Genomic DNA, 115,343 nt, shown 5'->3' with positions numbered 1-115,343 from the left:
ATTTACTACTAAAACAAAAAAATATAAAATATGGTCCAGGAGAAAAAGAATGAAAAATAGTATTTTAATATTAACAATTTTTTTGTTATTTACAGGGTGTACTTTTAAACAACAAAGAATAGATATAAATCATTATTCAATAGATTTTAAAACTCAAAAGATATCTCAAAATGCTAAATTATCTTCGATTTTTATAGAAGAACCAAATGTAAATAGAAGTTTTAATCTAACATCGATTTATTATAATACAAAACCATATTTGTTTGAAGAATATGCAAAAAACAAGTGGATAAATCTTCCTTCAAATATGATTTATAATCAACTAATTGACTCTTTTATAGCAAGTAATATTTTTTCAAATGTGATATCAAAAGATTCAAAAATAGAACATAAATACACTTTAAAAACTGATATTATAAAACTTTATCATGAGTTTAAAGAAGATAAATCTTACGCAATTTTGAAAATAAAATTTGATTTAATTGAAGATAAAAAAGTTATCAAAACTATAAGTTTTGATAAAAATGTTTTATGTGTAACAAATGACGCTTATGGTTTTGTAAAAGCTTTAAATAAAGGACTTGAAGAATCTACAAATAGTTTATTAAATACTATTATTTCTATCTAACCTTTTTGCGATTATTGGAGCGATATTCATAACAATAAAAAGTCTTACTATATGATGTAAAGTGATATAAGGAAGATTTGCTCCAATTAAAATGGCAACTAAATTTATCTCTGTTTGTCCACCTGGTCCAAAAGCCAATAAAATATCTAAAGCTTTAAAATCCAAAGATTTATATATTATAAAAATAAAAATAGCACATAATATAATCAAAATAGCAAAATGCCCCAAAGTAGCTAAAAATGTTTTTGATATAGTTTTTAAACTTACATTTTTAAAAGTAAACCCAATAATAGTTCCAAAAATAACTTGTATGAATTTTAATAATTCATCAGGAATATGTGTGTGTACAAATCCAGTAGAATACAAAATTATACTAACAATCATAGGTCCTATCAAATATGCAGCAGCTAATCTCAATCTTTTTGCAATAATTGCACCAGCGATACCTAAAATATAAATATATGAAAATTCAAATAAATTTATATCTTTTATAGGAGTTGTTAGAATCTGGTTACCACGAATATCTATTTGAAAAATATATTGAATAATAAAAGGTAAAGAGACAATAACAAAAAATAGTCTTGAACTTTGCATTAGAGTTATTTTTGAAGTATCAGCTTTTAAATCTTGTCCAATTATAACCATCTCTATTACACCACCAGGCATAGAACCTAAATAAGAAGTTTTTAAATCATATTTTAAAATTTTATGATAGTAATATGTTCCAAAAAATATAACTAAAAGTGTAAAAGGAATTACTAATAATAAACTAATAATATAATGTGGAATATATTGTAAAATATGAGGAGTAAAGGCACTTCCAATAGTAAGCCCTATTAATATCCTAGCAGGAGCTGAAAATGGCTTTGGACTAGAAATAGGAACAGTTGGAAATCTAATAGCAATAGTTGTAGCAAATATTGCACCTAAAAGCCAAGGTAAAGGAAAATGTAAAAAAATAAATAAAATTGAACCTGAAACTGCTATTAATAAAGCTAATAGCATTTTTATTAAAATTGGAAGTTCTTGCATTTTTTTATTTAGTTTAATTTTTTTAATCATTTAGATATTCACTTATTTCCTTGAATAATCTGTCTTTTTCATCATAATATTGAATTGAACCATCATCTAAATTATAATACCAACCATGAATAGTAATTTCATTTAACTCTATTTTCTCTTTTATAGCAGGATATGTTAGAAGATTTTTTAATTGACAAATTATAGAGTTTTTTTCTGTAGCTTTGTATAATTCTTCTTGGTTTTTATAAAGATGTTTGTTTTTTAGGGTCATTTCTTTTGCTTTTTTACCCAATTTTAACCATTTTCTTATATTTATATAGTGTGAATTTTGTGGAATATCACTATATAAACTTTGACAAGCTCCACAATAAGAGTGACCACAAACAATAACATTTGAAACATTTAGTATTGAAACTGCATATTCAATAGCGGATGCCGTTCCATGAAAATCTCCATTTAGACTAAAGGGTGGAACAAAATTCCCAATATTTCTTAAAATGAATAAATCACCAGGTTTTGTTCCAACCATAAAATCAATAGTAATTCTACTATCGCAACAAGAGATAAATAAAATTTCTGGTTTTTGTCCACTAATATTTAGTTCTTCTAACTCATCTTTAAACTCATCAAATTGGTATTTACGGAAGAGTTTATTTCCACGTATTAAGTTTTTTATTGGATTCATAAAATATATTAACAATAAAAAATGTACAAAAAATCAAATGTTTCTATACCTCAACAAAAAACTTTGCACCTGTTCTTGTATTTTTTACATTTATAGAACCACCCATCTTTTCTTCAATTATCATTTTTGTCATATAAAGCCCAATTCCTGTTCCATATTCATATTTTGTGGTGAAATATGGGTCAAATATTTTATTTATAATCTCTTCATCTATTCCACCTGCATTGTCTTCAATACAAAGAACATTTTTTTCTAAATAAATCTTTATTTGTGGATCTGAAATATTTTTTTCAATCAAAATATCTTTTGCATTTGAAATAATATTCATAACAGCTTGAGAATATTCATTTTGATAACCACTTATTTTTAATGATTCATCTACTTGAACAGAAATCTTTATTTGATAAAAATTCAAAGTTGATTGAGCAATTTTTAGCGCATTTTGAACAGCTTGATTTATAAAGAATTCCTCTTTTTGTGAATTTGGACTAAAAAAATTTCTAAAATCATCAATAGTTTTTGACATATATTCAAGTAAATCATTTGCTTCTTCAACTCGATTTTGAAGATATTTTGTATCTAATTCTTTATAATCATAAGCAGATTTTATATCAAAAAACAAACCAGATAATTGACTTAATGGTTGCCTCCATTGATGAGCAATATTTCCAATCATTTCACCCATTGATGCCATTTTTGATTTTTGAATTAAAATTTTTTCTTGTTTTTCTTTATTTTCTTTTAATAAAGTTCTTTCTGTTATATCTCTAATTGAAGCAAAGACAATAGTTTTTTTATTTGCTTCATAAATAATAATACTTAATTCTATAGTTTTAATATCATCATATTTTGTTTTCAATTTAACAGTATCGAAAAATGATTTTTCTGTTAAAATTTTTTTTGTATCAAGATTAATAAATAAATCAAAAAAACTTTTATCTATCAACTCTTTTTCATCGTAAAAAGTTACTTTTGAAGCCGTTTTATTATAACTAGTAATTCTTGTATACTCATTACTATCAAGTTCTGAAATTATAAAAGCATCATTACTGTGATTAAAAAGCATACGATATTTATCTTCATTTAAAATTACATTTTCTTTATATTCTTGAAAAATTGTTTCAATTCTTTTTGTAAACAACAAAGAAAATATAAAAAAGATTATGGTCATAACTGTAATAATAATAACTAATCGATTGATATTCTTATACATATTTTCTAAAGAGATATTTCTTTCTTTTTCAACAATATCATAGATATTTACTAGATTTACACCAATGGCAATAAAATATCTATGTTCTTTTAGATAAGTTCCATATATAAGCTGTTGATTGTTGTTATAAAATAGGTAATCATTTCCTTTATAATTTGTATTTATTAGAAGTTTTTCCATAGCTTCTAAATCTTCTTTTTTTGGTTCTATTAATTTTTTGCTAATTAGTTCACTTTTATTTTTAATATCATTTAAACTATTTATTTTATAAATAAAGATAAATTCTTCATTATTTACATTTTGATTTTCTATTTTTGTAATTAGTTTAGATATTAATTCACTATTTTGTTTCTCAAGAAAGGTTCCAGAACCAATAATCAAATCCAACTCTTTTAAATGTCTTGAATAGGTAATTTTATTTGCTGTTAAACTTTGATTTGGAATATACCAAAAATACTCTATAAAATTTTGTTTATTTGAGTCTGTATTAATCATCTCTTGAACGAATTTTTTACCATTTATATCTTGAAAATTATAAAAATTTCGATTTTCATCTATCTCATTATCACTATTTAAAATAAGATTCCCATTTGTATCTAAAATAAAATAATTTATGTCATTTGATTTTTGAGCAATTTGTTTTATTGCAGTTTTTATAAAATTTATTTGTTCTTCTTTACTAAGTTTTGTAGTCTTTTCATATATTGATTTTGCCAAATTATAAGCAAGAATTGACTGAGTTTTTATATTATGCTTTTTATTATTTATAATAGATAATTCTTCAAAATCTATATCATTTTTTAGATTATCAACTGAACTTTTTATATAAAACTTTTCCCTTTCAATCAAAGTCTCTTTAAAACTATTGATATGATTTTTAAAATTATCATATTCCGTTTTTATGAGATTATAACCAGTAATTGTGGCTACAAATAAAATAATAATAGTTGAGCTTAAAAGGGTGATTTTTTTTATACCATTTTCTTGGTTTAGATTATAATTATTTTTCAAGATTTAACTTATATCCCATATTTGAAATATTTTTAATACAATTAAAAGGAATCTTTTTTCTAATAAATCCAATACTAGTTCGAAGTGAATTTAAACTCATATATTCATCTTCCCAAATATTTTGTTCTATCTCTTCATAAGATACAACTCTATCTTTATTTAGAGTAAGAAGTTTCAAAAATTGCAACTCTTTTTTTGTAAAATCAATCACCTTTTCTTTGTAATAAAAAAGTGATGTATTATTATCAAAATAAAAATCTTCTGCTAAAAATATCTTAAAATCTTTTTGTTTCTCTAAAGCTTCAATTGCCTTTGTAAGAGCTGGCATTAGGTTTCTACTTGTTAGTGGTTTTATTATATACTTTTCAATATTTAGTTCTATAGCATCTATTAAATACTCTTTTTCACTAAATGCTGTTGAAATTATGATTTTTGTTGTTTTATCTTTTTGGCGTATTTTTTTCGTTAAGCTTATACCATCTAGTTTTGGCATTTTTATATCAGTTAGAATAATATCAGGATGATACTTTTTATATAAAGCATAACCTTCCTCACCATCTTTTGCTTCGTAAAGTTCATTAAACATTCGATTTAAAAAACGCGAATTTATATTTCTTACACCATCATCATCTTCTATATATAAAATAGTATATTTTTTGAAAATTTCCATTTGAAACCCTTTTTAAGAAAAAGAGATTTAACTCTCTTTTTCTTTTTTCATTTTAGCAAAAAAACTACTAATAATAGGCATTAATAATAAAATTATAGTAATAATTAAAATAGTTAAAGTAAGTGGTCTTTCCCATAAAAATGAGATTGAACCATCACTTAAAGTTAACGCACGTCTAAGATTTTCTTCCATCATTCCACCTAAAATGAATCCTAAAATCATAGGAGCCATAGGAAAATCAATGATTCTTAAAAACAAAGCAACAACTGCAAAAATAGTCATCATATAAATATCAAAAACATTAAATGTAACTAAATACACCCCAACAAGTGAGAAAAATATAATCAATGGTAATAACAACTGTTTAGGCAATGCTAAAATTTTTGCAATATATGGAATCAATGGTAAATTTAAAAATAAAAGAACTAAATTCCCAATATACATAGAAATAATAACAGACCAAAATAGTGCTGGACTATCAACATACATTGTAGGACCTGGTTGAACTCCATAAGAGATTAAAGCTCCTAAAATAATTGCAGTCGTTCCACTTCCTGGAATTCCCAAAGTTAATAATGGAACAAATGAACCAGAACAAGCAGCATTATTTGCACTCTCGGGTGCAGCTAATCCTTTTAGGCTTCCTTTTCCAAATTTTAATTTATCTTTGGCACTTGCAATGCTTCGCTCCATTCCATAAGCTAGAAATGAAGCAATTGTTGCTCCTGCACCTGGAAGAACGCCAATAAAAAACCCTAAAACAGAACCTCTTCCAATTGTTGGGACAATTTCTTTTACTTCTTCACGTGTTAGTTTTAAACTTCCAATTTCTCTTTTTAAAGCCTCTTCTTCTTCTTTTGTTGTTTTATGATTTTCTAAAACATTCATTAAAGCTTCTGATAATGCAAATGCAGCCATAGCAAGTAATAAAAATGAAATTCCATCAATTAAGTCCATTCTTCCAAATGTAAATCTTGCAATTCCAGAATCAGAATCTGTTCCAACAGTTGCTAACATCAAACCAAAAATAGTCATAATAGCAGCTTTTAAGAACTTACCTTTTCCAGCAAATGCAGCAACGGCAGTTAAACCTAAAACCATTAAAGCAAAGTAATCAGATGATTGAAAACTTAAACTTACAGTTGCAAGTGCTGGTGCAGCAAAAAGCAAAAATATAGCAGCAATTGTTCCTCCACTAAATGAAGCATAAGCTGCAATTGCTAAAGCTTTTCCCGCTTGTCCATTTTTTGCCATAGGAAAACCATCAAAAGATGTTGCAACAGTTCCTGCAACTCCTGGGGCATTGATTAAAATTGATGACGTAGAACCTCCAAAAATTGCACCATAATAAACACCTGCAATTAAAATTAATCCAGAAGATGGATCCATTCCATAAGTAATTGGAATCATTAAAGCAATGGCACTTATTGGTCCAAGTCCTGGAAGCATTCCAATAAATGTTCCTGCAAAACATCCTATTGTTACCATTAAAATATTGTACAGTGAAAAAGCAGTAACTGCTCCTAATATAATACCATCCATCATGATTTAGCTCCTAAAAAACTATTTATTAAATCACCTGCATCTATATACACGCCTAAAGCATTATTTAATAATAAATAAAAACCTACTGATACTCCAACCGAAATAAAAAATATCTTTTTCATATTTCTCTCTTTTAAAATTAAAAAACTAACTGCTAAAAATATAATTGTAGCAAGTACAAATCCCAGCGGTTTCATAATAAATCCATAAAAAAGCATTACAATAATAAAATAAAAAGTTGTTTTTAAATCTAATGATTTTATATATTGCAATGATAAAACAAGCTTTTCTTTTTCAATCAATGAGATGATTAATAAAACTATTGATATAGTAATTCCAGCAATTCCAATATAAAAAGGAAAAGTTTGAGCTGTCATTATCTCAAATTGAGCTCCTGGCATTTTTTTGATGCCAAAAACACTATAAAAATAAAAAGCTGAAAATGCTAAAAAAAATAATGAACCTATTGTATTTTTTGTCATAATTAATCCTTGTAAAAATAGAATTTTTATTCTATTTTATAAAAATCCCATCTCTTTCATTAGAGATGAAATACCTTGTTCTTGAGTTTCTAAGAAAGTTTTAAATTCTGTAGTTGGTTTATATAAATTAGACCAACCATATCTTTTTCTAATTTCTTCCCATTCAGCTGTTTTGTACATTTCTTCAAAAACTTTTGCAAAATCATTAACTTTTTCTTCACTTAAATTTGGAGCTGCAAAAAATCCTCTCCAATTTGCAAAATATGTGTCAACACCTATTTCTTTAAAACTAGGAACTCCATCAATTGTCTCTTCAGCTGTTGTTGCTATAATTTTTAATTCACCACTTTTATGTTTATCAATTACTTCTCCAAGTCCTGTTGATAGAATCTCTATTTCACCTGTTAATAATCCTGCAAGTGCTTTTCCACCAGCATCATATGGAACATATCTTACATCTGATGGATTACCACCTGATGCTTTAAATATTTGAGCAGCAACTAAATGATCCATACTTCCTCTTGAGCTTCCACCACCAATTTTTAAAGCAGTTGGATTTTTATCAAAAGTAGCTTTTATATCAGCCCATGAATTGTATTTTGAATCTTTTTTTACAACTAAAACTTGATAATCAGCCACAACAGCAGCAACTAAAGATAAATCTCTAAAAGATTGAGGAAATACACCTTGTAATGATCTAATCACAATTGGAGTTGAGTTAATCATCAAAGTATTTTGTTGTCTTGCTGCTGTTTCAATCATATAAGCAATTGCAGTTCCTCCCCCACCGCCTGACATATTCTCATAAGATACTTCTTTTATAAGATTAGACTTTTTTAAAGCTTCGCCTACACCTCTGGCTGTTCCATCCCAACCACCACCTGCACCACCAGGAATGATGAAATGTATTTTTTCAACACTTGAAGCAAGTGTTGAGGAAGCAATTCCTGCAACCAAACAAGATGCTAATGCAACATTTTTATAGATTTTTGAAAATTTATTTTTCATTTAAGATCCTTTTTGTTATTTACTATTACAATGGTAAAAGAAAAAAATGTAATAAAAATCAAATAAAAAAAATTCTAAAAATAAAAATACCCATTTCTTTAGGAGCCAAAAAAGAAATGGGTAGTATGGGAGAAAAAATTGTTAGTATTTATAAGTCATATATAAAAAACAGGAGGTAATTTAAATAGACATCATAATAGTATAAAAAAAAGATGTAAGAAAAATGTAAGAAGAAAATTTTAAAGCCTACGAAATAAACTATTATTAAAAGTTCCTTCTTATTTAATTTTTCTTTTAGTAGGCAAATAGAAGTTTAATTACTTGAAATATATTTTATTGCTTCTAAAGCGTCTTTTTTTACAATATTTGTATATTTTAAAAGTTCTTCTTCATCAGAGTAACCACATAAAACTCCTATTGCATTTACTTTGGCTTCATTTGCACAAATTAAATCAAGTTTTGTATCACCTATCATATAAACTTCATCTTTGTTTTTATCATAATTCATTTGAGCTAATGTTTTTAAAATTGGTTCTGGATGTGGTTTAGGATTTTCAACATTTTCTCTACCTGTTATTATCTCAAAATATTGAGTAATATTAAAATTATCAAGTATTGGAATAGTGTACATTCTTGTTTTTGTAGTAACCACGCTAACTCTTGCTATTTTAGAAGCTAATTGTACTGCTTCAAAAGCATTTTCCAATAAAGTTGTCTGTTCAACAGAAATAACTCTATATCTATTTTTATAACTATCAACATAGTCCCAAACTTTTTGTTTTGAAACTCCAAGTCTTTCAAACATAATATCAAGAGGATAACCTATCAAATCTTTTATATTTTTATCACTTCCTCTAAAATCAAATCCTTGTTCTTTAAAAGCAAATCTAAAAGTAGATACTATCGCATCTGTTGAATCTATCAAAGTTCCATCTAAGTCAAAAAGTATTATTTTATTCAATTTTTTCCTTTATTCTTTTATTTCCCAATCTTTTTGATTGTGTGTTATTCCTGTAAATGCTGGTTCAATATTTTTTATTTTTTTATTAACAGCTGTTATTCCATCTGGAATATACAAAAACAAATATGGTAAATCATCACTTATTTGTTTGAAAATCTCTTTATAGATTTTTGATAATTCATCGTTATTTATTGTATTTAAACCTTTTTCTATTAGCTCATCAACTTTTTCGTTTTTATATCCAGGAAGATTAAATCCACCTAATTTATCACTTGAACTATGCCAAAGAGGATAAGCATCCGGTGTTAAAGGCATAGACCAACCAAGAATTATAGACTCAAAATTTCTAGGATGTACAACTGTATTTAAAAATGCTTGCCACTCCATAACTCTAATTCTCATATTTACACCAACTTTTTCAAGTTGATTTTGTAGAATTTGTGCGGCATTTATTCTTATATCATTTCCTGTACTTGTTATAACTTCAAAAGTAAAAGGATTTTTTTCATCATATCCAGCTTCTTTTAAAAGTTCTTTTGCTTTTTGAACATCTTGTTTTATCTCTTCTACATTTTCATCATAAGCAAAAGTACCCGGTAAAAAAGGACCATTACAAACTCGTCCATATCCAAAAAATAAAATATCAATTAACTCTTTTCTATTTATAGCCAAAGATAAAGCTTGTCGAACTTTTTTATCTTTAAATTTTTCATTTTTTAAATTAAATCCTAAATATCCATATGAAAAAGCTGGTTTTTGTATTATTGTATAATCATTTTTAAAACTATCATCTATTTGTCTATCTGCTTGAATTGCATCTAGTGAACCAATATCCAGTTTTTTTTCTTTTAAATATAAAAAAGCAGTATTTGAATCAGGCAAAAACTTATACAAGATTTTATCAATCTTTGGTTTTCCTTCAAAGTAATCTTCATTTGCAATAAGTTCTATATCTTGCCCTACTTTAAACTCTTTTAACTTATATGAACCTGTTCCTATTGGATTTTTATTAAAAGAGCTTGTCATAAGATTTTCTTCATTTTTTAAAATATGATATGGAAGTAATCCTATCATCCAAACTTGTATAGCTTTGAAATATGGTCTTTTATATATTACTTCAACTGTTAAATCATCTATTGCTTTTACACTCTTAATCTCTTGAAAGTTTGATTTTATAGAGTTAAAGACTTTAGGATTTATAACTTGTTCATAAGTAAAAACTACATCTTTTGAAGAAAGTTTTACTTTATCATGCCATAAAACATTCTCTTTTAATTTTATAATTAATTTTGTTGGTGTTTCAAAAGAGTATGACTTTGCTAAGTCAGGAATTATATTTCCTTCTTTATCATATTTAAAGAGTCCATTAAAAAGCCAATCTGATATCTCTGTACTTGCTGTATCATTTGACAATATAGGATTTAACCTACTTGGACTTGAAGTCATACTTAAAGTTAGTGTACTTGCATTTAAAAAAGTTATTAAGATTGTGAATATAGTTAAAAATTTCATACCGTATTGTATTGTTTTTTTATAAAAATGATATAAAAAAAGGAGCAACTTTCGTCGCTCCTTTTTTGAGAATAAGAAATATACTCTTTGAAAATTCCAATTATCTTTTTGAGAATTGAGAAGATTTTCTTGCTTTTTTCTTTCCGAATTTTTTTCTTTCAACAGATCTTGAATCTCTTGTTAATAAACCATAAGGTTTTAAGATAGTTCTGAATTGCTCATCAAAAGCAACTAAAGCTCTTGAAATTCCGTGTCTTGCAGCGTCAGCTTGAGCAGAATATCCACCACCAAGAGTTTTTACAATAATGTTTACAGAAGTTTCTTGTTTAGCAACATTTAATGGTTGCATAACTCTTTTTTTGATAGATTCGTGTCCACCTAACCAAGCATCTAAAGTTTGACCATTAATTGTTAATTGTCCATTTCCAGATTCTAACCATACTTTAGCTATTGATGTTTTTCTTCTTCCAGTTGCATATACTTTTGCCATTACTATTATCCTTTAATTTGTGCAGTATGAGGATGTTCACTTCCTGCATATACTTTTAATTTTTTTAACATTTCTTTACCAAGAGTAGTTTTTGGAAGCATCCCTCTTGTAGCTAATTTGTATAGTTTTTCTGGATTTTTTTCAAACATTTCAGACATTTTGTGAGTTTTTGTACTACCAAAATAACCTGAGTGAGTAAAATAGTTTTTACTTTCTAATTTTTTACCAGAAAATTTTGCTTTTGATGCATTTATAATTACAACAAAATCTCCGCAGTCTACATTTGGTGTAAAACAAGGTTTGTTTTTACCTCTTAAAATAGTAGCTACTTCTGTAATAATTCTTCCGAATACTTTATCAGTTGCATCAACTACTATCCAATCTCTTTTGATTTCGTTAGCATGTGCCATTTGAGTAAATTTCATTTATTTTCTCCGCTTTTTTAATGAGTTGAAATATTAGTGAAGTAATACTTAAAAAACACTTAAATTAAGTGTAAATTAATATTTTATATAAAAATTAGAGCCTTTATCTATTTCCGACTCTATTTCGAGTTTAAAACTATGAAGATTTAAGATAGATTGAACGATAAATAATCCTAATCCCAAAGAATTATTCCATCCATTATTTGATATTCTATAAAATTTTTGATTGATATTTTCTAACTCTTTTTTTTCTATTCCAATACCTTTATCAATAATACAAATATACTCTTTTGAAAGCTCGACAACAACCTCTTTTTGTGAGTATTTTAATGAATTCTCTATTAAATTTGCAATTGCCATAGAAATCAAAGTTTCATCAACCTTTATTGAAACATCTTCCCCTTTTATTACAATCTCTCTATTTTTATATTTATCTTTTAAATCACTCACACAATTTTCTACTATTTTTTTCATAGAACAAGGAACTAAAAGCAGTTCTTGTTTGCCCTCTTCCAATTTTAATGTCAATCTTAATTTATCAATGATATGTGACATTTTATTTGCATTTGAATATATCTTATTTAAAAACTTACTCTTCATAGCTTCTGGCATATCTTTATCATTTAAAATAGTTTCACTATATCCAGAAATTATGGCAATTGGATTTTTAAACTCATGTGAGATTGCGGATATTATCTCATCTTTTTGTCTATTTGCTAGTTTTAGTTTTGCATTTTGTTTTGACTTTTGTTTATCTTTTTTTGATAATTTGATGGCAACTTTATTTAATAATTTTGTGATTTTATAAAACTCATAAGTATAAGTTGAACGCAAAGGAATTAAACTTTTTTTATTTGTGAGTTGAGTAAGAAAGTACAAAATAGTATCAGTCTCTTTTTTGATTTTAAGGCTTATAAAATATGTTGCTAAAAATGCAATTATTAGAAAAAATGTAATATACATAAAAATTTCAATAGTTAATTTCATAAAATTATCAGCAATTTTATTTGTATAATCTGCCATTCTAATAAAATAAATAGCATTATCTATTTCAAATTTTTTTGCAATATATAAAAGTTCTTTTTTTACAGTTTCAGAGTTTCTTTTATCTTTTCCAAAACCTACATTTTTAGCTTGAATTATTTCTGGTCTATTAGCATGATTTTTTATAAAAGCTAGATTTTCATCACTTTCAGCGATTACTTCACCTTGTTCGTCTATTATAGTAATTCGTAAGTTTAATTCACTATGTAAATCTCTTACAATATTTTTTATATGAGATAAACTATTTTGCTCTTTTAAGACAATAGACAAAGTGTCAATATTTTGACTAAGAGTTTTTTCTATTTGATTTATATATAGATTTTTTGCCCAAAAATAAGTAACTAAAGTCAAAGTTACTAAAATTGCGACAAAAATAGTAAAGTAAGTTCGTAAAAATAGTTGATGAATTTTTAACAAAAAATATAACCTTCGCCTCTAACAGAATGAATGTAGTTTTTTGTTCCATCAGGATCAATTTTGGCTTTTAATCTTTTGATTGCAACATTTACAGTTTTCTCTTTTTTATCAAAAGAGTCTTGCCAAACGATATTTAACAGATGTTCTCTTGTCATCAAAATATCTTTATTTTTAATAAATTCTAAAAGTAAATCATGTTCAAGGTGAGTTAAATCTATCTCTTTATCTTCAATATAAAATTTTTTATTAGAAGCATTATAAACTATATCTTTTACTTTTAAAATATCAAGCTCTTTTGAAGTTCTTTTTATTACGGCTTTTACTCTAGCACATAACTCTTTTACATTAAAAGGTTTTGTGATGTAATCATCAGCATAAGACTCAAAACCTTCTAAAATATCTTCATCTTTATCTTTTGCAGTTAGGTAAATAACAGGATTTACATAACCCTCTTTTTTTATTTCGTTTATAAAAGTGGTACCTTCAATATTTGGTAGATTTCTATCCATTAATATCAAATCTATTTGTTCTTCATCTAAAACTTTTTTTACATTCTTATCAATAGACAAAAATCCAATAGTTTCATAACCCTCTTTTTGTAATGTATACTCAAGAAGTTCTAAAATATCTTCTTCATCTTCAATAATTAAAATAAGTTTGTTATTCGTCATTTTCTATAACTTTATTTGTTTTTTCATTCTCATCTTTTGGTCCAGGAGAGTATTTAATAGCAAGAATTCTAAATATAAAAAATATAAAGATTACAAAAAGCAAAAATGTTATATCAACATAATCTCTATTTTTGTTTGCAGATAAAATAATAACTTCTCGAATTAAAAATATTATAAAAATATCAAGAACATATCTAAGTCTTAAAGTTTCTCTTTTTATAAAATCGGAGATCATCTTTACAACTTCCATAATAACAATAAATTCTAACATTAGAATAATTGCTCTATAAAAATCGTGTCCAGCAACAATTATCGATAAAAAGATAATTGTTGCAACTAAAACTTCAAAGTTTGAACTAAAGTAGTTTGAGATTTTGTTTATAGCTTTTTTCATAAAAAAATTATATCATAAAGAATTTATGATTGAACTATATCTCCACCTACTTGAGCAAACTGCAATAATTTTGCAATAGAAACAGCACGATCAGCTATTTTTTCTAATCTTCTTAAACTACTTAAAATATCAAAATATTCTTTTGACAAATCAAGTTTTTTTGTAATTAGTTTTAAAATATTTTTTTCTATCATCAAATATAAATCATCAGTTTTACTCTCTTCAACAACAACTCTATGATATTTTTCTTCGATTTGTTTTTCATCATGTTCATCAATAATAGAAGTTGCTGTTTGTAAAGACAATAGTGCTGATTTTAAAAGAGGAATTGCATATTCTAAAATAATGGCAGTATCCAAATCTTGTGAATAAGATTTTTTAAACATTTTTGCAAAATCTTTTGCATTTGAACCTGTTCTTACAAGTTCATTTGTAATCTTTAAAAAAGATACCAATCTTCTTAAATCTTTTGCTTCTGGTGAATATAAAGCTAAAGTTCCAACTATGATGTTATCAATTTCATTTGATTTTAATAAAATCTTTTTTTCACTAATTTCAACATTGCTTAAATCTTCAATTCTTCTATCATTTAAAGCTTTTAGACAAATTTCTAATGCTTCAATAACTGATACTCCAATTTGTTGAATCTCTTCTTTAATATTTTGTAATTTTGTTTCATATGGTTTTAACATTATCCAAATCTCCCTGTGATGTAATCTTCTGTTTTTTTATTGTGTGGATTAACAAAAATAGTTTCTGTTATATCATACTCTATTAGTTTTCCTAAATGGAAAAATGCTGTATAGTCTGCAACCCGTGCTGCTTGTTGCATATTGTGAGTTACAGTAATAATCGTATAATCTTGTTTTAAATCAAGCATAAGTGCTTCTATTTTCTCAGTACTTATTGGGTCAAGTGCAGATGTTGGTTCATCCATTAATATAACTTCTGGACGAACAGCAATTGTTCTAGCAATACAAAGTCTTTGTTGTTGACCTCCTGAAAGTGAAGTTCCTGGTTGTGTTAATTTATCTTTTACTTCATTCCAAAGTCCAGATTTAATAAGTGAACTTTCAACTAACTCATCGCACTCTTTACCTTTTTTTACAATTCCATGTTTTAGTGGAGCATAAGCTACATTGTCATAAATTGATTTTGGAAAAGGATTTGGTTGTTGAAAAACCATTCCTATTTTTTTTCTAACACTCACCTCATCAACATCTTTGTCATAAATATTTTTATTATCTATTATTATTTGACCATCTATTTTAACTATTGGAATTAAATCATTCATTCTATTTATACATCTTAAAAATGTTGATTTCCCACAACCTGATGGTCCAATTAATGCTGTGATTTTATTTTCAAATAAACTAACATTGATATCATGTAAAGCTTGATTTGAGCCATAAAATAGATTTAAGTTTTTTGTATCTATTTTAATTTTATTATCTGTATTCATTTTTATTTTTTCCTTTTACCATTTTACTTCTAATTTTTTTCTAAGATAAATTGCTATTGCATTTAATGAAATTAAGATTGTTAATAAAACCAAAATTCCTGCTGCTGTTTTTTCTATATACATACCTTCTGGCATTCCTGCCCAAGTAAATAGTTGTGCTGGCATAACTGTTGCAGCTTGAGTAACCATCGTTGGAGCATCAGGAATAAAGGCAATCATTCCAATAATAATTAAAGGAGCTGTTTCTCCCATTGCTTGGGCTAAACCAATAATTGAACCTGTTAAAATCCCAGGAAATGCTAAAGGTAAAACGTGATCTCGCGTAACTTGGATTTTATTTAATCCCAAACCATATCCTGCTTGTCTTATACTATCAGGAACTGCTCTAAGTGCTGCTCTTGAACTAACTATTATAATTGGTAAAGTCATAAGTGCTAGAGTTAATCCTCCAACTAAAGGTGAACTTCTTGGCATTCCAAAAAGGTTTATAAATATTGCAAGCCCTAAAAGTCCAAATAAAATAGATGGAATAGCTGCAAGATTATTAATATTTATTTCTATAAATCTTGTAAATTTATTATCACCTGCAAACTCTTCAAGATAAATAGCTGTCATAACTCCAATTGGAAATGCTACAAGCATTGTTATAATCAAAGTTAAAATCGAACCAATAACTGCTGAAAAGATTCCTGCATATTCAGGTATTTTTGAATCACCATTTTTGAAAAATATTGCATTAAATTTTTTTTCAATTAATCCTTGAGAATATAGTTCATCTACTATAAGAATCTCTTTTTCTTTTAGATTGTTATTGTGATTTTTTATATATTGGTCAACTTGATCATCAGCTAAAACCCAAAGGTTTTGTGTTGTATTCATATAATCTGGATTTTGTTTTAATAAAGTTGGAATATCTCTAAGCCAAGCTCTTGATACAATATCTTTATATTTTTTATCAACAGCAAATCTTGTATCTTCTAAAGATTTTTCACTAAATGTTACATCTATTTTTACATATGCAACATTAAAAGCTGGTACTCCTTTAGTAATCATATCAAAAAGGAAAAAAGCCAAAAATGCAATTGAAAATATTAAAGAAGTAAGTGTAAATTTCTTAAATCTAGCTGCGCTTGTATGTCTACTTTTTAATGTTGGGTCATAAAATGGATTATTTTGTTTGTTTTTTTTCTTTTTCATCATAATGTATTCACTTTATATTTTTCTTTAAATTTTCTTATCATTGACAATGAAATCATATTTAAAATCAAAGTTACAATAAACAACATCAATCCTAAAGCAAAAGCAGAAAGAGTTTCAGGAGAATTAAATTCAAAATCTCCAACCAAAGAATTTACTATTGTAACTGTAACTGTTGTCATATCTTCAAGTGGATTCCAAGAAAGATTTGGTCTTAAACCTGCTGCCATAACAACAATCATCGTTTCACCAAGAGCACGTGAAAGAGCTAAAAGTGAAGCTGAAATAATTCCTGGCATTGCTGAAGGTAAAACAATATTTTTAATAGTTTCACCATGTGTCATACCAAGTCCAAAAGCTGCTTTTCTTTGAGAATCTGGAACTGCTTTTATAACATCATCAGAAAGTGAAGAAACTAAAGGAATAATCATAATTCCCATAACAATTCCTGAAGCTAATGCACTGTTAAATGTAGCTTCCAAACCAAAAATTGCTGCAACTTTTACAACAAATGGTGCAACTGTAACAGCAGCAAAAAATCCATAAACGACAGTTGGAATACCTGCAAGAACTTCTAAAAGAGGTTTTAGATAATCTCTTAATTTTGGACTTGCATATTCACTCATATAAATTGCACTTCCAAGACCAATAGGAATTGCCACAAGTAAAGCTATAATTGTTATTACAAATGTACCTGCAAAAATCGGTAATGCACCAAATTGACTTCCTACAACTCCTGGACTCCAAACTGTTCCAGTTAAAAAGTACCAGAAACTTCTTAATTTAAAAAACTCTATTGCTTCAAATAAAATTGAAAACAAAATTCCAAAAGTAGTTAATATTGAGATTGCAGCTGCGAATATAAGTGCAATTTTTATTAATTTTTCGTTGAGTTCTCTTTGTTTTTTTCGTGATTCAAAACTATTCAACCCTTTTGCCTTTATGCTAATTTTCATAAAATTCTAAAGCAAGTTGATTACAAAATAGTTACAAAATACTATAGATTGGTTTTTTTGAATTTTTTGAAGCTTTTTTTACTATATTTAAAGTGTTATCAAAATTTGAAATATCAGATTTTGAATTTATCTCTATAATCGCAGCTGAAACAGATAATAATTCAAATCTTCTTTTTTCATTGAATCTATCTTTTGAGATAATAAAACCATTTTTTTTATCTTCTTTTGAATATATATTTTTTGCACTATTTCTAAATTCATCTTGTACATTTGATGTCAATTCAAATACATCTTCTTTGTCTTTATTTTTTAGTCCAACAAAAAAATCATCTCCACCAATATGTGCGATAAAAGAGTCTTTTGAATATCTTTTTTGCAAAAGTTCTGAGAATATTAAAATAGCTCTATCTCCTTGTCTAAATCCATAAATATCATTGAAAGGTTTAAAATCATTAAAATCAAAATAAATTATGTGTGTTATATCTTTTTGATTTTTCTTAAAACTTTTATCTATAAATTTTTCTATTTGATTATTCCCAGGAAGTTTTGTAAGAGGATTTTGATTTGTAGCAATTTCAATATTTCTTTTATAAGAAAGTGTTAATAAAGAGTTTAGATTTATAAATCCTATATATTTATCTGAAGATGTTATAAATATTCCCAAAGAATTATTTGAATTTAGATTATAAATTTCTAGTATTTTATCAATTCCCCAAGAGATTTCAACACTTAAAGCTGGTTTTATATACTTTAATAATGTTGAGGAAAATGTTCTATTTTGAGCTAAAGATAAACCATATTGAGAGTAAGATATTTTTTTTATATCACTTTCATAAATTATTCCTAAAAAATTTCCAAATTCATCAGTTATAGGAACAAAATGACTTTTAGTATTTTCTTTAAAATGTAAAAATAAATCATATAAAGAGGTATTTACATTTAAAGGTAAAATATTTTCTATAAATTTTTCATCAATAAAATTTTTCTGACTTGCTCTTTTATCTTCAGATATCAAAGAGTAGATATTTTTATAAATTTTTTCTATTTTATCAATATTTGTTGTTGGTTTTTGAACTAAATATCCTTGTATAAAATCTGCTCCAATATCCTTACAAGTATAAAACTCTTTTGCTGTTTCTATACCTTCAGCAATTACTTGCATTCCCATAATATGAGCCATTTCAATTATCGAAGAACAAAAAAGTTTTTTCTTAGAATCTTGGTCAATATTTGTAATAAAAAATCTATCAAGTTTTATAATATGTGCTTCACTAAAATACAAAAGTTTAAGTCCTGAAACACCTATTCCAAAATCATCAATAGCTATTTTGTAACCACTTTCTTTGTATCTTTGTAACATTGTTGATAAAGCATTTTGCTCTATTGCTGTACCTTTTTCACTTAATTCAAAACAAATACTATCTTTGTTCAAGTTATACTTTTTTAGTATTTTTGCAGTATTTCCTTGAGAATAGTTTTTGTTATAAATTATTCTATTGTCTAAATTATAAAAAAGTTTCAAATTGCTTTGTTTTATTTTTCCAAATTTGCTTATTGCTTTTTCTCTTAACTGTAAATCCAATTCATATAAATAATCATCATTAAATGCTAAATCAAATAAGTCATCAATACTCATCAATCCTGGTATTTCATTAACATTTCTAAGTAGTGCTTCTACAGCATAAATTTTGCCACTGTGAGAGTAAATTATAGGCTGAAAAGCATAATCTAATTTTTCTATTATTTCAGTCCAATTTGGCATGAGTTTCCTAAATGAAATTTTTAAAAAGAGTAAATAAAAAGAAGTTATAACTTCTTTTTATTTTTTGTTTTAGTGTTTTAATTCTTCTATTGTTAATTTTTCACTATTTAGAACTTTATTTCTTGCTTTACTTCTTACATCACTTGTTAAAGGAATAAGTCCAAGTTCACTTAAAATTCCATCATCACCTATCATTTTTTCAGACATAAAAAGATTTGTATACTCTTTTAAAGCTGGAACATCTTTAGAGTGTTGATTTTTGATATAAAAATACATAGATCTAGCAACTGGATATTTTCCACTTGCAATAGTTTCAACTGTTGGTGAAATATTATCAACTGTAATTCCTAAAACTTTATCTTTATTTTCTGCTAAGAATGAATATCCAAAAATACCAATTGCAGCTTCATTTTTTGTAAGTTTTTGCACGATTAAATTATCATTTTCACCAGATTCTACATAAACTCCATCAGTTCTTATAACTGAATATGCTTTATATTTTTTGTTAGCATTTTCATCTTTTTTAAATAAATCAGTATATACTGCCATTTTTTCAAATACGTGTTGTAATACTAACTCTTCAAAAGAATCTCTTGTACCAGATGATTTTGGTGGTCCATAAACAATAATTTCTCTATTAGGTAAAGATGCATCAATATCTGACCATTTTTTATATGGATTTTTAATTAATGTTTTACCATCTTTTGATGGAACTTCTTCAGCAACTGCTAAAGCTAATTGCTCTTTTGTTACATTAAAACTTTTTACTTTTGTTGATTGTGCAATAGCAATACCATCAAATCCAATTAATGCTTCAGTTATATCTGTAACACCATTTTCTTTACAAGTTTCAAACTCTTTATCTTTCATTTTTCTCGAAGCATTTGCAATATCTGGAGTATTTAAATCAACTCCTGCACAAAATAGTTTCATTCCACCACCAGTTCCAGTTGATTCTACAACAGGAGTTGGAAATTTTGTTGTTGCACCAAATTCTTCAGCCACTGAAGATGAGAAAGGATAAACAGTTGATGAACCAACTATTTTAATTTGATCTCTTGCACTTAATGTAGTTGTTAATAATGCACTTGCTATTAAAGCCATAGATGTTTTTTTGAAAGTCATTTTTATCTCCAATAAATTTTTATACATTGGAAGTTTAATAACTGTTGATTACATTTTGGTTACTGTAAAAAGTAGTTAATTTGTTTGTTTAATAAATTTTTCTTGAAATTCTTGATAAGTTCTTACGAAAAGTTCTTCGTTATCTTGGGGTTTATAAATAACTGCTTTTACCCAAACATCATTTTCTTGTATTTTGCAGAAATCTAAAGAGATATAAGTTTTTTTATTTTTGTAGTGAATATAAGTTGTATTTAGTTCTATCATATAAAAAAAAGCTAATAGATTTATAATCCATTAGCTTCGATAAGTTTAGATTGATGATCAGCAATAAGAGGATCAATTACTTCACCAAATAAACCATCATTCATGATGTAATCAAGTCTATATAAAGTCAAGTTTATTCTATGGTCACTAATTCTATTTTGTGGATAATTATATGTTCTAATTCTTCCACTTCTATCACCAGTACCTACTTGTTCTTTTCTTGTAGCCCCTTCTGCTTCCATTTTCTTTTCCATCTCAATTTCATAAAGTTTTGCTTTTAAAACTTTTAAAGCTCTATCTTTATTTTTATGTTGAGATTTTTGGTCTTGGTTAGTAACTACAATACCAGATGGAATATGAGTGATTCTAACAGCCGAGTCTGTAGTATTTACAGATTGTCCACCATTTCCACTGGCTCTCATAACATCAATTTTTAAATCATTCTCATTTATTTCGATTTCAACATCATCAACTTCTGGCATAACTGCAACAGTAATTGCTGAAGTGTGAACTCTTCCTTGAGATTCAGTAGCAGGAACCCTTTGAACTCTGTGTGTACCACCTTCAAATTTTAATTTTGAATATACATGGTCACCTTTTACAAGAATAACTATTTCCTTATAACCACCAGATTCGCTATCGCTTGAACTCATTATTTCAACTTTCCAACCATTGTTTTCTGCATATCTTAAATAAGCTCTAAATAAATCACCCACAAATATAGCAGCTTCATCACCACCAGTTCCAGCTCTTAATTCCAAATAGATATTTCTATCATCATTTGGATCTTTTGGAATCATTAGAACTTTTATCTCTTCTTCTAATTCTGGTTTTCTTGTTTCTAACTCTTTTAATTCTTCTTTTGCTAAATCACCAAGTTCAGGATCATCTAACATAAGCTTATTTTCTTCGATATCTTCAAGTACTTTTATATACTCTTTTGCTTTAGAAACAATAGGTTGAATGCTTGATTGTTCTTTTGATAAATCAGTCATTCTTTTTATATCACTAGTTATTTCAGAAGACATCAATAATTGATTGATTTCTTCGAATCTATTGATAAATGGTTGAAGTTTGTCTTTTAACATTAATTATATAGCGTTTACTTTTAATTGTAATCTACTTACTTTTCTAGAAGCAGTACCTTTTTTCAAAATACCTTTTGAAACGCAGTGGTGGAAATATTGATTTGCAGCTTTCATAGCTTCAACAGCTTTTTCTTTATCAGCAAGTTCTACTGCAGATAATACACTTTTTGTAACATTTTTGATTCTTGTTTTGTAGAATCTATTTCTTTCAGTCTTAACAACCGTTTGTCTAGCTCTTTTTTCGCAAGATTTATGATTTGCCATTTTATTTAACCTCTTTGTAAAAATTTAAAGGATAGAATATTACCCAATATAACTTAAATTGAGTTTAATTTTAGGAAGATTTAATGAAACTATTCGGAACTGATGGTGTTAGAGGAAAAGCAGGTGATTTTTTAGATGCTATTACTGTTTTAAAATTAGCAAAAGCTGCAGGTATTTATTTTAGAAAGCATTCTACAACAAATAAAATACTTGTAGGAAAAGATACTAGAAGAAGTGGCTATATGATTGAAAATGCCCTTGTTAGCGGATTAACTGCTGTTGGATATGATGTTATACAAATAGGACCAATGCCCACTCCAGCAATTGCATATTTGACTGAAAGTATGAGATGTGATGCTGGAATTATGATAAGTGCTTCACACAATCCTTTTGAAGACAATGGTATAAAATTTTTCGATAATCATGGAAATAAATTAAATACAACTTGTGAAGAAGAAATCGAAAACATATTTAATGATATGGATTTAATGCAAAGCGAACAAGTTACTGGTAGAGATATTGGTTCTTCAAAAAGAATAGATGATGTTATTGGAAGATACATAGTTGCAATAAAGAGCTCTTTTCCGAAAAATCTAACATTAAAAGGTTTAAGAATAATTCTTGATTGTGCAAATGGTGCTGCTTACAAAGTAGGTCCAACAATTTTAGAAGAACTTGGCGCAGATGTTATAACAATCAACAATAAACCAAATGGTTTCAATATAAATGAAAATTGTGGAGCAATGCATCCTGAAACTGTTTCTAATTTAGTAAAAGAGTATCGAGCTGATATTGGACTTGCACTTGATGGTGATGCTGATAGATTGGTTGTGATTGATGAAAAAGGTGAAATTGTCGATGGAGATAACCTTCTTGGAGCGCTGAGTGTTTATTTAAAAAATGAAAATCTTTTAAAAGGTGATGCTTGTGTAGCGACAGTTATGTCAAATAAAGCATTAGAAGATTATTTACAAAAAAATAAAATTTCTTTATTTAGATCAAATGTTGGTGATAAATACGTTTTAGAAGTTATGAAAGAAAAAGGTATAAATTTTGGAGGAGAACAAAGTGGACATATAATCTTCTCTGATATTGCAAAAACTGGAGATGGATTGGCTTCTGCTTTACAAGTTTTAGCACTAATTATAAAATCAGGTAAAAAAGCAAGTGAGATTTTAAATCCATTTAGTTTATATCCTCAAATTTTACATAATATGAAAGTTACGGAAAAAATTCCTTTAGAACAAATCACTGGACTAGAAGAAGTTTTAAAACCAATTAGACAAAAAGGTTTAAGAGATTTGATCAGATACTCTGGAACAGAGAATAAAATCAGACTTTTACTTGAAGGTAAAAATAAAAAAGATGTAGAAGATGCAATGCAAACACTAATTGCATTTTTCAAAAAAGCCCTATGAGAAGAGAGCTAAAACTAGCAACAACAATCTTTGTTGTTGTTTTTATAATAGACCAAATCGTTAAGTTTGGATTTGCAAATTTAGCTTGGGATGTTGATGGACCATATATGTCTTTAAAACTTGCATATAACTATGGTGTAGCTTTCTCTATGTTTTCATTTTTAGATCAAAATCTAAAATATATCCAATTAGTTATCGTGATACTAGCAACTTTATATTTACTGAAAAACAGAGATGTCTTCAAAGAATATTACCTTCCAATTGCACTTTTATATGCAGGTGGTTTATCAAATATTTTAGATAGATTTACTTATGGTGCAGTTGTTGATTACTTCTATTGGCACTATGGTTTTGAATTTGCAATTTTTAATTTTGCAGATGTAATAATAGATTTAGCAGTAGTGATAATCATCTATAAACAGCTAAGACAATCAAAAAAAGATAAAGAGATAAAATCTTAGTTTTGAATAGCTTTAAATAAATTTCGATATAATCCAAGACAAAGTCTAAAAATATATTAGGAAAAAATATGGGTCAAACAATAACGGAAAAAATTTTTAGTGAACATGCAGGGAAAAAAGTTTATGCGGGAGAAATCGTAAGAAGTCCAATCGATATGGTAATTGGAAATGATATTACAACTCCAATTTCAATTAGAGCATTTGAAGAGGGTGGTTTTGAAAAACTAGCAAATCCAGATGGTTTTGCAATAGTTTTAGATCACTTTATCCCAGCAAAAGATATAGCTAGTGCAAATCAAGCAAAAATTTCTAGAGATTTTGCTTTAAAACATAATTTAAAAAACTTTTTTGATGAAAAAGATATGGGAATTGAACACGCACTTTTACCTGAAAAAGGTTTAGTAATTCCTGGTGATGTAATTATTGGTGCAGATTCTCACACATGTACACATGGTGCTTTAGGAGCATTTAGTACAGGTATGGGTTCAACAGATATTTCATTTGGAATGATTACTGGTGGTAACTGGTTTAAAGTTCCAGAATCAATCAAAGTTATATTCAAAGGTAAACCAGCACCATTTGTAACTGGAAAAGATTTAATCTTAGAAATTATTAGAATTTTAGGTGTTGATGGAGCTTTATATAAAGCTTTAGAATTTACAGGTGATACAATCCAATATTTATCAATGGATGATAGATTCTCTTTATGTAATATGGCTATTGAAGCAGGTGCAAAAAATGGTATCGTTGCTTACGATGAAATTACAAAAGAGTTTTTAGATAAAGTAGGTGAGGCAAATGGTGGATTAAGAGCTGAACCAAAAATTCATTATTCTGATGAAGATGCAAATTATTGTCAAGTAATTGAAATAGATGTTGCTAAATTAGAACCAGTTATTGCATATCCATATTTACCATCAAATGGTCACTCAGTTTCTCAAGCAGTTTCTGATAATATTAAAGTTGACCAAGTATTTATAGGTTCATGTACAAATGGAAGATTAAGTGATTTTAAAATTGCTGCTGAAATTTTGGCAGGACAAAAAGTTGCTCGTCATGTAAGACTTATCTTAACGCCAGGAACTCAAAAAATATTAAGAGAAGCAACAAAACTAGGTTATATTGATACTTTAGTTGATGCAGGTGCAGTTGTTTCAAATCCTACATGTGGAGCATGTTTAGGTGGATATATGGGAATTTTAGGAGATAACGAAGTATGTATCTCTACAACAAATAGAAACTTTGTTGGAAGAATGGGAAGCAGAAGTTCAAAAATCTATTTAGCAAATAGTGCTGTTGCTGCAGCATCTGCAATTTCTGGATATATTACAGACCCAAGAAGCTTATAATGAATATTATTCCATTTAAAATACCTTGTGTTATTTTAAGTGGAGGTAAAAGCTCACGAATGGGAGAAGATAAATCACTTCTTCCATTTGGCTCTTCAAACTCTTTAATAGAGTATCAATACAAAAGATTAAAACCTTATTTTAAAAATCTTTATATATCTTCAAAAATAGATAAATTTGACTTCTTAAATCCCAGCGATTTAATATTAGATGAAAATCAAGAAATTTATTCTCCAATTCTTGCTCTTTATTCTATTTTTAAAAAACTTCCAAATCAAAATATTTTTATAATAACAGTTGATAGTCCATTTGTTTCAATAGATTCAATTAAAACCCTAATTGATAATTCAAATACTAGCGATATAACTATTGCACAAACTGAAAAAACTCATAATTTATGTGGTGTTTTCTCTTCTAATTTAATTTTTAAAATAGAACAAATGATCAATGAAGATATCCATAAAATATTCTACTTAATACGAAATAGCTCTTCAAATATAATAACTTTTTATGATGATAAAGAGTTTATAAATATTAATAAAAAAGAGGAATATGAAGAATCTTTGAGTTTTATAAAAAAATATTATGATTCTTATAACTAAATACTAGCAATTTATAAGTTTATTATTATATCTTTTTTGTTATCTTTAGTTATAAATTTTATAAGACTAAGGAAATAAGAATGAAAAAGAATGAGCTTGATAAAGCTTTAGAAATATTTGATGCTGAGATAAAAAAAACTGGATTATCAAGAAGAGAAGCTTTTAAAGTTGCAGGTTTAGGTGGAGCTGCCTTTTTATTAGGAGGAAGTGAATCTGAAGCAGCAACTATTGCAAAAGCAAGTGAGGCAAAAGCAAAAATTGTTATAGTTGGTGGTGGATTAGCTGGAATTTCTACTGCTGCTAGATTAGTAAACTCTTTAGCTGAACCTGATATCACAATAATAGAACCAAATCCTAAATCAGTTTCATATCAACCAGCGACTACATTATTAGCTTCAGGAGTTTATTCTTCAAAAGATGAACTTTTATATGATACAAAAGATTATTTACCAAAAGGTGTAACACTAATCAAAGATAAAGCAGTTGATTTTAATCCTGAAGCAAATAAAATCACTTTAGAATCTGGTGAAGTTTTATCTTATGATTTTTTAATTGTAGCAGCTGGAATTGTTTTAAATTATGGTGCAATTAAAGGACTAGAAGAAGTAGGGGATGCTTACAGTGTAGGTGATGCATCAAAAATATTAAAAGTATTTGGTGATAGTGGTGTAACTTCAGTTTATAATATAGATTCTGCTGAACAAATGTGGGTTCAAATGCAAAAATTTATTCAAAAAGCAAAAGATGGGCAAAAAGTAAAAGGTGTTTTCACAGACCCAAATACAGCTATAAAATGTGGTGGTGCACCTAAAAAAGTTATGTATCTAACAAACGCAAGATTAAATGAAGCAAAAGCAAGAGCTAACGCTGAACTAAATTTTTATGCTGATAGTGGAAAATTATTTGGTGTTAAAGAGTATGCAGATGCTATTGAAAAACAATTTATTGCAAGAGATATGAAATGGAATTTCAATCATAATTTAATTGCTGTTGATATAAATAAAAAAATAGCAACATTTGATAAATATTGGCAAGAAAAAGGTGCTTTTGATAAAGATTTAGAAGAGTATGAAATGATTACTAAACATCAAAATATTGATGTACCTTTTGATTTCTTACATATAACTCCACCTCAAAAAGCTCCAGATGAAATAGGAAACTCAGAAATAGGTTCAAGTAAAGGATGGGTTCCAGTAAATAAAGAAACTCTACAACACGTAAAATATAATAATATCTTTGCAATTGGAGATATCGCAGCTGTACCTATGGGGAAAACTGGAGGAAGTGTAAGAAAACAATATAAAGTATTAGTTGATAACCTTATTTCAGTTATGGAAGGTAAAGAACCAACAGCTAAATATACAGGATATACAGTTTGTCCATTAATTACTGATATAGGTAAAGTTATGCTTGCTGAATTTGACTGGACAGCAAAACCAACTCCATCATTCCCACTTGATCCAACGCAAGAAAGATATATTTGGTGGTTACTAAAAGTTTATTTACTAAAACCTATGACAATGCACGGTATGTTAAGTGGTAGAGCATAGGAAAACTTTTTGAAAAAAGAGTTAATTATCTTTATAGTGATTTTAATTGTGTTAACAATAACAATGCACTATAAAGAGTTTATAAACTACCCTTTAACTCACATAAAAAACTTTCCAAATTCATCAGCTTATGGATTTGGAATTTTTCATCCTTTAGTTTTTGCAAGCATTATTTATATTGTTTTATCAATTCCAAGATTGGTTATCAAACTATTTAAAAGGAAAAATCATGAGAAAAGTAATTAAAAACATTGTTCTAGCTTCTTTTTTAGCAATAAGTGGTGTTTGGGCACAAGATGAATTAAATTTAAAAGAGCCTACAAAAGCTGTTTATGATTTAATCAAAAAGTATAATTTAGAGCAAGTAGATTATGAGTATGTAAAAAAATCTATTGGCTTAGGAAATAGAAGTTCTGCCTCTTCTATTTTAATAGATGCAAGACCTACTTTAAAATATCAAAAAGGAACAATTCCTTCAAGTTACAATATTCCTGATACAAATTTTGATGAATACTATAAAGCAATTAGCGATATTCCTAAAGACAAAGAGCTAATTGTTTTTTGTGGAGGTTATTCTTGTGAAAAAAGTCCTATTGTTGCTCAAAAGTTAAAAGAAAAAGGGCATAAAAATATAAAGATTTATAGTGCAGGAGAACCTGAATGGTCAACAAAAAACTATTTAGAAGTAGATACTATTGTTACAAAAGCATATCAAGAAAATAATAGTGCTTTACTTGTAGATCCAAGACCTTTTGCTAAATATTTACAAGAAACAATTATTGGAGCTATTTCTGTTCCTGACACAGATTTTGAGAAATTGTTAGGAAGATTTCCTATAAACAAAGATGAAAAAATCCTTATTTTTTGTAGTGGATTCAATTGTGAAAAATCAAATATAGTTGCAAATAAATTATATGCTTTAGGTTATAAAAATGTTGTAGTTTATGCAGGAGGACTTCCAGCATGGAAAGAAGCTGGATTAAAAACAACTTCTTTTGCAAAAGCTTCAAAAGATGAAAATGCACAAACATCTATAAAAAAAGATGAATTCAGTAAAAATGGACTAAAACTAGGAAAAGATCAAGGTAGTGTAGATGGAGAATGGCTAAAAGCATTAATTCTTGAAAATAAAGTTCCTGAGTATATTCAAATAGTTAATATTTTAAATGAGCAAGAGTTCAAGAATGGTCATATAAAAGGTTCAATAAATATTGAAGCAGGTAAATTAAGTGCAAAAGAGTTATATGAAAAGCTACCTAAAAATAAAACTATTGTATTTCATTGTACAGCTGGTTCAAGATCACTAGAAGCTTGGATGAAATTGAATTCTAATAAGTATGATATGAGCGAGATTTATTACTTTGATGCAAATATCACTTGCAAAGGTAATAATTGTAAAATTGATGTAAATGAGCCTTTAGAATAAAGTTTCTACTATTTATAAATAAAAAAAGGGAAGGCTAAAAAACCTTCCCTTTTTTATTATTTTGCAAATTTATTATTTAAGTGCTGCTTTAGCAGTTGCTACTAAAGATGCAAATGCAGCAGAATCATTCATAGCCATATCAGCTAAGATTTTTCTATCTAACTCTAAACCAGATAATTTTAATCCATTCATGAATCTTGAATAGTTAATATCATTTAATCTACAAGCTGCATTGATTCTTATGATCCATAATTTTCTAATGTCTCTTTTTTTCTGTCTTCTATCTCTGAAAGCATAAACAAGACTTCTTTCTAATTGTTCTTTAGCTTTTCTAAAGTGTTTTCTTCTACCACTAAAAAATCCTCTAGCAGCTTTTAATACTTTTTTGTGTCTTCTTCTTCTTACAACACCAGTTTTTACTCTTGGCATATTTTTCCTTTCTTAACCGTTATTTTTAATAAGGTGTCAGCTTTAGCTGAACTTATCCATTCTAAAATGGAGGGACAAAAATTACTTAATTTAAGTAATTACGCTTTACACAAAGTTGAAAGAATACCAGCAACATTTGTACTATGTACAGTTTTTGGTCCTCTTAAGTTTCTTTTTCTTTTTTGACTCATTTTAGTTAAAATGTGGCTTCTAAAAGCAGAACCTCTTTTGATAGTTCCGTTTTTCTTTACTTTAAATCTTTTAACAGCACCTTTAACGCTTTTCATTTTTGGCATAAAGAAATCCTTTCATATAAATTTGCATTTTTCATAGTGAAAAAGTTTTGGATTATACTGAAATTAGAATTAGTTTATTATTAAATAAATTTTAAATAGGGGAGAAGAAGAGAACATATCTCTTCTTATACTTTGAGTTTAATCTTTTTTAGGAAGAACTAAAAGATTAACATATCTTCCTTCAAGTTTTGGTTCTTTGTCCATAACAGCTATATCTTCAACCATTGGCCAAATTTTATTTAAAACGTCAATTCCTGATTGAGGATTTGCCATTTCTCTACCTTTTAGAAAAACTCTAAATCTTACATGATTTCCTTCTTCTAAAAATTCTCTAGCATGTTTTACTTTATAGTTAACATCATTTTCAGCAATTTTTACTGAAAGTTTTATCTCTTTTATAACGATAACTTTCTGATTTTTTTTAGCTTCTTTTTTCTTTTTTTCTTGTTGGTATCTAAATTTACCATAATCCATGATTTTTGCAACAGGTGGTTTCCCATCAGGCGCAATAAGAACTAAATCTAAACCCATCTCATCAGCAAGAGCTAAAGCTTGAGCTGTTGGAATAATTCCATGGTTTGTTCCATCATCACTTGTACACCTAACTTCTTTTGCTGTAATCATTTCATTCATGATTACATCATCTTTTCTTTTGTCTTTACTCAAATTCTACTCCCGTTTTTGATTTCATTTAGCATTGAGATAAACTCATTTTTACTCATATTTGATTGTTCTCTTGTTCTTCTATTTCTTAGTGCAACTGTTTTATTTTCTACTTCTTCATCTCCAATAACAACTATCATTGGAACTCTTTGTTTTTCTGCCATTCTAATTCTTTTATTTAAACTTTCATTCATATTATAAATTTCTGAGTCTAAATCATTTTCTAAAAGAGCTTTTTGTAACTCTTTTGCATATTCAACATGAGAATCTGCAATAGGTACTAAAATAACTTGTGTTGGAGCAATTATAAATGGAAACTCACCAGCACAGTGTTCAGTTAAAATACCAATAAATCTTTCAAAAGAACCAAGTATTGCTCTATGAATCATAACTGGTTGTTCTTTTTCACCTTTTTCATTTATATATTCTACATTAAATCTTGAAGGTAAGTTCATATCAACTTGAACTGTTCCACATTGCCATTTTCTTCCAATAGCATCAAGAATTTTAATATCAATTTTTGGACCATAGAAAGCTCCGCCACCTTCATCAATTCCATAAGAGATATTATTTTCATCTAAAGCATCCATAATACCTTTTGTTGTTTTTTCCCAAAAAATATCATCACCAATTGCTTTTTCTGGTTTTGTAGAAACTTCTATTTCATATTTGAAATCAAAAACTTTTAATAAAGTATCAACAAATTCTAATACTTCAAAGATTACTTGTTTGATTTGATCTTGTGTACAAAATATGTGTGAATCATCTTGAGTGAATTCTCTAACTCTAAATAATCCATGCATTGCACCACTCATTTCATGTCTATGAACAACACCATATTCAAAAAGTTTTTTTGGTAGTTCTTTATATGAAACTAGATTGTTTTTAAATATTTGAATATGTCCAACACAGTTCATTGGTTTAATACCATATTCTTGGTCATCAATAGTAGTGAAATACATATTCTCTTTATAGTTTGCATAATGCCCTGATATTTTCCACATTTCTGCTTTTAAAATTTCAGGTCCTCGAACAGGTTCATACCCTCTAATTCTATGAGCTTTATATAAAAGGTGTTCTAATTTACTTCTAAGTCTAGCACCTTTTGGTAACCACATAGGAAGTCCTGCTCCTACATCATCATTAAAAGTAAATAATTCTAATTCTGTTCCTAATTTTCTATGGTCTCTTTTTTTAGCCTCTTCAAGCATTCTTGTATAATCAAATAAAGCTTGTTTATCAAAAAATGCAATTCCATAGATTCTTGTAATCATCTCATTTTTTTCATCACCACCAAGGTAAGCACCTGCTACTCTTGTTAATTTGAAGCTTCTAATCATTCTTGTATTTGGTAAATGAGGACCTCTACACAAATCTTCAAAATCACCTTGTCGATAAATAGTTAGAACATCATCTTTGATATTTTTTAAAACAGCTTGTTTTAACTCATCATTTTTGAATTTTTCATAAAACTCTTCTTTTGTCGTTTCATGCCTTGTTATAGGAAGTTTTCTATCTGCTATTTCTTTCATTTTCTTTTCAATAGTTGGTAATTCATCATCTGAAATCTTACTATTTACTTTAAAATCGTAATAGAATCCTTCTTTTACAACAGGTCCAACAAAAAATTTTGCTTCAGGGTAAAGTTCTTTGATAGCTTGTGCCATAAGGTGAGCACACGAGTGTCTTAAAATATCTAAAGACTCTTTTGAATCATCAGATTTAATCTCATCTCCTTGGATATTCAAAGCTTCCGCAGTTTGAAGGTCATATATTTGACCATCTTTTAATATTCCAATAGGTTCCAATAATTTCCTTTTTCTATTCAATAATTTATAAATTTACAATTATTCTATCTCAAAGTGACTTAATTTATTTAAATATAAATTTAATTTAGTAAATTTTAGTTACAATTTAGCATGATTTTGAATATATCTAAAATAAAAACTGAAAGCCTACTACTATTTTGTAAAGATTTGATTTTATCTTATAAGGATAAAATTAATTTAAATGAATCAGAACTAGATAAAGATATTGTTGAAGAATTTAATAATATTGGAAATGATATGTTAAAACAGATTTTGAATGTAACTTTTCCTCAAAACTATTATATTCAAAATGCAAAACACTATCGAATAAAAGCTGTTTTAAATGGATATAACTTCATAAATAATGAAATTTCAAAAAATTTAAAAGAAAATGAAACTTTTAATCCTTCAATGCTTTATTTTTCTTTACTTGCTTTGTGGTTTAAAGAATTAAATAAAGAATCTACTTCAAAAGAGTATATATATTTTATTTTATATCCATATTTTCAAGTTTATGATAAATTTCTTGTAAATATGAAAGACCCTGAATTTAAAAAATTAAATATAAAAATGATTGAATTAGCTGAAAAAGTTATTTATAATTTCGATAAATATAATCTTAGATAGTAAAAAAAGGTGAAAATCACCTTTTTTTAGAATTTATATCTCATATAAGCTCTAATATCTTGAGCTTCTTTTACTGCACTTCCATTAGCATCAGAAATTGCAATAGGCTCTCCATCAGCTCCAAAGAATGAGTTAGAACCTGTATAATCATAATCTATATATACATAACTAACACCAAAACTTAAAGCTTCAGTTAATTTTTGAGTTCTATAAACTTCAAAAGCTTGTCCACGTGCAGCTATTTTACTTCCAGCATATGTATCTTCACCATAAGTCATAGATCTCCAGTATTTACTTCCTTTATTCCATTCAAATCCAATTCTTGCACTATCTGGTAATATTGGACAAGCAGTATTTACTCCTAACCAAACAGAATAACCAGTTTGAGAATCAGTTGTACCTAACATTCCTTTAGAATTTGGATTTGTTTTACTCATAGCAAATGATGCAAATGCAGTTGTATTATCTAAAGTTTCAGAAATTCCATCTCCAATACCTTCAGCTTTAAATAAAACTGTTGCTAAATCTATATCTCCAACATCTTCAAATGAAGGTTTTGCCATTTGTAATTCATAAGCTGTTTGTGCATCTGGATTATTTGTATAAGTACCATAGGCATTATTAAATTTACCCATAGCATCTGCACTATAACCAATCAAATTCCAAGCATGTGAGTATTGCATATGAACAGAATATTGTCCATCATCATAAGGAACAACTATTAACCCTAACATATCAACATCATCATTTTTTTCATCATCTTTTGAATATGCTGGTTTAAACATATCAAATCTTGGAGTTGCATTTGTCAAGCCTCTTCCTCCACAGATTTTTAACCAAGAACCAGTAAATCCAGTAACACCTTCTGTATCAAGTTTAAATGAGAATCCATCAAATTCAACATCAATAGTATGAGAAAGTGGAGAATTTGGTTTTTGGTCGTTTCTAATATTTATAGGTAAACCATCAGTTGAAGGACGACGACCTACAGAAACTGACCAAGGGATATCAGAACTAAATAGTCTTTCATTTTGATATAACCAATAAGCTTCTTTTACTTTTATCGAATTATCCGTTGCATTTTCATTTGTAACCCAATCAAAGTTTGCATAACCTGGATTTGTATTTGATTGAGAATGATCTGCTGTATCTCCAAAGGCTTTGTTATAAGATAATTTTCCAAAAAATGATGAATTATCATCAGCTTTATATTTTGCACCTAACCAAAGTCTATTTGTTAAAAGTGCATCATTTTTTGATTTTGAACCATCAGCATGTTTATACTGAATATTATCAACTTGTGTTCTAAAATCAACATCCCATTTTATATTATCTTGTGCACTTTGAATTTTTGCAGTTGTAGCAGTTTTTGACACTGTCTCAAGCTTTTTCTCAATATTTTCAATTCTTTTTTCATCAACAGCAACTTTTTGTTGAGTTGGTGCCACATTTGTAACAGCTTTTTCAGCCTCTTTATCTTTTGCCTCTTGTTGTGCTACTTTTTTTTCTAAAGCTTCAATTTGTGCTTTTAAAGCTTGTATTTGATTATACATCTCTTTATTCATATCAGATGCAAAAGAAGTTGTTGCAAGTGCAGTAACAACAGACATCGCGATTAAATTTTTTTTCATATTAACTCTTTCCTAACTATAATAATTTAACATAAAAAAAGGGTGATAAAATCACCCTTTAACTTTTTAGCAAGATGGTACATTTCCAGAATCGCTTGCATATTCAATCAAAAAGTCAATAATCTCTTTTTGAGCATTTGGTTTTAAATCTCCAGCTTTTACATTTGGACAAAGTTTAATAACTTCTTGTTCAAATTTTCCAGACTCAGCTATACTTTTCCACTCATCTTGAGTATGTTTAACTGCAAATTTTGCACCATCCATACCACAAGGTTCTTTTAATAGCTTAATATAAAACTTTTGTCCTTTTGCTGCATCTGCCATCAAAGATGTCGAAAGTCCTAAAGCTATACTACTAGCAACTAATAATTTTAATAATTTCATATTACACTCCTAATTTTAGATTAGCTATAATTATATCTAACAGAGTTGAAAATCTCTTAAAAATTTCAAAAAAATTTATAAATTTGGACAAAAATGAAGTACTTTATACTAAAAGAAATTGTTAATTATTTATCAATAAATACCCAAAATATCAAGTCTATTAGAAGAATAGATAACAATTTAATCATAATAGAATTTAATAATAAAAATATTCTATATGTTGATATTTCTAAATCAAACTCGATAATTTTTAAACATAATAAGATATTATCTTCAAAAAAAGATTTTAATGCACCCTTTGATGTGATACTTCAAAAAAGATTCAATAACTCAAAAATAGAGAGTATTGAACTATACAATGATGATAAAATTGTAAACATAAAAGTCTCATCTTCATCTTCATATAAAAAGCAAATTACAATTTTACAATTAGAATTTACAGGTAAATATACAAATATTATAGTTTTAGATGAAAATAGAGTAGTTTTAGAAGCTTTAAGACATATTGATGAGTTTTCTTCAAGTAGAATTGTAAAAGTAGGGCATAAGTTAGATGAGGTTCCAAAACAGAACTTTATTCCTAAAATTGAAAAAATAGAAGACATAGAGAGTTATTTATATCAAGTTTATGAGCAAAAAGAGAAAGAAAATTTAGAAAATCTAAAAAAACAAAAAATTTCTCAAATAGATAAAAAGGCAAAAAAACTAAAATCAACAATAGAAGATTTACCCAAAAAAGAGGATTTGGAAAAAGAATCAAATGAACTTTACGAAAAAGCAAATCTTATCTTGTCAAACCTACACAATATAAAACCTTATCAAAAATCTTTAAAAGTTTATAATTATCAAGGTATTGAAGTAGAACTAGATTTAGAAGCAAAACAAAGTGCATCTAAATATTCAAATGATTTATTTAAAAAAGCAAAAAGAACAAAACAAAAAGCTTCAAATATCTCTTTGGAAAAAGATAATCTAACACAAAAATTAGAATATTTATTAAGACTAATAAGTAGTATAAAAAATGCAACTTCTCTTGAAGAGTGTGAATTTTTATTACCTAAAAAAGAGCGAAATCAAACAAAAACAAAAAAATCACAAACTTGTGAGATTTTCTTTTTTGAAGGTTATAAAATACTTTTAGGTACAAGCCAAAGAGAAAATATTTATCTACTTGAAAACTCAAAAGCCAGTGATTTCTGGTTTCATCTAAAAGATAGACCTTCTTGCCATGTAATAGTACAAAATACAAAAAAAGAGATACCTCAATCAGTTATAATTCAAGCTGCAACTTTATGCGCAAAATTTTCAGTTGATTTTAGTGGAACTTATGAAGTGGACTATACACAAAGAAGAAATGTAAAAATCCAATCAGGAGCAAATGTACTATATAATCCATATACTACTATTGTTATTAAATTTTAAAAAGAGACTAAAGTCTAGTCTCTTTTTTAGTTATTTTTTTTCAGCTTCAACATCAACTTTAATTTTAACTTCTTCACCTACTGCAACGCCACCTAACTCAATAGTTTTGTTCCATTTTAAACCAAAGTCTGTTCTATTGATTTTTCCTTCAAGAACAAAACCAATTTTATTTCCCATAGAGGCTATGTCTTCAACTTCTAAAGTAACAGTTTTTGTAACACCTCTAATAGTTAAATTTCCTGTCATTTTTCCATCATTACCATCAGGTTTATATGATGTCATTTCAAAAGTCATTTTTGGGAATTTCTCACTAGCAAAAAAATCATCACTTCTTAAATGATCATCTCTTTTTTCAATTCCTGTATCTACTGTTTTTGTATCTACAGTTGCACTAAACTTTTTAAAAGTTTTAGTTGCTTCATCATAATCAATATTTGCATCATATGTTTTAAAATTACCATTTACATTTGTAATCATCATATGCTTTACAGTAAATCCAACATTTGTGTGTGCATTATCTACTTTATATTCAGTCGCCATTAGCAAACTTCCTGTTAAAAGTAATGCGCTTGTAATTTTTGAAACTATACTCATTGGGACTCCTTTTCTTTTTATAAATCAATTTATTCTATTTATATAAAGTTAATGTTTAGTTAATCCAAATTCTTTATTTCTTTTCAAAACAATGTAAAAAATTGCTGGAATTATAAAAAGTGTCAAAAATGTAGAACTTATCATTCCTCCTATCATAGGAGCAGCAATTCTTTGCATAACTTCACTTCCAACTCCATGTATATACATAATAGGAACTAATCCTCCTAAAATTGTAAATAAAGTCATAAGTTTTGGACGAAGTCTTAAAACTGCTCCTTTATAAATAGTTTCTATGATATTTTTATCACTATATTCTTCATTTTTTTCTTTGAATTCTTTAATAGCAACATCGAGATATAAAAGCATTACAATTGAAGTTTCAGCGGCAACACCTAAAAGTGCTAAAAATCCAACAATTACAGCTATTGAAATATTAAAACCTAAATACTCTATATAAAATATTCCACCAGTTATTGCAAAAGGTAGAGTAAAAAATATTATTAGAGAATAAGTAATATTTTTCAATGCAAGATATATTAAAATAAATATAATCATAAAAGTAATTGGTATGATATAAACTAATTTATTCATAGCAAGTTCAAGAAATTCACTTTGTCCTGACCATTCAAAATAGTAACCATTTGGTAGTTTTATCTCTTCTAATAATTTATTTGCTTCATCTTTATACTCTTTTGTAGAAAATCCATTTTTTGGAGTAATATAAACAAAAGCCACATTTAAAGCCTTTTCAGATTGAATAACTGAAGGTGCTTCTTCGTAACTCAAAGTTGCAAATAAATTTAGAGGTTTCCAACCTAATTTTGTTTTAATTTGAAGATTTTGTAAAACTGCCAAATCTTCTCTTTGTGTTGTTTCAAATCTCAAACTTATTGGATATCTTTCTAACTTATCTAAATAAGTAGATATTTTAGCTCCACCAACTCCTAAAGATATCGTTTCTAAAATATCATTTTTTGAAATACCATATCGTGATATTTTTTCATCATCTATTTTTATATTTAGATAATATCCAGAATTTATTTTATCTGCACTAACACTCAATGTTCCTTCATATTTTTTTAACTTTTGTTCTATTTTTGTAGAAATATCTTGAAGAATTTTTGCATCATTTCCATAAAGTTTAATTCCTAAAGGAGTTCTAATCCCTGTCATTAACATATCTATTCTTCCTCGAATTGGATAAGTCCAAGAATTAATCAAACCATTTACTTGAAGTTTTTTATCCATCTCTTCCATTAACTTTTTATATGTCATTCCTTCTCGCCATTCATTTTCTGGTTTAAAAGTGATAATTGTTTCTATCATGGATAATGGAGCTGGATCTGTTGCACTTAATGCTCGTCCAACTTTAGCAAAAGAAGTTTCAACTTCTGGAAAAGATTTTATAACCATATTTGTTTTTTGTGCTAACTCTTTTGCTAAATCTATTCCAATTCCATAAGGAGTTACAGGCATATACATAAAAGTTTGTTCATTCATCATAGGCATAAATTCCCATTTTTGTTTTTGATAAATGGTTACTGCTAGAACTAAAGTTACAAAAAATATGGCTATAACAAAATACTTAAATCTTAAAGCAAAATGTAAAAGTGGAGAATAGATATTTATAAAAAATCTATTTAAGATATTGTTATCTTCTTTTAAAATCTTTCCTCGAATTAAAAATATCATCAAAATAGGAACTATTGTAATTGATAAAATTGCTCCAAACATCATTGCAAAAGATTTTGTAAAAGCTAAAGGAGAAAAAAGTTTTCCTTCTTGTCCTGTTAAAGCAAAAATTGGTAAAAACGAAACTACAACTAAAAGTAGGGCAAAGAAAATAGGGCGACCAACTTGTTTTGCTGATTTTATAATTATAGAAGTTCTTTCTTCATTTGTAAGATTATCTTTTCCTTGAAGATGTTTGTGTGCATTTTCAACCATAACAATAGTTGCATCTACCATTGCTCCAATAGCAATTGCAATTCCACCTAAACTCATAATATTTGAACCAATTCCAAATAACTTCATAAGGAAAAAACTAATAAGAACTGTAATTGGTAAAGTTATGATAATGATTAAAGCACTTCTAAAATGAAATAAAAATAGTCCTGCAACTATCATAACAATAATTGATTCTTCAATCAAAGTTCTTTTTAGAGTATCTATTGCTTTATCAATTAATGAAGTTCTATCATAAACTTCAACAATTTCAACATCTGGAACATTTAAAGTTTTAAGTTTCTCTTTTACAGCTTTTATAACTTTATATGGATTTTCTCCAAACCTTACAACAACAATTCCACCAACAGTTTCACCTTCACCATTTAAATCAACCATTCCTCTTCGATTTTCACTTGTTATATTAACTGTTGCTATATCTTTTATTTTCAATGGTATATTATTTTCAGTTTGTATTGTTATGTTTTCAATATCAACAACTGATTTTAGATAACCTCGAGCAGTAATTATGTATTCATAACCATTTTCTAAAACAATTCTTCCACCTTTGTCATCATTGTTTGCTTCAATAATTTTTTTAATATCTTCTATATTTAAATCATATTGAACTAATTTGTCTTGGTTTAATGTAATTTCATAATTTTTTATAAAACCACCAATTGTTGCTATTTCACTAACTCCATCAACTCCTAAAAGCCCAAATTTATAAAAATAATCTTGTAAAGTTCGTAACTCTTCTAAACTTCTTGTTTTTGATTTTAATGCGTATTCATAAGCCCAACCAACACCAGTTGCATCAACTCCAAGTTGAACACTCGAACCACTAGGAAAAGTTCCTTGTAAAGTAGAAAGTTGTTCTAAAATTCGACTTCTTGCATCATATAAATTTGTTCCATCTTTAAATATGATATAAATCATTGCATTTGAAAAAGAACTCATTGCTCTAACTGTTTCGATATTTGGCAAACTCATCAAATTTGAAATAAGAGGATAAGAGATTTGTTCTTCTATTGTTTTTGGACTTTGTCCATCCCACTCAACTTGAATGATAACTTGCGCAGGAGATAAATCAGGTAATGCATCTAAACTTGTATTTTTAACAGCCCAAATAGAAGAAAGTGTCAAAATGAAAACAACAAAAAGAATAATAAACTTATTTTTTACACTATATGAGATTATATTTTCTATCATAATATTTTACCAATCTTCATTATCTGATTCATACAAAGAGTTTGTCAAAGCATCTGAATCAAGTAAAAATAAAGCATTATCTATAACCTCATCATTTTCATTTAATCCACTAATTATTTCATATTTATTTGAGTTTATTCTTTTTGCTTCAATCTTTACAGGTTTAAATTCATTATTTGATACATATTTAAATACATAAAAACTATCAGATTTTTTCAATACGGCTGTTTTAGGTAAAGTCAAAAGCTGTTTTTGTTCATCTATAATATCAACTTTTCCAAACATACTAGGCAGTAAATTTAACTCTTTATTATCTAAAATAAATCTAACATCAACTGTTTTACTTTTATCATCAAAGATAGGATAAATGAAATCAACTTTTGTATTAAAACTTGTATTTAATCCATCAATATAAATTGTAGCTTGTTTATCTTTTTTATAAAAGCTAAATCTTCTTGATAAACAGAAGCAATAAACCAAATTTTATCTAAAGATGTTATTTGAAGTAGGGTAATTCCTTTTGAAACTGAACTTTTATTGTTTATATTTTTCTGTAACAATATTCCATTTGTAGGTGAAGTTACAACTAACCCATTGTTATTTAATTTACCACTTTTTATCTTTTCTTGGCTTTCTTTTGAGATATCTAAATTATCTAATTTTAAAAGTGTACTTTGATAAATGTTTTGATTTAACTCTTTTGATATTTGAAGTTCATTTTGAATAGATAAAATCTCAGAAGAGTAAATAGAATATAAAGGCTCACCTTTTTTTATAGTCATATAATTTTTATTCGCATTTAAATTTGTAATATAACCATCAAATCTACTTACAATATCAAAAGTTGAACTTTCATCTATTTTTGTAATCCCATAAAAACTTTTACTCAAAAGTATCTCTTCTTTTTTTACTTTTGTAATTTTTTTATTAAATAACTGTTTTGCATCTAAAATTTCGGCATTTACAAAACTTCCCAGAAGTAGAATAAGTATTAATACATTTTTTATCATTTTATACCTTTGTTAGAGTAATAGAGTAGTTTAGAGTAGTTTTCATAATATTTTTGAACTTCATCTAAGGCTTTTAATTCATAAGTTATTAACTCATTTAGATTTTTTATACTATCTTGTGGATTTGATTTTTCAAAACTATTATAATTTTCTATGTTTTTTTGAATCTTTTGTTTTAGAGGAATTATCTCTTTTTGGATTACTTCATAGTTTCTTACATTTTGATTTAGATTATTTACATAAATTTGCGTTTCTAAAGATAAATTGTGTAATAAACTATCCAATTTATCATTTGTTTCATTTGCATTTAACTTTGCTTTTATTCTATTTACATTTTCAGTTTTATAAATAGGAAGAGGAATAGCAACTGTTACATTTGCATAATCTTGCTCTTTATTTTGCATATATTCTAAACTTACCGTCACACTAGAAAATTTTTTAGCATCTTCTAAAGATGCCATTTGACTATATTTTGTGCTATTTTCTTCTAAAGTTTTTACTTGAGGATGAGAACTAAGATTTGAAGTCGCTTTTTCTTTATCAACTCTTTTTATATCTAGATTTTGAGTTATAGAATCAACTTTTTTATATGTGATTTGTTCTAAATTCAAGTACAAGTTATCAATACTATTTTTTAGATTTTCTTGTTCTAACTTTAAATCTAAAGATGAAATTTGACTATCTATTACTTCATTTAAAGTTGCCTTTTCATATTTTTGTAATAAAGTATTTAGATTTTCTAATTTCTTTAAATTTTTTTGGTAAGTATTGAGTAATTCGTATCTTTTTTCAAAAATCAGAATATTGTAAGAGTATTCATATATTTTTGATTCTAACTCAAGTTTCTTATCTTCTAAACTATATATTTGAATATTTCTATCATTCTTTGCAATATTTTCTTCAATATCAAGTTTTTTTCCAATAGGAATAGCTTGAGAAAGTTCTACTCCATACTCTTTTTGATTTGATAAAGGTTTATCAAACATAATTTCATTTGTTTTAAAAGCAATCATTGGGTTTTCCCAATTTTTTGCAATTGCTATTTGATGATTTGCAATTTCAATAGATTTTTCTAAGCTTTTAATGTCATAATTTTTTTCAAAACTATCATTTACTAATTCATCAATAGAAACAGCTCCCAATAAAGAGATAACTAAAGATGAACTAAATAAAATCTTTAACATTAGAAATTCACACTACTTTTAACTGTATGAATAACACCATCATCTGTTTTAAATTTTAGTTGATATTGCCAAGTTCCATTCATACAAAAATTAATAGTCATTTTATATTTATCACCAGCTAAACTTCCTTCACCTTCATGCTCCATATATGGCATTCCTGGCATTTCTGGCATAAAGAATTTAACTTTAACTTTAGCAGTTGTTACAGCTTTTCCATCTTTTGTAATATTTGCAAAAAGCTCGTTTGAACCAGCACTTAAATCTCTTGTACTTGTAATTTCAACATCATATCCATCAACTTGATTTTTTTGATTTAAGCTTTGTGCATTTAAAAAGCCAACTGTAAGAAATAGTGCTAAAAACACTTTGAATAGATTTTTCATATTTATCCTTTATTTTTTGATATATGAAAATCTATCTAAAGTTTTGTGTAGTTTATGTGGAGTTTAAAAATATATAATAAAAGTTGTTCCTTGATTTTCAATAGACTCAACTTCGATTTTTATCTTGTAAGTTTGGCATATCATATTTACGATATTTAGACCCAATCCAAAACCACCACTTTGATTTGTTGCTCTATAATATCGTTTGAATATATCTTTTATTTTATTTTTATCTATTCCTATTCCACTATCTTTTATGCTTAGTTTTTTATCTTTTAAGATGACTTCTATATCACCATTTATTTTGTTGTATTTTATTGCATTTGAAAAAAGGTTGTTAAAAAGTCTTATAAAATCATCTTTATTCATCTTATATAAAGTATCTTCTAGTTCTATTTTTATTTTTAATTTCTTTCTTGAAAATATTGGTTCAAAACTATCTATTTGTTCTTTTATTATTTTAGATAATTCCAATTCTTCAGCTACTTTAACTTCAATATTTTCCAAAAATATATATGTTAAATCTTTATATATTTCAGATAATCTATTTGCACTATATCGTATTCTTTCAATTTGTTTTGATGATAAGTTTTCATTTTCGCTTGACATCATTATTGCACTTATTGGCGTATTTAATTCGTGAGTTGTATCTTTTATAAAGTTATTTAATTTATTTCTTTCATCTTTTATTGGTTTCAAAAATAGTTTTGCTAAATAAATTCCTATTAATGAAATGATAAAATAAAATACTAAAAAGAATATAACTATTGATATTTTAAGTCTTTCTAACTTATCAAATAAGCTAGTATCTTTCAAAGCAATATATTCAATACCTAAATGCCCTACAGTTGAATTATCTACTAAAATAATCGATTCATTATCAAAGATAAACTTTTCATTTAAATCTATGTTTTCTTCTAAATTCCCAAATAATTTACTTTTATTTTTATCATAAAAAGAGATTTTATATTCATGCGAATTTAGGTATTTTTCTTTATCAAATTTTTCATTCATCATATGTGATACTATAACTTCATTTGAAGCTTTTGATACGATACTTTGCATGTTTGATTTAACTAAATCAATATATAAAATCTTTTCATTTTGATAATAAAAAAATGCAGCTATAAACATCAAAATAAATGATGAACCTAAATACAAAAATAAAAACCTAAAAAAGGTTATCTTTTCACTCTTTGTTAAATCTATAACCAACTCCTCTTATATTTATTATCTTTTTTTCACCTAAAATCTTTCGTAAATTCTTTATATATGTTCTAATAGTGGAATCATTTGGATTATCTTCATAAGCCCAAAGATTTAAACTTAACTCTTCTATGCTTACAGTTTTTGAAGAATTTATCAAATACTGCAAAACTTCACACTCTTTTTTTGCTAAATGAATTTTTTGATTGTTTTTTATTATTAATAAATTTTGAATATCTAAAAAAGCATCTTTTGATATATTTATTAACTCTTTAGGGGTTATATTGAAAAGTCTTTTTATATTATTTATTCGTAAGTCTAACTCTTTTAATTCAAAAGGTTTTTTTAAATAGTCATCACAACCACTATCAAACCCTTTTTGCATATCTTCGACCATATTCAAAGAAGTTATAAAAATAGTTGGTGTTTTAATATTTTGAGTTCGCAACTCTTTTAGTAATTCAAAACCGCTTACAAAAGGAACATTTACGTCTAAAATTAATAAATCAAAAGTTTGCGAATATAAATAGTCTTGGGCTTCATTACCACTAAAAGCAGTAATAACTTCATGTTCTTGTGAAATCAAATATTCTTCGATTATCTCATTTAAAATCAAATCATCTTCGAGTAATAAAATCTTCATACAAATTCCTCAATTTGAAATTGTACTATAAAAAATTTTGCTTGGTATTAAAAAATTGCGCGAGGGAGTTTATTTAAAGTATGTAGTGCAAAAGCACTACAAAAACTTCTTAGAATTGTCTTCTTGGTCTTTCTTCTCTTGGTTTAGCTTCGTTAACTCTTAACGTTCTTCCTTCACAATCATTACCATTTAAAGCTTCGATAGCATCTTTACCAGCTTTTGCATCTGCCATTTCAACGAAAGCAAAACCTTTTGATCTTCCTGTCTCTTTATCCATGATAACTTTTGCACTTTTTACTTCACCAAATTTAGCGAAAACAGTTTCTAACTCTTTATCATTCATTCTGTATGATAAATTTCCTACGTAAATGTTCATTTCTATTGTCCTTTTTAAAAGTTTGAACATTATGCCTGATTATTTACAAATAATCAAGTATTTTGAAAATTTCTTTTTAAAGCCTCATTTATTCTTTTGAAAATTTCATCATATCCAAGTATAAAAATGATGTCATAAACTGATGGAGCTTGTGTTCCTCCAGTTAATGCAATTCTTATAGGTTGGAACAATTGTGGGAATTTTAAACCATTGTCATTTATAAAAGGTTTTGTAAATTCTTCTATTTTTTCAACACTATCTAAAGAATTTTTATTTGATTCTAATAATAATAAATATTTTTCTAAAAGTTCTTTTGTATCTTCTTTTATAAACTTTTTAACTCCAGATTCTTCATAAGAAGTTGGAATATCAATAATATCTGTTATTGATTTTTTTAATTCAACTAAAGTTTGAGCTCTTTGTTTTGCTAAATCTAAAATCTCATTTTTCTTAGGGTAATTTGATAAATCTAAATCAAAAAATTTCAATTCTTCAATTAATCTTTCATTTGATACAGCTTTTATATATTCACTATTTAGCCATAAAAGTTTTTCTCCATTATAAGAAGATGCTGATTTATTTATATTTGATGGATCAAATAGTTCTAACATCTCTTTCATAGAAAAAATTTCTTGATCACCATTTGACCAACCAAGTCTTACTAAAAAGTTTAATAAAGCTTCAGGTAAATATCCAAGTCTTTTATAATCCATAACATCCATAGCACCATCTCTTTTTGATAGTTTTTTACCTTCTGGATTATTTATCATTGGTACATGATAGAATTTTGGAACTTTAAAACCTAAAGCATTATAAACAACTATTTGTTTTGGAGTATTAGATAAGTGGTCATCACCTCTAATTACATCTGTCATCCCCATTAAAGCATCATCAATAGCAACAACAAAGTTGTATGTAGGCATTCCATTTGATCTTGCAATTACATAATCATCAACTTGATTAGCATCGAATTTCATATGTCCTTTTACACCATCATCAAACTCGATAGTTCCAGTTGTTGGAGCTTTTATTCTAATTACAGGTTCAACTCCAGCTGGAACTGGAGGTAACTCTTTTCCAGGTTCTGGTCTCCAAGTTCCATCATATCTTGGTGTTTGTTTTGCTGCTTCTTGAGCTGCTCTTAAAGCATCAAGTTCTTCTTTACTCATATAACATTTATAAGCATTTCCACTTTCTAATAACTTATCAATATATTGTTTATAAATATCTGTTCTTTTTGATTGATAAAATACTTCTCCATCATAATTAAGTCCAACCCAATCAAAAGCATCTATAATAGCTTTCATAGCTTCTTCACTATTTCTAGCTAAATCCGTATCTTCGATTCTTAATCTAAATTCTCCACCTGTTTTTCTAGCCCATAAATAACTATATAATGAAGTTCTTAATCCACCAATATGTAAGTATCCTGTAGGACTTGGCGCAAATCTTGTAATAGCCATTAATTATTTCTCCTCTTTTTTATTTTGTATATAAAAACCTATGCCTGTAACAACTACAACTATTACAATAAATACTAATAATGAAATTTCAAGAATTCCCATTTGCTTCCTTTTCTTTTAATTGTCCACAAGCTGCAGATATATCAAGACCTTTTGATTCTCTAATTGTACAAATTACACCTTTTTGGTTTAAAAAATCTTTGAATTTTAGCATATCTTTTTCTTGTGGGCGCTGATATGAAGTTCCTGGATATGGATTAAAATAAATTAAATTTACTTTTGCTTGAATTCCATTTAATAAACTAACAAGCTTTTTTGCAGCTTCAATCGAGTCATTTTTATCTTTTATAACCAAGTATTCAAACATAACTTTTTTTCTTGTATCAACAGGAAAAGCCTTAACTGCTTGAATAATTGAAGCAATATTATAAGCTTTATTCATAGGAATTAATTCGCTTCTAAGTTCATCATCAACCGCATGAAGTGAAATAGCAAGTTGAATTTGTAAATCTTTTTCACCTAATTTTTTTATTTTTGTTGCAATTCCTGAAGTTGAAACAGTTTGTCTTCTTCTACTTATTGCCAAACCATCAAGTTCTGAAAAAATTTCAACAGCTTTAGTAAAGTTATCAAAGTTATCAAGAGGTTCACCCATTCCCATATAAACGATATTTAAAGCTTTGTTTTCAGCTATATCATTATCTCTTTTTATATTTACAATTTGTGCAATATATTCTCCAACTGTAAGATTTCTTACAAATCCACCTTTTGCAGTTAAACAAAAACTACAGCCAACTTTACAGCCAACTTGCGAAGAGATACAAACAGTGTATTTTTCACTTCTTACTATTTGTCCATCTTCATCTATTTTTTTATCTTTCATTAAAAGAAGTACAGCTTCAACAGTATGATTATCTCTTAATTTAAAAAGATATTTTATACTTCCATCACGGCTTTGTTCTTTTTTTACAATTTGCATAATATCAATTGGATAGTTTTCTTTTAAATCTTCTACCAACTCTTTTGGTAAATTTTTCATTTCATCATAAGAACTTGCATATTTTTTATAAAGCCAATTATAAACTTGCTTTGCTCTAAATGATGGTTTTAAAATCTCTTTTAATTCATCTAATGTGTAATCATATATAGATGGTAAAGCTTCTTTTGCCATTTTATTCTTTCTATTTTATAATATTTTTTTCTATTAAATAATTTGTTAATTTTTCCATCGCTTCTTTATGATTTTTTATAAAATCTTTATGTGCATTTTCATTTGTATAATTTGTTACTATAAAAATTCCAGCAACTGGAATTTCAAACTCTTTTGCTACACTTAAAACTGAAAAAAATTCCATATTTTCAATTCCAACACCATAATCCAAAAACTCTTTACAAAGTTTTTCATTTGTTGAAATATAGTTTGATGAATTTACTATTGTATCATTTCTTGCAAATTTGTTTTCAGATTCAAGTACATTATCAAGTGGAGTATAAGCACTCCCAGTTAAAAATCCAAGCTCAATGTTTGAAGCTCTTTTTGATTCAATAATATCAAAAATCTTGTGTTCACCATAGCTTCCAGCACTTCCAATAAAAAGTAGATATTCTGGTTTATCAAACAAACATAATCTTGTAAGATTTATTGCAGACTCTATTAATCCTACGCCAATAGTTTGTGCAAAAGGAAAAGTTTCATTTCTCCCTGCACATATTATCATCTACACTCCAATAAAAATCTTGGATTTATAGTAATATTTTGTTCACTACTAACTGGAACAACATCACTCATTTCAAAAGATGATGACAATGCCATTTTACTACTTCTTGCATATACAATATTTGAACCATTATCATCTATGTTTATATTTTTTACTTCACATCTTTTTGATAATTTTGAAGATAAACTATTTGAGTAATCTTCTATCCAATTTATAGCCTCAAGTCTTAATTCGTCAGAATTTTTATTTTGTAAACTTTGACTTACTTCCCATGAAATATTTGAAATATCAAGTTTTATATCTGCTGATTTTATTTGATCTTTTAAAGCAAGTAAATCATTTATAAATTTATTTATATTTTTTGCATCTTTTGATTGTGCTGTATATCTTAAATCTCCAACATAACCTTTAAACTCTGTTTTATTATCTTTATATTCATATTTTGGGCTTAAAGTATAATTTCCATTTTTTATAGTTACACTTTTAGTATCTTTTATAAAATTATTAAATTTTTCTATTTCACTATTTACTTTATTTTCTTCTTTTTTCTCAACACTAATTGTTATATTTGTACTTAATAAATCTGGATTAACAATTTTTGAAAAACTTTTATTAAAATCCAATTCATAAGAAAATCCTAAAATTGGTAATAACATCATATTAAAAATTAATTTCTTCATTTTAAATCCTTACGGGTATATTATTTGCTCTTAAATATTTTTTTAAATCCATAATATCAATCTCTTTAAAGTGGAAAATTGATGCAGCTAATGCTGCACTTGCACCATTTTCAAAAGCCTCTTTTATATGTTCCATAGATCCTGCTCCACCACTTGCAATAACTGGAATATCTACTAAATTTGAAACTTGTCTAGTTATATTTAATTCAAAACCTGTTTTAGCTCCATCGGTATCCATAGAAGTTAAAAGGATTTCACCTGCCCCTCTATCATATACTTCTTTTGCCCAAGATAACGCATCAAGTCCAGTATCTTCTCTTCCACCTTTCACAAAAACGTGGTAAGAACCATCAGCGACTCTTTTTACATCAATTGCAACAACTATACATTGGCTACCAAATCTTTTTGAACTCTCATTTATTAAGTTTGGATTTGTAACAGCTGAAGAGTTAATTGAAACTTTGTCACAACCAACATTTAGTAAAGAGTATATATCTTCAAGTTTTCTTATTCCCCCTCCAACAGTTAAAGGAATAAATACTTCTTGAGCAACTTTTTTTACAATATCAACTATAGTTCCTCTATTTTCATGGCTTGCAGTAATATCTAAAAAAGTTATCTCATCTGCACCTTCTGAGTTATATCTTTTGGCAACTTCAACAGGGTCTCCTGCATCTCTAAGTCCAACAAAATTAACACCTTTAACAACTCTTCCATTATCTACATCCAAACATGGAATAATTCTTTTTGCAAAACTACTCAAAATAAAAATCCTTTGGTAACAACTGAAAATTATCTTATCTAATTGTAAGTTAAAAACAGATATACTCGTCGCAATTATGGAAAAAGTTAAAGCAAAAAAACAATACGGACAAAACTTTTTAAAAGATTCGACTATTTTGGATAAAATCATCCAATCGATGCCCAACAATAATAATCATATAGTTGAAATTGGGCCTGGATTAGGTGATTTGACCAAAAATTTAGTCAAGTACAAAGATTTAACTGCTTATGAAGTTGATACTGATTTAATCGGTATCTTAAAGTCTAAATTTGCAATAGAAATTGAAAAAGGTAATCTAAAACTGATCCACACTGATGTTTTAGAGGCTTGGGATAAGCTAAAAAACCTACATGATGGTAAATATGACTTAATAGCAAATTTACCATATTATATTGCAACAAATATTATATTAAGAGCGTTTGAAGACGAGCTATGTGAACATATTATTGTTATGGTTCAAAAAGAGGTAGCAGAAAAATTTACTGCAAAAACAAATGATAAAGAGTATTCATCTTTAGGTATAATAACTGAATTAATTTCTATTAATTCAAAAATACTTTTCGATGTTCCTGCTGAAGCATTTGACCCACCTCCAAAAGTTACTTCTTCAATTCTTTATATAAAAAAAGATATGTCAAAAAGTCTTGATAAAGATTTTAACAAATTTTTAAAGGCCTGTTTTATTCAGCCAAGGAAGAAATTGTCTAAAAATCTTACAACAATTTTTGATAAAAATATCATTTTTGAAATTTATAAAGAGCTAAATATTAATGATAATGTTAGACCTCATGAAGTAAGTTCGTCTTTGTATAGCCAAATGTATACAAAGGTAAAAAATGGAAGAAATAAATAAAGAAGAATTCACAGTTGTTATAAAAAATGAAAATAGTTCAAATGTAGAAGAGGAAACTACAAAAAAACCTCCTTTTAAAAAAAGAAAACCAAAACCAAAAGTTCCAAGAGATAATTCTACTAATTCAAATAATAATCAAAAAAGCGGTGAAGGTTGGGTAACTGATCTTAAAAAAGCATATTTAATAAATGAAAAAATTCATAAAGATAGATTAAATCCTCACTATAAATTAAATCTAAATACAAGTGCCAAATTAAAAATCACTCCTCTTGGTGGATTAAATGAAATTGGTGGAAATATGATGGTTGTTGAAACTGAAAATGAGGCAATCATTGTAGATGTTGGTATGAGTTTTCCAGATGGTGAAATGCATGGAGTTGATATTTTAATTCCTGATTTTACTTACATTAGAGAAATAAAAGACAAAATTGTTGCAGTTATTATTACTCATGGTCATGAAGATCATATTGGTGCAATGCCATATTTATTTAAAGAGATGCAATTTCCTATTTATGGAACATCACTACCTCTTGAAATGATTGGTTCAAAATTTGATGAACATAAAATGAGAGAACACAGAGGATACTTTAGAGCAATTTCAAAAAGAACTCCAATAAAAATAGGAAATGATTTTGAAGTAGAGTGGATGCATATAACTCACTCAATTATTGATTCATCAGCAGTTGCTATTAAAACAGAAGCTGGAACAATGATTCATACAGGAGATTTTAAAATTGATCATACTCCAATAGATGGATTTCCTACAGATTTACATAGACTTGCTCATTATGGAGAAGAGGGTGTTTTAGTTTTAACTTCTGATTCAACAAACTCTCATTCACCTGGTTTTACAAGAACAGAAAAAACTGTTGGACCAACTTTTGATAAAATATTTTCTAGTGCAAAAGGTAGAGTTGTAATGTCAACTTTCTCTTCAAATATTCACAGAGTTGCACAAGCTATTGAAAAAGCACTAATTTATGGAAGAAAAATTTGTGTGATTGGAAGATCAATGGAGAAAAACCTAGAAATTGCTATGAATTTAGGTTATATAAAATTTCCAAAAGACCAATTTATAGAAGCTCACGAAGTAAATAAATATAATGATAAAGAAGTTTTAATCGTGACAACTGGTAGTCAAGGTGAATCAATGAGTGCTTTATATAGAATGGCAATTCATGAACATAGACATATTAAAATTAAACCCGAAGATCAAATTATACTTTCATCTAAAGCAATTCCAGGAAATGAAGCAAGTGTTTCTGAAATTATAAATCACTTATTAAAAGCTGGTGCAAAAGTTGCTTATCAAGATTTCCCAGATATTCACGTTTCAGGACATGCAGGACAAGAAGAACAAAAACTTATGCTAAGACTTATTAAACCAAAATTCTTTTTACCAGTTCATGGTGAATATAATCATGCTTTAAAACATGGTCAAACTGGAGTTGATTGTGGTGTATTAGAAAGAAATGTTTATATTATGAGTGATGGTGAACAAATCGAAGTTACTCCAAAATATCTTAAAAAAGTAAAAACAGTTAAATCTGGAAAAGTTTATATAGATAATCAATTAAATCATAGAATTTCTGATGATGTAGTTTTAGATAGACAAACTATGGCTAAAGAAGGTATAGTTATGATTGTAGCTCAAATTAATGAAAATGATAGAACATTAGCTCAAAAACCAAAAGTTTCATCATTTGGATTAGTTTCTGATAAACAAGATAAATATTTTGTAAAAGAGATTGAAGATATTTTAGGTGTTTTCTTAGAAAATGTTAAACCTGGTATTCTAAAAAATAATAGAATTTTAGAAGATGAATTAAGAAAAGTTGTAAGAAAACATTGTACTAGAAAATATAAAAAATATCCGATGATTGTTCCTACTATATTTGTACAATAATAAGGACTATATATGAATTTTAAAGAGATAGTTAGAGATGTTTTATTAACTGAAGCAAAAGAGTTAGAAAAAACAGCAAATAAAATATCTTTTGATATAGAAAAAGCTATTGATTTAATTGTAAATTCAAAAGGTAAATTAATAGTAACTGGTGTTGGTAAATCTGGTCTTGTTGGAGCAAAGATTGCTGCAACACTAGCAAGTACAGGAACTAGCTCATTTTTCCTTCATCCAACGGAAGCTATGCATGGAGATTTAGGGATGATTGGAAAAGATGATATAGTTCTTGGAATTTCATACAGTGGAGAGAGTGAAGAGTTAATCCAAATCTTACCACACTTAAAAAGACTTAATATTCCTTTGATTGCTATGGCAAAAAGTGAAAACTCTACTTTAGCAAAATATGCAGATGTTTTTATAAATATTGCTGTTGATAAAGAAGCATGTCCTTTGGATACTGCTCCAACTTCTTCTACAACTCTAACTATGGCAATGGGAGATGCTCTTGCAGTTTGCCTTATGAAAAAAAGAGATTTTAAAAAAGAGGATTTTGCATCTTTCCATCCAGGGGGAAGTCTTGGTAAAAAACTTTTTGTTAAAGTTGATGATTTGTTAAAAAAAGATAATCTTCCTACAGTTTCACGTGAAACAAAACTTAAAGATGCAATTATCGTTATGAGTGAAGGGCGACTTGGAAATGTAATTATAATTGATGAGAATAGAACGGTATTTGGAGTTTTAAGTGACGGAGATTTAAGAAGAGCCCTTATGAATGAAAACTTTTCTATCAATTGTAATGTTGAAGATATCGCTACGCTAAATCCAAAAACTTTAAAAAATAAAGATTTACTTGCAAGTGATGCACTTCAAATCATTGAAAATTATAAAATACAATTATTAATTGTAACAGATGAAAATAATAAACTAATTGGTTTATTACATATTCATGACCTAATAGAAGCTGGTATAAAATGAAAAAAGAGACAAAAAAAACTACAACAAAAGTAGAAGAGCCAAAGTTTGAATTAATTAGATTAAATAAATTCTTATCACATAATAGCAATTATTCAAGAAGAGAAGCAGATAAACTAATAGAAGAGGGCAAAATCAGAGTAAATAACAAAGTTGTTACAGATTTAGCTACAAAAGTAAAGTCAACTGATAAAGTTGAAATTGGTAAAAAACTTATCAAAGAAGAAAAAAACAAGTTATACACAGTTATTGTTTATAATAAACCTAAAGGTGAAATTGTTTCAAAAAAAGATCCACAAGGAAGAAAAACAATCTATGATGGTTTAGAACATAAATATAAACATTTTTTAAGTGTTGGTAGACTTGACTATTCTAGTGAAGGATTACTTCTTTTATCCGATAGCGTTGATATAGTAAATGCTTTAATGCACTCAGATTTAGAAAGGGTATATAAAATCAAATTAAATGGTCTTATTACGCCTGCAGTTGAACAAGCAATGCAAAGTGGTATTACAATCGAAGATGCGACTTCAGGAGCTTATAAAGGTACTAAAATCAAATCTATGAGCTTTGCTCCTTTTTTAGCTTATGATATACAAACAAATGGAACAAAACACTCTAAAATTAAAGTTGTTATAAATGAAGGGAAAAACAGAGAATTAAGAAGATTCTTCGCTCATTTTAATCTTGATGTTTTAGATTTAAAAAGATTAGAATATGGTGGAATATCTTTAAATAACCTTCCAACAGGAAAATCAAGATATCTAACAAAAGAAGAATATAAAAATCTTAGAATTTTTATGAACGAAGATGATAGATCTATCTAATAAACTTAGACCAACAAATTTAGAAACTTTTGTTGGTCAATCTCATATTATCTCAAAAGATAAAGCTTTATATAAATTAATCAAACAAAAAGATATTCCACATCTATTTTTTTATGGAAAACCTGGAACTGGAAAAACAACATTAGCAAAAATTATTGCAAAAGAGATAGGAACAGATTACTATTATTTCAATGCAACATCTATAAAAGTAGAAGATTTACGAAAAGTATTTGATAAATATAAAGGTGCGTTAATTAAACCTTTAATTTTTATAGATGAAGTTCATAGATTATCAAAAAATCAACAAGAAGTTTTACTGCCAATTATGGAAAATTATGATGCCATAATAATTGGAGCAAGTACAGAAAATCCATTCTTTACTTTAACAAATGCTATTCGTTCACGATCTTTTTTATATGAATTCAAACCATTTACAAAAGATGAAATGAATAAAATTCTTTATATTGCTTTAAAAGATATTGATATAAATATAAGTGATGGAGCAAAAGAGTATTTGATAATTTCCAGTTCTGGAGATGCAAGAGCTATGTTAACACTTTTAAATTTTTCATATAAAGTATCAAAAGATATCAATATTGATTTATTAAAAGAGTTAAGAGAAAATGTAATAGGGGATGGAGTTTCATCTTCTGATACTCACTATGATTTAGCCAGTGCAATGATAAAATCTCTAAGAGGTTCAAATGTTGATGGAGCACTTTATTATATGGCAAGATTAATAAATGGTGGAGAAAGTGTAGATTTCATAACTAGAAGACTTGTAATATTTGCAAGTGAAGATATAGGCAATGCAAATCCTAATGCTTTAAACCTTGCAGTAAATACTATGATGGCCTGTAATAAAATAGGTTATCCAGAATCAAGAATAATGCTTTCACAATGTGCAATTTATCTCGCATCAAGTCCAAAATCAAATAGTGCTTATAAAGCTATAAATAAAGCTCTAGAACAAATAAAAAATGGTAAGATACTAGATATACCTAAACATTTAGATTCGCAGCATATAGGCTATTTATATCCTCATGATTTTGGTGGATATGTTGAACAAGAATATTTGAAAGAAGACTTAAATCTGTATCAAAGTTCAAATATTGGTTTTGAAAAAACTCTAAATGATTGGATAGAAAAAATAAAAAACAAGGATTAAAAATGGAATATTACACTTGGATATTAAGCTTACATATTATTGCTGTTTTATCTTGGATGGCAATGTTATTTTATCTTCCAAGACTTTTTGTTTATCATGTAGAAAATATTGATAAAAAAGAGTTTGTAGAAGTAGTGAAAATTCAAGAATACAAAATCTATTATTACATAGGTCATCCTGCAATGTTAGTGACAATTATTTCAGGTATCTCAATGTTAGCAATAAATCCTTCTTTATTCCAATTTGGTTGGATGTATGCAAAAATAACTGCTATTATTTTACTTATTATTTACTCTTTGTCTTTAGCAAAATATAGAAAACAATTAGCAGATGATTGCTGTACTAAAGATGGAAAGTTTTTTAGAATGTACAATGAAATGCCAACAATGTTAGCTATTTTAATAGTTACTTATGTTATTACAAAAAGCTTTTCTATTATTTTTACTTTATTAATAATTTTATTGTTTGCATTTATTTCATACAAAATATTAAAACCCAAAGTGGTGAAATCTGATGTTTGATAAATACTATGTTCTTGATACAAATATCTTACTTGAAGATGCTACAAATATTTATAAATTATCTCAAGATGGGAAAAATTTAATTATCTTAGCAGAAACTGTACTTGATGAAATAGATACAAAAAAAAGTGGTTTTGATGAGATAAATTTCCAAGCAAGAGAGTTCGCAAGAATACTTGAAGATTCTAATATCATCAGTTCTACAAAAAAAGACTTATATAAAATCATAAGATTAAAAATAAATAATAAAGATACTGTTATTGATATAATCTCAAAAGATGAATATGAAATTAATAGTAAAAATGTATCATTAAATATCATAAATGATAGGAAAATACTTGAGATTTCAACTTTTGCAAATACTTATTATAAGCATAAAGTTGAATTTATCTCTCTTGATATTATGGCTAGAACAAGAGCCATTTCTCTTGATATAAAAACTAATTCTCTATTAGGTAAAGATAAAGATATTTTTGATTTAGATTTTATTAAATATATAGATATAAATTTCGAAGATTTAGAATATCTTGATAATGAAGAGATAATAAAATTTGATAAAGATTATAAACCTTATAACTTTTCATATTGTTTTAAAGTAAGACATTCTGATCAAGTACTTTTAGCAAATATCCAAAATAAAAAAATAAAATTACTTGATGAAGTAGAAATTAGAGATCAAGTTATAACGCCTTTAAATAAAGAGCAACTTTTTTTTAGTGATGCTATAATAAATCATTTTTACAATGTTTTGATTATAGAAGCAAAAGCTGGAAGTGGAAAAACTTTGCTTGCTTTAAGTGGTGCATTAAAACTAGTAAGACAAAAGTTTTTTCAAAAAATCATATATATTAGAAATTCTATTGAATCACTTGATAAAGGTGAAGATGTTGGTTATTTACCAGGACTTGAAGAAAAATTTAAAATCTATAATCATCCTTTAATGGATAGTTTAGACTACATTATAAGAACTGAACATAAAAGAAAAAGAAATAAAAAAGCTCCAGATGTAGTTTTTCAACAACTTGATGATAGTGAAGTTACTGCTAGAATAGAGCAAATGATTTCAAACTATGGAATAGAAACTATGTGGGTAGGAGAAATGAGAGGAAGAACTCTATCAAACTCATTTATCATTATTGATGAAGCTCAGAATATGTCAAATAAAACTATGCAAATGGTTCTATCAAGAATAGATAGCAGTTGTAAAGTTGTAGTTCTTGGTTCAAATAAACAAATAGATAACTTCTATGTAAATAAATACACAAATGCTTTAACTACACTTTTAAAATCAAGTAAAAACGAAGATAACCTTGTAAATATCTTCGCAATAAAATTAGAAAAAGTTTTAAGAGGTCCTATTACTGAGTGGGCTGAACAAATCTTCTCAAAATAATTAACTACAGAATCTTTTCATGTAGTTAATTATTTAACTTATTTAAAATCAAACTAAAAAACAAATTTATTCTCTATCAATAAATTTATAAAAAACTCTATCATTTGAAACTACTATTTTGAAACTTGTTAATCGCTATCAAATTAATATTAAATATTTATTACATATTAAATCTCAATAAGTTTCTATATCGGCTATATAAGTGAATCTAAAATTTATTAATATTTATCTATTTTGATAAATATGATTTTCTTAAATTGTGTTATAATACATATTAAAATATGTAAAGGATTTAAATGTCGCTATTACAATATACATCAAAAGAGATGTTTTCATCAACTGAACTTGTAAGAAAAAGTAAAAATATCTTTGATAAATTAAATAGAAAAGAGATAGAAAAAGCAATCATATTAAGAGATGGAAAACCAAATACTATTCTTTTAGATTTTGAAGAGTATGAAAAAATTATGACTGACTATCTTAAATTAAAAGGCAAAGATGTAGGTGAAATTCCTTCTATTGAATCTGAGAAAAAGGAAACGGTAAAAAGTGATAAAAATATATCTAAAAAAGAAAATATTGAAGATAAAAAAATTTCATCAAATACTAAAATTGAAGATGAAGATTTTCAAGCTGCATTAAATAAGATTGATGATTTAGAATTCTTTACTGATAGTAGTGAACTAAAAAAAGATAAAGATGAAACTCTAAAAGAGTTCTGGGATAAAGACTAATTATATTAAATATATAAAGTCTTTATTTACTTTATATATTTAAAGAGATTTCATAAAATAGGGCATTAAAGAAAAGATGTTCCACGTGAAACATCAAGAAAATAAAGATAACTAGATAAAATCCTACAAATATTCTTTCTTATACCATAAAGAAAAAACAAAAAGAGAATAAAGATGTTGTTTAAATTTATTTGATTTTGACAGCTCGTAAATATGTAAAATATACTCATGATTAAAAAGATTTGTTTGATTATTTACTTCAACTATCACATCAAGAATTTTATTTTTGTACTCTTTATTTAACCACTCATTAAAAGGTGAATTAAATCCTTTTTTTGTTCTATTGATTATTGTTTCTGGAATATATTTAGATGCAATTTTCTTTAATAAATATTTATTTGTATCACCAACTTTTATGTGTGATTCAACACTAAACATATAATTTACTAAATTAAAGTCTAAAAAGGGTGTTCTAACTTCTAAGGAATTTCCCATAGATATTCTATCAACTTTTGATAAAAGAGATTCTCCAAGCCATATTTTTAAATCAATATAACTCATCCAATCAACTGGATCTTGTTTTGCAGTTTCACTTTTAAATGTTGGAACTTTTTTGAATAATCTCTTTCTTTGAATATCGGTATATATTTCTCCAAAAGAGTTATAAAGATTTTGTTTTTTTACAATTCTTCTTAGATATTCACTCTCTTTAGTATTATTTTGTAAAGCTCCAATAATATCATTTAAAAAAAGATTTTGTTCATTTGACAGACTCTTTTCAAAGTCATAATATTTTAAAAATTTCGCATAGTTATCATAACCTAAAAATATCTCATCACTTCCTTCACCAGATAATACAGTTTTTATTCCAGCTTTATGTATCTGTTTTGTTAAGATATTTAAAGGAATTGCAGCAGTATCTCCATGAGGCTCTTCAAGCATATCAAGTGTTTGCTCAAAATGATTTATATACTCTTTTTGATTTATTTCAACTGGATGGTGATTTGAGTTTATATGTTTAGCAGTAATTTGTGCATAATCTAACTCACAATAATTTTTATATTCATCATAACCAATACTAAAGGTATTTATTTTATTTCCTGATATTTTTGTATAAAGTGCAGAGATTAAAGAACTATCAATTCCACCACTTAGAAGGGAAGCAACTTCAACATCACTATTTAATCTATATTCAACACTTTTAAATAAAAGCTCCTCAATATCATTTAAAGCTTGTTTTTCATCTTTTATAGCTTTATATGTGTTTATCTTGTAATATTTCTTCTTTTGAAGCTCACGGCTTTTATTTGGCTCATAAATAAGATATGTAGATGCTTCAAGTTTAAAAATATCTTGATAGAATGAATCTTCACCAAAAGATACAAAATATTGCATATATTTAGAAAGAGCAACTTTATTTAGATTTGGTTTATAATCAAGTAGATTTAAAATTGATTTAACACTTGATGAAAATATAAACTTATTATCTTTAAAATAGTAGAAAAATGGTTTTTTACCATATCTATCACGTGCACAAAAATATAAATCTTTTTTCATATCATAAATACAAAAAGAAAACATTCCATTTAATTTATCTAAAAAGTCAAATCCATATTTTTGATAAAGTCTGATTAATACTTCACTATCACTTTTCGTTTTACACTCTAAATGTTCCACGTGAATCAATTCTTTATAATTATAAATCTCACCATTAAAAACAAGCAAAATATCATCAAAAACCATAGGTTGATTTGCTTCTTCATCTAAATCAATTATTGCAAGTCTTGTATGTCCAAATTGTTTATTTCCAATTTTTATTGAATTTTGAAAATCAGGACCTCTATGATGTAAAAGTTCTAAAGATTTATCAAATCTTTCATTTAAAAAGTTTGTTCCTAAAATACCACACATATTTCTACTTTATAAAATAGTTTATAATTTCTATGTAAAAATACAATAAAAAAACAAATACAATTGAAGATATTAAGATAGTCGCTGCAACATCAAAAGGTTTACAATTATATAAAACTGCAAAATTTACATTATTTACAGCTAATGGCATCATCAATTCCATTATTAAAATTGAAGCAACAAATGAGTTAAAATCAGTAAACCATACAATTATTAAAATACCAATTACTGGTAATAAAATATGTTTTGCAAAACTAATATGCAAAGATAATTTCCAAGGTATAGTTTTAACTTGCACATTATAAAGATAAACACCAAATATAAAAAGTTGGATAGTTAAAGAAGTATATGCTCCCATATTTAAAGCTGTTGTTATGTGTTCGCTAATTGGAACTTGATAATAATTTAAAAATATAGCAAATAATGCAAACCAGATTGCTGGAATTTTAAATATTGAAATAATTGCTTGTTTTAAAGAAAATTGTTCTCTTGCAAAAAAATAAACTGAAATTGTATACATAAAAAATACATTTGCAATATTAATTATACTTGTATAAGGTACTGATTCTACACCAAAGAGTGCAATTCCAAGAGGAATTCCAAGATTTCCTGTATTTCCAATAAGAGCAGTTCCTAAATATATTGACTCATCTGTACGCGAATCAAAAATTATCTTACTAAAAAATATTAAAAAAGATAAAGTTGTAAAAACAATGATAATATAAAAAAGTGGTGACATTATAAATTCATAGTTTATAGGTGATTTTGTCAATCCCCAAAGAATCAAAATTGGTTGGAAAAAATATAAAGATAATAAAACTAAAGTTTTTTCATCAATTTGTGTTGTAAATCTTTTTTTTGCAATAAAACCTAAAAAAATGAAAAAATAAATAGGTAAAACAGAGAATATAGCTTCGATAATAAGTTCCTAATGTAAATTAGAAGTTAAGAAATAGATTGTATAAGTAGAAAATTCTACTTATACAATAACGATACCTTTAATCATATAAAAGATACCTGCAGCCAAAAGAGCAGAAGCAGGAACGGTAATAACCCAAGCAGCAATTATTTTTTTAACTGCATCTCTTTTTACGTATTTTACACCTTTTGCTTCTTTAAAATCTTTTCTCTCTTGTTCAACTATGGCTTCAACTTCATCTATTTTTTTAAATAGATCAACAATTTTAATATAATCTGATTTTGATTTGTCTTTAATCAACTCAAATTTTTTCAATTCAATTTGCATATTTTCAAGTTTTTTCTTATGCTTTCTAAATTTTTCTCTTGCATCTTGAATATATTTTTTTTCACTTGAATCCATTATTTCTCTTAAAAAACCAACTCCAAAAACTCCACCAATTGCAATATGTGTAGAAGAAACTGGTAACCCTAATTGACTTGCAACGATAACTGTAATTGCTGTAGCCATTGCTATAGAAAAAGCTCTTACTTGATCAAGTTCAGTAATTTCAGAACCAACTGTTCTTATAAGCCTTGGTCCATATAAAATAAGTCCTATTACAATACCGCTTGCACCAACAGCCATAATCCAAAATGGAACACCTACACTTGCATGAGGAAAAGAACCTTCTGCTAAAGTTAAAACTGCATCATTAATAGCAGCAAGTGGTCCAATAGCATTTGAAACATCATTTGCACCATGAGCAAATGATAAAAGCGCAGCACCAAAAATCAAAGGTATGGTAAATAAACTATTTACGCTTGTTCTATCGTTTTTCAAATTTAGTGATTTTGCAAAAATTATAGGTTTTAGAACAAAATATACGATTACAGCAAAAATTAAACTAAGGATAGAAGCAGAAATAAAACTAATATGAACAACTTGTCTTAAACCTTTTAACATCAAATAAGTTGAAAATGCCCATGTCATAACTGCAATTAAAATTGGAACAAATTTGTTTGCAGCAGCAATTTTGTCTTCACAAAAAATAATCTTCGTTTTAATAAAAAACAAAAATCCTGCAGCAATAATTCCACCAAATAAAGGTGAAATAATCCAAGAAGCAACAATACTTCCAACACTACTCCAATTTACAATAGAAAAACCAACACCAGCAATACCAGCACCCATTACACCACCAACAATAGCATGAGTTGTTGAAACAGGAGCTCCAATTGAAGTAGCAAAATTAAGCCAAACAGCACCTGCTAAAAGACCAGCTGTCATTGCCCAAATAAATACATGAGGATCTGTGATTAAAGTAGGATCTATAATTCCACTTTTAATTGTATTAACAACATCACCACCAGCAATTATGGCTCCAGCAGCTTCAAAAATAGCTGCAACTACAACAGCACCTGTAAGAGTTAAAGCTCTTGCACCAACTGCAGGTCCTACATTATTTGCAACGTCATTTGCTCCAATATTAATCGCCATATAAGCACCAAAAACAGCACCAACAATTAAAAATGCATTATCTGGAATTGTACCATGAGAAGTATATGTCCATAAAAATACCATTAAAATAAAAAGCAAAGACAAACTGAACTTTGCAAAACTTGGCATTGTGTCTTGGGTTGCCTTATCTAAGGTGTTGAGGGTTTTAATATCCATAAGAGTCCTTATTGTAATCTTTTTGTAATCGAACTATATTTTATTATAATTGATTTACTCTTATTACAATATTAGGAATTCCTTAAAAAGGCATTTTTAAAATATTAATGAGAGAAAAAGTTATTTTTTGAATGTTTATTTTGAGTATTTTGAATTTATATTTGAAGAAAAGAAGTCAAATGATATTTTGACTTCTTATTATTTGTATTAATCTTTTTTTCTTGCTCTATTGCTTGAATTTTCACTTCTTGGTTTAGATGAAGAAGAAGTTCTTCTTCTATCGCCACTTCTATCTCCTCTATCACTTCTATTTCTATCTCTATTTTCTCTATTTCTATCACCATCTCTAAATCTAGAATTACCACCACCATTTCGGCTTCTTCCTCTAGAATTATTTCTTCTTCTATCTCCACCATCTCTATCACTTCCTTTAGAAGCATATTCAATAAGTTTTTCTATATCAGATTCAGATTTACCAATGTGGTTATTTCCCTGAACATAAGTGCTTGAAGAAAGAATAGAAGCAAGTTTAAATGCAATAGTTGAAACATCAAACTCTTCTTTTAACTCTTCAACTAATTCTAGTGCATAATCTTTTATTTCTTGCTCTAAAACCTGTTGTTTTAACTCTGCAAACTTTTTCTTTTTAACTAAACCAATATTTGGTACAACTTTAGATTCTAGTTTTGTTCCTATTGATTTTTCTATTTTTTGTAACATTCTAAATTCATGAGGTGTTACAATAGAAATTGCCATACCTTCTTTTCCTGCTCTTCCAGTTCTTCCAATTCTATGAACATATGACTCAGAATCAAATGGTAAATGGTAGTTAAATACATGCGTTACATCATTTACATCAAGACCACGAGCAGCAACATCTGTTGCTATTAAAATCTCTAATTTTGAAGATTTAAAAGCTCTTATTGCTTCTTCTCTTTGTTTTTGTTCCATATCACCATGAAGTGCTTTTGCCATAAAACCTTGAGAAACTAAAAAAGTTGATAATCTATCAACATCTTTTTTTGTTCTACAAAAGATTATTGATTTTTTTGGGTTTTTAAAATCAAATAATCTAATTAAAGCATCATCTCTCTCTTTTTCATCAACAACATAAAAAGTTTGAGTGATTTTTGAGTTAGTTACATCAGATTTTGTTAAAGTAACAAATTCTGGCTCTTTTAGAATTGTTTTTGCTAAGTTTTTAATAGCAGTTGGCATTGTTGCAGAGAATAATAAAGTTTGTCTATTTTCTGGTAAGAAAGTAAAAATCTCTTTTATATCATCTAAAAATCCCATATCAAGCATTTCATCTGCTTCATCAAGAATAACAAATTTTGGTTTTATAGAGATTTTGTCACCTCTTAATAAATCAAGAAATCTTCCTGGAGTTGCCACAATAACACTTGAATTTTCAATTAGTTTTATTTGTCTAGCATAAGCTTGTCCACCGTAAACAGTAGCTGTGTTTATACCTAGAAACTTACCAAATCTATAAAGTTCATCTGAAACTTGCATAGCTAATTCTCTTGTAGGAACAATAACAACTGCTTCTACACCACTTTTTGCTTTTATTTTATTTAAAATCGGAAGTCCAAAAGCTGCTGTTTTTCCTGTACCTGTATGCGCTTGTCCAACAATATCTCTTCCATCTAAAATATATGGAATAGCTTGTTCTTGAATAGGACTTGGTTCTTTAAATCCCGCTTCATCTATTGCTTTTTGCAATAATTCTTTAAAATTAAAATCGTTAAAAGTCATTTTTTACCTTAGTATATATTTAAAATATACACTCTTATATCTTAAGATACCTCTTCCCATAAATGTACAATTAAAATCTAATTTGAATCATGCAAGTAAGCTAGTCTAAATTTTTGGTAAACTACCAAAATAAAATGGGCATATAAATGTGTATAATTTTGAGGATTATATCTAAGTTTATATTAAGCTTTGCTTTAAGAAAAAGAGCAGTGCTCTAATTCTTATAAGTCATCTAAACCTTTGTAGTTTTCAAGGTATTTAGTATCATAGTTGTTTGAAATAAAATCTTTATTCTCCATCATTTTTTTATGGAAAGGAATTGTTGTTTTTATTCCTTCTACTTCAAATTCTGCTAAAGCTCTTTTCATAATATTAATAGCTTTATTTCTATCTCTTCCCCAAACGATTAATTTTCCAATCATCGAATCATAATAAGGTGGTACAACATAACCTGTGTAAATATGAGAATCAACTCTTACATTTCTTCCACCTGGTACCATCCATTGTGTAATTCTTCCAGGACAAGGTAAAAATGTATTTGGATTTTCTGCTGTAATTCTACACTCTATAGCATGTCCTCTAAATTTAATTGATTCTTGCGGTGGTACTTTTTCACCTTCAGCCACTTTAATCATAAGCTCAATAATATCTATTCCTGATACCATTTCTGAAACTGGATGCTCAACTTGAAGTCTTGTATTCATTTCCATAAAATAGATATTTTGTTTATCATCTGCTAAAAACTCAAAAGTTCCAGCACCTTCATATTTTAAGTATTTTGTAGCTTTAACAGCAACTTCATGAAGTTTAGCTCTTGTTTCATCATTTAATAAAATAGCAGGTGATTCTTCAATAACTTTTTGATGTCTTCTTTGTAAAGAACAATCTCTTTCACCTATATGAATAGCATTACCATGAGAATCTCCAACAACTTGAACTTCAATATGTCTTGGATTATTAATAAATCTTTCTAAATACATTGTTCCATCACCAAAAGCTGCAAGTGCTTCACTAGCTGCTGCCATAAAGTTTTGGTCAAACTCTTCTTCAGTTTTTATTAATCTCATTCCTCTACCACCACCACCAGCAGCGGCTTTTGCCATAATTGGATATCCAATTTCTCTTGCTATAGTTCTACCTTCTTCTAAAGTTTTAACAGAACCTTTACTTCCTGGAACAACAGGAACTCCAGCTTTTATCATTTCTTCTTTAGCTTTAGATTTATCAGCCATTTTCTCCATTACTTCAACAGATGGTCCAATAAATTTAATATTGTGAAGTTTACAAATTTCTACAAAATCTTGGTTTTCTGATAAAAATCCATATCCAGGAAAAATTGCATCACAACCAGTAATTTCAGCTGCTGTTATAATTGCTGGAATATTCAAATAAGATTCACTTGATTTTGCTCCACCAATACAGATAGCTTCATCCGCATGTTTTAAATATGAGGCATCTTTATCACCAGCACTATAAATAGCTACTGATTTTTTTCCCATTTCCCTAATTGTTCTAACAGCTCTTTGAACGATTTCTCCTCTGTTAGCTATTAAAATTTTTTTAATTTCTGCCATAGGAAACTCTTATATTTTTTCTACAACAAAAATCGGCATATCATATTCAACAGGAGATGAGTCTTGAACTAAAATTTCTAAAATTTTACAATCGAATTCAGCTTCAACTTCGTTCATAATTTTCATTGCTTCTAAAATACAAAGTGTTTGACCTTTTCTAACTGTATCACCAACTTTTACAAATGCTGGAGATTCTGGAGATGGAGAAGAATAAAATGTTCCTACCATTGGAGCATTGATTGTATCACCTTTGCTTAATAAACTTCCTTCACCTGAAGTTACAGCTGCAGGAGCCACAACTGAAGATGCAACTTGTGCAACAGGAGCAGAAACTGCAACAGCAGGTGCAGTTGTAACAGTTGTAACACCACCTTCAAAACCTCTTTGCATAGAGATTTCGAAATCTGCTTCTTTAATTCTTAGTTTATTAAGTTCACTTTTATCGAAAACCCTAATTAACTCTTTTATATCTTTAAAATCCATATTTTGCCTTTATTTTAGTAAAAAATTTTCCTCATAATATCAAAATTTTTCTAATAAATAAATTTTTACATATATAAAATAAGTTTTATTTAAGAATAAAGATAAAATTTCTTTTTTGTTATAATAAAAAAATTTTTGATTTAGGATTCTAAAATTATGTTAAATGATAGAAGTTTTATAAATATTGCAAAAGAGATAGCACTTGCTTCAAAATGTGTATCAAAACAAGTAGGTGCAGTTATAGTAAAAGATGGAAGAATCTTATCAACAGGTTATAATGGTACACCAGCAGGTTATATAAATTGTAGTGAACACTGGAAAGGTGAATATACAAAAGATCACCATGAATGGTCAAAAACTTATGAGATTCATGCCGAAATGAATGCTATTATTTGGGCAGCAAGAAAAGGTATAAGTATAGAAGGTGGAACTATTTATGTAACACTTGAACCTTGTAGTGAATGTTCAAAAAATTTAATTGCTAGTGGAATAAAAAGAATAGTTTATGAAAAAGCTTATGAACATACAAACTCTGAAATTATTTCAAAATTTTTAGAAGATAATGGAGTAAAAATAGAACAAATTCCTGCTATTTCTTAATAAAAAGGATTTTTTCTTCATAAAAAAATAAAATATCATAAGTTTTTCATATTTTATGTATAAAATTACTTTAATAACAAGAAGGAGAAAATATGAAAATTGGTCTTTTTATACCATGTTTTATGAATGAACTTTATCCCGATATTTGTAAAGCTACATATAAACTACTAAAGAATCAAGGTTTAAATATTGATTACCCATTAAATCAAACTTGCTGTGGACAACCTATGGCAAACTCTGGTTGTGCAAAAGATGTAAAAGTTCTAGCAATAAATTTTGTTAATAATTTCAAAGATTATGATTATATTGTTGCACCAAGTGGTTCATGTGTTACTATGGTAAAAGAACATTATGCAGAATTTTTTAATGATGACAAAGATTACAATAAAGTAAAAGCTTCAATTTATGAAGTATGTGAATTTTTACACGATATTATAAAAATTGAAAATATAAAATTTGACCACTCTTTTCCTTACAAAGTTGGAGTACACAATTCATGTCATGGACATAGAGTTTTAAAACTTGCAACTGCTAGTGAATTAAATATTCCATATGATTCAAAATTAAAAAATCTTTTAAATAAAGTAAATAACATTGAATTAGTAACTTTAAAAAGAGAAGATGAGTGCTGTGGATTTGGTGGGACATTTAGTGTTGCAGAAGAAGCAATTTCAGTTGCAATGGGAAAAGATAGAATAAAAGACCATTTAGATTCTAATGCACAAATAATAACAGGTGCTGATATGTCATGTCTTATGCATATGGATGGAATCATAAATAGAGATAAAAATCCAATAAAAGTTATGCATATTGTTGAAATTCTAGCAGGAGTTAGACCATGAGCACAAATCACAACCACTCAGATAATGCAACAAAATTTGTAGCAAATGACGAAAGAATGCATTGGCATGACCAAGCATTATGGTTTGTAAGAGAAAAAAGAGATAGAGCTAGTAAATCTATTCCTGAATGGGAAAATTTACGAGAGTATGCAAATCAAATCAAAACTCATACGATGGCAAATTTAGATAAATATCTATTAGAATTTGAAAAAAATGCAACAGAAAAAGGAATAACAGTTCACTTTGCTTGTGATGCAAAAGAACATAATGAAATAGTACATAAAATTTTAAGTGAAAATAACGTAAAAAAACTTGTTAAATCAAAATCAATGTTAACAGAAGAGTGTCACTTGAATCCTTATTTAGAAAGTAGGGGAATTGAAGTTATTGATACAGACTTAGGTGAAAGGATAGTTCAACTAAGACACGAACCGCCTTCTCATATAGTTCTTCCAGCAATTCACTTAAAAAAATCTGATGTTTCAGATACTTTCCATGAAAAATTGGGAACTGAAAAAGGAAACTATGACCCAACTTATCTTACACGTGCTGCAAGGGCTGCGCTTAGAGAAGATTTTCTAACAGCAGATGCAGGATTAACAGGAGTTAATTTTGCAATTGCGCAAACAGGTGGAGTTGTAGTTTGTACAAATGAAGGAAATGCAGATATGGGAGCTAGTGTTCCTAAACTTCATATTGCTTCAATGGGAATTGAAAAAATTATTCCTAGACTTGAAGATTTAAGTGTATTTACAAGATTATTAGCACGTAGTGCAACAGGTCAACCAATTACTTCGTATACTTCACATTTTCATGGAAGTGTTGAAGGTGGAAAGATGCATGTTATTATCGTTGATAATAAAAGAAGTCAATTCTTGAGTTCTCAAAAAAATAAAAAAGCGTTAAATTGTATTAGATGTGGTGCTTGTATGAATACTTGTCCAGTTTATAGAAGAAGTGGTGGTCACTCTTATGAGTATGTAATACCAGGACCAATTGGTTCTATTTTAGGAAGTGCTAGACATCCAGAAGCTCACAATAGTTTACCATTTGCCTGTACATTATGCGGGTCTTGTACAAATGTTTGTCCAGTTAAAATAGATTTAGATTCACAACTTTATAGTTTAAGACAAGACTTAGGAGAAGCTGATCTAATTGATAGCAAAAAGAAAATGGCTATGAGAGTAACCACTTGGCTTATGAGTAAACCTATATTATTTGATTTTCTTGGAAAAACAGCAAGATTTATTGTTCCAAAACTTCCAAATTTTATAATTTATAATAAAGCAAATGCGTGGGGAAAACAAAGAGACTTACCAAAATTCCCTAAAAAAAGTTTCAAAGAGATGTTTAAAGATGGAGATTTAGATGACTAGTAAAGAAAAAATTTTAAATTCTATTAGAGAAAATAATATTGTAAAAGATGTAAAACTTCCTTCTTATGAAAATTTTGGAATAAAATTTGATAATAAATTTGAAACATTTTCTACAATGCTTGAGAGTGTTGGTGGTAAAGCTTTAGTTATTGAAAAAGAAGATTTAGATAAAACAATAAAAGAGTTATATCCAGATGAAAAAATTATTGCTTCAAATGTAGATTTTTGTAGTTTAGGAAATTTTGATTCAAATTCACAAGATGATGCTCATAATCTAAAAGATATTGATTTAGCTATTGTAAAAGGTAACTTTGCAGTTGCAGAAAATGGTGCAATTTGGATGAAAGATGAATCAAATAGACATAGGTCTTTATATTTTATTGCACAAAATATTGTTATTGTAATAAATGAAAATGAGATAGTAAACAATATGCATGAAGCTTATGAAAAACTTAGTTTTGAAAAAGCTGGTTTTGGTGTATTTATCTCTGGACCTTCAAAAACTGCTGATATTGAACAATCGCTTGTTATTGGAGCACACGGTCCAAAATCAGGATATGTGATTTTTATCAAATCTTGATATAATTGCTAAATAGGAGAAATAATGAAGTATTTTTTACTATTTAGCATACTTTTTTTTAATATATTATATGCAAGTCAAAATAAAGAAGTATTATTAATTCATTCATATCATAAAGGATATGCATGGACAGATGATATATCAAAAGCAATTGACAAAAACTTTTCAGAACATAAAGATATTGAGCTTACAACTGTATATATGGATACCAAAAGAATAGATGACTCATCTTACTTAGAGGATCTATCAAAATTATATAAACAACAATTTTCAAATCGTAAATTTGATTTAGTAATACTAAGCGATAATAATGCTTTTGATTTTGTATCTAAATATTATGACTATTTATTCAAAGATGCTCCTGTTCTATTTTGTGGAATAAATAACTATAATAAAACGATATTAGATAAATTACCTCTTAAAGAAGTTTCAGGAGTTGCAGAAGAGGTAGATATAGAAAAGAACTTTGAACTAATTTCAAAATTACATCCAAATTTAAAAAATCTTTTAATTATAAATGATAAATCTATAACTGGTTTAGCTGTAAAAAAAGATTTAAATCCAATAATTGAAAAATATTCAAAAAAATTCAACATAGAATATACAGATAACCTAGAAATAAGTGATTTAAAAGATAAAGTTTCTGAGTTGGAAAAAGGTGATAGTGCAATTTTATTTGTACTTTTATTTAAAGATACTACTGGAAAATATTTTACATATAAACAAAGTTTTGAAGAGGTAAGAAAAGTAAGCCAAGTTCCTATTTATGGTCTTTGGGATTTTTACTTAAATAGTGGAATGGTTGGAGGATTATTAACTTCTGCAATTGCTCAAGGAGATACTGTATCAAAAATGGCACTAGATGTGCTTAATGGAAAAGATATAAAAGATATTCCAGTAGTTGAAAAATCACCAAATCTTTATATATTCAATTATGATGAATTAAAAAGATTTAATCTTAATGTCTCAAAATATATTGATAATCCTATAATTATCAATGAACCTAGTTCAATATATAAAGAGCATAAAAACTTTTTTATTATTACAATTCTTACAATTTCACTATTAACTATAATCGTTGTAGTTTTAAAAGCAAATATACAAAGAAGAGAAAAACTTGAACGTGAACTTTCAAATAGAATAGAGTTTGATAAAGTGCTTTTGGATACCATTCCTAATGCTATTTATTATAAAAATGTTGATGGTCATTTTTTAGGTTGCAATACAGCTTTTGCATCTTTAGTAAGTTCTACAAAAGAAGAGATTATAGGAAAAACCGCTTTTGACTTTTTCCCAACAGAAATTGCCACAAAAAATACACAAATTGATAAAGAAGTGTTAAAAACTTTTACTACAATTAGTTTTGAATTTACTTTTTATACTTTATCAAATGAGATGAAACATATCATTTTAAATAAAGCAGCATATAAAAACATAGATGGAACTATTGGTGGAATTGTTTGTATTATGGACGATATGACAGAAAGAACCCAACAAAGACAATTTTTAATCCAACAAAGTAAATTGGCTGAGATGGGAGATATGATTGCAGCGATTGCGCATCAATGGAATGAGCCTTTAGTTGAATTATCTGCACTTGTTCAAGATATTGAAACATCTTATTTGCTAAATGAATTAAAAGATAATGATGTAAAAAATTTTGTTAATGATTCTATGATTCAAATAAAATATATGTCTAAAACTTTAAGTGATTTTAGAAATTTCTTAAAACCTTCAACAAAAAAAGTCCTTTTTTCAATTTCAAAAGCCTTAAATGAAATAAATGAAATTATAGGAAAACAAGTTTTTTATTCAAATATAAATATGAATTTTAACTATAAAAATAAAAATGAAGAACTTCTCATTTACGGATATGAAAATGAATTTAAACAAGTTTTACTAAACATTATAAATAATGCAAAAAATAAAATTGTTGAAAAAAATCTTCCTTTAAATAAAAAAGGAGAGATAAACATAAACATTCAAAGATGTGAAAATTGTAATATGATAGAAATTATTGATGATGCTGGAGCAATTGATGAAAAAATCATAAATTCAATTTTTGAACCTTATTTTACAACAAAAGAAAATGGAATGGGTTTAGGTCTTTATATGGCAAAAATAATTATTGAAGATAAAATGAAAGGCACTATTAGTGTTCGAAATGATAAAAATTGTGTTATTTTCACAATAAAACTTCCGTTTAAAAAGGCTTAAAATGAAAATCTTACTTTTAGAAGACAACCAAAAGTTAAATGAAACTATCACTAAAAGATTAAAAATGAAAAACTATACTGTGATATCTTTTACAGATGGAGCAGAAGCTTATGAAAAAATAACAGAAGGTTTTTCATGTTTTATATTAGATATCAATGTTCCAAATGTTGATGGAATAAATATTTTAAAGAAAATTAGAGAGTTTTATGAAATTGTTCCAGTTATTATAATAAGTGCAAGTGTTGAACTAGATATTATAAAACAATCTTACGATTTTGGCTGTAATGATTATTTGAAAAAGCCTTTTTTCATAGATGAATTAGAGATAAAAATAGAAAAACTCTGTCAAATAAAAAATGATAAAATCTATTTTGATGAAAACTCATATTTTGACTTTATATCTGCAACAATAACTATAAATGACGAAGAAATAAGATTAACAAAAAAAGAGAAACTTCTTATGAATCTATTTCTTAGTAAAAAAAATCAAGTTATCACTTACGAAACAATAGAGAACTATGTTTGGGAAGGAAACTTTGTAACATTGGAATCTATAAGAAGTTTAATAAGAAGGCTAAGAAAGATCTTAGACAAAGAGTTTATTCAAACAGTTATTGACACAGGCTATATTTTTAAAAATATTTAGTTTTTCTTCTATTTTAAGCTATTAAAAATCATATAAATCTCATATCATTTTATTAATATCCTTGTAATTATTTTAACTAAGGAGGTTTATATGCAAACTTGGCAACAAGTATATGCACCAATTGGAGGAAGTTTAGGTTTATCTGCACTTGTAGCACTAATTCCTATCGTTTTTTTCTTTTTGGCGCTTGCAGTATTTAGAATGAAAGGTCACTATGCAGCAATCATTACATTAGCATTATCGATGATTGTAGCAGTTTTTGGATTTGAAATGCCAGTTAATATGGTATTTGCATCTGCTGAATATGGTTTCTTATTTGGTTTATGGCCAATCGCTTGGATTATTGTCGCATCAGTATTCTTATACAAATTAACTGTAAAAAGTGGACAATTTGAAATTATTAGAAATTCGATTATTTCAATAACTGAAGATCAAAGAATTCAAGTTATCTTAATTGGTTTCTCATTTGGTGCTTTTTTAGAAGGTGCTGCTGGTTTTGGTGCACCTGTTGCAATTACAGCTGCAATTTTAGTAGGACTTGGATTTAAACCATTATATGCAGCTGGATTGTGTCTTATTGCAAATACAGCACCTGTTGCTTTTGGAGCACTTGGAGTTCCAATTATTGTTGCAGGACAAGTAACTTCAATTGATGCTTTTACAATTGGAGCAATGGCAGGTAGACAGTTACCACTATTATCTTTAATTATTCCTTTATGGTTAGTTGCAATAATGGACGGATGGAAAGGTATAAAAGAAGTTTGGCCAGCAGCTTTAGTTGCAGGTGCAAGTTTTGCTATTTCTCAATATCTTACTTCAAACTTTATAGGTCCTGAATTACCAGATGTTACTTCTGCTATAGTTTCTATCGTTGCAACAACAGTATTTTTAAAATACTGGAAACCAAAAAATGTTATGAAAACAGTAGAATTAGATGAGGTTGTTTCATCATCACATACAAGTGCTCAAGTATTTAAAGCATGGTCTCCATTTATTATTCTTTCTGTAATGGTTACAATTTGGACAACAGGTTGGTTTAAAGCCTTTTTTGCAAAAGGTCAAGTTTTAGCAAGTACTATTTTCAAATTTGAATTCTCTGCTATTCATAATATGATTTTCAAAATGCCTCCAATTACTAGTGCACCAAAATCTTTTGATGTTGTATATACATTTAATCCTATTTCAGCAACAGGTACAGCTATTTTCTTAACAGCTATTATCACTTTATTTATTTTTAGATTAAATATATCAACAGCTACAAAAACAATGGGTGAAACACTATTTGAATTAAAATGGGCTATCGTATCAATTGGTATGGTTCTTGGTTTCGCATTTGTAATGAACTATTCAGGTATGTCTTCAACTATGGCATTAGTTTTAGCAAATACAGGTTTCTTATTCCCTTTCTTCTCTCCGTTTCTTGGATGGCTTGGAGTATTCTTAACAGGTTCAGATACTTCATCAAATGCACTTTTCTGCGGATTACAACAACAAACTGCTCAACAATTAGGGCTTAATGAAACATTAATGGTTGCAGCAAATACAACTGGTGGGGTTTGTGGAAAAATGATCTCTCCTCAATCAATTTCTATTGCTTGTGCATCAACAGGAATTGTTGGAAAAGAGTCTGATTTATTTAGATTTACAGTTAAACATAGTTTAATTCTTGTAGTAATTATGGGACTTATAACTATGACTCAAGCTTACGTTTTAACATGGATGATTCCATAACTATATATTAATTTTATTTAGGTATTTTTCCTAAATAAAATTATTCTTTTATAAATATCATATTATTATCATTTCGTAAAGTTAAAATTTATATTTTATGAATCCTAGGAGAACTAATATGTTAGAAAGTCGTTACCAAAAATTTTTTGATGAAATTTCATTAAAAATCTCAAAAGATAAAATCTTCACAGATAAACTTCACACTTTAGCTTATGGAACTGATGCTTCATTTTATAGATTAATTCCAAAGATTGTAATCAAAACTGATAATTCTAAAGAGGTTCAAGATATTATTGAACTTGCAAACTCTATGAATTTAAGTATCACTTTTAGAGCAGGTGGAACTTCACTTTCAGGGCAAGCAATTAGTGATTCTATTTTAGTTATAACTTCAAGAAACTTCTCAAACTTTAAAATTGCAAGTGATGCTAGTTATATCTCACTAGAACCTGCATTAACAGGTGCACAAGCAAATGGATTACTTGCACGTTATTCTAAAAAAATTGGTCCAGATCCAGCTAGTATAAATGCAGCTATGATTGGTGGAATTGCAGCAAATAATGCCTCTGGAATGTGCTGTGGAATTTCACAAAATTCATACAAAACTGTAAAATCAATGAAACTAATTTTTTCAGATGGAACTAAACTTGATACAGCAGATGAAAATAGTAAAAATGAATTTAGAAAAACTCATAAAGAATTTTTAGAAAATTTAAATAAGTTTTCACGTGAAACAAAATCAAATGAAGAGTTAAGAGCAAAAATAGAGAAAAAGTTTAAAATAAAAAATACATGTGGTTACTCAATAAATGCCTTAATTGATTTTGAAGATGAGTTTGAAATACTTCAACACTTAATCATAGGAAGTGAAGGAACTTTAGCATTTATCGAAGAGATAACTTATTATACAGTTGAAGATTTAAAAGACAAAGCAAGTGCGCTTATCTATTTTAAAGATATGAAGGAAGCCTGTCATGCAGTTACAAAACTAAAATTAGCACGTGATTCTAAAGAGATTATTGTTGATGCAGTTGAACTTATGGATAGAGCAGCTTTAAGAAGTATCGAAAACGACCCTGTTATGCCAGAATTTATCAAAGATTTTGATGAAGATGTAACTGCACTTTTAATTGAAACACGAGCTTTAAGTGATGAAAAATTAAATATCCAAATAGAGCAAATTGAAGATTTATTAAAAGAGTTTGAAGTAAGAAGAAAGATTTATTTCACAAAAGATGAACAAGAATATAATCTTTATTGGAAAATTAGAAAAGGATTATTTCCAGCTGTTGGAGCAGTAAGAGTTACAGGGACAACAGTTATTATTGAAGATGTAGCTTATCCTATTGAAGTTTTAGCTGAAGCTACACTTGAACTTCAAGGATTATTCCAAAAATATGGTTATAGTGAAGCTTTAATCTTTGGACATGCACTTGAAGGAAACTTCCACTTTGTATTTACACAAGATTTCTCTGATGTAAAAGAAGTTAAAAGATATGATGATTTAATGAATGAAGTTGTTAATTCTGTTGCAGTTAAATACCAAGGAAGTTTAAAAGCTGAACATGGAACTGGACGAAATATGGCTGCGTTTATTGAAGTAGAGTGGGGTAAAGAAGCTTATAATATAATGAAAAAAATCAAATCATTGTTTGATCCAAAAGGTCTATTAAATCCTGGGGTTATAATAAATGATGATAAAGAGGCTCACTTAAAAAATCTAAAAACACTTCCAGCAACAAATGAAATTGTTGATAAATGTATCGAGTGTGGATTTTGTGAACCAACATGTCCTTCAAATGAATTAACTCTAACTCCAAGACAAAGAATTGTAATAAATAGAGAAATTTCAAGACTAGAAACTATTGGAAATTATAAAGAAGCAAAAGAGTACAAAGAGTTATATCAATATGATGGAATAGAAACTTGTGCAACATGTAGTTTATGTTCAACTGCCTGTCCTGTAAAAATAGATACTGGAAGTTTAACAAAACATTTAAGAGCAGAGCAATTAACTTCTAAAGAAAAATCTATTGCAAATTTTGTAGCAAACAACTTTGGTATTACATTAAAAGGTATCAGATTTGGTCTTCATAGTGCTAATTTTATACACAGAACTTTAGGAACTTCTAATATGGAAGCTTTTACTAAAACTATGAGAGATTTAAGTAAAAATAAATTAGCAAAATGGTCAGTTTATATGCCAAAAGGAACAAATATAAACTTAAATTTTGAACAACAAGTAAAAGATAAAAAAGTTGTATATTTCCCTTCATGTATTAGTAGAACCATGGGATTAAATGATATGTCAAAAGAGGAAAAAGAGCTTTTTGAAGTAACAATTGAAGTTTTACAAAAAGCTGGTTACCAAATCATCTTTCCTCAGAATTTATCAAATCTTTGTTGTGGAATGCCTTTTAGTTCAAAAGGATTTAATGATGCAGCGCATGCAAAATCAAGTCAACTTGAAGAGGCACTTTTAAATGCTAGTGAATTTGGAGAATATCCAATTTTATGTGATACAAGTCCATGTACTAAAAAAATGATGGAGAGTTTTTCTCATAAATTATCAATTTATGAACCAATAGAGTTTGCATTAGAGTTTTTAACAAAAGATTTAGAATTTACTCCAATTGATGAACCAATAACAATTCATACAACTTGTAGTTCAAGAAAAATGGGACTTGAAGATAAATTCAAAAAATTAGCAAATTTATGTTCAACAAATGTAATAGTTCCTGCTGATGTAAAATGTTGTGGATTTGCAGGTGATAGAGGATTTAATTTCCCAGAATTAAATGATTCAGCGCTTAGATATTTAAAAGAGCAAACAAATGGTGCTAAAATGGCATTTTCCACAAGTAAAACTTGTGAAATAGGATTGAGTGAAAAATCTGGGCTTGATTATAACTCTATTTTTTATCTAATAAATAGAGTTACAAAAGAAAGGAGTTAAAAATCTTTATTCCTTTCAAACTTGATATTTACATTTTTTTTGGTAAAATATCTACTTTATTAAAAAAGGAATAAAAATGCACAAACTTTTATTATCACTACTTTTAGGTTCAACTCTTAGCTTTGCTTCAATGGTAAATGGTGTAGCAATACTAGTAAATGAAGAGCCTATTACGCTTTATGACATAGAAAGAACTATGGTTGTAAACAAAATACCTAAAAATGAAGCCGTTAGTTATCTAATAGACAAAATTTTGTACGACCAATTAGTTCAAGAGTATAATATCACAGCTGATATTTTTGAAGTAAATGACTATATTGAGAAACTTGCAAACTCAAATGGTATGGATATTTATGCTTTTAAAGCTATTATAAAACAAGAATATCCTGATTATTCTGTTTTTGAAAATGAAGCAAAAAATACTGTAATTAGACAAAAACTTGTTCAAAAACTTGTAAAAGGTCAATTAGCTATTGCAACTGATGAAGATATGCAATTATATTATGAGAAAAATAGAAATAAATATCTTACAGCAAAAACTTTTGATGTAACACAATATAGTTCTACAAGTAAAGAAGCTTTAATGGAAGTTGCAAAAAATCCAATAATTATTCCAAGTGAAGTACAAAGAACTTCTCTAAAATTAAATACAGAAGATATTCAAGCTCAGTTACAATATTTATTAAATGGAACAAAAGTAAATTCATTTACACCAATATTTACAGCTAATAAACAATATGTAACTTTCTTTATAACAAAAAAAGAGGGAACTGCACCTCTTTCTTATGAAAGTGTTAAAGCTAGAATCTTTAATGATATTATGATGAATAGAGAGCAAAAATATCTTAAAGATTATTTTGAAAAACAAAAATTAATAGCAGATATAAAAGTAATTAGATAAAGGGAATATATGTCGAGTATGTTTGAAGTAATAATTGGATTAGAGGTTCACGCACAATTAAATACAAAAAGTAAACTATTTTGTTCATGTGCGACAAGTTTTGGTGAAAAACCAAATACAAATGTTTGTCCTACTTGTTTAGGATTGCCTGGAGCTCTTCCTGTATTAAATAAAGAAGCTGTTCATAAAGCTATTATGCTTGGAACTGCTTTAAAATCAAAAATTAATCAAAAATCAATTTTTAATAGAAAAAACTACTTCTATCCAGACTTACCAAGTGGTTATCAAATATCTCAATTTGAGGTACCAGTTGTTGGTCTTGGAGAATTGACTATTGACTTTCCAGATGGAAGACAAAAAACTATTGGTGTTACAAGAGCGCATTTAGAAAATGATGCTGGAAAAAATATTCATAGTGGAAATGTTTCTCAAGTTGATTTAAATAGAGCTGGAACTCCTTTACTTGAAATAGTAAGTGAACCTGATATGAGAAGTGCGGAAGAGGCTATTTTATATCTAAAAAAACTTCACTCAATAGTAAGATATTTAGGTATTAGTGATGCAAATATGCAAGAGGGAAGTTTTAGATGTGACGTGAATGTTTCTATTCGACCAAAAGGTGATACAAACTTATATACACGATGCGAAATCAAAAATATGAACTCATTTAGATTTATTGAAAAAGCTATTCATTATGAAGTAAATAGACATATTGAAGCTTGGGAAGATGGTGTTCACTCAACTGAGATTGTTCAAGAAACTAGACTATTTGATCCAAATACAGGTGAAACAAGAAGTATGAGAGGAAAAGAAGATGCGGCTGATTATAGATATTTTCCAGACCCAGATTTACTTCCTTTAATCATCACAAATGAGATGATAAATGAATATTCAAAAATTCCTGAACTTCCAGATGAGAAAAAAGATAGATTTGTAAAAGAGTATGGAATAAAAGAGTACGATGCTTCTGTTATTACATCATCACTTGAAATGGCAAACTACTTTGATGAAATGATGAAAGAAGGAATTAGTGCTAAAAATGCTGTTACATGGCTTACTGTTGAACTTCAAGGAAGATTAAAAGAGGGTGTTACTATTGAACAATCTTCAATTGAAGCAAAAACTTTAGCAACTTTAGTAAAAAGAATAGAAGATAATACAATCTCTGGAAAAGCAGCAAAAGAAGTTTTAGACTATTTAATGGAAAATAGCTCAAGTGTTGATGAAGCTATTGAGAAATTAGGTTTAAAACAAGTAAGTGATGATGGAGCTTTATTAACTATTATTGATGAAATTTTAAATGCAAATCAAGACAAAGTAGCTGAGTATAAAGCTGGTAAAGAAAAAATGTTTGCATTTTTTGTTGGACAAACAATGAAAGCATCAAAAGGTACAGCAAATCCAAATAGAGTAAATGATTTATTAAAAGAAAGATTATCTTAAAATGCAAAATAATTCTATTGCAGTTATTGGTGCAGGAAAATGGGGACAAGCGCTTCATTTTGCACTAAGCCAAAAACAAAAATGTTATATAACTTCAAGAACTAAAAGAGAACTTGACAATTTTGTTGATTTAGAAACTGCAATGGATTGTGAATATTTAGTTATTGCTATTCCAGCACAAGAGATAAGAACTTGGTTAAAAGAGAACTTTATATTTAAAGGACAAAAAATACTTGTAGCTTCAAAAGGAATAGAAGCCTCAAGTGGTGAATTTTTAAATGAAATTTATGCCTCATTTGTTCCAGATGAAAACATAGGATTTATATCTGGTCCCTCATTTGCAGCTGAAGTGATAAAAGGGTTACCTTGTGCATTGGTAATAAACTCTACATCAAAAAATTTATATGACTTATTTCAACCATTTTTTCCTAATTTTATCAAAACTTATTATAGTAAAGATGTTATAGGAGCGGAAATAGCAGGAGCTTATAAAAATGTTTTAGCAATTGCAAGTGGAATTTGTGAAGGATTACAACTTGGTAAAAATGCCCAAGCTTCACTAATTGCAAGAGGACTTGTAGAAATGCAAAGATTTGGGAAACATTTTGGTGCTAAAAAATCATCTTTTTTAGGATTAAGTGGAGCTGGTGATCTATTTTTAACTGCAAACTCTACTATGAGTAGAAACTTTAGAGTAGGGCTTGGACTATCACAAAATAAAAAATTAGAAGATATCTTAGAAGAACTAGGAGAAGTTGCAGAAGGTGTAAAAACTGCTGATGCAATAGATAAACTTTCAAAAAAATATAAAATCTACACACCAATAGCAAATGAGGTAAAACTCATACTAAATGGTAAAAATCCTAAAGATAGTTTAAAAGATTTACTTAAAAATTAATCTATCTTTTTTTATGGTTATCTCCCCAAAGATAAAGCTGTTTTATAATCGGTTTTAAGCTTTTTCCATATTCAGTTAAAGAATACTCAACTTTTGGAGGAACAACTGGATAAACTTCTCTATGAACTATTCCATCATTTTCTAACTCTCTTAATTTTTGTATTAACATCTTTTGAGTAGCTTTTGGCAATAATTTTTGTAATTCATTAAATCTTTTTTTCTCATCTTTTAAATACCAAATTATCAATATCTTCCACTTTCCTGCTAATACGTCAAGAGCCGTTTCTACAGGGCATTTAAACTCAGTATTTATATTATCTTGGTTTATTTTTTTAGTCATATTTCGCTCCAAAAGTATCTTTTTAGTAAGTACATTTCTTAAAAGATAGTTCTTGCTATTGTAAAACATTTTAGCTAAAGTTTCATACAAAGTAAAACAAAGGAGAGATTGTGAAAGCTTTCGTAGTTGATAAAATAACAGATGATAAGTTTATTTGTGATGTGAGAGATATAGCTAAACCAAAGTGCGAAAAAGATGAGATTATTATAAAAGCTACTTATTCTTGTTTAAATTATAAAGATGCCCTAAGTTCAATTGGACATCCTGGAGTTACAAGAAATTTCCCACATATCACTGGAGTTGATGTAGCAGGAACAGTTTTTGAATCAAATTCTACAATATTTAAAGTTGGTGAAAGAGTAATAGTTACTGGTTATGATTTAGGAATGAACAGTGATGGTGGACATAGTGAATATGTAAAAGTTAAAGCTTCTTGGGTAGCTAGAATCCCTGATTGTATTAGTGATAAAGATATAATGATATATGGAACAGCAGGGCTTACAGCTGCACTTAGTATAAATGAATTAATATCAAATGATATATCACCAGAATCAGGAGATATTTTGGTAACAGGTGCAACAGGAGGAGTTGGTTCTATTGCTGTATCTATCCTAAATAAATTGGGTTACAATGTAGTTGCACTTTCAGGAAAAGAAGAAAAAACTAACTACTTAAAAAGTATTGGTGCAAATGAAGTAATTTTTAGAAATGAATTTCTTGAGAATATCAAGAAACCCTTATTAAAAGAGAAATATGCTGGTGTTGTGGATACTGTCGGTGGAGATATTCTTGCTCAAGCACTAAAACAAGTAAAATATGATGGAGTGGTTACTTGTTGTGGTCTTACAGCATCTTATGAGTTAAATACAAATGTTTATCCATTTATTTTAAGAGGTGTTAGATTAATAGGAATTGATTCAGTTGAGTGTAAACTATCAAAAAACAATTGATTTGGGAAAAACTAGCATCTACTTGGAAAATAGATAACTTAAAAGAGATTACAACAGAAATTACTTTAAATGAGATAAAAGAAGTTTGTCAGAAACTACTTTCAGGAGAAGTAACTGGAAGATATATAGTAAAAATAGAATCGTAGATTATTTAATCTACTTCTATTTCACCATTTTCAACTTGTTTACTATAAGTTGTTTCATTTCCATTTTTTAAGATTCTTGCTTGCTCAACCCATTGGTTATTTCTTACATGGAATGGTAACTCTAAAAAGCCTTCTATCCATTCTACATTTTTATTTGTCCAATTTGCTATTTGTTCATAATGAAAAATCCCTAAATTATATAAGTTTTTCTCAATTTGAGAATTAATACCTTTTATTTTTTTGAAATTATCTATTTTACTTGATGAACTTAAAACCATTGGTTTATAGTCTAAGGATGAAGTTTTATTAAAAATAGGATTTATTCTAAATCTAACTTTTTTATTTTCCATCGATTCTTCATTATCAGTTTTAATAGTCTTAATCTCATTTCTTTTCTTTCCTATTAAATAACCAATAAAAATACCTATAACCAAAGCAATAACTAAATTAGTAACTATAAATGGGGCAATTTCAAACACGTACTACTCTCCTATAATAAATTCCACCCTACGATTAATTTCCGACAATCCATTTTCATCATCTTTTGCAATAGGAAACTCTTCTCCATAACCAATTGCTTTAATTCTAGTCTCGTTTACGCCACTATTTACTAGAATATTTTTTACACTATTTGCTCTATCTTGAGAAATTTGTTTATTTAAAGCAGCTTCACCTCTTGAATCTGTATGTCCTGCTACTTCAACTTTAAAATTTGGATTTTCATTTAAAATTTTTGCAATTTCTTTTATAGTATTTTGTGATTGTTCTGTTGGGATAGAACTTTTTCTCTCAAAACTTATTTTTCTATCTTTTAAAATATTGTTTATTAGTAACTGTATTTCAGGTAATTTCAAAGTTTCATTTTTGATAACTTCTTCATTACTATTTTCATTTTGTTGATTATTTATTGGATTATCTTCAGGAATTGAAATTTCTGTTTTTAGGATTATATTCTTGCTTTTTTGTAAAATAATTGTATCAATAAGATTTTTATACATTTTATTTTTTAATTCACCAGAAAGTAGTATTTCATTATTTATAACTGATATTTTTGAGTTATCTGCAAAAAAATCTTTAAATGGTACGATTAAAAGGAAAATTGTTTCTAATACTCCTTTATCAACTACAACATTGTTTTGATATGTTAAAGTGCCTTCTTTATTTATTCCTAATGCTTGAATAACATCTTGAGCAACTTTTTGATTTTCAAAAGTACCACTTAGTTCTATAGAATTATCGATTTTTGTTATAGTAAAATCTGAAGGTTTGTACTCAGTTTTATTGAATAAATTAAAGCTACTTTTATTTTCAAAATAGATATTGCTACCGCTTTTATCTTTAAAATACTCATCATAATTGAAAGTAAAAATAGATATGAAATTTAAAAGTAAAAATATGAATAATAATAAAATAATCTTACCAGAAATTGACATAAATAAAAACCTCAGTATAAATTATTTTATTATATCATAATTATAAAAATTTTGTTAAAAATTATTTTAAAACTTCTATCCAAAAGTATTTATTTGCGCTTCCTTTTTCCACAGGCTTCCATCCATAAGTTATAGAGTGCAAGTATAAAATATTATTTAAAAGTTTAAAAGTTAACTCTTTATTTGAGTTTTCACCTAAAATTATTGAAAATATTACATAAATATGATTATCATCGTTATCAATTTTGTAAGAAAAATTGTCTAAATTTTCTAACTCATTTTCTAAAAAATCTTTTACTCTTGAAATTGGCATTAGTTATTCCTTTTTATTATATTTTTAAATCCCAGTTATCTGTAAAAATATGCTCTTCTAATTTTGCTTTTATATTATCTGGAATTTTTATAGCTATTTTTGAATCAAAATCATAATGAATCAAAACTGTTTTTGAAGATGTACATAAAACACCTTTTTGATAAACTGCGTGTTTTAGCTCAAAAGATGAGTTTCCTATCTTTGAAACAGCCGTTTTTACGATAACTTCTTCACCCCAAAAAACCTCTTTTAAAAAGTCGTTTGAACTGTGAGCCATAACTAAACACCATTTTTTTATATTTAAATTTGGTAAAAATAGCTTATATATTGGCTCTCTTGCTGCTTCAAACCAAACTCCATAAGTATTGTTATTTATATGTCCTAAAGCATCTGTTTCGCTAAATCTTGGCATTATATTTTGTGTTAACATTATTTCTCTCCAATCAAAAGAAATAAGTTTAACAAAATGAGTTTAGAGAAAAGTTAATTACTGTTTACTTTCTTTTAATTCATTATATTTGTCTAAAATCTTCTCATTTTTTCCAAAAGCTTTTTTATCATATTCAATTAATACATCAAATAAAAGATTAGAATTGACATCTTTATCATCTATGTATAAATGTTCGAATAATTCATATTTTTCAACATATTCTTTATATTGTGTAAAATCTTTATATGCAACAATATTAACAGCTAAAGCTTTTAATATTTCATTATCAAGTATTGCTCGAACCATATTAGTAAAAAATTTTGCATCAAAATTATTTTTAATGCATTGAATATCTATAAACTTTAATAACTGATAAAGTACCATAAAATAATTCTTTACAGCATTATTATGCTCATTTGTATATCTGAAATTATCTATCAACTCATTCTTATTCGCATCTTTTAATACTCCACCAACATCATTTATACGATTAGATTGATAATTCAAAATAGAGATAATCCCGTGTGAATTATAACAGTTATCTAACATTTTATTATGTTGTTCAAATAACTTAAAAAAAGTATTTTCAAACATTTGTAATTTTGTTGCTTGATTTTGAAGTTTTAAAGATTCACTTTGTTCTTCTTGTGCAATTCTTGACTTTTCTAACTCTTCTTTAGTTGCTAACAATTCCTTTCTAGATACTTTTAATGTTTCTGATTGTAAATAAACAGTATATAACAATGTTAGAAAAGCGAAAAAAGCAAATATAGGATTTAGTGTTCCTCCAAAGAAATCTCCAAGTTGACCATATTCTCCAATTTCTTTTGGTAAAACAGATATAACTCCACTTGCAAAACTTATAGCAATTACTATAATTACAACAGCAAAAATAGCAAAAAAGATTAATAGATATTTCATATTTAATTCCTAAAAAGAGATTTTATGATTTTTATTTTTGTTAAGGTCAAGGCGGTGATTGGATTTTAGAGAGGAGCTTACTAAAGTAAGTGAGTCCTTAAAATACGAGCGCCAACGCAGAGATTGCCAAAAAGAAAGATTAGAAAATCTTCTTTTTTTAAAAGTCATCGAAGTCTATCGAACCTTTTGAGTAGTTTACAACATTCCCTTCAAAGAAATTCGTTCTTTGGTCATTGAAAGATGCATAACCATCAACCCATGGAATTGGATGTTTTACTCCATATTCTGCTTTATATCCAACAGCTTCAAGTCTTCTATCTGCTAAATACTCAATATATTGTCTAATAATTCCATCTGTAAATCCTAGAATTTGTCCTTGAGTGATATATGCTCCCCAAGAAGCTTCTAAATCAACAGCTTTTCTAAACATCGCTCTAACTGTCTCTTCTAATTCACTAGTAAATAAATCTGGTCTTTCTTTTCTTACACTATTTATCATGTTTTGGAAAAGTAAAAGGTGGGTTACTTCATCTCTTTGAATAAATCTAATCATTTGAGAACTTCCAAGCATTTTTCCTGATTTTCCAAGAGCATAAATAGCTGCAAATCCTGCATAGAAATATAAACCTTCTAAAATTTGATTAGCAAATAGTGCTAAAACTATTTTTCTATCATCTATATCACCTGAAAGATTTTTATAAACTTCTGCAATGTATGTATTTTTTTCTCTTAATTTTGCGTCATTTTTCCACATATCATAAATCAAATCTGTGTTATCAGAAATTGATTCAACCATAACAGCATAAGATTTACTATGGTTTGCCTCTTCGTAAGATTGTCTTGCTAAACAAGCATTTATTTCCGGAGCAGTAATATAAGGATTTATGTTATCCATTAGATTATTTGTTTGTAATGAATCCATAAAGATAAGTTGAGATAAAACTAAATCATACATTCTTTTTTCAGCAGGTGTTAAAAACTTATAATCTTTTGCATCACCTGTCATTTGAACTTCTCTTGGAAACCAAGTATTTGCTTCCATTGTATCCCAAAGATTTAAAGCCCATTGATATTTCATTCTAGTAAAATTGATCATTCCATCACTATTTCCACCAAAAACTCTTCTATCGTTTAAGCTCTCTTTAGAATCAGGGTTATAATTAGTTTTTCTTTCCATTTTAAGCCTTCTTTGCCATAAATTTTACATAATATCCGAAAATACGGAATTCAATTTTTAATAAACTGTTTTTAAAATCTTTTTTTTGCAGTGCCATAATAATTGTCCTAAAATAACTTAACTTTTAAATTACTGACAACCTGCACACTCCATACTTCTATCTTCTACATCATTTTTTGCTTCTGGACTTTGGCTTCTTAAATAGTAAGTCGATTTAAGTCCTAATTTCCAAGCTAATGTATAAATTTCATGCAAATATTTTCCACTTGCTTTATCTAAACTCATAAAAATATTTGTTGATTGCCCTTGGTCAATCCATTTTTGTCTAATTGCTGCTGCTTTGATAACTTGTAATTGGTCAATTTCAAATGCAGGTGTATAATAAGCCCATGTTTCTGGACTTAATCTTGGAACAACAACTGGAATTAATCCTGATAAGTTCTCTTCAAACCATTTTCTTTTATAAACTGGTTCTATTGCTTGTGTAGTTCCTACAAGAATCGAAATAGAAGAAGTTGGAGCAATAGCCATTAGATAACCATTTCTCATACCATCTTTTTTAACTTTTTCTCTTAATACATCCCAATCATAACTTGTATCAAATAAATCTTTATCTACAAGTGCATTAACAGCTTGAGGAGCTAAATCATGAGGCATAATACCTTTACTCCATTTTGAACCTTCAAATGTAGGATATACACCTTTTTCACTTGCTAAATCTGAACTTGATTTAATTGTGTTATATGAAATTGCTTCCATAATTTGATCAATCTTTTTGAAGTGTTCACTTGAACCCCAAGCTAATTGATGTTGAGCTAACATCTCTGCTTCACCCATAACACCTAAACCAATACTTCTTGATTTTAAGTTTGTTGCTTTTACTTTTCTAAGTGGATAGAAGTTTAAATCTATTACATTATCAAGCATTCTTATAGCAGTTGGAACAACTCTTTCTATGTCTTCTTTTGTATTTATTTTTGATAAATTTATAGAAGCTAGATTACAAACAGCTGTATCTCCATCAATTTTCTCTTTTTCAACAATAAATACTCTTTTACCATTTACACTATCAAGTGCAGAAACTTTATTTGCTTTTTTAGTAACTCCACCATCAACAACTACTAAATCTGATTCTTCATAAGTAGAAACTGTACCATCTTCAAACTCTAATTTGATTTTATAGTGGTTTGGATTTGTATTTTGGAAAATCTCTGTACAAAGATTTGAACTTCTAATATGTCCTACATGAGAGTTTGGATTTGTTCTGTTTGCTGTATCTTTCCAACATAAGAATGGACTTCCAACCTCAAAATATGAAGTTAAGATTTTTTTCCATAAATCTTTTGCTTTCATTCTATCTTTTGTGATAGTTTCATCATTTTCGTAAGCTACATATTTTGCTTTGAACTCATCACCAAATGTTTCACTTAAATCTCTTACTTCATAAGGGTCAAATAAAGTCCAATAAGAGTCTTCCATTACTCTTTCCATAAATAAATCAGAAATCCAAAGAGCAGGGAATAAATCATGCGCTCTTCTTCTTTCTTCTCCAGAGTTTTTCTTTAGATCAACAAAATCAACTATATCCATATGCCAAGGCTCAAGATAAACAGCAATTGCTCCTTTTCTTGTACCTAATTGGTCAACTGCAATAGCTAAATCATTTGTAATTTTTAAAAATGGTACAGTTCCACCAGCAGCACTTTTGTGGTCATCAATAACTCCACCTAAACTTCTGATTTGATTCCAATCCCAACCGATTCCACCACCATATTTAGATAGAAGTGCCATCTCTTTGTAACCATCAAAAATACCTTCGATATTATCAGGACTTGAACCAATGTAACAAGAACTTAATTGATGTCTATTTGTTCTAGCATTTGATAAAGTTGGAGTTGCTAACATAACTTCAAATTTAGAAACTACATCATAAAACTCTTTTGCTTTTGATTGTTTGTCTTTTTCATTTTGAGCTAAAAACATAGCTATTGCCATAAACATTTGTTGTGGTAACTCTATTGGTTCAGCTTTTCTATTTTTTATTAAATATCTATCATATAAAGTTTTTATTCCTAAATAGTTAAATAAAAGGTCTCTTGAAGGGTCAATATATGCATTTAGTTCATCTAAATCATAACCATCTGCAATACTTGGTATTAATCTTCCAGCTTCTATTCCAAATTTTATATAATCTTTTAAATGACAATATGCCTCACCTTTTACACCATGAGTTGCAATTCCTACTCTATGATATAAATCAAATAAAAATAGTCTTGCAGCAACAAATGTCCAATTTGGTACATCAATATCAATTTTTTCTACAGCTGTTTTAATTAAAGCATCTTGAATATCTTTAGAGTGCATACCATCAATAAACTTTATATGTGCATCAAGTTCTAATTCACTTTGACTAACACCTTCTAAGCCTTTTGTTGCTTCCATAGACATTTTTTGGATTTTTGTAATATCTAAAAGTTCTTTACGACCATTTCTTTTTTGAATCATAATTGCCATTTGTTACCCTTTATTTAAAAACTCTTTTGAATATTGCATCAACATTTTTTGTATAATAATCAAAGTTAAAACACTCTCTAATTTGCTCTTCACTCAAAGATGCTCTTAACTCTTCATCACCTAATAAATATTGAAGATATAAAGATTCACCTTTTTCATTTGTTGTTGGTTTCCCTTTTTGAATCTCTTCCCATACTTTCATAGCGTTTCTTTGAACAATTCTATAAGCATCTTCTCTACTTACACCTTGTAATGGAAGCTCAAGTAAAACTCTTTGAGAGAATACTAACCCACCTGTTAAGTTAAGATTTTTCATCATATTTTCAGGCATAACTGTTAAGTTTGCAATTACACTATTCATTCTATGTAACATAAAATCTGTTGTTATAAATGCATCTGGTAACCAAAATCTTTCAGTTGAAGAATGAGAAATATCTCTTTCATGCCAAAGTGCAACATTTTCCATAGCTGGAATTGCATAAGCTCTAATCATTCTTGCAAGTCCAGTTATATTTTCAGTTAAGATTGGATTTCTTTTATGTGGCATAGCTGAACTTCCTTTTTGCCCTTTTGCAAAATACTCTTCAGCTTCATAAACTTCTGTTCTTTGTAAATGTCTTACTTGAACTGCAAACTTTTCAACACTAGATGCTAAAAGTGCTAAAGCAGTTGCAAGTCTTGCATATCTATCTCTATGAATAACTTGATTTGAACATGGTTCTGGTTTAAGTCCAAGCTCAGCCATTGCATACTCTTCAAGTTCAAGTGGTGCATGAGCAAAGTTACCCATAGCTCCAGAGATTTGTCCAACTGCAATAACATCCATAGTCTCTTCAAGATTTTTTAAATGTCTTGCAACTTCATCATACCAAACAGCTAAAGTTAAACCAAAAGTAATAGGTTCACCATGAATACCATGACTTCTTCCAACCATTAAAGTAAATTTATGCTCTAATGCTCTTTTTTTAATAGATTCCATAAGCATTTTTACATCATCAATGATGATTTTTAAAGAATCTCTCATTTGTAGAGCAACACCTGTATCAACCGCATCAGAAGATGTCATACCATAATGAAACCATCTTGATTCTTCACCTAAAGATTCAGAAACACTTGTATTAAATGCAATTAAATCGTGCTTAGTAATAGCTTCGATTTCTTCTATTCTTTCTACGCTGAAAGAGGCATTTTTTACTATTTTTTCGCAATCTTCATCTGGAATAAGTCCAAGTTTGTTCCAAGCTTTTACTGCTGCTTTTTCTACTTCTAGCCAAGCTGCATATCTTGCTTCTTGAGTCCACTTTGAACTCATTTCAACTCTAGCATATCTTTCAACCATAAAAAATCCCTTATAATCATATTTGTATAAATTTTATTATAAAATTGTCGTTATTTTGAACTTGAACTATATCTAATCAGAACAAAATATAAGATAAAAATAGGAAATAAATTTTGGCATTTACACTTAGAAAATATGATGCAATAAAAGGTAAAAAAATACAACTTTTTTTAATACAGAATTTGAAGTTTGACCCTAAAATAGGGCAACGTTTAACTTCAAAAGGAAGAATCTTCGATGAGAATATGAATCAGATAAATGCAGGGGATGAAATCCCAACTGAGCATATTTTTATAGCTGTTTTCGAAGGACAAACAAAAGGTTTAAAACCACTTTTAGAATTTGAAGATTTTGCTATTTTTGATAAACCTACAAATCTTATGGTTCACCCAATTTCAAAAAATACTTCTTACTCTTTACTTGATGAAATCAGATACCACTTTGGTGAAAATGCGAACTTAATTCATAGAATAGATGCAGAAACTTCTGGGCTTGTAATTGTTGGAAAAAATAAAAAGAGTGAAATAGAGTTAAAAGATATGTTTCAAGAAAAAAAGTATCATAAATCATACTTAGCTATTGTTCAAGGAGAAATAAAAGAAGAACTTAAAATAAATAAAGCCCTAGATAGAGAAGGAAAGGCTATTGGTGTAAGAATGAAAGTTTGTACACAAGAAGAGGGTGGAAAAGAATCGATAACAATAATAAAACCAATAATATATGATAAAGAAAAAAATCTAACTTTAGTAGAAGCTCTTCCTCTTACAGGAAGACAACATCAAATAAGAGTTCATCTTCATTCTATGGGACATACAATTTTAGGTGATCCAATTTATGGAGTTGATGATGAAAATGCAGAAAATTATCTAAACAAAACTTTGAGTGAAGAGGATAGATTTAAAGTTACAAAATCATATAGATTGTGGCTTCATGCAAATTATTTAGAGTTTAATTACAAAGATGTAACTTATAAAATATTTTCTAAAAATAGGGATTTGTATAAAGAATTTTTCTAAAATAAAAAAAGGCAAGGATAAAAATCCTTACCTTTTAAAATAAACCTTCAAGATGAAATTAGTTTGTAATTCCATCTGAAATTGGTTGTTCAACTTTTACTTGAACAGTTGAATTTCCATCATTTGTATATACATCAAATGTTTTATTGTTTTCAGTAATTGTTGTTTCTGACTTTTTCCATCCATCATTTTTTGCAAATGAAACACCATCTTTTTCATCACCAAGGATTGTAAGATTTATATTTCCACTTCCATCTTTTTTACCAATATCCATAACATCTTGAAGTGTAAGATTTAGAAGTTTATTTTCACCTTGTGCACCTAAATCAATAGTACTTACGTCTTTGATGTCTCCACTTTCTATTTTTGAGAAGTCTATATTCATCTCTTTTCCTAAAGTAAGAGTTCCATCTTTAAGTGCATCTTGAGTAAAGTTTAGATCAAATTTACCTTCTACTTTATTTGATATATCTGCATCTTGACCATCTTGAGTCCAAGCTTCTACTTTGATATCTTTTACTGACTTATCATGAGTAATTTGAATATTATTTATATCTTCATATTCAATTCCATTTATAGTCCATTTTCCATTTTCAAATTTAGATTGTGAACTTAAATCTGTAATATTTCCATCTTTATCAACGATTCTAAATTGTGCAGAACTATCTAATCCTTCAAGAGTGAAATGCATTTTTTCACTACCATCAACATCTTTCATATTTGCATTTAGATTTAAACTTGTCCATTCAAATCCTTTTGCATCAATTCCTGTTTTTGTTGGGTCAATAGTAACACCATCTGCAACTTCTTTAATATAAACAGAACTATCTTTTAGTTCAATTGTGCTTTTAGAATTTCCATCTTTTACATTTATTATTGCATCAAATTTAATTTCTCCACCAAAGTGTTCATTTCCTTTGAAGAAGATTTGAGGAAGTGTACCATCACTATTTACAGGAACTAACCAAGAACCATCCCCTAAGTTCATAGCTAAAGCATTTCCATTATCATAATAAACTGCCACTCCAGAAGCAACTTTTATTAAAACACTTTCAAATTTCTCAGATGGGTCAGCTTTTACAACATTTAATTTTGCACTTGCCATTTCTTTATCTTCAATACCATCTTGCACTTTTTTCACTTCTATTTCAGAAGAAGCAACAGGTTTTACAGTAATAGTTGTAGTTCCTGTCGAAGTTAATTCATTTGCTGCACCTGTTTCTTTATTTAAAGCAATTACTTTTATTTCAACTGCTCCATGTCTATCTTCACCAGATTTATAAGTAAGATTTAAACTATCACCTAGCTTATAATCTGCTGGTAATTTATATTTTCCATCTAATAATTCTAGTTTAGTATTTCCTAAATATAACTCACCTTTTGAGCTTTCTCCAGCTTCAAAGTTTTCATTTACAACAACATAAAAATCATTTATATTTGTAAACTCTTTATCTGAATTATTCGTAAGTTTAATATCAAAATTAAACTCACCATTTTCATCTATAGTTGTACTATCATTTGCTGTTATTTCTACATTTAAACTATCCGTTACAGGAGTTACAGGAACTTTTATAGTAGATTCTTTTCCATTTGTTTCTACTTTAATAGATATTCCATCTCCATCTTGATTACTATTAAAATCTTTATTTGGAACTACTTTTAAATTTGCTAAAACAGACTCAATATCAGCTCTATTCCCTTTTATTGTATAACTTCCATCTGCATTTTTATAAGCATCTAAACCTTTTAATGTTGCATTTGAACCTACATCAATTTTGAAATTTAACTCTGTTCTTCCATCATTTGAATTATCTGCTACTGTAACTTTAAATACATCTAGGAAATTAAACTCTGTATCTTCTGTTGCATTAAAATCTTTTTTAACTTCATCAACTATAATGTCTAGTTTTGGACCTGTTCCAGTTCCTCCTCCATTTCCATTATGAGTTTTATCTAAAGTTATTTTTGTACTTGTTTGTTCTTCAATTGATCCTTGGGCATCTTTTGTATATGCAGTAATAGTAATATCTCTATATTCAAAATTTGCATTTCCATCTACTTTAAATACGATATCTTTAAAATTACTACTATTTAAATTATGTCCTGTAATCGTATAAATACCATTGTGCTCACTTACAGTTATTTTTGCATCTAATTCAGCAGAACCTGTGTCTATTATAACACCCTTTGGAACGCCACTAATCACTATTTTTGTGATATTTTCACTTCCATCTGTATCTTCTGAAGATACTTTTACAGGGATTTTTATCTCTGTATTTTCTCCTGCATTTACATTTATATGTGTTTGTGTACCAGTTTCAACTTCTATAGTTGGAGTATCAGTAACTGGTGTAATAGTCAATTTATGAGTAAAATCTTTTGTCTCTTTTGTGTCATAATTTACATCTTTTCCTACATATTGACTATCTTTTACTGTATAAGTACCTTTTATATCAAAGCTACCATGTTGATTCTCTTTTACTTCTACATAAACTTTGTTCAATTCACTAGTTTTAAGAGTATAGTCACTTGTAATTTCTGTTTTCGTATTACCATCTATTATAAATAATTTATATCCACTATTTGCTTCTGGAGCTTTTATAGTAACACTTTCTAAAATTTCATCATTATCACCATTTTGGTGAGAAATTCCTAAATCCACTTTATAATAACTATTTCCACCATCTACAATTTCGCTATCTTCTGCTTTTGTAGTTTGAGAGTCAAATTGTGCATCAATAGTAGGTTTTACAAAGATACTTATTTTATCAGTCTCTTGTTTGCTATCGTGAGTTTTACTTGGATTATTAGCTTCACCTTTTTCTGTTGTTATATATGTAATATCAAAGTTCAATTCTCCACTATAATTTGGTGGCGTTACAATCTTGATACTTGAAATATCACTAGCTTTAAAGATATATTGACCATTTATTAAAGTTACATTTCCTTCTAATTCAACACCTTTTGGTAAAGATTTAAGAATGATAGTTAAATCTTCACTTTCTTTATCATAAGATGAAAGTTTTGTAGAATCTTTAAACACAGAATCTAATTTTATTTGTGTATCTTCTTGTGTTACTAAGTTGTAATCTTTGTTTGTACCATCTGCTAAAGATAAATTTTCTACATTATAATCATTTCCTATAACACTATCTGCAACATCTTTTACAACAACTAATATATCTTTATTAGTTGCTACATCTTGAACATTTGTTACTGGTTGCCCATCTATTATTACTGTATCAACTGTTTTTGCATCAACATTTAATTTAAAATCTCCATGTTCATTATGTGGTGGAATAAATTTTGGAGGATTTTCATTGTCAAATTTTTCAATAGTTATACTTCCTTTATTCGCTGTTATAGTCGTTCCAGTATAATCTTCTAAAACACCATTATTCCATACTTTTATTGTAGGTGTTCCATCTTCAGCATAAGTTACAAGAATATCTTTTCCTGTAAGTGGTTCTTTCACAAAAATAGCTCCACCATCTGGAATATCTTTGATAGTTACAGTAAATGTTTCACTTCCATCTGTATCAGTTGAACTAACTTTTATATCAAGTGCAATACCATTTTCTGGATGTTTTATAGTTCCATCTTTATCTTGAATATTTTTATTTGTATTTCTAGCTGTATCTTCATATCCTACAACTTGACCAACTTTAAGTGTTGCTTCATCTGCAACTGGGTTTACATTTACTTTGAAATCAACTTCAGCAGTTTTAATACCATTTGTACCATTTCCATAATCTGTTGTATCTCTTTGTCCAGATTCTACTCCATTATCATAAACACTTAAAGTAATCTTTCCATTTACTGTTCCAGAGAAACTTGTTGGGAATTTCATAGAAAAATCTGGGTCAGCGTTTTTATTATTTGTATCACTAAATACTATAGTTGCAATACCTTTATCATTTGCAACAGCAGTTTGTCCACCTAAAGTTACAACTGTACCTTCTGGAATACCAGAAATTGTATATGTTCTTTTTTCACTTCCATCTAAATCAGCTTTATTTCCAGTTGTACCATCGTTTAGTTCTGTTCCACTTGTTTTAGTAAGAAGTGCTTTTAAATCAATAGTATCATTTCCTTCTTTTATATCATTAAATGTGTAAGTTTTTCCACTATCAGATATCGTTCCTGCACTCTCATCATTCCATTTTAAACTAATATCATCAGTTACTGGTTTAATAACTACAGTAACCGTTGCACTATCTGTTTTTCCTTGATTATTTGCTTGAGAATTTGATAAAGGTTTTCCACTATCATCAACTTCATAAGTTTTTGTTGAGATATTTATTTTTATATCTGTATCATTATCTTCAGCATGTTGGATTTTTAATCCTTCATATTCCTCTTTTGTAAGATAAACTACTCCTGATTGTCCCAAAGTAATATTTGAATGGTGGAAATCTGTGTCTACACTTCCATCAGCTTTAACAATAACTATTTTAACAGTTTGGCTATTACTAGAAATTGTAGCAATATCAGTACCATCTGCTTTTTCTAAAACAGCACCTTTTACAGAAGTTCCATTTGTAAAATTAAGTGTAATATAATCAACTCTTTCACCATGGTCACCTTTTGCAGTGTCATTTTTATCTGTATTATCTTTAATAGTTGGTTGTACCAATCCTAAAGATACAGAGTTTTGACCTTCTTGAGTATTTTTATTATCTTCATAAGTCTCTACTTTATTAGTAGTAATAGTTACTCCATCAACACCTGGTTTAACTTGAATATTGATTTGTCCTTGCGCATAATCTCCATCTGTATCACTAACTTTATATTTGAAATTTGGTAAATAACCATTATCAGCTTCATATTTACTATAATCTGCATTTGGTTTAAAAGTTAAAGTTCCATTTGCATTATTTGTAAGTGTTCCAATAATTTCATCACCATCATAAATATTAACTGTTCCATTTTTAGCAACAGTTTGGTATCCATCCTTTCCATTATCTATTTCAATTTTTCCATCTTTAAATGATTCATCACTTAAAACAATAGTTAAAGTTCCATCTTCATTTACTGTTTCTGTTCTTGTTTCTGCATCTGGTGTAGAATCATTTACAGTTACTTTGAACTCTTGTGTAGGACTTGTTGTAGTAGGCTCACCATTTTTAGGTGTTGTAGTAATATTAAATTTAAAATTTAAATCAATATTGTCATTTGTATTAACATTTTCATAATCTGTATTTGTATTTCCTGCTTTTGGATGGTCAATATTTGCATATTGTTTATATGTATACGTTCCATTCTTACTTAAAACAATGTCAAATACAGTTGTATTACCAGCTTTTGCTGTAATTGTATTTCCATTAACTGTATAAGTAACAGCTACTCCATTTGAAGTTAATGCATAATTATTTCCATCAACTGTAACTGTTGGTGTATTAACAAAATTAACACTAAAAGTTCCAACTTCTGTTTCATAATTTGTTGGAATTGTAAATCCTAAGCTTTTTGTTGATGATAAATTATTTTTTGTTGTAGAAGAACCTTTATAAAAATCATCTTCATCAACTTTTGTATTTTCAGGATTTGTTAATGTAATACCATCAAGAATCGTATCTGTTACTTTATTTGCTGTAGAATCAATAGCAACATTTTCAAAAGCACCACTTTGTTCAACTTTTGATATTGTGATTTCATAAACTTCTTTGCCTTCAGTTACAAAATCTACTTTTGTAATATTTTCAAAAGTTGTTGAAGATGTTCCACCTTTTATTGTAATAGTTTCTGTTTTAGTAACATAATCATCTGAACTACCTCCATCTTGTTTAATAGTATAAGTTAATGTTACTGTTACACTTTCTCCAGTTGGAATAGTTACAAGATTTCCATCTTTATCTACAAGTGTTACAGTATGCGATAATTTTCCACCTTCAACTACAGTTGGATTACCTTCAATTTTTACATATACTGTATCTTCTTTTCCATAACTTCCATTTATTGGATCATCATTTCCTGTTCCAGTATCTGGTTGTTCAACTTTTGATGGATTATCTTTAATCGTTGTAGTAACGTTGTTTGATGGATTATTTGGAATAGTATTTGGATAACTATCAAATTTTACATTTTCAAATTCACCCGTATTTTGTACATTTGTAATTTTTACATTATAGTTTTCATCAGCTTCTGCATAATAATCATCTTTTGTTTCTACAGTAAATGTTCCTTTCCCTGAAGCATCTATTTTTACAGCTATTTCTTGATTATTTGTTTTATTTGTATCATCTGTTGATGTTGTTCCAATATTTGTATAAGTTACAGTAACTGTTGTTTCTTTTGTTGGAATTACAGTATTACCATCTTTATCAACTAGTTTAACTGTGTATGTAACAACTCCTCCTTCATTTACTGTTGTTTCTCCAGTAATGATTGCATATACTGTATCTTCTGCTCCATAAGTATTTCCATCTGTATCTTCACCACCTGAAACAACTGTTCCATTTATTGTTGGTGCATTGTCTTTTATTGTTGAAGTTACAGTATCTTTTGTTGTATCAATAGATGGTGTTTCATATGGTGAATTTTTTAAATCTGTAATTTTTACAGTAAAGTTTTCATCTCCTTCAGCATAATAATCATCTTTTGTTTTTACTTCAAATACAACACCTACTTTTGTAGTTACTTTTGTAGTATTATCATAATCTACACCAGCTGTTGCATCTTTATCTGAAGTAGTTGATGTAGTTCCATAATTTATTGTAACATCTCCACCTTGAGTAGCTAAAGGTTTTCCATCTTTATCAACTGCAACTGCAATATAATATAATTTTCCACCTTCTGGCGTTTCATTTGTATTTGTAACTTTTAGTGTTCCATCTGAGTTTGTAATATCAGCAATTGTAGTTGTAACAGATGATACAGCTACAAGTACTATTTTTACATCTTCTACATTTGTTTCTGTATTTGGTGTTGTATTATCTTTAATTGTTGTTGTTACTGGATCAGTATTTGTAACCACATTTTCATAAATTGCACCTGATGCTGGATGTTCATAAGTTTTATCATTTATTGATACTTTATATTTTTCTCCATCATCTTTTAAATAATCATCTAAAGTTTTTATCTCAAATACTTCTCCAAGAGTTACAGTTTTTGAAGTTTCAGATACGTAATCAAGTTCTGCATTATCTTTTGTTCCAGTTGTTTTTGCCGTATCATCAGTTGTTTTTATAGTAACTGTTCCAGCTTGAGTATCAACTACATCTGTTGTTTTAAATTCCGTTGTAGCTGGTTTAAATGCTAATACCATATATTTTGCATTTGAACCTTCAGCTACATTATTTTCAAATGTGTATTTACCATCTTTAATTATTGGATTTCCATCTTCTCCAACTGCTACTATTTTTAAAATTACATTTTCTTGATTACTTTCTACTGTACTATTTTCATTTGGTTTATCAGTTGTATTATCTAAGATTGTTGTATCAACATTTGTTTTATCACCATTTATATCACCAATATTTACTTTTTCAAATTGTCCTTGATCATCAACATTTGTAATTCCTAAATTAAATTTTTCTCCATTATCTGCTAAATAATCATCAATTGTATCAACATCAAATTTATCTGACGAATTTTCACCAGCTTTAATAGTAATTTTTATTGTATCGTTATCTTTATATTGAGTATCACCATCTTGAGTTGTTTTGTTTGTATATTTTATAGTTACTTCTGTATCTTTTGTTACAGTTACAGGATTTCCATCTTTATCTACTAATTTTACAATATATTGAGCTGAGTCACCTTCATTTACTGTTGTTGTCCCTTCTATTATTGCATATACTGTATCTTCACTTCCATACCCTCCATCTTCTCCTCCTGGGTTACTTGGATTTGAATTATCTAGTATTTTCGTATCTACATTTGTTTGTCCACCAGTTTGATTTCCTGTTCTCATATCAAATTCTGTAGAGTTATTACCTGTAATTTCTAAATTAAATCTTTCATCATTATCAGCTAGATAATCATCTTTTGTTTGTACAGTAAATGTAGCTTGGCTAGTTCCAGCTTTAATAACTACTTCTATTGTTGTATTATGAGTATATTGTGTATCATTGTCATCAGTTTCTATATTTGTGTACCTAACATATACTATTGTATCTTGATTAACAATTATTGGATTTCCTGCAGCATCTACAGCTTTTACAGTATAAGTTCCAGTATTTCCTTCCCACACTACATTATCACCATCAATAACTGTAAAAACTATTGGTAAAGGTTGTTCTATTAATTTGTCTTCTAGGTCAGGAATAATAGTAGTTTGTTCTTCCGTCCAAGAAGCATCTCTTAAATCACTTACAACATTTGTAGAATTTCCATCTCTAGCACTGAATCTAGCAGCAACTCTTCCTTCTTCTGTTGGTTCTTCTTGTCCTGCTTGTGTTTCTTGTTGCGTTGGATCACCTGCAGCTGTCTCCATATCATCACTTACGTCATTTGTAGTATTATTCCATGCATTTTGTATATCATTTTTTGTAAAAATTACTTCTTCATTTCCAAAAGTAACTTCATTTAAAGAAGAATCTATTAATTGTTGTTGTCCTTGATTTAAAACTATTACATCATTTCCAGATAATTCCATTTCAACTTTTGCAGAAGTAGGATTTGAACTATCTCCAAATACTACTTCATTTTCTAATATTACATCTCCGATATTTAGTTCTCTAATATTTCCAGAAGAATCCTTTGCATAAAATACTCCTCCTTCTAAAATTTTAACTACTCCTACTTGTGACATAGGTCTCTCCTTGTTAATTAATTAGTAAGATTATATTTTATTTTTTTTTCTTTGTCTATCACCCATTAGGGTGATATTTACCTTAAATCCTCTCTTTTTCGAACTTTTTTGCAATAAATAATAACAATATTCCACCTAAAACAATAAAGGCAGTAAGATATAAAGCATAATCATAATTGCCAAACTTTTCAATTAAATATACACTATATAAAGGAGCGATAACTTGTCCTACACCATAAGAAGTAGTTAAAGCACCCATTAAAATCACTGGATTTCCATGAGATAATTGTCCACCAAGATTCATAAAAAGCGCAACTAAACCTATAAAAGTACCACCATACAAAACACCACTTAATAAATTTAAATAAATATTACTTGTAAATGCGGGAATTAAAATACCAATTGCTTGAAGAAGTAAAGCTATAATAATCATATTTATACTTCCATAATTATGAGCTAATCTCATCCAAATTATACAAGATGGTATTCCAGCAAGACCAACTAAAGTCCAAGTTAAACTTCCATAACCTTCAAGTCCAGGAAGAGTATTTACAATATCAGGTAAAAACGTTGCTTGAACTACAAATCCTACACCTTCTGTAAAATAAGCCATAATCAATAAAATCACAAAAAAAGTAAAAATAGAAAAATCAAATTTATGTTTTACAACATTTTGTTTAACTTCTTTATCAAAAGATAAAATATAGATTGCATAACTTGCTAAAACTATTGCAAATATTGATAAAACTATCCAAGAATCTTGCCAAGTATATCCCAAACTTAAAACATATCTTGCTATTAAATCTGTCGTTAAAATAGAAAATCCTATACCACTAAAATGAATCCCCATAGCTTTTGTTTTACTTTCCATTTTGAGTTTTGTCATAACAATAGCTGAACCAACTACTAAAGCCATTGCTCCTGCAAATCCACCTAAAACTCTTGAAATCATCCAAAAAGTATCATTTGTGCTAAAACCTAAAACAAAAGTAGTTGCTATTGCTAAAACTATTCCCATTCTATAAAAAAGTACTTTTTGATTTATATCTTTTAAAAATACAGATAAAATCGAACCTGTTAAATATCCTGCAAAATTTAATGAAGCTAAAATACCTACAAATTTAATACTTAAATGATCTTCAAGCATTGGAGGAATAAGACCTGTAAAAGCAAATCTTGCTACTCCAATTCCTATAATAATTGAAAAAATCCCTGCAATTAAAATTGCTAGATTATCGTTCCTATCAAACAATCTACTCATCTTAAAATCCTATCTCTCTCAAATTTTGTTATAATATCACGAATAGTAATCTAGTGTCAAATAATCAATAATGATAGGTGATATAAGGAAAAATGATATGGATTTGAATTTATTAAAAGTTTTTGTAAGTGTTGCAAATAATAAAAGTATTTCTCTTGCATCAAATGAATTAAAATGTACTCAATCAAATGTAACTTCAAGAGTAAAACAATTAGAAAAGATTTTAACCTTAGAACTTTTTCATAGAGTTCCCAAAGGTGTGATTCTCACAAAATCAGGTGAAAAGTTTTATCCTCAAGCAATAGAACTAATACATAAAATGGAAAATTGTATTTCAAGTCTTACGAATGAAAATGAGATAAATTCTTTGAAAATTGGTTCAACGGATTGTAATGCTGTTGTAAGAATCTCTCCTTTTTTATTAAAACTTCATGAAGATTTTCCTCAAATGCAACTTGAACTTTTTACAGGAACTACAAAAAGTGTTACTCAACTTATCTTAGATTATAAAGTTGATATTGCATTTATTAGTGGTGAACCAAAAAATGATTCTTTAATGGTTTTAAAAAAATATGAAGAAGAAATAGCCATACTTGAACCACAAGGAGATAATACTCCAAATGTAACTTTAACTTTTAAAGAAGGCTGTATTTATGATGAATTTTTAAAAGATTATTACAAACAAAAAAATATTTATGTAGAAAAGTCTCTATCTTTTGGGAGTTTAGAAACTATTCTTTCTTGTATAAAAGTAGGAATGGGAAAAAGTTTACTTCCTACAAGTATCGTAAAAAAGATGGGTTATGATAAAGATATAAAAATCACTGTTTTACCTAAAAAAGAAGCAAATATTCCAACTTGTTTAGTTTGTAGAAAAGATTATATTCCAAAAATTAGTGATTATTTAAAAGAGATGAAGTTGTAATCAATAAGCGATGAGTATAGGTGTTTTAGTTAAACTTCTGCTGTAAGTTTTATACTCATCGATTATCAATATTTTTGTATGAGTGATTATATCTATTTTTCATTTATTTTTGATTAGTTTTCAAGTTTAATTTAAAAATTTTATCAAATGGTAACACTTTAATAATGAATTATATAAAAAAGCCTACTAAAATTGTCAAAATACCTAAAATTGAGAGCCAAACAAAGCTAGAAATTGTTTTATCTTTTCCAAACCAAATTGTATATACAGCTTTTAAAATATTATTACTTCCTGCAGCAATTATTATAGCTGAAGCAATAACTGATGAATCAATAGAATATTTTCCTGTTAATAAAGATAAAATAAAAGGGTCAATATCTGTAAATCCAATTATTATAGATAGGAATTTTAATCCAGATGAACCATAATTATCTACAACAAAATTTGTGATTAACATAGTAATAATAAATAAAAATGCAAAAATAAATGCAGTTCCTAATTCTAAAGGATTTGAATCCTCAACTTCAATATTACTCACACCATTTGAAGCTTTTTTATAATATACAAGAGTAATTATTGCACAAATAAATGCTAGAGCTAAAAATGGAATCAATATAGTTTTTACAACTTCAACATTAAAAATATATGAAATTATTATAAGTCTTAAATACATCATTAAAGTTGCAGCAATAACTGAAGCAGTTATTAAGTGATTCTTTTCTAAACCTTGTGCTTTTTTTGATAAAACAACAGTTGTCGCAGTTGATGAATAAATACCACCTATAATTCCTGTTAAAAAAATACCTTTTGAAGGGAAAAGATACTTTTGTACAATATATCCTGCATAAGAAATAGCAGAAATTACAACAACAGTAAGCCAAATTTTATATAAAGATATTCCTAAATAAGGAATGATTTTCTCTTCAGGAAGAAGTGGTAAAACAACAGCTGAAAGAAGTATCATTTTACCTAAAGTCTCTATTTCATAAATATTTATTTTCAAATTAAAATTTAATAATCTCTTTTTTGCATTTAATAAAAATATAGTAACCACAAAGATTAATGAACTAAGCCAAAAAGGAAAAAGATTTGTTAATGGTCCAAAACTATAAACAACAACTGCAACAAGATATAACACGATACTATTTTTTTCTGCTAAAAGTCTATAATAAAGCATTGAATAAAGTAATGTAATAGCTAAGAATCCAGCAATATATACTGAAAAATTATTTGGCTCAATTTTATAAAAAACAAATCCAATAATTCCTATAAAAGTATAAGTTCTTGTTGTTCCTAAAAATATTCTTGAATCATTTTCATGAAACTTCATTTTATAAGCTTTTAACTCTAAACCTATTAAAAAACTAAAAACTGTTGTTAAAATAAAATATGTTAGCAGTAAATTTATATCCATTTTATTTCCTTAGTAAAACTTTGTAATAATAACATATAAATATTGATTTAAATCAATATATATTAATATATATAACGGTATCATTTGACACGTTATATAACTTACAATATAACACAAGGACTATATGTGGCAATATCATCAAATTTGACTTTAGAACTTTTTGATCAACCTTTTTTGTTAGAAAAAAGAATTGAATTATTAATGGCAATAAAAAAAACTGGTTCAATAAATAAAGCAGCAAAAGAAGTTCCTATGAGCTATAAATCGGCTTGGGAAACGATTGAAGCTATGAATAATTTATCTATTAATCCAATAGTTCAAAAAGAAACAGGTGGAAGTGGAGGAGGAGGAACTAAACTCACAGAGTATGGTGAAAACCTTTTAAAAACTTATCATTTGTTAAAAGAAGAACAAAAAAAGTTTGTTGAAAATCTAAATAGAATAGTGGATATTAATAACGGTACTTTAAAAACAATTAGGAGATTATCTATGCAAATTAGTGCTAGAAACCAAATAACTGGTATAGTTGAAGCAATAGAAATGGGAACAGTAAATGCAGAAGTTCATATAAAACTAAAAAGCAATAATATTTTAGTTTCAATTATTACTAATACTGCTGTACAAAATCTTGATTTAAAAGTAGGGGATGAAGTAGTCGCTATAATCAAATCAAGTAATGTTTTTATATCTACTGATGAAAACTTACAATTAAGTGCAAGAAATAAATTCCAAGGTATAGTCGATAACATAAACAAAGGTGGTATTAATTCAGAAATTGTAATTGATATAGGAAATGGTGATAAAATCGTTGCTATTATTACTACAAGTTCTGTTAATAGCCTAAACATAAAAGAGAAAAGTAAAGTAGGTGCAATTATAAAAGCATCAGATGTTATGATTGGAAGATAAGGAGAAAATATGAAAAAAATAGCTTTAGGATTTATATTATTGTGTTCATCAGTTTTTGCTGGAACAATAAATGTTGCAGTTGCAGCAAACGTTAGTTATGCAATAAATGATTTAGTTGCAGAATTTAATAAAACAAATCCAGATACAAAAGTTCAAATAACTTTAGGAAGTAGTGGAAAATTTACTACTCAAATCGAGAATGGAGCACCATTTAATATTTTTATGAGTGCTGATATGAAATTTCCTGAAACTCTATTTGGAAAAAATCTTGCTATTACAAAACCTGTTATTTATGCTCAAGGAAGTTTAGCAATGCTAAGTTCAAAAGAGTTAGATTTTTCAAAAGGTATTAATCTTGTAACAGATAAAAATATTGAAAAAATTGCAATCGCAAACCCAAAAACTGCTCCTTATGGAACAGCGGCCGTTGAAGCTATGAAAAATGCAAAAGTACTAGAAAAAGTTGAAAATAAATTTGTTTACGCTGAATCAATTTCACAAGCTGTAACTTATGCAACAACTGCAGCTGATGTTGGATTTATTGCAAAATCATCTTTATATGATGAAAATATGTCTAAATATAAAGAAAATGTTAATTGGGTAAGTGTTGATCCAGCATTATATACTCCAATTGACCAAGGAATTGTTATTTTAGCTAATGCAAAAGATAATATTGAAGCAAAAGCTTTTTATGATTTTATTTTAAGTGAAAAAGCAAAAGAGATATTTCACAGATTTGGTTATTTAACAAAATGAGTAAGTTAGTTGCAAAAGTTTCAAAAATAAACTCTTTAGACAATTTAAATATTGTTGAGTTTGACTTTTTTGGAAAAACTTTAAAAATGATGAGTTTAGGTTTAAGTAGTGATATACAAATTGGAACAAAAGTAAATCTTTGTGTCAAACCAACAAATGTTGCTATTGCAAAAAATTTGTCAGGTGAAATAAGTTTATCAAATCAACTTTTTGCAACTATTGAAAATATAGAAAATGGTGAACTTTTAAGTAGTATTCTTTTAAAAATAGAAAATTGCTACCTTGAAAGTATCATCACAAAAGATTCTTCATCAAAAATGAATCTAAAGAAAAATGATAATGTATTAGTTTTAATAAAAGCTAGTAATTTATCGATTGAAGAAGTTTTAAATGATTGAAATATTAAAAAATATTGAAATTGATCCGTTTTTAATTTCATTTAAATTAGCAAGTATTACAACTTTGATTTTGTTTTTTGTATGTTTACCTCTTGCTTGGTACTTATCTCAAACAAAATCAAAAATGAAACCTATTTTAGAATCAATTACTGCTTTGCCATTAGTTGTTCCTCCGACTGTTTTAGGATTTTATTTACTTTGGTCTTTATCTTATAATTCTCCTATTGGGCAATTCTTTCAAGAATATTTTGGGATAAAACTTGTATTTAATTTTTATGGACTTGTAATTGCAAGCTGTTTTTATAGCCTTCCTTTTATGGTTCAACCTATGCAAAGTGGTTTAGAAAGTTTAAATAAGAATATGCTTGAAGCTAGTTATATTAGTGGGAAAGGTAAAATTGAAACTCTTTTTAGAATAGCTTTACCAAATATAAAACCATCTCTTATGACAGCAATTATCATCACTTTTGCACATACTGTTGGAGAGTTTGGTGTTGTTTTGATGATTGGAGGAAGTATCCCTGGAGAAACTAGAGTTGCATCAATTGCAATTTATGAATTTGTAGAAGTTATGGATTATAAAAATGCTCATATTTATAGTGTAATTATGATAATTATGAGTTTTTTAACACTTTTAGGAGTTTATATTTTTAATAATAAACAAAAACAATCACAGGTTAATTTAAATGATAGAGATTAAGATAAATAAACCTCTTCATGGTTCAAATGGAACTATGAATTTAGATATTGACTTAAACATAAACAAAGGTGAGTTTGTTGCACTTAGTGGACTTAGTGGTAGTGGAAAAACTACACTTTTAAGGATTCTTGCAGGTCTTGAAAATGCAACTGGAACTTTAAAAATAGATAATGAATATTGGTTAAATGAAAAATATTCAAAAGATAGCCAAAAAAGAGATATTGGTTTTGTTTTTCAAGACTATGCACTTTTTCCAAACTTTACAGTTTTACAAAATCTTTTATATGTAAAAAAAGATAAAGAATTAGCAAAACATCTTTTAGATATGACTGATATGTATGAACTAAAAGATAGATATCCCAATAGTTTAAGTGGTGGTCAAAAACAACGTGTTAGTTTGTGTAGAGCTTTAATGAATAAACCAAAACTTTTACTAATGGATGAACCACTTTCAGCACTTGATCCACAAATGAGAACAAAACTTCAAAATGAAATACTAACTTTACATAAAGAGTTTAATACAACTACAATTATGGTTAGTCATGATCCTAGTGAAATGTATCGTTTGGCTTCGAGAGTATTAGTTCTTGATTATGGAAAAATAGTAAATGATGGTCTTCCTAAAGATATATTATTAAAAACAAAAGGTAGTCAAAAATTTTCATTTGAAGGTGAACTATTGGATATTGTAAGAGTTGATGTTATTGATATTGCAATTATCTCTATTGGTCAACAATTAGTTGAAATAGTTCTTACAAAAGAAGAATCTAAAACTCTTAAAATTGGACAAAAAGTAAATGTAAGTACAAAAGCATTTACTCCAAATATTCAAGGTTTATAAAATGCCATTAGTAAATACAAATTTAGATAAATTAAACTTCTCAAAACTTTATAAAAAACAGGTAAAAAATTCTACATTTAAAAGTAAAAAAAGCAGTGATTGGGACAAAAAAGCAAAACAATTTAATGAAAATGTTTTAAATAGCCCATATATAAAAGAATTTATTTCAAAAGTTGATATAAAAGATTGTCAAACTTTACTTGATGTTGGAAGTGGACCAGCTAATATTAGTTTACAATTAGCTTCTAAATTAGAAAAAGTTTATGCACTTGATTATTCATTAGAGATGTTAAATCTTGCAAAAGAAAATGCTAAAAATCTTGAAATAAATAATCTCATAACTATTCATAAATCTTGGTATGATAAATGGAATGATTTACCAAATGCTGATATAGTAATTGCTAGTCGTTCTATGGAAGTAAAAAATATAAAAAAAGCTTTAAAAAGATTAAATGAAAAAGCAAACAAAAAAGTTTATATAACAACAAAAGTTGGTGGAAGTTTTATAGATAATGAAATTTTAAATCAACTAAAAAGAAAAATAAATCCAAGACCTGATTATATCTATTTGATAAATACATTACACAGCATGGGCATTTTTGCAAAAGTTGATTTTATAAAAACTAAAAATAATAAACTTCAAGTAAAAACAGATGAAGAGTTTATACAAAAAGTTAGTTGGAGTTTGGGAAAACTAACAAAAAAAGAGGAAATAATCTTAAAAGAGTATTTTAATAATACATATAAACATAAAAAAGAGGCTGATTATTTAACTTGGGCATTTATATCTTGGGAAAAAGTTATATAACCCAAGCTATAAATATATATCTCGATAACTTTGCGATAGTAACTAAAATTACAAATTTTTTAAAATCATATTTTAAAATACCAGCAACAAAAGTAATTGGATCGCCAATTATTGGTAACCATGAAAAAAGAATAGTTATAAATCCATATTTATCAAAGTAGTTTTTACAAATATTTATATATTTTTCTTTTATAAGATTTTTCTCTATTAAATATTCTTCACCTTTTAAGCCTAAATAGTAATTTACAATAGAACCTAAACTATTTCCTAATGTAGCAAAAAATAATAATAAATAAATATTGTAACCTTCTTTTATATCATAAATTAATAAAGCTTCACTTCCAAGTGGAAATAAAGTTGCAGATATAAAACTTACGAAAAATATTGTTAAATAGACCATAAATATACTTCTTTTATAATAGATTAAACATTGCTAAGTTATAATTCGAGCCTTTAAAGAAGAACATTGAGAATATCTTGATATTTTGAATGCTCTTCTTTAGACCCTTTCAAGCATTTCTAAAGACACCGCCCCAGGATGGGAACATAGCAAGGCACCTTTTTTAGTGTTGTGTTTGGGTATCTGGAGAGGAGTACTTTTGTACTCTTTATATCAAATCACTAAAATCTTCATTTAAAATCAAAAGTTTTTTTTCTGCTTTGTTATAAATAAATCTTTTATCACCATTTTTTATAGCTTTAAATATAATATTTTTTATTTCAGCATCTGTTTTATTTGCTCTTTTCATAATAACAAAAAACTCTTTTAAAGGTAAAAAATCACTACTATTAGTTTGATTTTTATTTTCTAATTTTGGTTTATAAATAGCTTTCATTTCATTAAAAGCACTTTGAAGTAATTTTATTTCACTATTAAAAACTTCAATAATCCTTTTTTGATTTTTTTCAAGTCTATAAATTTCTGAAATATATTGTTTTTTCATCCATTTTATAGACTTTTTTAGAAGTTCTATTTGTTCATTTTTAACTTCAATTATCTCATTTATATTATTTTGTTGTTTATGATTTTCTGTTTTTTCTTCAAAATTATATTTTTGTGTATCATCAACATAAACATACACTTTTCCATCTTTTTTCAAAGATTTTAGTTGATTTTTTTTTATACGATAGTGTATTCCTTGCAAAGACAAGCCCAAGATTTCAGCCGCTTGTGCTGTTGTAACTAATCTTTCCAAAACTATTTCCTATAACTTTGCGCTATCTATTTCAATAACTGTATGAACATTTCCTCTTGGTTTAAAATCAGCAATTACTTTAAGCCATTTTGGTTCTAATTTAGTATAAAGAGTATCAAATATCTCATTTGCAGAATTTTCATGAGAAATATATCTATTCATAAAAGAGTTAATATAAATTTTTAGTGCTTTTAGCTCTATAACTTTTTTATTTGGAGTATATTGTATTTTTATTGTTGCAAAATCTGGATAACCACTTCTTGGACATTTTGCCATAAATTCTGGTAATTCAATATCTATAATATAATTTTTTGAATTTTCATTTGGCCAAAAATTTTCTTCATTATTAATATCAAACTCTAATATCTCTTTTTCACCATATTTTATTTCCATCTTACAACCTTATTTTTTGTCTTAAAGGTCTATTTTACCCAAAACTCACTTATAAAGATTACTAAGCTTTATGAGATATAATTGTAAGATAGTTTTATATGGTTAAGGATTTTAAATGAATGAAAAAATTTATGATATTATAGTTATTGGAGCTGGAAGTGCAGGAATAGCCTGTATTATTGAAGCAAAACTCAAAAATATTGAAAATATATTACTTATTGAAAAAACTTCAAACCATTCAGAAACTATTAGAAAATTTTACAAAGATGGTAAAAGAGTAGATAAAGATTGGAAAAATCAAGTAATAAAACTTGAAGGAAATATAGACTTTATGGATGGAACAAAAGAATCAACTCTTGAATATTTTGAAGAATTACTAAATAAAAATGAAATTTCTCCTGTTTATAATACTGAAGTTGAGAAAATCATAAAAAATGAAAATACAAATCTTTTTGAAGTTCATACTTTAAATAAAATATATCAAACAAAATTTGCAATTATATGTATTGGAAAAATGGGAAAACCAAATAAACCTGATTACAAAATTCCAACAAATATAAAAAAATATATCAATTTTAATTTAGATGATTGTACAACAAATGAAAAAATTTTAGTTATAGGTGGAGGAAATAGTGCCGCTGAATATGCTTATTTTTTAACTAATGAAAAAAACAATGTAACTTTAGCATATAGAAAACCAACATTTACAAGATTAAATCCTATAAATGAAAAACTTCTTATGCAATATCAAAATGATAAGAAATTAACTATAAAGATGAATAAAGAGATAAAAGAGTTAGAAGAAGCCGAAAATTTAAAAGTAAAAGTTATATACACTGATGAGGAAATTGAAATTTTTGATAGGCTAATTTATGCTATTGGAGGAACTACACCAATTGATTTTTTAAAAGCTTGTAATGTAAAAATAGATGAAAATCTAAATCCGATTTGTGATGGAAATTTTGAATCAAGTACAAAAGGTATATATCTTGCAGGAGATATTGCTTCTAAAGGTGAGGGTTCTATTAGTACTGCTTTAAATCATGGTTACCATATAATAAAAGATATTTCAGCAAAAAACGTATAGAAAATTTTCTATACGTCTAAATGTTCAACATCTTTTGCGTGTTCTTCAATATAATTTCTTCTAGGTTCTACTTCATCACCCATAAATAAAGTAAATGTATCACTTGCTACTTCAGCATCTTCTATTTTAACTCTTAAAAGTCTTCTATTATCAGGAATCATAGTAGTTTCCCATAATTGCTCTGGATTCATCTCTCCAAGACCTTTATATCTTTGAATATAAGCACCTTTTTTAGCTAATGTTTCTATTTCTTCTAATATTTCGATTAAATCTCTACCTTCAAATACAGATAAATCCCTCTCTTTTAATTTACTATAAATATAAGTTGCTTCACTGAAATATGGTGATGCAAATAATTCTTCATCAATAATTAGCTCTTCTAATCCCTCATTTGTTTGTACAAAAAGTTGAATTCTATCATCAAGAACTGTTTTAGATAAAATGTTATAACCTTTTTTATCCAAGAAATCTTTTATATTTTCATATAAATCTTTAAACTCTAAGTTTACTAAATCACTATTTTCAATTAAATGTTTTAAAACTTCAAGTAAAGAGTATCTTTTTCCTAATTGCTCTAACATAGCTCTATATTTAGAAACAATTTTGAATAAATCTAATAAATCGTTATATCCTAAACCTTCAAATTCAAATGATTCTAAACCATTTTCAATTAAAAATGCAGATAAAGCATTATTATCTTTTAAATAAATTTCATTTTTACCTTTTTTATATCTATAAAGTGGCGGTTGAGCGATATATAAATAACCTTTTTCAATAACTGGTCTTAAAAATCTAAAGAAGAAAGTTAAAAGTAATGTTTGAATATGGCTACCATCAACATCGGCATCCGTCATAATAATGATTTTATGATATCTGATTTTTTCTTCATCAAAATCTTCACCAATACCACAACCAAGTGCAGTAATCATATTTCTAATCTCATCAGATTTTAAAATTTTATCAAGTCTAGATTTTTCAACATTTAAAATCTTACCTTTTAACGGTAAAATTGCTTGGAAAACTCTATCTCTTCCTTGTTTTGCAGAACCACCCGCTGAATCTCCCTCAACTAAATATAACTCTCTAATTGCTGGATCTTTACTTTGACACTCTGCAAGTTTACCTGGAAGTGTTCCAACTGTCATTGCATCTTTTTTTCTAGTTAATTCTCTTGCTTTTTTAGCAGCTTCTCTTCCACGTGCAGCCATTAAAGCTTTTTCCATAATAGCTTTTGCATGAGTTGGATTTTCTTCAAAATACTTATCTAAATTATCCCCAGTTAACTTTTGAGCAATTGGTCTTACATAAGAGCTTCCTAATTTTCCTTTTGTTTGACCTTCAAATTGTGGTTCAGGAACTTTTACAGAAACTACTGCTATTAAACCCTCTCTTACATCATCTCCAGTAATTTTTGTATCTTTTTCTCTTGCTGCTGCATTTTCACTTAAGTATTTAGAAATACTTCTAGTAAGTCCTGCTTTAAATCCAGCTTCGTGAGTTCCACCATCAATAGTTCTAATATTATTTACAAATGATAAAGTTTTTTCTATGTAAGTATCGTTATACATCATAGCAATATCAACTTCTACACCTTCAACTCTATCACTAAAAGATATAACTTCACATAAAGCTGTTTCTTTATTCATATCAGCAACAAATTGTTTTATTCCACCTTCAAAATGGTAAACTTCTTTTAATTTTGCTGCTTCATCTTCTAATGTTATAGAAATAATTGGATTTAAATAAGCAACTTCTTTAAATCTCTTTTTTAAGATATTAAATTCATATTTTGTTACTTCAAAAATAGAATCATCTACTAAAAATTCAATTGTTGTTCCAGTTTTTCTTGGACTATCACCAATTATTTCTAAAGTTCCTTGAGGAATTCCTTCTTTAAATTCTTGATAGTGAATTTTTCCTTCTCTATAAACTGTCATTTTTAAATGTTTTGATAAAGCATTTACAACAGAAACCCCAACACCATGAAGTCCTCCAGAAACTTTATATGTGTCTTTATCAAATTTTCCACCAGCATGAAGTACAGTTAAAGCAACAGTTGCTGCACTAATTCCTTCTGTTGGGTGAATTGCAGTTGGAATACCTCTTCCATCATCTTCAATTCTTGCCCATCCATCTTTTGTTAAAGTTACTTTTATATTTCTACAAAATCCAGCCATTGCCTCATCAATAGAGTTATCAACTACTTCATAAACTAAGTGATGTAAACCATTTATATTAGTATCACCAATATACATACCTGGTCTTTTTCTAACAGCTTCAAGACCTTTTAAAACTTTAATATTACTAGCACCATATTCTTGTTGTGACATAATTTACTTCCTTAATTTATATTATTTTTCTAAAACTATTGGCATTACTATTGTAATGAATTTATCATCTTCTAAATAAAATGGTAAATTTGATTCATTAAATCCAATTTTTACTTTTTCATTATTTGTCATACTTAAAAAGTCTAATAAATATTTAGCATTTACTGCTAAGAAAAATTCATTTGGAATATTTAAATCTATATCAATTTGAGTTTTTGCTTCACTATCTTCATCAAGTGATTCAAAAATTATAGATTTTGAACTAAATGTAATTTTTATATTTGAAAAAAGTGAAGTTACAAGTTTGATTGATTCAACTAAAACATTTTTTGGTAAAAAGAAATTGTGTTTTAGATTTGAAGGAATGATTCTTTCATAATCTGGAAATTTACCATTTATTAGTTTTGTAAAAAATTTAGTATGTTGATTTGAAATAACTAAATTTGTATTATCATAAGAAATTTTTGCTTCATCTAAAAATAGTTTTTGAATTTCAATAATTGCTTTTTTAGGAATAATTAATTGTGCTTCATCATTATTCATATTTTCTAAAAAAGATAAAGCTAATCTTCTTGTATCAGTTGAAACGAAATTTATTTTTTGACTTTTTATATCAAGTAATGCACCATTTAATTCAAACTTTGGATTATTGTTATCAATAGCTGGAGTAATTTTTCTAATAGAATTTATAAAGTTTATTGTAGATATTGATAACTCTTTTAGATTTTCAGATTTATTTAATACAGGAAATTCATTTGCATCATAAGTTGGTAATTTAAATGTTGATTTATTTTGTTTGATAACTAAATTGTTATTTGTAGCTTCTAAAATAATATCTTCATTTTTTAATCTTTTGATTATTCCTAATAAATTAGAACCATTTACTGTTGTTTTTCCATCTACTGTATTTGTAAGATTATCTATAAAAGATTCTAAACCTATTTCATAATCAGTAGCTTTTATAATTAAGTTAGAGTTATTAATTTCTAAATATATATGTGATGTGATAGCACTAGAATCTTTTTTTTCTAAAAAAGGTTGCATTGAAGCTATTACGTTTTCAAGAATATTTTTTGTGATTACAAACTTCATTTTTTCTCCTATATTTTATATTTAAATTAGTAAAAGCAGTAGTCTATGTGAAAAGATGAAAATACATTCTTAGAGTCTATAAAATGGGTATTTAACCAAGTGATTAAAAACTCTTTTATATTCACATCTTTTCACACAAAGCGTTAAAACTTTTTTACTACTCCCTACTATTGATGATTTTATTTTTTAAATTTTCAATGATTAATTTGAAATTTTCATCTTTTTCAATTAACTCATTTGCTTTTTTAATATTGTGCGAAATTGCACTATGATCTTTCATACCTAAAAACTTTGCAATATCAGGCATAGAGTTGTGAGTTAACTCTCTTACTAGATAAATTACAATTCTTCTTGCATTTGCAACTGTTGCTGTTCTTTTTTTAGACTTAATATCACTTGGTTTGATATTTAGCTGATTTGCAACAATATTTATGATATCTGGAAGTTTTACATTCTCTTTTGTTTCTTTAATCTGTTCTTTTAATAAACCTTGAACCATAGGAAGAGTGATTTCTTGATTTAATAAAGATGCACTTGCATTAATTCTGATTAAAACACCTTCAATCTCTCTAATTGAATTATCAAGGTTTGTAGCAATAAAATTGATAATTTCTCTACTTAAGCAAATACCGTTTAATTCTGATTTTTTTTCAATAATAGCTATTTTTGTTTCAAGTCCAGGAATTTGTACATCAGCTGTTAATCCCCACTCAAATCTTGATTTTAATCTATCAACAAGTCCAGCTATTTGTGATGGTAGTCTATCACTTGTCATTACAATTTGTTTTTTTGCATTATGAAGTTCGTTGAAAGTGTGAAAAAATTCCTCTTGAGTTTGTTCTTTTCCACTTAAAAACTGAATATCATCTATTAGTAAAACATCACATTTTCTATATTTATTTCTAAAATGTTCCATATTTTTATTTTTAATTGAAAAAGTAAAATCATTCATAAACTGTTCAATAGTTACATAAATAACCGTATTTCCTTTTTCAATAGCATGATTTCCAACAGCTTGTAAAAGGTGAGTTTTTCCAAGTCCCGTTCCACCATAAATAAATAAAGGATTGTATTGAATACCTGGTTTATTTGCAACTGCAAGTGAGGCATTATAAGCCATTTGGTTTGATGGTCCCACAACGAATGAATCAAATGTATAAGATGGATTTAGTATTGTACTTTCTGTTGATTCATTTTGTGTTTGTTCTTTTAAAATCTCTTTTTTAGATTTTTTTTCATTTGATAGTTTTATTTCAATAGTTGGCTTTGAACCATCGTAAATTTCGAAACAGTGTTGTATTAAGTTTGTAAATTTACTTTTTATCCAAGAAGCTATATATTTATTATTTACTTCGAAAATAGCAATTTTATTATCTGAAGATACTTTTTTATAAACTAATTGTTTTAAGTATCTTTCGTAATCGATTTGATTTGCTTCTTTTTGAATAATTGTTAAAAACTCTTTAGTTGTCAT

General features: G+C 27.5%; 106 protein-coding genes, 1 other RNA gene and 1 pseudogene (1 of these 108 running past the window's edge). 42 read left to right on the top strand and 66 right to left on the bottom strand.

Going from position 1 to position 115,343, the window contains the following annotated elements; translation table 11 throughout:
* Together CKV87_RS00535 and CKV87_RS00530 are read left to right on the top strand one after the other, a co-directional pair.
* Positions 1-53 carry the end of an MlaD family protein gene (locus CKV87_RS00535; RefSeq protein ID WP_012012007.1) on the top strand. The gene continues 856 nt to the left of window position 1, outside the view, so only the last 53 of its 909 coding nucleotides appear in the window; its start codon lies off the left edge, out of view; it ends in the stop codon at positions 51-53.
* Positions 50-628 carry an ABC-type transport auxiliary lipoprotein family protein gene (locus CKV87_RS00530; RefSeq protein WP_012012006.1) on the top strand — a complete coding sequence of 193 codons (579 nt, stop codon included), beginning with the start codon at positions 50-52 and terminating at the stop codon, positions 626-628. Before CKV87_RS00535 ends, CKV87_RS00530 begins: the two co-directional genes overlap by 4 nt.
* Here the strand turns inward: CKV87_RS00530 and CKV87_RS00525 are convergent.
* From CKV87_RS00525 to rpsT, 23 genes are all read right to left on the bottom strand, one after another.
* On the bottom strand, positions 605-1,690 hold the full coding sequence (locus CKV87_RS00525) for an AbrB family transcriptional regulator (RefSeq protein WP_012012005.1): 1,086 nt from the start codon (positions 1,688-1,690) through the stop codon (positions 605-607). The two genes, CKV87_RS00530 and CKV87_RS00525, sit on opposite strands and share 24 nt — an antisense overlap.
* Positions 1,683-2,336 carry a carbonic anhydrase gene (locus CKV87_RS00520; protein WP_012012004.1) on the bottom strand — a complete coding sequence of 218 codons (654 nt, stop codon included), beginning with the start codon at positions 2,334-2,336 and terminating at the stop codon, positions 1,683-1,685. The genes CKV87_RS00525 and CKV87_RS00520 overlap by 8 nt, the downstream gene beginning before the upstream one ends.
* Before the next feature lie 43 nt (positions 2,337-2,379).
* On the bottom strand, positions 2,380-4,560 hold the full coding sequence (locus tag CKV87_RS00515) for a cache domain-containing protein (protein WP_012012003.1): 2,181 nt from the start codon (positions 4,558-4,560) through the stop codon (positions 2,380-2,382).
* Positions 4,550-5,230: a response regulator transcription factor gene (locus tag CKV87_RS00510; protein ID WP_012012002.1), complete on the bottom strand. Its 681-nt coding sequence runs from the start codon at positions 5,228-5,230 to the stop codon at positions 4,550-4,552. Before CKV87_RS00510 ends, CKV87_RS00515 begins: the two co-directional genes overlap by 11 nt.
* Positions 5,231-5,257: 27 nt before the next feature.
* On the bottom strand, positions 5,258-6,775 hold the full coding sequence (locus CKV87_RS00505; protein ID WP_012012001.1) for a tripartite tricarboxylate transporter permease: 1,518 nt from the start codon (positions 6,773-6,775) through the stop codon (positions 5,258-5,260).
* Complete coding sequence (locus CKV87_RS00500; RefSeq protein WP_012012000.1) at positions 6,772-7,257, bottom strand: tripartite tricarboxylate transporter TctB family protein; 486 nt, start codon at positions 7,255-7,257, stop codon at positions 6,772-6,774. The genes CKV87_RS00505 and CKV87_RS00500 overlap by 4 nt, the downstream gene beginning before the upstream one ends.
* Positions 7,258-7,293: 36 nt before the next feature.
* Positions 7,294-8,265, bottom strand: coding sequence for a tripartite tricarboxylate transporter substrate binding protein (locus tag CKV87_RS00495; RefSeq protein ID WP_012011999.1), 972 nt, complete (start codon positions 8,263-8,265; stop codon positions 7,294-7,296).
* Positions 8,266-8,578: 313 nt separating this feature from the next.
* On the bottom strand, positions 8,579-9,226 hold the full coding sequence (locus CKV87_RS00485; protein ID WP_012011998.1) for an HAD family hydrolase: 648 nt from the start codon (positions 9,224-9,226) through the stop codon (positions 8,579-8,581).
* Positions 9,227-9,235: 9 nt separating this feature from the next.
* Positions 9,236-10,738: a peptide-binding protein gene (locus tag CKV87_RS00480; RefSeq protein ID WP_041645036.1), complete on the bottom strand. Its 1,503-nt coding sequence runs from the start codon at positions 10,736-10,738 to the stop codon at positions 9,236-9,238.
* A 100-nt stretch (positions 10,739-10,838) separates the two neighbouring features.
* Positions 10,839-11,228: a 30S ribosomal protein S9 gene (gene rpsI, locus CKV87_RS00475; RefSeq protein WP_004510141.1), complete on the bottom strand. Its 390-nt coding sequence runs from the start codon at positions 11,226-11,228 to the stop codon at positions 10,839-10,841.
* A gap of 5 nt (positions 11,229-11,233) precedes the next feature.
* Positions 11,234-11,653: a 50S ribosomal protein L13 gene (gene rplM, locus CKV87_RS00470; RefSeq protein WP_004510140.1), complete on the bottom strand. Its 420-nt coding sequence runs from the start codon at positions 11,651-11,653 to the stop codon at positions 11,234-11,236.
* 75 nt (positions 11,654-11,728) lie between these two features.
* A complete protein-coding gene (locus CKV87_RS00465; protein WP_012011996.1) occupies positions 11,729-13,114 on the bottom strand; it encodes a sensor histidine kinase in 1,386 nt (461 codons plus the stop codon).
* Entirely contained in the window at positions 13,108-13,785 is a 678-nt protein-coding gene (locus CKV87_RS00460; protein ID WP_012011995.1) for a response regulator transcription factor, read from the bottom strand. The genes CKV87_RS00465 and CKV87_RS00460 overlap by 7 nt, the downstream gene beginning before the upstream one ends.
* Positions 13,775-14,179: a phosphate-starvation-inducible PsiE family protein gene (locus CKV87_RS00455; RefSeq protein WP_012011994.1), complete on the bottom strand. Its 405-nt coding sequence runs from the start codon at positions 14,177-14,179 to the stop codon at positions 13,775-13,777. Before CKV87_RS00455 ends, CKV87_RS00460 begins: the two co-directional genes overlap by 11 nt.
* Positions 14,180-14,202: 23 nt before the next feature.
* A complete protein-coding gene (locus CKV87_RS00450) occupies positions 14,203-14,871 on the bottom strand; it encodes a phosphate signaling complex PhoU family protein (RefSeq protein ID WP_012011993.1) in 669 nt (222 codons plus the stop codon).
* Positions 14,871-15,641 carry a phosphate ABC transporter ATP-binding protein PstB gene (gene pstB / locus CKV87_RS00445; protein ID WP_012011992.1) on the bottom strand — a complete coding sequence of 257 codons (771 nt, stop codon included), beginning with the start codon at positions 15,639-15,641 and terminating at the stop codon, positions 14,871-14,873. Before pstB ends, CKV87_RS00450 begins: the two co-directional genes overlap by 1 nt.
* 15 nt (positions 15,642-15,656) lie before the next feature.
* Positions 15,657-16,841: a phosphate ABC transporter permease PstA gene (gene pstA, locus CKV87_RS00440; protein WP_012011991.1), complete on the bottom strand. Its 1,185-nt coding sequence runs from the start codon at positions 16,839-16,841 to the stop codon at positions 15,657-15,659.
* The gene (gene pstC, locus CKV87_RS00435; RefSeq protein ID WP_012011990.1) at positions 16,838-17,794 is read right to left on the bottom strand and encodes a phosphate ABC transporter permease subunit PstC; all 957 of its coding nucleotides are present in this window, start codon (positions 17,792-17,794) and stop codon (positions 16,838-16,840) included. The genes pstA and pstC overlap by 4 nt, the downstream gene beginning before the upstream one ends.
* A 31-nt stretch (positions 17,795-17,825) precedes the next feature.
* Positions 17,826-19,556, bottom strand: a complete 1,731-nt coding sequence (locus tag CKV87_RS00430; protein ID WP_012011989.1) for a GGDEF domain-containing protein — start codon at positions 19,554-19,556, stop codon at positions 17,826-17,828.
* A 69-nt stretch (positions 19,557-19,625) separates the two neighbouring features.
* Positions 19,626-20,681 (bottom strand): substrate-binding domain-containing protein, encoded by a 1,056-nt coding sequence (locus CKV87_RS00425; RefSeq protein ID WP_012011988.1) that lies wholly within the window; start codon positions 20,679-20,681, stop codon positions 19,626-19,628.
* Positions 20,682-20,756: 75 nt separating this feature from the next.
* Positions 20,757-20,945 carry a DUF1653 domain-containing protein gene (locus CKV87_RS00420; protein ID WP_012011987.1) on the bottom strand — a complete coding sequence of 63 codons (189 nt, stop codon included), beginning with the start codon at positions 20,943-20,945 and terminating at the stop codon, positions 20,757-20,759.
* Between the two features lie 20 nt (positions 20,946-20,965).
* Complete coding sequence (gene prfA / locus CKV87_RS00415) at positions 20,966-22,033, bottom strand: peptide chain release factor 1 (protein ID WP_004510128.1); 1,068 nt, start codon at positions 22,031-22,033, stop codon at positions 20,966-20,968.
* A gap of 3 nt (positions 22,034-22,036) precedes the next feature.
* Positions 22,037-22,297: a 30S ribosomal protein S20 gene (gene rpsT / locus CKV87_RS00410; protein ID WP_004510127.1), complete on the bottom strand. Its 261-nt coding sequence runs from the start codon at positions 22,295-22,297 to the stop codon at positions 22,037-22,039.
* 83 nt (positions 22,298-22,380) lie between these two features.
* Between rpsT and glmM the strand changes: the two genes are divergently transcribed.
* From glmM to CKV87_RS00375, 7 genes are all read left to right on the top strand, one after another.
* Positions 22,381-23,715, top strand: coding sequence for a phosphoglucosamine mutase (gene glmM / locus CKV87_RS00405; protein ID WP_012011986.1), 1,335 nt, complete (start codon positions 22,381-22,383; stop codon positions 23,713-23,715).
* A complete protein-coding gene (gene lspA, locus CKV87_RS00400; RefSeq protein ID WP_012011985.1) occupies positions 23,712-24,176 on the top strand; it encodes a signal peptidase II in 465 nt (154 codons plus the stop codon). The genes glmM and lspA overlap by 4 nt, the downstream gene beginning before the upstream one ends.
* A 68-nt stretch (positions 24,177-24,244) precedes the next feature.
* Positions 24,245-25,525 (top strand): 3-isopropylmalate dehydratase large subunit, encoded by a 1,281-nt coding sequence (gene leuC, locus CKV87_RS00395; RefSeq protein ID WP_012011984.1) that lies wholly within the window; start codon positions 24,245-24,247, stop codon positions 25,523-25,525.
* A complete protein-coding gene (mobA, locus tag CKV87_RS00390) occupies positions 25,525-26,127 on the top strand; it encodes a molybdenum cofactor guanylyltransferase MobA (RefSeq protein WP_012011983.1) in 603 nt (200 codons plus the stop codon). The genes leuC and mobA overlap by 1 nt, the downstream gene beginning before the upstream one ends.
* A gap of 80 nt (positions 26,128-26,207) precedes the next feature.
* Entirely contained in the window at positions 26,208-27,677 is a 1,470-nt protein-coding gene (locus tag CKV87_RS00385; RefSeq protein WP_012011982.1) for an NAD(P)/FAD-dependent oxidoreductase, read from the top strand.
* A 9-nt stretch (positions 27,678-27,686) separates the two neighbouring features.
* A complete protein-coding gene (locus tag CKV87_RS00380) occupies positions 27,687-27,923 on the top strand; it encodes a hypothetical protein (protein WP_012011981.1) in 237 nt (78 codons plus the stop codon).
* Positions 27,907-29,103 carry a rhodanese-like domain-containing protein gene (locus tag CKV87_RS00375; protein ID WP_012011980.1) on the top strand — a complete coding sequence of 399 codons (1,197 nt, stop codon included), beginning with the start codon at positions 27,907-27,909 and terminating at the stop codon, positions 29,101-29,103. Before CKV87_RS00380 ends, CKV87_RS00375 begins: the two co-directional genes overlap by 17 nt.
* A gap of 72 nt (positions 29,104-29,175) precedes the next feature.
* On the opposite strand, the gene rplT is transcribed toward CKV87_RS00375, so the two are convergent.
* The 4 genes from rplT to thrS all read right to left on the bottom strand — a co-directional run bounded on the left by rplT (position 29,176) and on the right by thrS (position 32,299).
* Entirely contained in the window at positions 29,176-29,532 is a 357-nt protein-coding gene (gene rplT / locus CKV87_RS00370; protein ID WP_004510117.1) for a 50S ribosomal protein L20, read from the bottom strand.
* Positions 29,533-29,630: 98 nt separating this feature from the next.
* Complete coding sequence (gene rpmI / locus CKV87_RS00365) at positions 29,631-29,828, bottom strand: 50S ribosomal protein L35 (RefSeq protein WP_004510116.1); 198 nt, start codon at positions 29,826-29,828, stop codon at positions 29,631-29,633.
* Positions 29,829-29,966: 138 nt separating this feature from the next.
* Positions 29,967-30,494 carry a translation initiation factor IF-3 gene (gene infC, locus CKV87_RS00360; protein ID WP_004510115.1) on the bottom strand — a complete coding sequence of 176 codons (528 nt, stop codon included), beginning with the start codon at positions 30,492-30,494 and terminating at the stop codon, positions 29,967-29,969.
* Positions 30,491-32,299: a threonine--tRNA ligase gene (gene thrS, locus CKV87_RS00355; protein WP_012011979.1), complete on the bottom strand. Its 1,809-nt coding sequence runs from the start codon at positions 32,297-32,299 to the stop codon at positions 30,491-30,493. Before thrS ends, infC begins: the two co-directional genes overlap by 4 nt.
* Before the next feature lie 111 nt (positions 32,300-32,410).
* On the opposite strand from thrS, the gene CKV87_RS00350 reads away from it, so the two are divergent.
* The gene (locus CKV87_RS00350) at positions 32,411-32,926 is read left to right on the top strand and encodes a hypothetical protein (protein WP_004510113.1); all 516 of its coding nucleotides are present in this window, start codon (positions 32,411-32,413) and stop codon (positions 32,924-32,926) included.
* 26 nt (positions 32,927-32,952) lie between these two features.
* Here CKV87_RS00350 and CKV87_RS00345 read toward each other — a convergent pair whose 3' ends face one another.
* Together CKV87_RS00345 and CKV87_RS00340 are read right to left on the bottom strand one after the other, a co-directional pair.
* Positions 32,953-34,557: a DUF3373 family protein gene (locus CKV87_RS00345; RefSeq protein WP_012011978.1), complete on the bottom strand. Its 1,605-nt coding sequence runs from the start codon at positions 34,555-34,557 to the stop codon at positions 32,953-32,955.
* Positions 34,558-34,623: 66 nt separating this feature from the next.
* Complete coding sequence (locus tag CKV87_RS00340; protein WP_012011977.1) at positions 34,624-34,941, bottom strand: hypothetical protein; 318 nt, start codon at positions 34,939-34,941, stop codon at positions 34,624-34,626.
* A 93-nt stretch (positions 34,942-35,034) separates the two neighbouring features.
* On the opposite strand from CKV87_RS00340, the gene CKV87_RS00335 reads away from it, so the two are divergent.
* On the top strand, positions 35,035-36,363 hold the full coding sequence (locus CKV87_RS00335; protein ID WP_012011976.1) for an NFACT RNA binding domain-containing protein: 1,329 nt from the start codon (positions 35,035-35,037) through the stop codon (positions 36,361-36,363).
* A 30-nt stretch (positions 36,364-36,393) separates the two neighbouring features.
* On the opposite strand, the gene CKV87_RS00330 is transcribed toward CKV87_RS00335, so the two are convergent.
* The 13 genes and pseudogenes from CKV87_RS00330 to hisF form a co-directional block, all read right to left on the bottom strand.
* Positions 36,394-36,957, bottom strand: a complete 564-nt coding sequence (locus CKV87_RS00330; protein WP_004510109.1) for a YceI family protein — start codon at positions 36,955-36,957, stop codon at positions 36,394-36,396.
* 48 nt (positions 36,958-37,005) lie between these two features.
* A complete protein-coding gene (locus tag CKV87_RS00325) occupies positions 37,006-40,113 on the bottom strand; it encodes an efflux RND transporter permease subunit (RefSeq protein ID WP_012011975.1) in 3,108 nt (1,035 codons plus the stop codon).
* Between the two features lie 6 nt (positions 40,114-40,119).
* Positions 40,120-41,123 (bottom strand): annotated as a pseudogene (locus tag CKV87_RS00320) (efflux RND transporter periplasmic adaptor subunit).
* The gene (locus CKV87_RS00315) at positions 41,120-42,307 is read right to left on the bottom strand and encodes a TolC family protein (RefSeq protein ID WP_012011973.1); all 1,188 of its coding nucleotides are present in this window, start codon (positions 42,305-42,307) and stop codon (positions 41,120-41,122) included. Before CKV87_RS00315 ends, CKV87_RS00320 begins: the two are co-directional and overlap by 4 nt.
* Entirely contained in the window at positions 42,307-42,690 is a 384-nt protein-coding gene (locus CKV87_RS00310; RefSeq protein ID WP_012011972.1) for a FixH family protein, read from the bottom strand. The genes CKV87_RS00315 and CKV87_RS00310 overlap by 1 nt, the downstream gene beginning before the upstream one ends.
* A 63-nt stretch (positions 42,691-42,753) precedes the next feature.
* A complete protein-coding gene (locus CKV87_RS00305; RefSeq protein ID WP_169712277.1) occupies positions 42,754-43,851 on the bottom strand; it encodes a sensor histidine kinase in 1,098 nt (365 codons plus the stop codon).
* A gap of 28 nt (positions 43,852-43,879) precedes the next feature.
* Complete coding sequence (locus CKV87_RS00300; protein ID WP_012011970.1) at positions 43,880-44,539, bottom strand: response regulator transcription factor; 660 nt, start codon at positions 44,537-44,539, stop codon at positions 43,880-43,882.
* 109 nt (positions 44,540-44,648) lie between these two features.
* Positions 44,649-44,915, bottom strand: a complete 267-nt coding sequence (locus CKV87_RS00295; RefSeq protein ID WP_034226812.1) for an RNA recognition motif domain-containing protein — start codon at positions 44,913-44,915, stop codon at positions 44,649-44,651.
* A 53-nt stretch (positions 44,916-44,968) separates the two neighbouring features.
* The gene (gltX, locus tag CKV87_RS00290; RefSeq protein WP_012011968.1) at positions 44,969-46,378 is read right to left on the bottom strand and encodes a glutamate--tRNA ligase; all 1,410 of its coding nucleotides are present in this window, start codon (positions 46,376-46,378) and stop codon (positions 44,969-44,971) included.
* 88 nt (positions 46,379-46,466) lie between these two features.
* Positions 46,467-47,549, bottom strand: coding sequence for a 23S rRNA (adenine(2503)-C(2))-methyltransferase RlmN (gene rlmN / locus CKV87_RS00285; protein ID WP_012011967.1), 1,083 nt, complete (start codon positions 47,547-47,549; stop codon positions 46,467-46,469).
* 10 nt (positions 47,550-47,559) lie between these two features.
* Positions 47,560-48,096, bottom strand: a complete 537-nt coding sequence (locus CKV87_RS00280) for a phosphorylase family protein (protein ID WP_012011966.1) — start codon at positions 48,094-48,096, stop codon at positions 47,560-47,562.
* Positions 48,093-48,776: an SIMPL domain-containing protein gene (locus CKV87_RS00275; RefSeq protein WP_012011965.1), complete on the bottom strand. Its 684-nt coding sequence runs from the start codon at positions 48,774-48,776 to the stop codon at positions 48,093-48,095. The genes CKV87_RS00280 and CKV87_RS00275 overlap by 4 nt, the downstream gene beginning before the upstream one ends.
* Position 48,777: 1 nt before the next feature.
* Positions 48,778-49,539, bottom strand: coding sequence for an imidazole glycerol phosphate synthase subunit HisF (hisF, locus tag CKV87_RS00270; protein ID WP_004510095.1), 762 nt, complete (start codon positions 49,537-49,539; stop codon positions 48,778-48,780).
* Between the two features lie 76 nt (positions 49,540-49,615).
* On the opposite strand from hisF, the gene rsmA reads away from it, so the two are divergent.
* The 8 genes from rsmA to CKV87_RS00230 all read left to right on the top strand — a co-directional run bounded on the left by rsmA (position 49,616) and on the right by CKV87_RS00230 (position 57,934).
* Complete coding sequence (gene rsmA / locus CKV87_RS00265) at positions 49,616-50,413, top strand: 16S rRNA (adenine(1518)-N(6)/adenine(1519)-N(6))-dimethyltransferase RsmA (RefSeq protein ID WP_004510094.1); 798 nt, start codon at positions 49,616-49,618, stop codon at positions 50,411-50,413.
* Positions 50,397-52,319 (top strand): ribonuclease J, encoded by a 1,923-nt coding sequence (locus CKV87_RS00260; protein ID WP_012011964.1) that lies wholly within the window; start codon positions 50,397-50,399, stop codon positions 52,317-52,319. Before rsmA ends, CKV87_RS00260 begins: the two co-directional genes overlap by 17 nt.
* Before the next feature lie 12 nt (positions 52,320-52,331).
* Complete coding sequence (locus CKV87_RS00255) at positions 52,332-53,294, top strand: KpsF/GutQ family sugar-phosphate isomerase (protein ID WP_012011963.1); 963 nt, start codon at positions 52,332-52,334, stop codon at positions 53,292-53,294.
* The gene (locus CKV87_RS00250) at positions 53,291-54,118 is read left to right on the top strand and encodes a pseudouridine synthase (RefSeq protein WP_012011962.1); all 828 of its coding nucleotides are present in this window, start codon (positions 53,291-53,293) and stop codon (positions 54,116-54,118) included. Before CKV87_RS00255 ends, CKV87_RS00250 begins: the two co-directional genes overlap by 4 nt.
* Positions 54,102-55,286, top strand: a complete 1,185-nt coding sequence (locus CKV87_RS00245; protein WP_012011961.1) for a replication-associated recombination protein A — start codon at positions 54,102-54,104, stop codon at positions 55,284-55,286. Before CKV87_RS00250 ends, CKV87_RS00245 begins: the two co-directional genes overlap by 17 nt.
* Positions 55,287-55,288: 2 nt before the next feature.
* Positions 55,289-55,807: a protoporphyrinogen oxidase HemJ gene (hemJ, locus tag CKV87_RS00240; protein WP_041644822.1), complete on the top strand. Its 519-nt coding sequence runs from the start codon at positions 55,289-55,291 to the stop codon at positions 55,805-55,807.
* Entirely contained in the window at positions 55,800-57,200 is a 1,401-nt protein-coding gene (locus tag CKV87_RS00235; protein ID WP_012011959.1) for a PhoH family protein, read from the top strand. Before hemJ ends, CKV87_RS00235 begins: the two co-directional genes overlap by 8 nt.
* Positions 57,201-57,496: 296 nt before the next feature.
* The gene (locus CKV87_RS00230; protein ID WP_012011958.1) at positions 57,497-57,934 is read left to right on the top strand and encodes a hypothetical protein; all 438 of its coding nucleotides are present in this window, start codon (positions 57,497-57,499) and stop codon (positions 57,932-57,934) included.
* A 123-nt stretch (positions 57,935-58,057) separates the two neighbouring features.
* On the opposite strand, the gene asnB is transcribed toward CKV87_RS00230, so the two are convergent.
* The 6 genes from asnB to accB form a co-directional block, all read right to left on the bottom strand.
* On the bottom strand, positions 58,058-59,845 hold the full coding sequence (asnB, locus tag CKV87_RS00225; protein WP_012011957.1) for an asparagine synthase (glutamine-hydrolyzing): 1,788 nt from the start codon (positions 59,843-59,845) through the stop codon (positions 58,058-58,060).
* 4 nt (positions 59,846-59,849) lie between these two features.
* A complete protein-coding gene (locus CKV87_RS00220) occupies positions 59,850-60,755 on the bottom strand; it encodes an AEC family transporter (protein ID WP_080504827.1) in 906 nt (301 codons plus the stop codon).
* A gap of 69 nt (positions 60,756-60,824) precedes the next feature.
* Complete coding sequence (locus CKV87_RS00215; protein ID WP_012011955.1) at positions 60,825-62,420, bottom strand: inorganic phosphate transporter; 1,596 nt, start codon at positions 62,418-62,420, stop codon at positions 60,825-60,827.
* Between the two features lie 207 nt (positions 62,421-62,627).
* A complete protein-coding gene (locus CKV87_RS00210; RefSeq protein WP_012011954.1) occupies positions 62,628-64,178 on the bottom strand; it encodes a DEAD/DEAH box helicase in 1,551 nt (516 codons plus the stop codon).
* Between the two features lie 221 nt (positions 64,179-64,399).
* A complete protein-coding gene (locus CKV87_RS00205) occupies positions 64,400-65,752 on the bottom strand; it encodes an acetyl-CoA carboxylase biotin carboxylase subunit (RefSeq protein ID WP_004510081.1) in 1,353 nt (450 codons plus the stop codon).
* A 9-nt stretch (positions 65,753-65,761) separates the two neighbouring features.
* Entirely contained in the window at positions 65,762-66,235 is a 474-nt protein-coding gene (gene accB, locus CKV87_RS00200) for an acetyl-CoA carboxylase biotin carboxyl carrier protein (protein WP_004510080.1), read from the bottom strand.
* 156 nt (positions 66,236-66,391) lie between these two features.
* Here accB and CKV87_RS00195 point away from each other — a divergent pair, with 156 nt between their 5' ends.
* The 11 genes from CKV87_RS00195 (at position 66,392) to CKV87_RS00145 (ending at position 80,425) form a co-directional block, all read left to right on the top strand.
* Positions 66,392-66,835, top strand: a complete 444-nt coding sequence (locus CKV87_RS00195; RefSeq protein ID WP_004510079.1) for a deoxycytidylate deaminase — start codon at positions 66,392-66,394, stop codon at positions 66,833-66,835.
* Between the two features lie 92 nt (positions 66,836-66,927).
* Complete coding sequence (locus tag CKV87_RS00190; protein WP_004510078.1) at positions 66,928-67,677, top strand: (Fe-S)-binding protein; 750 nt, start codon at positions 66,928-66,930, stop codon at positions 67,675-67,677.
* Positions 67,674-69,053, top strand: coding sequence for a lactate utilization protein B (locus tag CKV87_RS00185; RefSeq protein WP_012011953.1), 1,380 nt, complete (start codon positions 67,674-67,676; stop codon positions 69,051-69,053). Before CKV87_RS00190 ends, CKV87_RS00185 begins: the two co-directional genes overlap by 4 nt.
* The gene (locus CKV87_RS00180; RefSeq protein ID WP_012011952.1) at positions 69,046-69,633 is read left to right on the top strand and encodes a LutC/YkgG family protein; all 588 of its coding nucleotides are present in this window, start codon (positions 69,046-69,048) and stop codon (positions 69,631-69,633) included. Before CKV87_RS00185 ends, CKV87_RS00180 begins: the two co-directional genes overlap by 8 nt.
* 24 nt (positions 69,634-69,657) lie before the next feature.
* Positions 69,658-71,850, top strand: a complete 2,193-nt coding sequence (locus tag CKV87_RS00175) for a sensor histidine kinase (protein WP_012011951.1) — start codon at positions 69,658-69,660, stop codon at positions 71,848-71,850.
* A gap of 1 nt (position 71,851) precedes the next feature.
* Entirely contained in the window at positions 71,852-72,496 is a 645-nt protein-coding gene (locus tag CKV87_RS00170; RefSeq protein ID WP_004510073.1) for a response regulator transcription factor, read from the top strand.
* A gap of 90 nt (positions 72,497-72,586) precedes the next feature.
* Positions 72,587-74,227 carry a lactate permease LctP family transporter gene (locus CKV87_RS00165; RefSeq protein ID WP_004510072.1) on the top strand — a complete coding sequence of 547 codons (1,641 nt, stop codon included), beginning with the start codon at positions 72,587-72,589 and terminating at the stop codon, positions 74,225-74,227.
* A 118-nt stretch (positions 74,228-74,345) separates the two neighbouring features.
* Positions 74,346-77,183 (top strand): FAD-binding and (Fe-S)-binding domain-containing protein, encoded by a 2,838-nt coding sequence (locus tag CKV87_RS00160; protein WP_012011950.1) that lies wholly within the window; start codon positions 74,346-74,348, stop codon positions 77,181-77,183.
* A 76-nt stretch (positions 77,184-77,259) separates the two neighbouring features.
* Positions 77,260-78,084, top strand: a complete 825-nt coding sequence (locus tag CKV87_RS00155) for a peptidylprolyl isomerase (RefSeq protein WP_012011949.1) — start codon at positions 77,260-77,262, stop codon at positions 78,082-78,084.
* 18 nt (positions 78,085-78,102) lie between these two features.
* Positions 78,103-79,527, top strand: a complete 1,425-nt coding sequence (gatB, locus tag CKV87_RS00150) for an Asp-tRNA(Asn)/Glu-tRNA(Gln) amidotransferase subunit GatB (protein WP_041645034.1) — start codon at positions 78,103-78,105, stop codon at positions 79,525-79,527.
* Position 79,528: 1 nt separating this feature from the next.
* Positions 79,529-80,425, top strand: a complete 897-nt coding sequence (locus CKV87_RS00145) for an NAD(P)H-dependent glycerol-3-phosphate dehydrogenase (RefSeq protein WP_012011947.1) — start codon at positions 79,529-79,531, stop codon at positions 80,423-80,425.
* 1 nt (position 80,426) lies between these two features.
* Here CKV87_RS00145 and CKV87_RS00140 read toward each other — a convergent pair whose 3' ends face one another.
* On the bottom strand, positions 80,427-80,765 hold the full coding sequence (locus CKV87_RS00140) for a winged helix-turn-helix transcriptional regulator (RefSeq protein ID WP_041644819.1): 339 nt from the start codon (positions 80,763-80,765) through the stop codon (positions 80,427-80,429).
* Between the two features lie 110 nt (positions 80,766-80,875).
* On the opposite strand from CKV87_RS00140, the gene CKV87_RS00135 reads away from it, so the two are divergent.
* Both CKV87_RS00135 and CKV87_RS11755 read left to right on the top strand, forming a co-directional pair.
* Positions 80,876-81,715: a YhdH/YhfP family quinone oxidoreductase gene (locus CKV87_RS00135; RefSeq protein ID WP_228149474.1), complete on the top strand. Its 840-nt coding sequence runs from the start codon at positions 80,876-80,878 to the stop codon at positions 81,713-81,715.
* Positions 81,712-81,861 (top strand): hypothetical protein, encoded by a 150-nt coding sequence (locus tag CKV87_RS11755; protein ID WP_228149473.1) that lies wholly within the window; start codon positions 81,712-81,714, stop codon positions 81,859-81,861. Before CKV87_RS00135 ends, CKV87_RS11755 begins: the two co-directional genes overlap by 4 nt.
* A gap of 5 nt (positions 81,862-81,866) precedes the next feature.
* On the opposite strand, the gene CKV87_RS00130 is transcribed toward CKV87_RS11755, so the two are convergent.
* The 8 genes from CKV87_RS00130 to purB all read right to left on the bottom strand — a co-directional run bounded on the left by CKV87_RS00130 (position 81,867) and on the right by purB (position 89,988).
* Complete coding sequence (locus tag CKV87_RS00130; RefSeq protein WP_012011944.1) at positions 81,867-82,340, bottom strand: hypothetical protein; 474 nt, start codon at positions 82,338-82,340, stop codon at positions 81,867-81,869.
* Positions 82,341-82,343: 3 nt separating this feature from the next.
* A complete protein-coding gene (locus CKV87_RS00125; RefSeq protein ID WP_012011943.1) occupies positions 82,344-83,294 on the bottom strand; it encodes an OmpA family protein in 951 nt (316 codons plus the stop codon).
* 61 nt (positions 83,295-83,355) lie between these two features.
* Complete coding sequence (locus CKV87_RS00120; protein WP_004510063.1) at positions 83,356-83,607, bottom strand: hypothetical protein; 252 nt, start codon at positions 83,605-83,607, stop codon at positions 83,356-83,358.
* A gap of 16 nt (positions 83,608-83,623) precedes the next feature.
* Complete coding sequence (locus CKV87_RS00115) at positions 83,624-84,037, bottom strand: acyl-CoA thioesterase (protein WP_012011942.1); 414 nt, start codon at positions 84,035-84,037, stop codon at positions 83,624-83,626.
* A 57-nt stretch (positions 84,038-84,094) separates the two neighbouring features.
* Positions 84,095-84,958, bottom strand: coding sequence for a putative phage abortive infection protein (locus CKV87_RS00110; RefSeq protein WP_012011941.1), 864 nt, complete (start codon positions 84,956-84,958; stop codon positions 84,095-84,097).
* Between the two features lie 157 nt (positions 84,959-85,115).
* Positions 85,116-86,135 (bottom strand): ribonucleotide-diphosphate reductase subunit beta, encoded by a 1,020-nt coding sequence (locus CKV87_RS00105; protein WP_012011940.1) that lies wholly within the window; start codon positions 86,133-86,135, stop codon positions 85,116-85,118.
* 129 nt (positions 86,136-86,264) lie between these two features.
* On the bottom strand, positions 86,265-88,649 hold the full coding sequence (locus CKV87_RS00100) for a ribonucleoside-diphosphate reductase subunit alpha (RefSeq protein WP_012011939.1): 2,385 nt from the start codon (positions 88,647-88,649) through the stop codon (positions 86,265-86,267).
* A 10-nt stretch (positions 88,650-88,659) separates the two neighbouring features.
* Positions 88,660-89,988, bottom strand: coding sequence for an adenylosuccinate lyase (purB, locus tag CKV87_RS00095; protein ID WP_012011938.1), 1,329 nt, complete (start codon positions 89,986-89,988; stop codon positions 88,660-88,662).
* Between the two features lie 113 nt (positions 89,989-90,101).
* Between purB and CKV87_RS00090 the strand changes: the two genes are divergently transcribed.
* The gene (locus CKV87_RS00090; RefSeq protein ID WP_012011937.1) at positions 90,102-91,004 is read left to right on the top strand and encodes an RluA family pseudouridine synthase; all 903 of its coding nucleotides are present in this window, start codon (positions 90,102-90,104) and stop codon (positions 91,002-91,004) included.
* Between the two features lie 58 nt (positions 91,005-91,062).
* On the opposite strand, the gene CKV87_RS00085 is transcribed toward CKV87_RS00090, so the two are convergent.
* A complete protein-coding gene (locus CKV87_RS00085; RefSeq protein ID WP_012011936.1) occupies positions 91,063-99,759 on the bottom strand; it encodes a hypothetical protein in 8,697 nt (2,898 codons plus the stop codon).
* A gap of 82 nt (positions 99,760-99,841) precedes the next feature.
* The gene (locus CKV87_RS00080; protein ID WP_012011935.1) at positions 99,842-101,020 is read right to left on the bottom strand and encodes a YbfB/YjiJ family MFS transporter; all 1,179 of its coding nucleotides are present in this window, start codon (positions 101,018-101,020) and stop codon (positions 99,842-99,844) included.
* A 97-nt stretch (positions 101,021-101,117) separates the two neighbouring features.
* Between CKV87_RS00080 and CKV87_RS00075 the strand changes: the two genes are divergently transcribed.
* The gene (locus CKV87_RS00075) at positions 101,118-101,945 is read left to right on the top strand and encodes a LysR family transcriptional regulator (protein WP_012011934.1); all 828 of its coding nucleotides are present in this window, start codon (positions 101,118-101,120) and stop codon (positions 101,943-101,945) included.
* Between the two features lie 169 nt (positions 101,946-102,114).
* Here CKV87_RS00075 and CKV87_RS00070 read toward each other — a convergent pair whose 3' ends face one another.
* Entirely contained in the window at positions 102,115-103,359 is a 1,245-nt protein-coding gene (locus CKV87_RS00070) for an MgtC/SapB family protein (RefSeq protein ID WP_012011933.1), read from the bottom strand.
* 126 nt (positions 103,360-103,485) lie between these two features.
* Between CKV87_RS00070 and CKV87_RS00065 the strand changes: the two genes are divergently transcribed.
* Genes CKV87_RS00065 through CKV87_RS00040 form a run of 6 tightly spaced genes read left to right on the top strand, consistent with a single transcriptional unit; the run spans position 103,486 to position 107,771 of the window.
* Positions 103,486-104,268: a TOBE domain-containing protein gene (locus tag CKV87_RS00065; protein ID WP_012011932.1), complete on the top strand. Its 783-nt coding sequence runs from the start codon at positions 103,486-103,488 to the stop codon at positions 104,266-104,268.
* Between the two features lie 9 nt (positions 104,269-104,277).
* On the top strand, positions 104,278-105,024 hold the full coding sequence (gene modA / locus CKV87_RS00060; RefSeq protein ID WP_012011931.1) for a molybdate ABC transporter substrate-binding protein: 747 nt from the start codon (positions 104,278-104,280) through the stop codon (positions 105,022-105,024).
* Positions 105,021-105,422, top strand: coding sequence for a TOBE domain-containing protein (locus CKV87_RS00055; protein WP_012011930.1), 402 nt, complete (start codon positions 105,021-105,023; stop codon positions 105,420-105,422). Before modA ends, CKV87_RS00055 begins: the two co-directional genes overlap by 4 nt.
* Positions 105,415-106,122 carry a molybdate ABC transporter permease subunit gene (gene modB / locus CKV87_RS00050; RefSeq protein WP_012011929.1) on the top strand — a complete coding sequence of 236 codons (708 nt, stop codon included), beginning with the start codon at positions 105,415-105,417 and terminating at the stop codon, positions 106,120-106,122. The genes CKV87_RS00055 and modB overlap by 8 nt, the downstream gene beginning before the upstream one ends.
* Positions 106,109-106,963: an ABC transporter ATP-binding protein gene (locus CKV87_RS00045; protein WP_004510046.1), complete on the top strand. Its 855-nt coding sequence runs from the start codon at positions 106,109-106,111 to the stop codon at positions 106,961-106,963. The genes modB and CKV87_RS00045 overlap by 14 nt, the downstream gene beginning before the upstream one ends.
* Before the next feature lies 1 nt (position 106,964).
* Positions 106,965-107,771, top strand: coding sequence for a class I SAM-dependent methyltransferase (locus CKV87_RS00040; protein ID WP_012011928.1), 807 nt, complete (start codon positions 106,965-106,967; stop codon positions 107,769-107,771).
* On the opposite strand, the gene CKV87_RS00035 is transcribed toward CKV87_RS00040, so the two are convergent.
* Positions 107,764-108,171: a YqaA family protein gene (locus tag CKV87_RS00035; RefSeq protein ID WP_012011927.1), complete on the bottom strand. Its 408-nt coding sequence runs from the start codon at positions 108,169-108,171 to the stop codon at positions 107,764-107,766. The genes CKV87_RS00040 and CKV87_RS00035 overlap by 8 nt on opposite strands.
* 96 nt (positions 108,172-108,267) lie before the next feature.
* On the opposite strand from CKV87_RS00035, the gene ffs reads away from it, so the two are divergent.
* Positions 108,268-108,364: signal recognition particle sRNA small type (ffs, locus tag CKV87_RS11855), an RNA gene on the top strand.
* A gap of 15 nt (positions 108,365-108,379) precedes the next feature.
* Here the strand turns inward: ffs and CKV87_RS00030 are convergent.
* Complete coding sequence (locus CKV87_RS00030) at positions 108,380-108,967, bottom strand: MerR family transcriptional regulator (protein ID WP_004510043.1); 588 nt, start codon at positions 108,965-108,967, stop codon at positions 108,380-108,382.
* 9 nt (positions 108,968-108,976) lie between these two features.
* Positions 108,977-109,354 carry a preQ(1) synthase gene (gene queF, locus CKV87_RS00025; RefSeq protein WP_034226946.1) on the bottom strand — a complete coding sequence of 126 codons (378 nt, stop codon included), beginning with the start codon at positions 109,352-109,354 and terminating at the stop codon, positions 108,977-108,979.
* Between the two features lie 121 nt (positions 109,355-109,475).
* Here queF and CKV87_RS00020 point away from each other — a divergent pair, with 121 nt between their 5' ends.
* Positions 109,476-110,447: an NAD(P)-binding domain-containing protein gene (locus CKV87_RS00020; protein ID WP_012011926.1), complete on the top strand. Its 972-nt coding sequence runs from the start codon at positions 109,476-109,478 to the stop codon at positions 110,445-110,447.
* 8 nt (positions 110,448-110,455) lie between these two features.
* On the opposite strand, the gene gyrB is transcribed toward CKV87_RS00020, so the two are convergent.
* The 3 genes from gyrB to dnaA all read right to left on the bottom strand — a co-directional run bounded on the left by gyrB (position 110,456) and on the right by dnaA (position 115,343).
* On the bottom strand, positions 110,456-112,777 hold the full coding sequence (gyrB, locus tag CKV87_RS00015) for a DNA topoisomerase (ATP-hydrolyzing) subunit B (protein ID WP_004510040.1): 2,322 nt from the start codon (positions 112,775-112,777) through the stop codon (positions 110,456-110,458).
* 21 nt (positions 112,778-112,798) lie between these two features.
* Positions 112,799-113,869 carry a DNA polymerase III subunit beta gene (gene dnaN, locus CKV87_RS00010; protein WP_012011925.1) on the bottom strand — a complete coding sequence of 357 codons (1,071 nt, stop codon included), beginning with the start codon at positions 113,867-113,869 and terminating at the stop codon, positions 112,799-112,801.
* Between the two features lie 157 nt (positions 113,870-114,026).
* Positions 114,027-115,343 (bottom strand): chromosomal replication initiator protein DnaA, encoded by a 1,317-nt coding sequence (dnaA, locus tag CKV87_RS00005; protein ID WP_012011924.1) that lies wholly within the window; start codon positions 115,341-115,343, stop codon positions 114,027-114,029.

Origin of the sequence: Aliarcobacter butzleri (assembly GCF_900187115.1) — a bacterium.
In the GTDB taxonomy this organism is placed as follows: Bacteria; Campylobacterota; Campylobacteria; order Campylobacterales; family Arcobacteraceae; genus Aliarcobacter; species Aliarcobacter butzleri.
Note: the sequence above shows the minus strand (reverse complement) of the source record. Positions and strands in the feature narration are given on the sequence as shown.

Bases quoted from the DNA above. Each gene is read 5' to 3' on its own strand.
- CKV87_RS00530 (WP_012012006.1), top strand. From the start codon at position 50: ATGAAAAATAGTATTTTAATATTAACAATTTTTTTGTTATTTACAGGG.
- CKV87_RS00525 (WP_012012005.1), bottom strand. From the start codon at position 1,690: ATGATTAAAAAAATTAAACTAAATAAAAAAATGCAAGAACTTCCAATT.
- CKV87_RS00520 (WP_012012004.1), bottom strand. From the start codon at position 2,336: ATGAATCCAATAAAAAACTTAATACGTGGAAATAAACTCTTCCGTAAA.
- CKV87_RS00510 (WP_012012002.1), bottom strand. From the start codon at position 5,230: ATGGAAATTTTCAAAAAATATACTATTTTATATATAGAAGATGATGAT.
- CKV87_RS00505 (WP_012012001.1), bottom strand. From the start codon at position 6,775: ATGATGGATGGTATTATATTAGGAGCAGTTACTGCTTTTTCACTGTAC.
- CKV87_RS00500 (WP_012012000.1), bottom strand. From the start codon at position 7,257: ATGACAAAAAATACAATAGGTTCATTATTTTTTTTAGCATTTTCAGCT.
- CKV87_RS00495 (WP_012011999.1), bottom strand. From the start codon at position 8,265: ATGAAAAATAAATTTTCAAAAATCTATAAAAATGTTGCATTAGCATCT.
- CKV87_RS00480 (WP_041645036.1), bottom strand. From the start codon at position 10,738: ATGAAATTTTTAACTATATTCACAATCTTAATAACTTTTTTAAATGCA.
- rpsI (WP_004510141.1), bottom strand. From the start codon at position 11,228: ATGGCAAAAGTATATGCAACTGGAAGAAGAAAAACATCAATAGCTAAA.
- rplM (WP_004510140.1), bottom strand. From the start codon at position 11,653: ATGAAATTTACTCAAATGGCACATGCTAACGAAATCAAAAGAGATTGG.
- CKV87_RS00460 (WP_012011995.1), bottom strand. From the start codon at position 13,785: ATGACGAATAACAAACTTATTTTAATTATTGAAGATGAAGAAGATATT.
- CKV87_RS00455 (WP_012011994.1), bottom strand. From the start codon at position 14,179: ATGAAAAAAGCTATAAACAAAATCTCAAACTACTTTAGTTCAAACTTT.
- CKV87_RS00450 (WP_012011993.1), bottom strand. From the start codon at position 14,871: ATGTTAAAACCATATGAAACAAAATTACAAAATATTAAAGAAGAGATT.
- pstB (WP_012011992.1), bottom strand. From the start codon at position 15,641: ATGAATACAGATAATAAAATTAAAATAGATACAAAAAACTTAAATCTA.
- pstA (WP_012011991.1), bottom strand. From the start codon at position 16,841: ATGATGAAAAAGAAAAAAAACAAACAAAATAATCCATTTTATGACCCA.
- pstC (WP_012011990.1), bottom strand. From the start codon at position 17,794: ATGAAAATTAGCATAAAGGCAAAAGGGTTGAATAGTTTTGAATCACGA.
- CKV87_RS00430 (WP_012011989.1), bottom strand. From the start codon at position 19,556: ATGCCAAATTGGACTGAAATAATAGAAAAATTAGATTATGCTTTTCAG.
- CKV87_RS00425 (WP_012011988.1), bottom strand. From the start codon at position 20,681: ATGACTTTCAAAAAAACATCTATGGCTTTAATAGCAAGTGCATTATTA.
- CKV87_RS00420 (WP_012011987.1), bottom strand. From the start codon at position 20,945: ATGATAGAACTAAATACAACTTATATTCACTACAAAAATAAAAAAACT.
- prfA (WP_004510128.1), bottom strand. From the start codon at position 22,033: ATGTTAAAAGACAAACTTCAACCATTTATCAATAGATTCGAAGAAATC.
- rpsT (WP_004510127.1), bottom strand. From the start codon at position 22,297: ATGGCAAATCATAAATCTTGCGAAAAAAGAGCTAGACAAACGGTTGTT.
- glmM (WP_012011986.1), top strand. From the start codon at position 22,381: ATGAAACTATTCGGAACTGATGGTGTTAGAGGAAAAGCAGGTGATTTT.
- lspA (WP_012011985.1), top strand. From the start codon at position 23,712: ATGAGAAGAGAGCTAAAACTAGCAACAACAATCTTTGTTGTTGTTTTT.
- leuC (WP_012011984.1), top strand. From the start codon at position 24,245: ATGGGTCAAACAATAACGGAAAAAATTTTTAGTGAACATGCAGGGAAA.
- mobA (WP_012011983.1), top strand. From the start codon at position 25,525: ATGAATATTATTCCATTTAAAATACCTTGTGTTATTTTAAGTGGAGGT.
- CKV87_RS00385 (WP_012011982.1), top strand. From the start codon at position 26,208: ATGAAAAAGAATGAGCTTGATAAAGCTTTAGAAATATTTGATGCTGAG.
- CKV87_RS00375 (WP_012011980.1), top strand. From the start codon at position 27,907: ATGAGAAAAGTAATTAAAAACATTGTTCTAGCTTCTTTTTTAGCAATA.
- rplT (WP_004510117.1), bottom strand. From the start codon at position 29,532: ATGCCAAGAGTAAAAACTGGTGTTGTAAGAAGAAGAAGACACAAAAAA.
- rpmI (WP_004510116.1), bottom strand. From the start codon at position 29,828: ATGCCAAAAATGAAAAGCGTTAAAGGTGCTGTTAAAAGATTTAAAGTA.
- CKV87_RS00350 (WP_004510113.1), top strand. From the start codon at position 32,411: ATGATTTTGAATATATCTAAAATAAAAACTGAAAGCCTACTACTATTT.
- CKV87_RS00345 (WP_012011978.1), bottom strand. From the start codon at position 34,557: ATGAAAAAAAATTTAATCGCGATGTCTGTTGTTACTGCACTTGCAACA.
- CKV87_RS00340 (WP_012011977.1), bottom strand. From the start codon at position 34,941: ATGAAATTATTAAAATTATTAGTTGCTAGTAGTATAGCTTTAGGACTT.
- CKV87_RS00335 (WP_012011976.1), top strand. From the start codon at position 35,035: ATGAAGTACTTTATACTAAAAGAAATTGTTAATTATTTATCAATAAAT.
- CKV87_RS00330 (WP_004510109.1), bottom strand. From the start codon at position 36,957: ATGAGTATAGTTTCAAAAATTACAAGCGCATTACTTTTAACAGGAAGT.
- CKV87_RS00325 (WP_012011975.1), bottom strand. From the start codon at position 40,113: ATGATAGAAAATATAATCTCATATAGTGTAAAAAATAAGTTTATTATT.
- CKV87_RS00315 (WP_012011973.1), bottom strand. From the start codon at position 42,307: ATGTTAAAGATTTTATTTAGTTCATCTTTAGTTATCTCTTTATTGGGA.
- CKV87_RS00310 (WP_012011972.1), bottom strand. From the start codon at position 42,690: ATGAAAAATCTATTCAAAGTGTTTTTAGCACTATTTCTTACAGTTGGC.
- CKV87_RS00300 (WP_012011970.1), bottom strand. From the start codon at position 44,539: ATGAAGATTTTATTACTCGAAGATGATTTGATTTTAAATGAGATAATC.
- CKV87_RS00295 (WP_034226812.1), bottom strand. From the start codon at position 44,915: ATGAACATTTACGTAGGAAATTTATCATACAGAATGAATGATAAAGAG.
- gltX (WP_012011968.1), bottom strand. From the start codon at position 46,378: ATGGCTATTACAAGATTTGCGCCAAGTCCTACAGGATACTTACATATT.
- rlmN (WP_012011967.1), bottom strand. From the start codon at position 47,549: ATGGCAAAAGAAGCTTTACCATCTATATATGATTACACATTAGATGAA.
- CKV87_RS00280 (WP_012011966.1), bottom strand. From the start codon at position 48,096: ATGATAATATGTGCAGGGAGAAATGAAACTTTTCCTTTTGCACAAACT.
- CKV87_RS00275 (WP_012011965.1), bottom strand. From the start codon at position 48,776: ATGAAGAAATTAATTTTTAATATGATGTTATTACCAATTTTAGGATTT.
- rsmA (WP_004510094.1), top strand. From the start codon at position 49,616: ATGGAAAAAGTTAAAGCAAAAAAACAATACGGACAAAACTTTTTAAAA.
- CKV87_RS00260 (WP_012011964.1), top strand. From the start codon at position 50,397: ATGGAAGAAATAAATAAAGAAGAATTCACAGTTGTTATAAAAAATGAA.
- CKV87_RS00255 (WP_012011963.1), top strand. From the start codon at position 52,332: ATGAATTTTAAAGAGATAGTTAGAGATGTTTTATTAACTGAAGCAAAA.
- CKV87_RS00250 (WP_012011962.1), top strand. From the start codon at position 53,291: ATGAAAAAAGAGACAAAAAAAACTACAACAAAAGTAGAAGAGCCAAAG.
- CKV87_RS00245 (WP_012011961.1), top strand. From the start codon at position 54,102: ATGATAGATCTATCTAATAAACTTAGACCAACAAATTTAGAAACTTTT.
- hemJ (WP_041644822.1), top strand. From the start codon at position 55,289: ATGGAATATTACACTTGGATATTAAGCTTACATATTATTGCTGTTTTA.
- CKV87_RS00235 (WP_012011959.1), top strand. From the start codon at position 55,800: ATGTTTGATAAATACTATGTTCTTGATACAAATATCTTACTTGAAGAT.
- CKV87_RS00230 (WP_012011958.1), top strand. From the start codon at position 57,497: ATGTCGCTATTACAATATACATCAAAAGAGATGTTTTCATCAACTGAA.
- asnB (WP_012011957.1), bottom strand. From the start codon at position 59,845: ATGTGTGGTATTTTAGGAACAAACTTTTTAAATGAAAGATTTGATAAA.
- CKV87_RS00215 (WP_012011955.1), bottom strand. From the start codon at position 62,420: ATGGATATTAAAACCCTCAACACCTTAGATAAGGCAACCCAAGACACA.
- CKV87_RS00210 (WP_012011954.1), bottom strand. From the start codon at position 64,178: ATGACTTTTAACGATTTTAATTTTAAAGAATTATTGCAAAAAGCAATA.
- CKV87_RS00205 (WP_004510081.1), bottom strand. From the start codon at position 65,752: ATGGCAGAAATTAAAAAAATTTTAATAGCTAACAGAGGAGAAATCGTT.
- accB (WP_004510080.1), bottom strand. From the start codon at position 66,235: ATGGATTTTAAAGATATAAAAGAGTTAATTAGGGTTTTCGATAAAAGT.
- CKV87_RS00195 (WP_004510079.1), top strand. From the start codon at position 66,392: ATGTTAAATGATAGAAGTTTTATAAATATTGCAAAAGAGATAGCACTT.
- CKV87_RS00190 (WP_004510078.1), top strand. From the start codon at position 66,928: ATGAAAATTGGTCTTTTTATACCATGTTTTATGAATGAACTTTATCCC.
- CKV87_RS00185 (WP_012011953.1), top strand. From the start codon at position 67,674: ATGAGCACAAATCACAACCACTCAGATAATGCAACAAAATTTGTAGCA.
- CKV87_RS00180 (WP_012011952.1), top strand. From the start codon at position 69,046: ATGACTAGTAAAGAAAAAATTTTAAATTCTATTAGAGAAAATAATATT.
- CKV87_RS00175 (WP_012011951.1), top strand. From the start codon at position 69,658: ATGAAGTATTTTTTACTATTTAGCATACTTTTTTTTAATATATTATAT.
- CKV87_RS00170 (WP_004510073.1), top strand. From the start codon at position 71,852: ATGAAAATCTTACTTTTAGAAGACAACCAAAAGTTAAATGAAACTATC.
- CKV87_RS00165 (WP_004510072.1), top strand. From the start codon at position 72,587: ATGCAAACTTGGCAACAAGTATATGCACCAATTGGAGGAAGTTTAGGT.
- CKV87_RS00160 (WP_012011950.1), top strand. From the start codon at position 74,346: ATGTTAGAAAGTCGTTACCAAAAATTTTTTGATGAAATTTCATTAAAA.
- CKV87_RS00155 (WP_012011949.1), top strand. From the start codon at position 77,260: ATGCACAAACTTTTATTATCACTACTTTTAGGTTCAACTCTTAGCTTT.
- gatB (WP_041645034.1), top strand. From the start codon at position 78,103: ATGTTTGAAGTAATAATTGGATTAGAGGTTCACGCACAATTAAATACA.
- CKV87_RS00145 (WP_012011947.1), top strand. From the start codon at position 79,529: ATGCAAAATAATTCTATTGCAGTTATTGGTGCAGGAAAATGGGGACAA.
- CKV87_RS00140 (WP_041644819.1), bottom strand. From the start codon at position 80,765: ATGACTAAAAAAATAAACCAAGATAATATAAATACTGAGTTTAAATGC.
- CKV87_RS00125 (WP_012011943.1), bottom strand. From the start codon at position 83,294: ATGTCAATTTCTGGTAAGATTATTTTATTATTATTCATATTTTTACTT.
- CKV87_RS00120 (WP_004510063.1), bottom strand. From the start codon at position 83,607: ATGCCAATTTCAAGAGTAAAAGATTTTTTAGAAAATGAGTTAGAAAAT.
- CKV87_RS00115 (WP_012011942.1), bottom strand. From the start codon at position 84,037: ATGTTAACACAAAATATAATGCCAAGATTTAGCGAAACAGATGCTTTA.
- CKV87_RS00110 (WP_012011941.1), bottom strand. From the start codon at position 84,958: ATGAAATATCTATTAATCTTTTTTGCTATTTTTGCTGTTGTAATTATA.
- CKV87_RS00105 (WP_012011940.1), bottom strand. From the start codon at position 86,135: ATGGAAAGAAAAACTAATTATAACCCTGATTCTAAAGAGAGCTTAAAC.
- CKV87_RS00100 (WP_012011939.1), bottom strand. From the start codon at position 88,649: ATGGCAATTATGATTCAAAAAAGAAATGGTCGTAAAGAACTTTTAGAT.
- purB (WP_012011938.1), bottom strand. From the start codon at position 89,988: ATGGTTGAAAGATATGCTAGAGTTGAAATGAGTTCAAAGTGGACTCAA.
- CKV87_RS00085 (WP_012011936.1), bottom strand. From the start codon at position 99,759: ATGTCACAAGTAGGAGTAGTTAAAATTTTAGAAGGAGGAGTATTTTAT.
- CKV87_RS00080 (WP_012011935.1), bottom strand. From the start codon at position 101,020: ATGAGTAGATTGTTTGATAGGAACGATAATCTAGCAATTTTAATTGCA.
- CKV87_RS00075 (WP_012011934.1), top strand. From the start codon at position 101,118: ATGGATTTGAATTTATTAAAAGTTTTTGTAAGTGTTGCAAATAATAAA.
- CKV87_RS00070 (WP_012011933.1), bottom strand. From the start codon at position 103,359: ATGGATATAAATTTACTGCTAACATATTTTATTTTAACAACAGTTTTT.
- modA (WP_012011931.1), top strand. From the start codon at position 104,278: ATGAAAAAAATAGCTTTAGGATTTATATTATTGTGTTCATCAGTTTTT.
- CKV87_RS00055 (WP_012011930.1), top strand. From the start codon at position 105,021: ATGAGTAAGTTAGTTGCAAAAGTTTCAAAAATAAACTCTTTAGACAAT.
- modB (WP_012011929.1), top strand. From the start codon at position 105,415: ATGATTGAAATATTAAAAAATATTGAAATTGATCCGTTTTTAATTTCA.
- CKV87_RS00045 (WP_004510046.1), top strand. From the start codon at position 106,109: ATGATAGAGATTAAGATAAATAAACCTCTTCATGGTTCAAATGGAACT.
- CKV87_RS00040 (WP_012011928.1), top strand. From the start codon at position 106,965: ATGCCATTAGTAAATACAAATTTAGATAAATTAAACTTCTCAAAACTT.
- CKV87_RS00035 (WP_012011927.1), bottom strand. From the start codon at position 108,171: ATGGTCTATTTAACAATATTTTTCGTAAGTTTTATATCTGCAACTTTA.
- CKV87_RS00020 (WP_012011926.1), top strand. From the start codon at position 109,476: ATGAATGAAAAAATTTATGATATTATAGTTATTGGAGCTGGAAGTGCA.
- gyrB (WP_004510040.1), bottom strand. From the start codon at position 112,777: ATGTCACAACAAGAATATGGTGCTAGTAATATTAAAGTTTTAAAAGGT.
- dnaN (WP_012011925.1), bottom strand. From the start codon at position 113,869: ATGAAGTTTGTAATCACAAAAAATATTCTTGAAAACGTAATAGCTTCA.
- dnaA (WP_012011924.1), bottom strand. From the start codon at position 115,343: ATGACAACTAAAGAGTTTTTAACAATTATTCAAAAAGAAGCAAATCAA.